Source organism: Chitinophaga sp. SYP-B3965 (assembly GCF_009647655.1).
Lineage (GTDB): Bacteria > Bacteroidota > Bacteroidia > Chitinophagales > Chitinophagaceae > Chitinophaga.
On the sequence record NZ_WJFD01000002.1, the window covers coordinates 1 to 115,343 of the forward strand.

86 protein-coding genes (1 of these 86 running past the window's edge) are annotated in these 115,343 nt (G+C 45.1%); 29 read left to right on the forward strand and 57 right to left on the reverse strand.

From position 1 onward, the window contains the following. Nucleotides 1-212: 212 nt before the first annotated feature. Entirely contained in the window at nucleotides 213-1,586 is a 1,374-nt protein-coding gene (locus GFS24_RS14095) for an aldehyde dehydrogenase (protein WP_153660301.1), read from the reverse strand. Between the two features lie 99 nt (nucleotides 1,587-1,685). Here GFS24_RS14095 and gatB point away from each other — a divergent pair, with 99 nt between their 5' ends. Together gatB and GFS24_RS14105 are read left to right on the forward strand one after the other, a co-directional pair. Continuing rightward, a complete protein-coding gene (gene gatB, locus GFS24_RS14100) occupies nucleotides 1,686-3,143 on the forward strand; it encodes an Asp-tRNA(Asn)/Glu-tRNA(Gln) amidotransferase subunit GatB (protein WP_153660302.1) in 1,458 nt (485 codons plus the stop codon). A gap of 212 nt (nucleotides 3,144-3,355) precedes the next feature. Continuing rightward, nucleotides 3,356-4,501 carry a TlpA disulfide reductase family protein gene (locus GFS24_RS14105; protein ID WP_153660303.1) on the forward strand — a complete coding sequence of 382 codons (1,146 nt, stop codon included), beginning with the start codon at nucleotides 3,356-3,358 and terminating at the stop codon, nucleotides 4,499-4,501. 37 nt (nucleotides 4,502-4,538) lie between these two features. Here GFS24_RS14105 and GFS24_RS14110 read toward each other — a convergent pair whose 3' ends face one another. The 10 genes from GFS24_RS14110 to GFS24_RS14155 form a co-directional block, all read right to left on the reverse strand. Continuing rightward, nucleotides 4,539-5,966, reverse strand: a complete 1,428-nt coding sequence (locus GFS24_RS14110; RefSeq protein ID WP_153660304.1) for a RagB/SusD family nutrient uptake outer membrane protein — start codon at nucleotides 5,964-5,966, stop codon at nucleotides 4,539-4,541. A gap of 18 nt (nucleotides 5,967-5,984) precedes the next feature. Continuing rightward, nucleotides 5,985-9,119, reverse strand: coding sequence for a TonB-dependent receptor (locus tag GFS24_RS14115; protein WP_153660305.1), 3,135 nt, complete (start codon nucleotides 9,117-9,119; stop codon nucleotides 5,985-5,987). A gap of 351 nt (nucleotides 9,120-9,470) precedes the next feature. Continuing rightward, a complete protein-coding gene (locus tag GFS24_RS14120) occupies nucleotides 9,471-10,853 on the reverse strand; it encodes a RagB/SusD family nutrient uptake outer membrane protein (RefSeq protein ID WP_153660306.1) in 1,383 nt (460 codons plus the stop codon). Nucleotides 10,854-10,856: 3 nt separating this feature from the next. Further along, nucleotides 10,857-13,685, reverse strand: a complete 2,829-nt coding sequence (locus tag GFS24_RS14125) for a SusC/RagA family TonB-linked outer membrane protein (RefSeq protein WP_153660307.1) — start codon at nucleotides 13,683-13,685, stop codon at nucleotides 10,857-10,859. Nucleotides 13,686-13,863: 178 nt separating this feature from the next. After that, nucleotides 13,864-15,366, reverse strand: a complete 1,503-nt coding sequence (locus GFS24_RS14130) for a RagB/SusD family nutrient uptake outer membrane protein (RefSeq protein ID WP_153660308.1) — start codon at nucleotides 15,364-15,366, stop codon at nucleotides 13,864-13,866. Nucleotides 15,367-15,402: 36 nt separating this feature from the next. Further along, nucleotides 15,403-18,354: a SusC/RagA family TonB-linked outer membrane protein gene (locus GFS24_RS14135; RefSeq protein WP_153660309.1), complete on the reverse strand. Its 2,952-nt coding sequence runs from the start codon at nucleotides 18,352-18,354 to the stop codon at nucleotides 15,403-15,405. A 706-nt stretch (nucleotides 18,355-19,060) separates the two neighbouring features. After that, nucleotides 19,061-20,506, reverse strand: a complete 1,446-nt coding sequence (locus GFS24_RS14140; RefSeq protein WP_153660310.1) for a SusD/RagB family nutrient-binding outer membrane lipoprotein — start codon at nucleotides 20,504-20,506, stop codon at nucleotides 19,061-19,063. 25 nt (nucleotides 20,507-20,531) lie between these two features. Next, on the reverse strand, nucleotides 20,532-23,762 hold the full coding sequence (locus tag GFS24_RS14145) for a SusC/RagA family TonB-linked outer membrane protein (protein ID WP_153660311.1): 3,231 nt from the start codon (nucleotides 23,760-23,762) through the stop codon (nucleotides 20,532-20,534). 503 nt (nucleotides 23,763-24,265) lie between these two features. Beyond that, nucleotides 24,266-24,967, reverse strand: coding sequence for an IS1595 family transposase (locus tag GFS24_RS14150; protein ID WP_153660312.1), 702 nt, complete (start codon nucleotides 24,965-24,967; stop codon nucleotides 24,266-24,268). A gap of 244 nt (nucleotides 24,968-25,211) precedes the next feature. Continuing rightward, the gene (locus GFS24_RS14155; RefSeq protein WP_153660313.1) at nucleotides 25,212-27,617 is read right to left on the reverse strand and encodes an RND family transporter; all 2,406 of its coding nucleotides are present in this window, start codon (nucleotides 27,615-27,617) and stop codon (nucleotides 25,212-25,214) included. Nucleotides 27,618-27,738: 121 nt separating this feature from the next. Here GFS24_RS14155 and GFS24_RS14160 point away from each other — a divergent pair, with 121 nt between their 5' ends. Together GFS24_RS14160 and recO are read left to right on the forward strand one after the other, a co-directional pair. Next, nucleotides 27,739-29,886: a hypothetical protein gene (locus tag GFS24_RS14160; protein WP_153660314.1), complete on the forward strand. Its 2,148-nt coding sequence runs from the start codon at nucleotides 27,739-27,741 to the stop codon at nucleotides 29,884-29,886. A gap of 18 nt (nucleotides 29,887-29,904) precedes the next feature. Next, nucleotides 29,905-30,639: a DNA repair protein RecO gene (gene recO, locus GFS24_RS14165; RefSeq protein WP_153660315.1), complete on the forward strand. Its 735-nt coding sequence runs from the start codon at nucleotides 29,905-29,907 to the stop codon at nucleotides 30,637-30,639. On the opposite strand, the gene GFS24_RS14170 is transcribed toward recO, so the two are convergent. From GFS24_RS14170 to rsfS, 4 genes are all read right to left on the reverse strand, one after another. Beyond that, nucleotides 30,636-31,400 (reverse strand): UDP-2,3-diacylglucosamine diphosphatase, encoded by a 765-nt coding sequence (locus tag GFS24_RS14170; RefSeq protein WP_173003078.1) that lies wholly within the window; start codon nucleotides 31,398-31,400, stop codon nucleotides 30,636-30,638. The two genes, recO and GFS24_RS14170, sit on opposite strands and share 4 nt — an antisense overlap. Nucleotides 31,401-31,476: 76 nt before the next feature. Then, entirely contained in the window at nucleotides 31,477-32,112 is a 636-nt protein-coding gene (locus GFS24_RS14175; protein ID WP_371730731.1) for a lactate utilization protein C, read from the reverse strand. After that, nucleotides 32,113-34,149 (reverse strand): ATP-dependent zinc metalloprotease FtsH, encoded by a 2,037-nt coding sequence (gene ftsH / locus GFS24_RS14180; protein WP_153660316.1) that lies wholly within the window; start codon nucleotides 34,147-34,149, stop codon nucleotides 32,113-32,115. Nucleotides 34,150-34,220: 71 nt separating this feature from the next. Next, nucleotides 34,221-34,625: a ribosome silencing factor gene (rsfS, locus tag GFS24_RS14185; protein WP_153660317.1), complete on the reverse strand. Its 405-nt coding sequence runs from the start codon at nucleotides 34,623-34,625 to the stop codon at nucleotides 34,221-34,223. A 170-nt stretch (nucleotides 34,626-34,795) separates the two neighbouring features. Between rsfS and GFS24_RS14190 the strand changes: the two genes are divergently transcribed. Continuing rightward, complete coding sequence (locus tag GFS24_RS14190; RefSeq protein ID WP_371730734.1) at nucleotides 34,796-35,515, forward strand: biotin--[acetyl-CoA-carboxylase] ligase; 720 nt, start codon at nucleotides 34,796-34,798, stop codon at nucleotides 35,513-35,515. 333 nt (nucleotides 35,516-35,848) lie between these two features. On the opposite strand, the gene GFS24_RS14195 is transcribed toward GFS24_RS14190, so the two are convergent. The 4 genes from GFS24_RS14195 to GFS24_RS14210 form a co-directional block, all read right to left on the reverse strand. Then, a complete protein-coding gene (locus GFS24_RS14195; RefSeq protein ID WP_153660318.1) occupies nucleotides 35,849-36,184 on the reverse strand; it encodes a translation initiation factor in 336 nt (111 codons plus the stop codon). A gap of 11 nt (nucleotides 36,185-36,195) precedes the next feature. Beyond that, a complete protein-coding gene (locus tag GFS24_RS14200; RefSeq protein WP_153660319.1) occupies nucleotides 36,196-37,080 on the reverse strand; it encodes a diacylglycerol kinase family protein in 885 nt (294 codons plus the stop codon). Nucleotides 37,081-37,085: 5 nt separating this feature from the next. Further along, nucleotides 37,086-37,946, reverse strand: a complete 861-nt coding sequence (nadC, locus tag GFS24_RS14205; RefSeq protein ID WP_153660320.1) for a carboxylating nicotinate-nucleotide diphosphorylase — start codon at nucleotides 37,944-37,946, stop codon at nucleotides 37,086-37,088. A gap of 121 nt (nucleotides 37,947-38,067) precedes the next feature. Next, complete coding sequence (locus GFS24_RS14210) at nucleotides 38,068-38,463, reverse strand: DUF4783 domain-containing protein (protein ID WP_153660321.1); 396 nt, start codon at nucleotides 38,461-38,463, stop codon at nucleotides 38,068-38,070. A gap of 236 nt (nucleotides 38,464-38,699) precedes the next feature. On the opposite strand from GFS24_RS14210, the gene gpmI reads away from it, so the two are divergent. The 4 genes from gpmI (at nucleotide 38,700) to uvrC (ending at nucleotide 44,164) form a co-directional block, all read left to right on the forward strand. Then, entirely contained in the window at nucleotides 38,700-40,223 is a 1,524-nt protein-coding gene (gene gpmI / locus GFS24_RS14215; protein ID WP_153660322.1) for a 2,3-bisphosphoglycerate-independent phosphoglycerate mutase, read from the forward strand. 119 nt (nucleotides 40,224-40,342) lie between these two features. Then, nucleotides 40,343-41,632, forward strand: coding sequence for an LVIVD repeat-containing protein (locus GFS24_RS14220; RefSeq protein ID WP_153660323.1), 1,290 nt, complete (start codon nucleotides 40,343-40,345; stop codon nucleotides 41,630-41,632). A gap of 151 nt (nucleotides 41,633-41,783) precedes the next feature. Then, nucleotides 41,784-42,356, forward strand: coding sequence for a hypothetical protein (locus tag GFS24_RS14225; protein ID WP_153660324.1), 573 nt, complete (start codon nucleotides 41,784-41,786; stop codon nucleotides 42,354-42,356). Next, the gene (gene uvrC, locus GFS24_RS14230; protein ID WP_153660325.1) at nucleotides 42,353-44,164 is read left to right on the forward strand and encodes an excinuclease ABC subunit UvrC; all 1,812 of its coding nucleotides are present in this window, start codon (nucleotides 42,353-42,355) and stop codon (nucleotides 44,162-44,164) included. Before GFS24_RS14225 ends, uvrC begins: the two co-directional genes overlap by 4 nt. Nucleotides 44,165-44,446: 282 nt before the next feature. On the opposite strand, the gene GFS24_RS14235 is transcribed toward uvrC, so the two are convergent. The 9 genes from GFS24_RS14235 to GFS24_RS14275 all read right to left on the reverse strand — a co-directional run bounded on the left by GFS24_RS14235 (nucleotide 44,447) and on the right by GFS24_RS14275 (nucleotide 54,855). After that, nucleotides 44,447-45,073, reverse strand: coding sequence for a DinB family protein (locus GFS24_RS14235; RefSeq protein WP_153660326.1), 627 nt, complete (start codon nucleotides 45,071-45,073; stop codon nucleotides 44,447-44,449). Between the two features lie 72 nt (nucleotides 45,074-45,145). Further along, nucleotides 45,146-45,718 carry a Crp/Fnr family transcriptional regulator gene (locus GFS24_RS14240; RefSeq protein WP_153660327.1) on the reverse strand — a complete coding sequence of 191 codons (573 nt, stop codon included), beginning with the start codon at nucleotides 45,716-45,718 and terminating at the stop codon, nucleotides 45,146-45,148. 87 nt (nucleotides 45,719-45,805) lie between these two features. Beyond that, the gene (gene gldN / locus GFS24_RS14245) at nucleotides 45,806-46,798 is read right to left on the reverse strand and encodes a gliding motility protein GldN (RefSeq protein WP_173003079.1); all 993 of its coding nucleotides are present in this window, start codon (nucleotides 46,796-46,798) and stop codon (nucleotides 45,806-45,808) included. Nucleotides 46,799-46,863: 65 nt separating this feature from the next. Beyond that, nucleotides 46,864-48,402 carry a gliding motility protein GldM gene (gldM, locus tag GFS24_RS14250; RefSeq protein ID WP_153660329.1) on the reverse strand — a complete coding sequence of 513 codons (1,539 nt, stop codon included), beginning with the start codon at nucleotides 48,400-48,402 and terminating at the stop codon, nucleotides 46,864-46,866. A gap of 55 nt (nucleotides 48,403-48,457) precedes the next feature. Further along, the gene (gldL, locus tag GFS24_RS14255) at nucleotides 48,458-49,189 is read right to left on the reverse strand and encodes a gliding motility protein GldL (protein ID WP_253906485.1); all 732 of its coding nucleotides are present in this window, start codon (nucleotides 49,187-49,189) and stop codon (nucleotides 48,458-48,460) included. Between the two features lie 98 nt (nucleotides 49,190-49,287). Next, nucleotides 49,288-50,568 (reverse strand): SUMF1/EgtB/PvdO family nonheme iron enzyme, encoded by a 1,281-nt coding sequence (locus GFS24_RS14260; protein ID WP_153660331.1) that lies wholly within the window; start codon nucleotides 50,566-50,568, stop codon nucleotides 49,288-49,290. 406 nt (nucleotides 50,569-50,974) lie between these two features. Then, nucleotides 50,975-53,002, reverse strand: a complete 2,028-nt coding sequence (locus tag GFS24_RS14265; protein ID WP_153660332.1) for a thioredoxin domain-containing protein — start codon at nucleotides 53,000-53,002, stop codon at nucleotides 50,975-50,977. Nucleotides 53,003-53,088: 86 nt separating this feature from the next. After that, complete coding sequence (locus GFS24_RS14270; RefSeq protein ID WP_253906486.1) at nucleotides 53,089-53,850, reverse strand: uroporphyrinogen-III synthase; 762 nt, start codon at nucleotides 53,848-53,850, stop codon at nucleotides 53,089-53,091. 63 nt (nucleotides 53,851-53,913) lie between these two features. After that, nucleotides 53,914-54,855, reverse strand: coding sequence for a DUF4271 domain-containing protein (locus tag GFS24_RS14275; protein WP_153660334.1), 942 nt, complete (start codon nucleotides 54,853-54,855; stop codon nucleotides 53,914-53,916). Nucleotides 54,856-55,008: 153 nt separating this feature from the next. Between GFS24_RS14275 and hemW the strand changes: the two genes are divergently transcribed. Beyond that, on the forward strand, nucleotides 55,009-56,133 hold the full coding sequence (gene hemW, locus GFS24_RS14280) for a radical SAM family heme chaperone HemW (RefSeq protein ID WP_153660335.1): 1,125 nt from the start codon (nucleotides 55,009-55,011) through the stop codon (nucleotides 56,131-56,133). A 112-nt stretch (nucleotides 56,134-56,245) separates the two neighbouring features. Here hemW and GFS24_RS14285 read toward each other — a convergent pair whose 3' ends face one another. From GFS24_RS14285 to GFS24_RS14330, 10 genes are all read right to left on the reverse strand, one after another. After that, complete coding sequence (locus tag GFS24_RS14285) at nucleotides 56,246-57,286, reverse strand: NAD(P)H-dependent glycerol-3-phosphate dehydrogenase (protein WP_253906487.1); 1,041 nt, start codon at nucleotides 57,284-57,286, stop codon at nucleotides 56,246-56,248. A 61-nt stretch (nucleotides 57,287-57,347) separates the two neighbouring features. Then, entirely contained in the window at nucleotides 57,348-58,709 is a 1,362-nt protein-coding gene (locus GFS24_RS14290) for an efflux RND transporter periplasmic adaptor subunit (RefSeq protein ID WP_153660336.1), read from the reverse strand. Nucleotides 58,710-58,739: 30 nt separating this feature from the next. Further along, entirely contained in the window at nucleotides 58,740-60,185 is a 1,446-nt protein-coding gene (locus GFS24_RS14295) for a TolC family protein (protein WP_173003080.1), read from the reverse strand. Nucleotides 60,186-60,334: 149 nt separating this feature from the next. Beyond that, entirely contained in the window at nucleotides 60,335-60,997 is a 663-nt protein-coding gene (locus tag GFS24_RS14300) for an ABC transporter ATP-binding protein (protein WP_153660338.1), read from the reverse strand. A gap of 33 nt (nucleotides 60,998-61,030) precedes the next feature. Beyond that, nucleotides 61,031-63,391, reverse strand: a complete 2,361-nt coding sequence (locus tag GFS24_RS14305; RefSeq protein WP_153660339.1) for an ABC transporter permease — start codon at nucleotides 63,389-63,391, stop codon at nucleotides 61,031-61,033. Nucleotides 63,392-63,398: 7 nt separating this feature from the next. After that, nucleotides 63,399-65,819, reverse strand: coding sequence for an ABC transporter permease (locus GFS24_RS14310; RefSeq protein WP_173003081.1), 2,421 nt, complete (start codon nucleotides 65,817-65,819; stop codon nucleotides 63,399-63,401). Next, nucleotides 65,819-68,227: an ABC transporter permease gene (locus GFS24_RS14315; RefSeq protein ID WP_153660341.1), complete on the reverse strand. Its 2,409-nt coding sequence runs from the start codon at nucleotides 68,225-68,227 to the stop codon at nucleotides 65,819-65,821. The genes GFS24_RS14310 and GFS24_RS14315 overlap by 1 nt, the downstream gene beginning before the upstream one ends. A 79-nt stretch (nucleotides 68,228-68,306) precedes the next feature. Further along, complete coding sequence (locus tag GFS24_RS14320) at nucleotides 68,307-68,522, reverse strand: hypothetical protein (RefSeq protein ID WP_153660342.1); 216 nt, start codon at nucleotides 68,520-68,522, stop codon at nucleotides 68,307-68,309. 5 nt (nucleotides 68,523-68,527) lie between these two features. Then, a complete protein-coding gene (locus GFS24_RS14325) occupies nucleotides 68,528-69,217 on the reverse strand; it encodes an ABC transporter ATP-binding protein (protein WP_074241368.1) in 690 nt (229 codons plus the stop codon). A 43-nt stretch (nucleotides 69,218-69,260) separates the two neighbouring features. Continuing rightward, nucleotides 69,261-70,508 (reverse strand): efflux RND transporter periplasmic adaptor subunit, encoded by a 1,248-nt coding sequence (locus GFS24_RS14330; protein ID WP_153660343.1) that lies wholly within the window; start codon nucleotides 70,506-70,508, stop codon nucleotides 69,261-69,263. A gap of 316 nt (nucleotides 70,509-70,824) precedes the next feature. On the opposite strand from GFS24_RS14330, the gene GFS24_RS14335 reads away from it, so the two are divergent. The 6 genes from GFS24_RS14335 to GFS24_RS14360 are packed head-to-tail and all read left to right on the forward strand — an operon-like array spanning nucleotide 70,825 to nucleotide 78,362. Beyond that, complete coding sequence (locus tag GFS24_RS14335) at nucleotides 70,825-72,171, forward strand: sigma-54 dependent transcriptional regulator (RefSeq protein WP_153660344.1); 1,347 nt, start codon at nucleotides 70,825-70,827, stop codon at nucleotides 72,169-72,171. Between the two features lies 1 nt (nucleotide 72,172). After that, the gene (locus tag GFS24_RS14340) at nucleotides 72,173-73,510 is read left to right on the forward strand and encodes a PAS domain-containing sensor histidine kinase (protein ID WP_153660345.1); all 1,338 of its coding nucleotides are present in this window, start codon (nucleotides 72,173-72,175) and stop codon (nucleotides 73,508-73,510) included. Between the two features lie 35 nt (nucleotides 73,511-73,545). After that, complete coding sequence (locus tag GFS24_RS14345; protein WP_153660346.1) at nucleotides 73,546-74,211, forward strand: lysoplasmalogenase; 666 nt, start codon at nucleotides 73,546-73,548, stop codon at nucleotides 74,209-74,211. Between the two features lie 16 nt (nucleotides 74,212-74,227). After that, a complete protein-coding gene (locus tag GFS24_RS14350) occupies nucleotides 74,228-75,844 on the forward strand; it encodes a serine hydrolase (RefSeq protein WP_153660347.1) in 1,617 nt (538 codons plus the stop codon). A 27-nt stretch (nucleotides 75,845-75,871) separates the two neighbouring features. Beyond that, nucleotides 75,872-77,470, forward strand: a complete 1,599-nt coding sequence (nadB, locus tag GFS24_RS14355) for an L-aspartate oxidase (RefSeq protein WP_153660348.1) — start codon at nucleotides 75,872-75,874, stop codon at nucleotides 77,468-77,470. Between the two features lie 4 nt (nucleotides 77,471-77,474). After that, nucleotides 77,475-78,362: a lysophospholipid acyltransferase family protein gene (locus GFS24_RS14360; protein WP_153660349.1), complete on the forward strand. Its 888-nt coding sequence runs from the start codon at nucleotides 77,475-77,477 to the stop codon at nucleotides 78,360-78,362. Nucleotides 78,363-78,671: 309 nt separating this feature from the next. Here GFS24_RS14360 and GFS24_RS14365 read toward each other — a convergent pair whose 3' ends face one another. The 7 genes from GFS24_RS14365 to GFS24_RS14395 all read right to left on the reverse strand — a co-directional run bounded on the left by GFS24_RS14365 (nucleotide 78,672) and on the right by GFS24_RS14395 (nucleotide 83,756). Further along, nucleotides 78,672-79,046, reverse strand: coding sequence for a LysM peptidoglycan-binding domain-containing protein (locus GFS24_RS14365; protein ID WP_153660350.1), 375 nt, complete (start codon nucleotides 79,044-79,046; stop codon nucleotides 78,672-78,674). A gap of 44 nt (nucleotides 79,047-79,090) precedes the next feature. Continuing rightward, complete coding sequence (locus tag GFS24_RS14370; RefSeq protein ID WP_153660351.1) at nucleotides 79,091-79,582, reverse strand: BON domain-containing protein; 492 nt, start codon at nucleotides 79,580-79,582, stop codon at nucleotides 79,091-79,093. A 224-nt stretch (nucleotides 79,583-79,806) separates the two neighbouring features. Further along, entirely contained in the window at nucleotides 79,807-81,210 is a 1,404-nt protein-coding gene (locus tag GFS24_RS14375) for a rhodanese-like domain-containing protein (protein WP_153660352.1), read from the reverse strand. A 171-nt stretch (nucleotides 81,211-81,381) separates the two neighbouring features. Then, nucleotides 81,382-81,741, reverse strand: a complete 360-nt coding sequence (locus tag GFS24_RS14380; protein ID WP_074241384.1) for a helix-turn-helix transcriptional regulator — start codon at nucleotides 81,739-81,741, stop codon at nucleotides 81,382-81,384. A 303-nt stretch (nucleotides 81,742-82,044) separates the two neighbouring features. Then, complete coding sequence (gene tsaB / locus GFS24_RS14385) at nucleotides 82,045-82,722, reverse strand: tRNA (adenosine(37)-N6)-threonylcarbamoyltransferase complex dimerization subunit type 1 TsaB (protein WP_173003082.1); 678 nt, start codon at nucleotides 82,720-82,722, stop codon at nucleotides 82,045-82,047. A 13-nt stretch (nucleotides 82,723-82,735) separates the two neighbouring features. Continuing rightward, nucleotides 82,736-83,371, reverse strand: a complete 636-nt coding sequence (locus GFS24_RS14390) for a 3-hydroxyacyl-CoA dehydrogenase family protein (protein WP_153660354.1) — start codon at nucleotides 83,369-83,371, stop codon at nucleotides 82,736-82,738. A 4-nt stretch (nucleotides 83,372-83,375) separates the two neighbouring features. Next, a complete protein-coding gene (locus GFS24_RS14395) occupies nucleotides 83,376-83,756 on the reverse strand; it encodes a RidA family protein (RefSeq protein WP_153660355.1) in 381 nt (126 codons plus the stop codon). A gap of 120 nt (nucleotides 83,757-83,876) precedes the next feature. Between GFS24_RS14395 and GFS24_RS14400 the strand changes: the two genes are divergently transcribed. Continuing rightward, nucleotides 83,877-84,701 carry a CPBP family intramembrane glutamic endopeptidase gene (locus GFS24_RS14400; RefSeq protein ID WP_153660356.1) on the forward strand — a complete coding sequence of 275 codons (825 nt, stop codon included), beginning with the start codon at nucleotides 83,877-83,879 and terminating at the stop codon, nucleotides 84,699-84,701. Here GFS24_RS14400 and GFS24_RS14405 read toward each other — a convergent pair. From GFS24_RS14405 to GFS24_RS14420, 4 genes are all read right to left on the reverse strand, one after another. Further along, the gene (locus GFS24_RS14405) at nucleotides 84,684-86,360 is read right to left on the reverse strand and encodes a murein L,D-transpeptidase (RefSeq protein WP_153660357.1); all 1,677 of its coding nucleotides are present in this window, start codon (nucleotides 86,358-86,360) and stop codon (nucleotides 84,684-84,686) included. The genes GFS24_RS14400 and GFS24_RS14405 overlap by 18 nt on opposite strands. Nucleotides 86,361-86,473: 113 nt before the next feature. Further along, nucleotides 86,474-88,018: an Rne/Rng family ribonuclease gene (locus tag GFS24_RS14410; RefSeq protein WP_153660358.1), complete on the reverse strand. Its 1,545-nt coding sequence runs from the start codon at nucleotides 88,016-88,018 to the stop codon at nucleotides 86,474-86,476. Nucleotides 88,019-88,462: 444 nt separating this feature from the next. Beyond that, the gene (locus tag GFS24_RS29450; RefSeq protein WP_173003083.1) at nucleotides 88,463-89,269 is read right to left on the reverse strand and encodes a tetratricopeptide repeat protein; all 807 of its coding nucleotides are present in this window, start codon (nucleotides 89,267-89,269) and stop codon (nucleotides 88,463-88,465) included. 68 nt (nucleotides 89,270-89,337) lie between these two features. Further along, nucleotides 89,338-89,625 carry an HU family DNA-binding protein gene (locus GFS24_RS14420; RefSeq protein ID WP_029464490.1) on the reverse strand — a complete coding sequence of 96 codons (288 nt, stop codon included), beginning with the start codon at nucleotides 89,623-89,625 and terminating at the stop codon, nucleotides 89,338-89,340. A gap of 224 nt (nucleotides 89,626-89,849) precedes the next feature. Here GFS24_RS14420 and mutY point away from each other — a divergent pair, with 224 nt between their 5' ends. The 6 genes from mutY to GFS24_RS14450 all read left to right on the forward strand — a co-directional run bounded on the left by mutY (nucleotide 89,850) and on the right by GFS24_RS14450 (nucleotide 95,602). Next, nucleotides 89,850-90,908: an A/G-specific adenine glycosylase gene (gene mutY / locus GFS24_RS14425; RefSeq protein WP_153660360.1), complete on the forward strand. Its 1,059-nt coding sequence runs from the start codon at nucleotides 89,850-89,852 to the stop codon at nucleotides 90,906-90,908. 180 nt (nucleotides 90,909-91,088) lie between these two features. After that, the gene (locus tag GFS24_RS14430) at nucleotides 91,089-91,556 is read left to right on the forward strand and encodes a single-stranded DNA-binding protein (RefSeq protein WP_153660361.1); all 468 of its coding nucleotides are present in this window, start codon (nucleotides 91,089-91,091) and stop codon (nucleotides 91,554-91,556) included. Nucleotides 91,557-91,720: 164 nt separating this feature from the next. After that, on the forward strand, nucleotides 91,721-93,025 hold the full coding sequence (gene gldE, locus GFS24_RS14435) for a gliding motility-associated protein GldE (RefSeq protein WP_253906488.1): 1,305 nt from the start codon (nucleotides 91,721-91,723) through the stop codon (nucleotides 93,023-93,025). Continuing rightward, nucleotides 93,022-93,618 (forward strand): gliding motility lipoprotein GldD, encoded by a 597-nt coding sequence (gene gldD / locus GFS24_RS14440; protein ID WP_153660363.1) that lies wholly within the window; start codon nucleotides 93,022-93,024, stop codon nucleotides 93,616-93,618. Before gldE ends, gldD begins: the two co-directional genes overlap by 4 nt. Before the next feature lie 7 nt (nucleotides 93,619-93,625). After that, complete coding sequence (locus GFS24_RS14445; RefSeq protein ID WP_153660364.1) at nucleotides 93,626-94,201, forward strand: DUF3109 family protein; 576 nt, start codon at nucleotides 93,626-93,628, stop codon at nucleotides 94,199-94,201. Nucleotides 94,202-94,222: 21 nt separating this feature from the next. Continuing rightward, nucleotides 94,223-95,602 carry a LutB/LldF family L-lactate oxidation iron-sulfur protein gene (locus GFS24_RS14450; protein ID WP_153660365.1) on the forward strand — a complete coding sequence of 460 codons (1,380 nt, stop codon included), beginning with the start codon at nucleotides 94,223-94,225 and terminating at the stop codon, nucleotides 95,600-95,602. A gap of 306 nt (nucleotides 95,603-95,908) precedes the next feature. Here GFS24_RS14450 and GFS24_RS14455 read toward each other — a convergent pair whose 3' ends face one another. The 7 genes from GFS24_RS14455 to GFS24_RS14485 form a co-directional block, all read right to left on the reverse strand. Further along, complete coding sequence (locus GFS24_RS14455) at nucleotides 95,909-97,393, reverse strand: carboxypeptidase-like regulatory domain-containing protein (RefSeq protein ID WP_153660366.1); 1,485 nt, start codon at nucleotides 97,391-97,393, stop codon at nucleotides 95,909-95,911. Next, nucleotides 97,393-97,935, reverse strand: a complete 543-nt coding sequence (locus tag GFS24_RS14460; RefSeq protein WP_253906489.1) for an RNA polymerase sigma factor — start codon at nucleotides 97,933-97,935, stop codon at nucleotides 97,393-97,395. Before GFS24_RS14460 ends, GFS24_RS14455 begins: the two co-directional genes overlap by 1 nt. A gap of 92 nt (nucleotides 97,936-98,027) precedes the next feature. Continuing rightward, entirely contained in the window at nucleotides 98,028-99,542 is a 1,515-nt protein-coding gene (gene purH, locus GFS24_RS14465) for a bifunctional phosphoribosylaminoimidazolecarboxamide formyltransferase/IMP cyclohydrolase (RefSeq protein ID WP_153660368.1), read from the reverse strand. Between the two features lie 12 nt (nucleotides 99,543-99,554). Beyond that, entirely contained in the window at nucleotides 99,555-101,429 is a 1,875-nt protein-coding gene (locus GFS24_RS14470; protein WP_153660369.1) for a ComEC/Rec2 family competence protein, read from the reverse strand. 599 nt (nucleotides 101,430-102,028) lie between these two features. Beyond that, nucleotides 102,029-104,845, reverse strand: coding sequence for a carbamoyl-phosphate synthase large subunit (carB, locus tag GFS24_RS14475; RefSeq protein WP_153660370.1), 2,817 nt, complete (start codon nucleotides 104,843-104,845; stop codon nucleotides 102,029-102,031). A gap of 154 nt (nucleotides 104,846-104,999) precedes the next feature. Next, a complete protein-coding gene (locus tag GFS24_RS14480) occupies nucleotides 105,000-105,428 on the reverse strand; it encodes a hypothetical protein (RefSeq protein ID WP_153660371.1) in 429 nt (142 codons plus the stop codon). A 302-nt stretch (nucleotides 105,429-105,730) separates the two neighbouring features. Next, on the reverse strand, nucleotides 105,731-106,297 hold the full coding sequence (locus GFS24_RS14485) for a helix-turn-helix transcriptional regulator (protein ID WP_153660372.1): 567 nt from the start codon (nucleotides 106,295-106,297) through the stop codon (nucleotides 105,731-105,733). Nucleotides 106,298-106,421: 124 nt separating this feature from the next. Between GFS24_RS14485 and GFS24_RS14490 the strand changes: the two genes are divergently transcribed. The 6 genes from GFS24_RS14490 (at nucleotide 106,422) to GFS24_RS14515 (ending at nucleotide 115,254) form a co-directional block, all read left to right on the forward strand. Next, complete coding sequence (locus tag GFS24_RS14490; protein ID WP_153660373.1) at nucleotides 106,422-106,664, forward strand: hypothetical protein; 243 nt, start codon at nucleotides 106,422-106,424, stop codon at nucleotides 106,662-106,664. 81 nt (nucleotides 106,665-106,745) lie between these two features. After that, entirely contained in the window at nucleotides 106,746-107,015 is a 270-nt protein-coding gene (locus tag GFS24_RS14495; RefSeq protein WP_153660374.1) for a hypothetical protein, read from the forward strand. 100 nt (nucleotides 107,016-107,115) lie between these two features. Beyond that, nucleotides 107,116-109,455 carry a mechanosensitive ion channel family protein gene (locus GFS24_RS14500; RefSeq protein WP_153660375.1) on the forward strand — a complete coding sequence of 780 codons (2,340 nt, stop codon included), beginning with the start codon at nucleotides 107,116-107,118 and terminating at the stop codon, nucleotides 109,453-109,455. A 47-nt stretch (nucleotides 109,456-109,502) separates the two neighbouring features. Further along, nucleotides 109,503-110,639: a lipopolysaccharide assembly protein LapB gene (locus GFS24_RS14505; RefSeq protein ID WP_173003085.1), complete on the forward strand. Its 1,137-nt coding sequence runs from the start codon at nucleotides 109,503-109,505 to the stop codon at nucleotides 110,637-110,639. A 306-nt stretch (nucleotides 110,640-110,945) separates the two neighbouring features. Continuing rightward, nucleotides 110,946-112,859, forward strand: a complete 1,914-nt coding sequence (gene acs / locus GFS24_RS14510) for an acetate--CoA ligase (protein ID WP_153660377.1) — start codon at nucleotides 110,946-110,948, stop codon at nucleotides 112,857-112,859. A gap of 115 nt (nucleotides 112,860-112,974) precedes the next feature. Further along, nucleotides 112,975-115,254, forward strand: a complete 2,280-nt coding sequence (locus GFS24_RS14515; RefSeq protein WP_153660378.1) for a TonB-dependent receptor — start codon at nucleotides 112,975-112,977, stop codon at nucleotides 115,252-115,254. On the opposite strand, the gene GFS24_RS14520 is transcribed toward GFS24_RS14515, so the two are convergent. Beyond that, nucleotides 115,251-115,343 carry the end of a murein L,D-transpeptidase family protein gene (locus GFS24_RS14520; protein WP_153660379.1) on the reverse strand. It continues 462 nt past the right edge of the window, so 93 of the gene's 555 nt are visible here — the last part of the coding sequence; the start codon falls outside the window, past its right edge; the stop codon is at nucleotides 115,251-115,253. The genes GFS24_RS14515 and GFS24_RS14520 overlap by 4 nt on opposite strands.

Sequence of the window (115,343 nt, forward strand, 5' to 3'; positions counted from 1 at the left end):
ATACTATGAAAAGCGCGTAGCAGAGGGAAAGAACAAAATGAGCGTACTCAATATTATCAGGAATAAACTCGTAGACAGGATGTTTGCCGTCATTAAACGACAAACACCCTACTCTGAAAATTTACAGGCAGCTGCCTGATATAAATTTGGAACTATCTTAGAATACACAACGGCGGCTTAATAATAAATCTACCGCCTGTGCCATCATCATTTTATTTCATCAGCATTTTTACAAACTTCAACTTATTCTTAAACGGCGCATACTTCATTGGTACATCCAGCCAGGTGCCTGTTTTCATCACTCCTTTATGATGTGTGAATTCATCAAAGCTGGATCGTCCGTGATAACGGCCCATGCCACTGTAGCCGATACCGCCGAAAGGTAGGTCTGCGTTGGCAAAATGAACTAAGGTGTTGTTGATGCATCCACCGCCAAAGGCCACTTTGTCTATAAACGTTTTTTCTGTGCGGCGGCTCTTTGAGAAAACATAGAGCGATAATGGGTAGGGATTTTTTGCGATCATCTTTATCGCTTCTTCCGTTGTATTGTATGGGATCACGGGCAGAATGGGGCCGAAGATCTCTTCCTTCATTACCGGTGCATCAAATGAAACATCTGTGAGGATAGTGGGCGCGATGTATTTATTTGTTCTATCTGTTTGCCCCCCTGCTACAATTGTTCCTTGTTGCAGATATGTGGAGAGCTGGTCAAATCTTTTTTCATTAATGATGCGGGGATAATCTTTGCTAACTGAAACATCTTCTCCAAAGAAACGGGTGATGGCATCTTTCATTTCTTCGATGAGGGTATTCATCACACTTTGATGCACTAAGATGTAATCCGGCGCAACACAGGTTTGGCCTGCATTCCAACATTTTCCCCAAATGATCCTTTTGGCTGCGGTTTTCAGATCTGCTCCTTTATCTACTACGCAGGGACTTTTTCCACCCAATTCCAATGTTACCGGTGTAAGATGCGGGGCGGCCATTTCGAGGATCTTTTTCCCTACGGGAATACTGCCGGTGAAGAACACATGGTCAAAACGATGTTGCATGACCTCGGGGATCACGGTATGGCCTTCTCCTGTGATAACAGCCACAAATGCGGGATCGAAGGCATCTTTGATGACCTTTTGGATGACAGCTTCCGTTTGGGGAGCCAGTTCAGAGGGCTTCAGGATGGCGCAATTTCCTGCTGCTATGGCCCCTATCAGCGGATCGATGATTAAATTAAAAGGGTAATTCCAGGGGCCGATCAGGAGGATTAATCCTTTGGGCTCGCGGTATATTTTGCTGGCAGACGGATAAAGCATCAGGGGGGAACTTACTCCCTGTGGGCGCATCCATTCCCGCAAATTGGTGAGGGCATTGTCTATTTCATCAAATAACAGCCCTACTTCACTGGAAAATGCCTCGAGCGGATGTTTGCCCAGATCTGCGTGTAAGGCATCCAGGATGGCGGGTTCGTGCTTTTTTAGGGTTGTTTTCAATTTCTTCAGCTGCGCTTTGCGAAAAGCATATGAGCGGGTGGCGCCGGAATCGAAAAAACTGCGCTGGGCTGTAAAAACATCAGAAATAGAGGCCATAACGAGAGAATTATAGGAATGATCTATTACAATTTCGCGAAAATTCCCTGCTTTTTTGCAGTTTGAATATCTTTGTGCGAATCAGTCCGGATTAATAGTATGAGCGCGAGCATCGATTATAACAAATATGAAGCAGTGATAGGCCTGGAGGTACATGCCCAGCTATTGACGCAAAGTAAGCTGTTTAGCAGTGACAGCGCGGCATTTGGCGGTTTGCCCAACACGCATATCAGCCCGGTGACACTTGGCCACCCGGGTACTTTGCCCTTTCTGAACAAGAAAGCGGTGGAACTGGCTGTGCGTCTTGGATTTGCCTGCCATTGCGAGATTGAGCGGGAAAACTTCTTTGCCCGTAAGAATTATTTCTATCCTGATCTTCCGAAAGGTTACCAGATCAGCCAGCATACAGCACCTATCTGCATTGGAGGTTATGTTCCTATTCTTACAGAGGGGGGCAGTCGTAATATTCAACTGAACCGTATCCACCTGGAAGAGGATGCCGGAAAATCTATGCACGACCAGGACCCTCATAACACCATGGTGGATTACAACCGCGCAGGGGTACCCCTGGTGGAGATTGTAACGGAACCAGACCTGCATAACAGTGATGAAGCTTATGCTTACCTGACTGAAATGCGTCGCCTGGTACGCTGGCTGGATGTATGTGATGGGAATATGGAAGAAGGCAGCATGCGCTGTGACGCTAACGTTTCCATCCGGCTGAAAGGTGATACCAGCCTGGGCACCAAGGTGGAAGTGAAGAACATGAACTCTATCCGCAACGTTAAACGTGCTATCGATAATGAGATCAAACGCCAGATAGAACTGGTGGAAGGCGGCGAGCGCATTATACAGGAAACACGCAGTTTTGATGCTTCCAACGGCAGTTCCTTTCCGCTCCGCTCTAAAGAAGAAGCCAACGATTACCGTTATTTTCCTGAACCGGACCTGGCGCCCTTCCGCATCACGGATGTTTACCTGGATGAGATCCGCTCAGCTTTACCGGAATTACCGGAAGAAATGCTGGCGCGCTATACGCAACAATTGGGATTGCCGGACTATGATGCCCGTGTGATCTGTGATGATAAAGCCACGGCTGTTTATTTTGAAGCATTGATCAATGCTACCCCTCATCACAAGGCTGCGGCCAACTGGATGCTGGGACCTGTTAAATCATGGCTGAATGAACAGAATGCGGGCATGGAGGTTTTCCCACTCACACCTGCATCCCTGGCTGCTCTTATTGGCCTGATAGCAGATGGGAAAGTGAATTTCTCGATCGCTTCCTCCCGTATCCTGCCTGCTATGATAGCAGCGCCAGGTAAAGATCCGCTGGCTATTGCCACTGAACTGAACCTGTTGCAGGACAATGATGCAGGGAACATTCTGCCGGTGATTGAAGAAGTACTGGCAAAATATCCGGGTAAGGTAGCTGAATTTAAGGCCGGCAAGAAAGGCCTGATAGGGCTTTTTGTGGGAGAAGTGATGAAACTGAGCGCAGGAAAGGCAGACCCGAAACTCACTAACGAACTCTTAATGAAACGGTTGAACAGCTAAATAAGCCGTTCATCCAAATTGTCGTGAATGGGAATCAGGCTACTGCAATGGCATTGCTGTCTATTGCTATAAGTTACAAAGCATTAACCCGGAAATGTATTCATTCCCGTTGTACATGCCCAAACCGGCTACATAATTTAACAAAACACTGTGGAGCATCCAATTAATTAACCCTAATTTTGATTCCATCATTATCGAAAAAAGAAAAGCCCATGAAAAAATTAGCCATATGGTGCGCCAGTGCAGCCCTGTTTGCCGGTTGCAATAGTCATCCGGAAAAAGGCGCGTTCAAGATAGACGTTCAATTAGCCAATGCTCCTTTAGAAAAAGTTTACCTGGAAGAAATGGCCCTGCAAGGCCCTAAAATAGTTGACACCAGCGCTGTAAAGGATGCCAGTGGCAAATTTGAGCTGGATGGCATGGTGGCCGAGCAAGGCTTATACCGGATCCGTTTTGAAAATGGAAAATATATTGTGCTGGGGCTTGATGCCGGAGACATGAGTATCCATGGGGATTACAACGAATTGGAAAAGATTGCGGTGAAAGGTTCTGAAGCAACTTCTGAGATCCAGCAATTACTGAGTCACTACAGTGAGAAAGCACAGGTGATGAGTAAAGAGATACAGGCGATGGATAGTCTCCGTATGGCCAAAACGCCCGACAGCCTGCTCACTGCACGACGTAATGCATTTGAACAGGAGGCGAAAAATTTCCGCCAGTTCTTTATGGATGCTGCACAAAAAACAAAACAACCGGTAGCTGCTGTGTTTGCTATGCAACTGGTACGCTTTGATGATATCACTGAATTCCTGGAAAATAAAGGTGCCTTTGAAAGTATCGCGAAACGTTTCCCTGATAATGCTATGGTGAAGGAAATGATGAAGTCTGTGGCAGATGCGGAGAAAGAATCCAAACAAGGTGCCAGCAGCGGACCTGAATCTAAAGTTGGCCAGCAGGCGCCGGACTTTGTATTACCTGATCCTAATGGCAAACAGGTAAGCCTGAGTTCTTTTAAAGGCAAATTTGTGCTGGTTGATTTCTGGGCCAGCTGGTGCGGACCCTGCCGCCAGGAAAATCCAAATGTGGTGAATGCTTTTATGAAATACAAGGATAAGAACTTTACTATACTGGGCGTTTCCCTGGACAAAGCAAAAGCCCCCTGGCTGAAAGCTATTGCTGACGATGGTTTGATGTGGAACCATGTAAGTGACCTGAAGTACTGGGAATCTTCTGTAGTTCCTTTGTATGGTATTACGGGTATCCCTACTAATATACTCGTGGACCCGCAGGGCAAGATCGTTGCGGCTAACCTGAGAGGTAAAGCGCTCGAACAAAAACTAAGTGAAGTATTACAATAAATAAAAAGGAGCATCTTACGATGCTCCTTTTTTATGTTTAATATCCTTTGTTCTGGGCCAGCTGATCATTACGTTGTGTTTCCTGCAATGGTATAGGAAGCACTACATAGTCAGTTCCCGGGTTCTGTATCAGGTGTTGCGGACGTGCCGGAATTGGCCTGCCGGTGCGGAGAAAATCCATCACACCAAAACCTTCAAACGCCAGCTCCATTCTTCTTTCATCGAGGATCAGTGTAATTAGTTGCGCTTGTGTAACCGGCGGAACAATTACGGATGCACCACGTATAGTGCGAATATCCTGTAACTGTGTGAGTGCGCCTGCACTTACAAGCGGATCTAACCTGGCCATGGCTTCTGCTTTGATCAGTTTGATCTCTGCCAGCCGAAGTACCGGTACCCATTGTTCTCTTGGGTTGTTATAATATTTACCGGTATAACTCAATGTACCTGAAGTGCGGATCATTGGTGATACCCTTCGTTTATCAGTAACACTGAAATTAGGGAGTGCAAAATAACCGGCTGTATTAATGGAAATATCACCACGGCCTAATGGGCTATAGTGCTGGCCAATGGCATTATTGGTGTTAGGATTATCTGCACTGTTCATGGCTACGGAGAAGATCCTTTCTACAGTAGCGTTCATGTTGGCGAAGGTCCAGTTATCAATGGGTTCTGTTGCCAGTTTAAATGCGAGCGGTGATGCAATCACTGCATCTGCACTTGTGTTGGCATTTATCCAATCTCCTTTATAGAGATATACTCTTGCCAGCAAACCATCTGCCGCTGCTTTGGTAGCACGTGCGCGGTTAAAGTAAGCATCGTTCCAGTTTGGTGTAAGTGCAGCAGAAGCTTCTGTGAGGTCTTTGATCATCTGATCATACACTTCTTTCACCGTATTCCTTTTTACTTTGTTTGCAGCGCTTAATGCCTGTGCACCATCTTCTGCTGCATCAATGATCAATGGAACACCAACATGACTTGCATCTGCTGAAAAGTTGTAAGGCTGTGCATACAGGTTCACGAGGTAGAAATAACACAGGGCGCGGATAAATTTTGCTTCCGCATAATACTGTGTTGCTTTTGGTGTACCTACTACTGCTTCATTCTTCAGCAATTTTTTCATGAAGAGATTGGCTTCATAAATAGTGCGGTAACCACCGGTCCAGCAGTTGAGCACAACGGTTACATCTCCGGATAATATGTTGAAGGAACCTGTATTACCAAAGAATGCGGATACATTCACATCGTTGCCGCGCTGATCAGCATAGATCAATACACGGCCACCAAAGAATTCTGCATTCTGCAATGCGTTGTACATGCCCAATGCCGCTTTTTCTATCCGGGCAGGATCACTGAAGATCTGCTCAGGATCAATGGCCACATAGGGTGTTTGATCATCCACTTTAGAACAGGCGCTCCCCATCAAAAGGCCCAGTGCGAGTATATATTTATTAACCGTTTTCATAATTGTAATTTTTGATGATTAAAATCCTGCTCTAAGACCAAGTGAAAAAGTACGTGGTAATGGTACACCGCGACTGTCCACACCGAAAGCAATATTTGCCTGGCGGTTGGTATTGATCTCCGGATCCGCACCGGAATAACCGGTAATGATGAAAGCGTTGTTCACGGATGCAAATACCCGTAAAGCCGTCATGTTAAGTTTCGTTTTTACATCCGGGAAAAGGTAGGCCAGCATGATCTCCTGCATGCGCAGGTAATCTGCTGATTCTAACCAGCGTGTAGATGTTTGAGTGGTGATGTTATCCCGCAGGAATAATTTTGGTGTGATGGTATTTGTATTCGTTGGTGTCCAGCGGGTTTTGATCTCTTCAATATTATTCTGGAAGAAGTTAGTCATCAAACCCTGCCTGGTTGCATTGATCACATAGTTGCCACCACTGTATTGCAGTGTAAAACCAAGTTCTATGCCTTTGTAGCTGAAAGTATTTGACCATCCGCCGTACCAGGTTGGATAACCTGTTTTGTTATCCAGGTAAACTGCATCGGCACCGGTGATAGCGGTTACTTTTGCAGATCCGTCCGGAGTGGTCCAACGATCTGCTGTAGCCACACCGGGAGAAGGGTTATACATTTTTACGGTTCCATCTGCAGACAGGAACTGGCCATAACCTGTAGTTGGATTTACACCCGCCCAGCGGATCATATAGAATACACCCAGTGGTTTGCCTATGCTTGCGCGGCTGGCTCCACTGATGATGTCGTTGGGATCTGCGAGTTTTGTAACCCTGTTCTTCAGGATGGTAAAGTTGGTGGAAGTAGTCCAGTTAAAATCTTTCTTTGATATGGGGTTAGCGTTGATGGTTAACTCCAATCCCCTGTTATACATGGAGCCAATGTTTGTAGTTACCGCAGCTCCGGGAACACCTGTTGTACGTAATACAGGTGCGTTGAGGATCAGGTTATCCACGTCATTGTTAAAGTAATCGAAAGTGATATTTAATTTATCTTTCAACAGCGACATGTCAAAACCGATATCCAGTTTCTTGGATGTTTCCCATTGAAGATTGGGGTCTCCGATCTGGGTTACGGACAAACCATTTACATCTGCATAGTTGCCACCACCATAGAGTGTTCTCCATGCATATTCACCCAGCTCTGCATTACCAACACGGCCATAGCTACCCCTGATCTTGAAATCACTGATGACTGCAATATTTTCCTTAAAGAAGGGTTCCTCTGAGATGCGCCATCCTGCAGATACGCCGGGGAAATATCCACGCCTGTTATTGAGACCGAATCCGGAGAAAGCATCTGCGCGGAAAACGCCTTCTATATAATATTTGTTCAAATAGTTATACGCCAGCCTTGCAAAGTAAGAATCAAATGCCTTCGCATTAGCTGTACCTCCGGAGAAAGTATTGGTAGTACCTGCATACAGGCCATCATAGATACTGGTAAAATAACCATCTGCAAGGTTACCCTGCCCGGTGTATAATTCTGTACGTTTCGAGTACTGATATTCTAACCCGGCAGTTAGCATAAATGTATGCGCCTGATTGATGGTATGTGTGTAGGTAGCAAAGTTGGACCAGTTCCACTGGTTGATGCGCAACAGGTTTTCCTGTACAAGTCCGTTAAGTCCAAATCCATTACCAGCCTGATCGGGACCGCTATACTGATCTTCAAAGTTCTGAATAAAATCTGCACCAAAACGGGAGGTGATCTTCAAACCTTTAACGGGAGAAAGTTCTCCATAAATGCTTCCCATGGTGCGATTGGTAATGTTGTCATTCCGGCCCATGTACACTGTTGTAAGCGGATGGAAGAAACGGTTCAGGCGATTGGTGGCTACGGCCACATTATTACCATCTGCCAGATCTCTGTTGGCTGCTGATAAATAATATCCGCCGTATTGACCGGTTGTATTATAGATGGGAACATTGGGCGGTGCATTATAACCTGCAAAAGTGGCCCCTGCCAGCAAACCGTCTGACAGCACCCCATTATTAACACCTTTGGAAGCATAGAGGCTTACTCCTACTTTCAACCATGTTTTAGGTGTAACATCCAGGTTGATACGAACAGAACCGCGGCGCAGCCTGTTTGTGATCACAATACCTTTCATATCCGCATAATCAAAGGCGCCATAATACTGCGCTTTATCATTACCACCGGATACGGATACACCGTGGTTCTGAGAAAATCCGGTTTGAAAAACTTCTTTCAACCAATCTGTACGATCTGGTTTTCCATCATTGTTAAGATCGATGTCCACAGCAATGGGTGTTGTATTTAAATTCGCCGCTTTCTCATTTTGAATGGTAGTGAAATCTTCTCCATTCAGGAGTTTAGGCAGCCGTGCGGCTTTAGCCCAGTTAAAGTCTCCGTTGTAGGAAACTGCCACCGTACCTTTCTTTCCCCGTTTGGTAGTGATAACGATCACGCCATTAGCTGCGCGTGAACCGTACAATGCTGCAGAGGCAGCATCTTTCAATACCGTGATGGATTCGATATCATTCGGGTTGATATCTGCCAGCGGATTAAAGCGTGTTCCGTTACCACTGTTAAACACGTTCAGATTGGTACCGGTAATTAAAGGAATGCCATCCAGCACGATCAACGGAGAAGTTGCATTACTGATGGAGTTCACACCACGGATGCGGATGGAAACAGCATCACCTACAACACCGGAAGTAACGTTCACGTTCACTCCCGCAGCCAGACCATCCAGTGCCTGGTCAAAACTTTGAACAGGTTTGTCATTGATCTTGTCTCCGCCGATATTAACGGAAGAAGCTGTGGCATCTTTTCGTTTGATGTCTACATAACCTGTTACAATTACTTCCTGCAGGGTTTTATCGTCCGTAGTTAACTGAACGTTCCTGCTGGCGCCGGCCGGCGCCTGTAATTCTACATTGCCATAACCAATGAACGAGTATACCAGTACATCGGTGGGTTGGGATATTTCTATCCGGTATTCACCATTTGGATTGGTAATGGTTCCTTTGGAAGTGCCTTTGATGGAAACGGTTACACCCGGCAGCGGGGAACCATCTTTTGAATCGGTTACTCTCCCGGTAATAATACGGGACTGGGCCAGGACCTGGCCAAAAAGCATAACCGAAAAGAAAATGAGGAGTATCATTCTTTTCATATCGATTAGATTTTGGTGTGCTAACTTATCTTGCTGATAGTAATAGCCAATCGTCGTTGAACGGGGGTTATTTTAGTTAATGCCTCGCTTGAAGGGATAAATAGCTGGGGTAAATTCTTTTTCCTTGCTTAGTGGGTCGTTAGGTTCTATAATAGTAATTTACGAAACATTTATCAAAAAGCTATCTTGATCAGTGAAAACAACATGAGTTAAATAAATAATATTTGATATATCGCGTTATTTATCTATCTGTGAATCTATATTTTTATCATGTTTGCTCATTTTGTCATTAACAGAAAAAGCTGATCTCTTGAAGATCAGCTTTTTCTATATATTTTAACCTAGATAAGATTAATTGTATTCGGGATGCTGGGAGATATTTTCATTTGCCTGCGTTTCTCTCAGCGGAATAGGCAGGTAATATGCTTTATCTGCCGCCGTTAGTTTTATGGCAGTGGGTGCCTGAATTACATCTTCCGGCAGGCGGGTAATATCCAGGTTCTTTCTGCGAAGGTCTAAATAACGATGACCTTCAAAAGCAAGTTCTTTAAATCTCTCCGGCAGGATGGCGTTCATCAGGGCAGTGACATCTGCAAAGACTTCTGGTGTATAACCATTGATGCGTTGTGCGCGTAGCGCATTCAAATCCGCAGATCCGGGATTCAATCCTGCTGCGCCTTTAGCGGCATATGCCTCTGCACGGATCAGGTACATTTCAGCTACCCGGAAAAGTTTAATATCTGCGAGGTTGGCTAATGCGGGCTGCCCTCCCAGGTATTTCACTACTGCCCATCTTCCCGGTGAAAGCTCTTTCATGTATGCATTGAAACGTACATCTTGTGTAGGGTTCATTGTATTCCTCAGCTTTGCGGAAGGTGCAAATAATATTTTATCTGAACCATCGCGGTAAAAGTCTCCGAACTTAGCATCCTGTGCTTCGCGTTTTAATTCCCACACTACTTCTGCATTATTTTTATCCTGCCAGATGTCCGGGAACTGTGCTATGGTTGCAAGCGGCATGGCATTGATCACTTCACCCGCATAAGTGATAGCTGCATCCCAATCTTTTTGCCATAAAGCCGCTCTCGCCTGGATAGCGGACACTGCCTGTTTGGTGATGCGGCTGTGGTTTGTAAAGGTAGCAGGGATCAGATCTTTTGCCTGCAACAGGTCTGTGTTTATCTGATCAAATACTTTACCTACTGTTTCCCGCGAAGGTTTTCCTATCTCCGCTGTTTTCATCAATGGTACACCGGGAGAGGCTGGTTCATAATCTACTGCGTATAACCGTAACAGTTCAAAGTGACAATAAGCACGTAAGGCTAACAGTTCTCCTTTGTATTGTTTTTTTATTTGTTCTTCCTGTGGTGTGGCAAACACGTTATCAATTACATCCAGGATGCGGTTTGCACGATCCAGTACCTGGTAAAAACTCTGCCAGGGTGCAATGGCTTCAGGATTCACTGGGTCCTGCCGCCAGCTGTACATCAATGTGCCACGGTTTGTATTGTTCTCCGTTGGCCACATAGCTTCATCGGAGAGCAATGTATTGGTGCTGATGGTATAAGTGGACAAGCCTGCATAAACCCCCAGCACGCCGGCATTCACATCGTCCACGGACTGGAAGGCGAGTGTTTGATCAATGATCTCTGTGGGTTTTACATCGAGGTCTGCAAGGCAGGATGATGCAAATACCAGGAAGAGGATCGGCCACTGTTTGCTTAATGTTTTCATCTCTTAAAATTGTATACTCACACCTGCTGTAATAGTACGTGCAGCAGGATATTCAAAATAGGCGGTACTGTTATTATCTTCCGGATCAAAACCTCCCCAGCTGGTGAACGTATATAAGTTCTGGCCCTGTACATAGATCATGGCACTGCGCAGCAGTTGTGTGTGTTTCAACAGATCTGCCGGTAAACGGTAAGCGAGCTGCACATTCCTTAACCGCACGTAGGAAGCATCCTGTATATCCCGGGAAGTGAAATTACGGACTTCTGAAACCTGCGGCTGATCTGTAATATCACCAGCTTTACGCCAGCGGCTCAACCATTTACTGGATTGATTGCTAAATATAAACTGGGGATTGAGCGTATAATATTCTTCTGAATTATACCGCCAAAGGTCCTGCGCAAAAGAGAAAAATACTTCCGCCGAGAAATTTTTCCAGGTGAGCCTACTGGTGATACCTCCTGTGTAAAGCGGATCTATTGTTCCGAATGTTGCCACGCTTTGCGATACCACATTATAACTGGTGGTGAGTGATCCATCCCTGTTATAATATCGTGCTTTTCCTGTTTGCGGATCTACGCCTCCCCACTTCACGATATAGTGTGTATTAACTGGCAGGCCTACACGAATGATGCTGGCACCCTGTGTAAATTCATTTACGCCGCCAAGACTTATTACCCTGTTCTGATTGTAAGCCACATTAAATCCTGCTGACCAGGTGAGGTTTTCATTCCTGATGATATCTCCGCTCAGGTCTACTTCTATACCCCGGTTGCGTATCACACCTGCATTGATCTTTTGGCTATTGAACCCACTGGTTTGGGAAAGTTGTTTATCAACAAAAACGCCTTCTGTGCGTTTGTTGTACCAGTCTGCTATCAGGCGGATCCTGTTATCCAGCAACGCAATGTCTACCCCAGCATTAAAGGTTTTTGAGTACTCCCAGTTATAATCTTCATTTCCTACTGCGCTGGGTATAATTGCGGGCGAGCCATCATAACGGCTGCCGCCATAACCAGCAGTATAAGCAAAATTATTGGCGAAAGGAGAGGCGGATGTACCATAACTGCTGCGAAGCCGCAGAGTGTTGATCCATTCGTGTGATGCGAGGAATGATTCCTTTTTCAGATCATACCCCGCTCCGATGGAATAGAAATTGTGCCAGCGGTTATTTTCCGGTACGGTGGAAGATCCATCTCTGCGGAATGTAACGTTCAATGAGTACTTGTCTTTAAAGAGATACCTGGCCAATGCGATCCAGGAAGCTAATGCGGTGCCCGTTCTTCCACCTTCTACTTTAGGAATAAAACCATTCAATGCAGAACCGGGTGTTATACTGGAAATAGTTCCTGCCAGGCCCGGTGTGATACCATAACCCGTGAGCTGCATGCTGGAATATTTCGTTCTGTTAAATTCATAAAATCCGGCTACCGTGAGTTGGTGTACATCGTGCAACGTTCTGGAATAAGTTAATCCGCTCACGGCAGTGAACTGGAAATAACGGGCCATTCCTTCTGCATGCATTCCCTGCCTTCCGGGAATACTGGATTGTCCGCCGCTGTATGTACCTGGTTTGATGGTACGTACCTCTACATTTTCCCTGTAATCAAAACCAAGATTGGTGCTGGCATAGAGGTAATCTGTAAAATTATATTTCAGCGCAGTATTCAGTGTTCCTTTTAACTGATTGACATTATAAGTGGAATTCTGTGATCTTTCCAAAGCATCCGATCCTTCCCTTGTATCATAAGTGCCGCCGAAACGAGCTTTATTACCTGAATGTACCAGCTGGCCATTTACGTAAGGCTGCTCATAGGGCAGCCCATAATATACTGAGGCCATAGGATTGATGACAGCAGGACCATTCTCGCTTTCTATGAGTTTATTATTTGTATAACCGATAGCAGTATTGATGGCTGCTGAAAAACGTTTGGAAGTAACATCCAGGTTGGTGCGGAAACTGTAACGCTCTATACCGGAGCGAAGAGCAATCCCTTCCTGTTTGTAATAATTTGCAGCTGAATAAAAGCGGATGTTTTCTGTTCCGCCGGATGCACTCAATTCATATTCATGAAAAGGAGCTGACTCGCGCAGAAAATAATCTTTCCAGTTGGTGTGGATATTGCCAAGGCTGTCCAGGATCCCGGCGTAACGTTGTTTTTCTGCTGGTGGTAAAGCTGCGTTGGCAGGATTCAATGCAGAAAATATCCAGCCCGGGCCAATGGGCCTTCCTGTTTCCAGCCCCACTTCTTCTTCAAATTGCAGCCGCTCTTCAGTATTCATTACATTAAAACTGGAGCGTGTGGGTTGGGAGATGCCATGCTGGGTATTAAAACTAAGGGACAAAGCGCCTGCCTTCCCTCTTTTAGTAGTGATCAGTATTACACCATTTGCACCCCGGGAGCCATACAATGCAGTAGCATTGGCATCTTTCAGGATACTAACGGATTCAAAATCGCCGGGGTTCATGGTCATGAAAACGCCGCTTTCCACGGCAATTCCATCAATAACATATAAGGGAGCAATGGAACCAGAAATGGTGGCCTGCCCCCTGATCACAACTTTTGCAGGTGCTCCGGGCTGGCCGCTGCCTGATGCAACATACAGACCAGGTGCCCGGCCTTGCAGCATCTGGTCAAAAGAAGCCATGGGAATTTTATTGAGCTTGCTTCCCTGGATAGTAGATACAGCTCCTGTGTATTCTTTTCTTGTGGCGGTGTTGTACCCGGTGATCACCACTTCTTCCAGGATCTTTTTTAATGTTGTGTCGGTCTGTTGTGAAACGCCGGGAATGCTCATAGCTACTGCCAGCCATAAGAGTAGCGCTTGTTTCATGTGATTTGCTTTATGCCTCGTTTCCAGTAATAATAATGATATATCTAACCCCCAAGCGTACAAGATACTGATTTTCAGTAGATAGAGTACTACATGAAGATGTTATGTTTTTGAGGCATAAAAAAAACGTCCCGCTAGCGGGACGTTTTCCTGTATTTTTTCACTAAAAATTAATCTGTTACCAGCCCTGATTCTGTGGTTTCATGTTGGGATTGATGGTTACATCGTTTGTAGGGAGGCCCCATACAAATTTGTCTGCATCTGCCGCAATAGTCAGCCCCTGGTATGCAGGGCCTTGTGTGATCGTATTGATGTTCTGTGGTTCTCTTCTGGTGAAGCCCTGATGCCAGCGTTTCAGATCGTCCAGACGGAATCCTTCGAAAGCTAATTCGCGGAAGCGTTCATCTTTAACTGCCTGGAACAGCGGAACACCGGTTAAACCAACGAGAGCGGTTAAACCTCTTGCAACGCGCAATTCATTCAGCCTGGTTAAAGCTGCTGCTTCTGTAGCAGCACCTGCCCTTGCTCCTGCTTCCGCAGAGATGAGATACATTTCTGCTATACGAAAAAGTTTAGGAGCATGCTGATAGTTAGTACTAGCGGCAGTAAACAGTGCAGGATTACCCTGGTATTTATTCACCAGAACAATGCCAGGATAATCAGTACCCTGAATGGTCAGGGTCTTAGCAGAAAAATATGCTGCTTTTCTGAAGTCTGTATTATCAAAGAAATCCACTACCCATTTGGACGGAATGAAATCCGGTGTGAATTTCCCGGTTTGTGCAACGAGGCCTAAGTAAATGATATTTGTATTAGCCAGTTCACTTGGTTTAGCTGTGAGGCTTTGATAGATGGTTTCTTTTGGCGCATCATCTTTCCAGTAAGCCAGCAGTTCAGCCTGGTTATTGATCAGTGGATACGTTCCTGCGGTGATCACTTCTTCCGCAGCGGCTTTTGCACCTGCCCAATCCTGCATGTCCAGTTTAACTCTTGCTTCAAGGGCTGCTACTACATGTTTAGTGAAACGTGTAGAGCCTTGTTTACCGGGAACTGCAGTCAGCAGTGTTTTTGCTTCTGTGATATCGAGCAATATCTGATCGTACACCTGTTTAACGGTTGCCCTGGCCGGTTTGGCAGCTACATCATATACCAGTACTAATGGTACACCAAGATCTGTTGCGGCTGTTGCAGGCTCGTAAGATTTTGCCCAACGCACTATCAAACGATGGTAGTAATAAGCCCTTGCCAGGTAAGCATCACCTTTATACTTATTCAGGTCCGTTGTTTCTGTTCCTGCTTTAGGTGTAATGGTTTTGAATCCTTCTATAGCTATGTTAGCATTATTGATGCCGCTATAATAACCACTCCATACATCACGGATGGTATAGTCGTCAGACAAAAACCCATCCCAGCGATGGGGGTTACCATTTCTGTTACCGTAATCCAGGGAAGCGTTGAGCTGATCTCCCTGTATATCTGTTGAGAACTGATAGATACCATACACTCTCCCTCTTAACTGGGAGTAAAGACCATTATTCCATGTCTTTGCATCCGTTACTGTTTTAAATGACTGTGACAGCTCAATGGAAGTGTAAGGTAAACGTTCCAGTTTATCACTGCAGGAAGTAAAAACACCTGCTAGCAGTAAACCAGTTATTGCTTTTATATTAATTTTTTTCATGCCTGTTTAATTTAAATACTGAATTAAGAACCAACATTAAAATTGCAAATTCAACCCGACAGCGGTTTGTTTGGTATTCGGGTTCACACCTAAGGTCAGGTTGGCATCAACTTCCGGATCAGGCCCTGTGTATTTGGTGAATGTAAGCAGGTTACGACCGGTCACATACAGTGTAGCTGCTTTGAAGAATTTAGTTCTTCTCAACAGTGGTGACTGGAAGTTATAACCGAGTGTGATATTCTTCATCCGCAGGAAAGAAGCATCTTCGATCAAACGGGAATCAAACTGTGTGAATTGAACACCATACCTGGGGAAGCGTGCCACATCACCTGCTTGTTTCCAATAGTCAAGGATCACTTTCGATTGGTTAAAACCAGCAAACTGGTTAGGGTTCTCGAAGAAGTACCTGTCGTTGTTGATCAGGTATTTTCCTTTGGAGAAACTGAAGTCAACATCTAAATAAAGACCTTTGTATCCTGCAGCCAAACCAAAGCCACCATTAAACGGCGGTTCACGTCTGATGCCGGTGCTTTGCTGAAGATCTGGTGTAAAAGCGCTGGTTACTTTTTTAGGATCCTTTTGCGTATTGGTAATGTTAGCCGGATCTGGCAGGTACCATTCAGGAAGCCCGGTATCTTTATTTACCTGTGCAAATATTGGATAAACGAAAGATACTGGCTGGCCAATAGCCCAGCTTACACCGGTATTAGGGGTGATCCAGTATTTATTGCCCTGGAATAATTCTGTTACTTCGTTCTTGTTATAGAAGAAGTTGAAGCGTGGTGTTATATAGGCAGTTTTAGTTCTGTAAAGATCCGCACCTACTGTTAACTCAATACCCGTATTTTTCAGGGAACCAACGTTATCCGTTATGTTCGGGAAACCGGAAGTATAAGGATAGGGTACAGAAACCAGCATGTTCCCTGTTTTCTTATTGTAGAATTCTGTTTCAATATCCACTTTGTCGAACAGGCGGAAGCTAAGACCTACAGTTGTCATCTTCTGGCTTTCCCATGAGAGGTTTGGATTACCGGCTGTGCTAACTCCCCATCCTGTAGCATTTTCGTAAGTATTAGTACCCACCAGTGCAAGGCTGAGATAGTTACCGATAGCAGAGTTACCACTGGTACCATAACTTGCTCTTACGGTCAGGTCTTTTAACCAGCTAACATCCCTTAAGAAATCTTCCCTGCTGGCTTTCCACATAGCACCTACTGACCAGAATGTTGCTGTGCGGTTATTTCTACCAAAACGGGAAGATTCATCCGAGCGGAGTGACAGATCTACAAAATATTTATCATTGTAACCATATTCCAGGCGTCCGAAATAAGAGAGATATGCATACTCCGTTTGTGTAGAGGTAACAGCTCTGCCTGCAGGACCATTTGAGATCAGGATCAGCCTGTCATCTGTTTGGCCTGTAGAAGAACCGGAGAAATCTGAGTAAACGTAATCAATGTACTCCTGACCAATCATTGCTGTGATACGGTGGAGATCATTAACGCTGAATTTATATTCAGCGGTGTTGGTGATGGTCCTTGTTGCTGCGCGTGAAAAGAATTCACTGGCGTTACCATTGTTTGGTGAAACAACGTAAGAAGGCATTTGTGTACCTGTAGTTCTGTATTCAGAAAATTCCAGGCCAGCCTGTGATCTTATGGACAGGTTCTGGATAGGTGTAACCTCTACATAACCGGAAAGGTTTAACTGCACGTTATTGTTGGTAGCACGGATCTTATCAGCCAGGTATTTTGGACTGTATCTGCCCCAACCAGGGATCAGGTCAGGATACTCTACACCGTTTGCATCTCTTGGAGAATAGAACGGCGGTGCCAGCAATGCCAGACCTCTGTTGGTATTGTTGGTACCATAAGGGTTTAACTGCCGCTTGTCATATCCGCCAGAGAGATTAACGCCCATTTTCAACCAGTTGTTGGCAACTGTATGCACATTAGAACGCATGGTATACCTGTCGTATGCAGATCTGTAAGCCAAACCATCCTGGTGGAAATATCCACCGGAAACATAGTAAGAAGTTTTACCACCACCACCGGAAACAGAAAGGTCTCCCTGGTAAGTAGGCACGTCCGTTTTATAATACTCGTTATACCACTTGGTATCATTCGGGAAGTTCTTGAGTAAAGTATCCGCAGATCCGCGCGTTCTTTGGCCGGTTGCTACCCAGAAATCAGTCAGTTCTTTTGAGCTCATGAAATTCTCAAAGTAGTCTGTACTCATCAGGTTGGAAACACCGTACTGCGTTTTCAGGGATACTGTTGCATCCTGACCGATCTTTCCTTTTTTGGTAGTGATCTGGATCACACCATTCGCTGCACGCGCACCGTAGATGGAAGTGGCAGATGCATCTTTTAAAACGGAAACTGTTTCAAAATCCTCAGGGTTTAATGTGAGCACGGTATTAGGATCGATAGGTGACCCATCTAATATGATCAATGGTGTAGAACTGGCTCCTAAAGAACCTACACCGCGTATACGGAGAGAAGATGTCTGAGAAGGTTCACCGGAAGAAGTAAAGATCTGCAAACCGGCTACTTTACCCTGCAATGCATCAAATGCATTTGCTGTGGGCCTGTCCTGCACTCTTACACCAGAAACCTGTGTAACAGAACCTACTACAGTACCGGCTCTTCTTCCTGAACCATACCCTACGATCACGACTTCATCTATAGCAGAGCTGGAAGGTGAAAGTGTTACGGAATAAGTACTGGCGGAACCGATGGCGATCTCTTTACTGGTCATACCGATCAGAGAAAATACCAGGAATTTTGCATTAGGGGAAACAGCGATAGAAAAATTTCCTGTTCCATCAGTAACGGTACCTGTTGTAGTTCCTTTTATTTGTATGGTAGCGCCAGGAATGGCTTCCCCGCTGTCATCCGTCACTTTACCGGTGACAGTTTTTGTCTGGGCCAACAGATGTCCTGTAAAAAACAGAACTGCGGCTAACATGAGTAATAATTTTCTCATTGAGTTCTTAGATTTTGATGATGAAGAAAAGGTTAGGGCTATCTTACATAAGGTAAAGGGGTGCGTTATTACAACGCACACGAATAACTTCCCATTATAGTGGTTATGCGCTCTGTATCGTCTAATGTATAGATAGCGGGGTGGTAGAAAAAAGCAGGTACAGTGCTTTCTTCATAAGTCGTCGATTTAAATTTTAGCTTTTGTTTGTTGGTTTAGCGATTTAGAAATGCGTCAGTGTTGTCGATGGTTATTTCTTCCTGATCTGTCTGTTGTTTTCCGTTGAATGGTGCGTTGGCGGAAGAGCACTGTAGGAAAAGCTGTAAGCAGACAGACTCTGAAGAGTTGGGTACTGTTCATAAGTCGTCGATTTAGATTTTAGGTTTAGTTTACTGATCTCGAAATAGCATAAGCAAAATACAATTTAACATTTCGTTAATGGTAACACGAAAGTGCTATAATTAAACCTAGAATACTTTGATTATCAAATTGTTGATATACTTAATTTGTAACTAACTACGTCCATGCAGATAGTGAGGAATATGGAAATTTGTGCGCTTAAAATTTCATGAAAAGAAAAAGAGTTTCGCTGCGGTTTTGAGACGGTTGGTACAGACTATTCGTGTTACGGCAACTAATCATGTAAACAAAAAAAGCGGCCGCCTCTTATGAAGAGACGGCCGCTGTTATTTTAGAAAGAATTCAGTGTTTATTTAGCCCACCAAACTTTCGTGTCGATCTTTACCACGCCAGGGAAATTACCATTCCTGGTTACTTCAGCCTGAGGATAAATGAAACGTGCAGGGAAGTTATCGTTACCTAATTTAGAAGCCTGAGACTTAATTAAGGCAGGAACTCCCGTACGGCGTTGTTCACACCATGCTTCGAAGCCCTGGGAACCGCACAATGAAAACCATTTCTGTGTGATGATAGCAGTAACCTGCGTATTCACATCACCAACGGGGTATTTTGAAGCCGTGGCAGCTGGATCATCGATATAAGCCTGTGCCTGTGCAGGTGTGAGAACAAGTGTAGCAAAGTTTGCTTTGATACCTGATTCAAACAATGTTTTAGCATTTCCTGTTCCCCAGCCTCTTGCAGCTGCTTCTGACTGAAGGTAAAAACTTTCAGCAGCAGAGATCAGCCTGCCGGGAGCAGTAGCGCTCAGCACCTTCGTAGAAGGACGAGATACCGACTTGGTACTTGGGCTATCAATAAAAGAACCCTGTGGAGTTCCAACGAATTGGCCACCTATCAATGCAAAGAAACTGCTGATGCGGGGGTCATTATTCGCTTTCATTCTATCCATGATAGTAGAGCTGGCTACCTGGTTAGGTGTATTTAAAAATACACGCTCAGCGTACAAGGGGTTTTGGTTACCACCTGTTGTAGTCCACTTCATTTCAACATCCTTAGCCAGGAATGCAGGCGCCGGTGTTTCAGCATACAATGCCTGGATACCAGCTTGTGCTTTTGCGGAGTTTACTGTAGTCAAACGTAATAAAACGCGCAATTTGAGTGTGTTGGCAAATTGCAGCCATGTAGTCATATCGCCACCAGCCAGCAGATCGTCAACACCAGGTTTGTAAGGGTTAGCTGGTGTAACGTCAATCAAACCTTTGGCCCTGTCTATAAATACCAGGATACTATCGTACACTTCTGCCTGCGCATCATAATGAGGACTGCGGTTGTCTCTTCCTTTCAGCGCTTCTTTTAATGGAATATCACCAAAAGCATCTGTGAGCATCTGGAAGGAATATGCGCGCATTAACCATGCGATTGCTGCATACTGCTGGAATTTAGGCAGGTGCTGATTTACGATCAGGGAGTCTGTATCTGCAATTGCATTTGAATACAAAACAGACCATGATCTGTCAAAATCACTTGGTCCTGTTGTGTATTGGTCAAGACCACGGAACTGGCTGTTATTTAAATTCTGCGTCCAGTACTGGCTGTAAAAGTTTCCAAAATTCTGATATGGATAACTTACGGCGTGCGCCACTGCCCCTTGTACTGAAGGCAGGATCTGTGCAGGATTAGCAAAGGTTGTAGCATTGGGATTCTGGTTCACATCCAGGAACTTTTTACATCCTGCGAATGCCACTGCCGTTAAGGCTACTGCAGTCAGAAATATTTTAGTTTTTGTTAGTTTCATAAATTTCTCTTTTTCAGCTTAAGGATTAAAAAGTCACTTTCAGATTCACACCAAAGTTCCGGAGGGAAGGCTGTGCAGTGAAATCCAAACCTTGTTCATTACCTGCTCCACCAGAGTTCATTTCCGGATCAGCATAAGTGTTTTCCTTAGGTGTACGGATCCAAAGGTTATTACCAAAGAAACCTACAGAAAGATCACCAAATGGTGTTCTGTTCAGCAACTCTCTTGGGAATTTGTAAGAGATACTGGCTTCGCGCAATTTAATGTAAGAAGCATCGTACAGGTGTACAGCATCCGGAACACTTGCCTGGCTGGAATAGAAATCATACCAGTTAGTAACCAGGGTTTTATTTTCTACGTATTGACCACTAACCGGATCCGTATATACAGTATTAGGTTCTACTATATAATTACGTCCGTTCTTTGCTGTAAGCGGAGACGTACCCACAAAACTCATGATATCACTTGTACGGGAGTAGAACTGACCACCTTGTTTTGTATCAAACAGTACGCTTAAGCTGAGGCCTTTGTAACTGAGGCTGGTACCCCATGAAGCCTGGAACCTTGGAAGGTAAGAACCCAGGTACACGGCATTCTCAGTTTGTTCCGGAATACCTGAATCTGCGTTTACTACCATTCTTCCTTGTGGATCACGCAGGATATCCCGTGTGTAGAAAGTACCATATGGCTTGCCCACTGCAGCAACAATGCTCATGCCGCCGAGACCACCAATAATTACCTGGTCTACACCTGGTAACAGGGATACCACTTCATTCTTGTTCTTTGTGTAAGTACCAAATACTTCCCAGGTAAATCCAGATGATGTGCGCACTGGTGTAGCACGAACTGACAGCTCAACACCCTTGTTCTCTACAACACCTGTATTCATTACTTCATTCGTGAAACCAGTGGCAGGAGAGATAGGAGCAGCGAGGATCTGATTTTTGGATTTATTCTGATAATAAGAGAAGTCTATATAGATCCTGTTATCGAAGAAACCGAGTTCTGTACCTACTTCAAACGCATCCGTTCTTTCAGGTTGCAGATTTGGATTACCAATGGTATTACCTACGGTAAGGCCGGGGATACTACCAAAGGGGAATTGGGTATTGGCAAAATTACCTACGATAGCTGTTTTAACATAGTAGTTAAGCAACAGGTACGGATCGGCATCATTACCTACAGAAGCCCAGCTGGCGCGGAGTTTACCATAGTTCAACACTTCGCTGATCCTGGTATCTTTCGTTAATTCCGTGAAAACGAATGAAGCGTTCACACTTGGATAGAAGAAAGATCTGCTGGATGCAGGCAAAGTAGAAGACCAGTCGTTACGTGCAGTTGCACCGAGGAACAACATGCTCTTGTAAGAAAGATTGAGTTCTCCATATAAACCAATTAAGCGACGCATCGCATATGTGTTTTCAGATAACGGAGGACCACTACTGTTTGCGAGGTTGTACCATCCCGGGATGATCAGACCAGCTGTATTGGTAGTTGCATCAAGCGTTGTAACTACACGCTGACGGATGTTGTTACCCACCAGGAGGCTGGCGGTGAAATCATTGCTGAATTTCTTTTCTGCAGTTATCATCAGGTCATGAGTGATATCACTCACGTTAATGGTGTTCTCTGCATATTGACCAACCGCATTCTTATCAGGATAAATACTTAGATCTGCTGGTTTAAAAGTAAACTTAGGTTGTGATGAACGGCGCCTGTCCGCATATACATCCGCACCCAGTCTTTCTACAACTGATAACCAGGTATTAGGTTTATAACTAACGGTGAAGTTACCGGTAACGCGATCTACGTTATTAATGTTCTTATAGTTTTTCATTACCCAATAAGGCTGATCTGTATAAGCACCGTAATATCCGTAAACAGGGTTACCATCTGCATCCTGCAGTACATCACCATAACTGTAGTAGGGATTTTTAAGATCATCCATATCCTGTAAAGGAATGTCGCGGGGTGTCTGCAATACGTTATCGTATACAGATCCGTTACCCTGACCACCCTGTACCATGTTACTATTGATCTTGGTGTAGTTGATACCGATGGAAGTAGAGAACTTGTTGCTCAATTCTGTGCTACCATTAAAACGAACACTGTACTTATTGTACCTGTCCAGGTTGCTGGGCATTACACCATTTGAATTGAGTGCACCGAGGGAAAGATAATAAGTAGACTTGTCGTTACCACCGGAAAGCGATACGTTATTGTTCCAGGCTTTTCCAAGCTCAAAGAATTTCTTAACGTTGTCTGGTTGTGCTACCCATGGTTTGGACAATCTTTTTCCGTCAATTTCCTGACCCCATTCTTTCAGGGAGCCATCAAACTTTGGTCCCCAGCTGAAGTTCTCCTGCGGATCGATGTAGTAGCCGCTAGGGTCAGAAGGATCAGGATACCCTTGTCCGAATTCATTTTGGAAATCAGGGAGTTTTAATACGTTGGATAACGTTAAAGCAGAAGTGTAAGTAACTTCCTGTTTTCTTGCGGCACCACCTTTTTTACCGGTTTTGGTTGTAATGATCAAAGCTCCGTTTGATGCGCGTGATCCATAAAGCGCAGCGGCAGCAGGTCCTTTCAGTACAGAGATAGATTCAATATCATCAGGGTTGATATCATTACCACGGTTACCGTAGTCAATAGCAGAGCGGCTGTCGCCGCCTCCGATCACACTGGAGTTATCGATAGGTACACCATCTACAACGAGGAGTGCCTGGTTATTACCTGCGATGGAAGAACCACCACGTAATACGATGCGGGAAGAAGAACCCGGGGCAGAGGCAGTGCTGGTAATGTTCACACCAGCTACTTTACCGGAGAGACCATTCAGGGCACTTGTACTTTGGCCTTTTGTAATTTCGTCGCCTTTAACGGTAGGGGCTGAATAACCGAGGGAACGTTTATCCCTGCGGATAGCGTTTGCAGTTACAACAGTTTCTGTCAGTGTTCTTACATCCTGACTTAACACAACGTCCACTTGCGTGCCGTTGATCTTTGCTTCGGTATCTTTCATACCGATGAACTTAACGACGAGTGTAGTTACCCCGTCTGGTACGTTAAGGGAATAAACACCCTCCGCATTAGTTACAGTTCCAACATTTGTTCCTTTAGCTAAAATGGTAGCGCCAATAATGGGCGTACCGTCTTCGGCAGCCGTAACCTTTCCTTTAACGGTTCGACTCTGCGCCAAGACCTGACCTGATAGGGATATCAGGATCAGGAAAAGTGCGGTTAGACCTTTCCTCATAAGCATAATTTAGTTGTTTAACGAAATTTTAACACTCAAATATAAATTACTTAACGGTTTTTTAACGCAATGAGTTTGTAATTTTTTTGGAGGAGCCATAGATTTTTTTTTAAGTAATGAATAGATAACTAGATAAGTTCTTTATATAGGAATTGCGCCTGCTTCCAGAGCCGGGGAGGCTTTGGGGGTTTTCTAAAAAAGAAAAAGCAGGCGACAAGATTATCACCCGCTTATCATCAACCAAAATCTAAATCGAGATTCTTTATGATATTTTTATTGCCGATCCAGGGAACGGCTGTATGACTTTTTTTGGCTGTATTGCTTAACAGCAAAGGGTTTACGGGCATGTCCATTTGGGTTACACGGCCGCAGGGTGATATAGCATTAAATGCACATATCATGTGAATTGATAATGTCTTTTTCATAAGCGTCAGATCTTGGTCATCTCAATCTAGTTTTTTTTAAGATTGAAAAGTATTGACACTTATTTTAGCATTACCCGGTCACGATAAGTTTAAAGGGAATGTTTTCAAGAGATTCATCAGAACATTGTACAGGTCATCGTTCCGATAGTTGTATCGGAACTCGCATTCTTTGAGGTGCAGATAAGCTGTGTTGCGGTTCAGGCCCTTGAATTTGGCCAACCGGTGTTTGGTGAGCCCCCAGAAACCATCTACATCATCCAGCAAAGCCTTTCCGGCATCCGCGTCATGATGCCCGTTCCCTAAGTGATACAAGCGGTACTGGCCAAGATCAACCACTCCCTGGAACCGGCGGATGCGTTCTGTGCTGCCAACGGTTTCCAATACACTACGTCCACGGGCAATTGCCTGGATCATAGAGCGGCTTACATCCGGGAGGATCTCTGTAAAGACTTTGTTTTCCTGCTTGTAAATACCAAAGATGACGGGCTTGATAATACGGTCTACGTCTGTTTTAACAGCAACAGCCGTATCATGGGCGTCTGTGTGAGAGTGACTCCTTTGCAGCCATGTAGCTGCATTGGGCGTAGATTCAGGCTGCAGAGACTCGCAATATTTTACGATCTGCAATCTGATCTTCTTCAGGTAACTATTGATAGTTACTCTGCTAACCCCGCTGATATTTGCTATCTGCGTGGCGGTTAAGTCTTCGGAGAATAACTTAAGTATCTCCTTAAACTTGCGCTCGGACAAGTGAGCGCCTTTTAGGAACTTATTTTTCATTGGACTAAGAGGTTAGAATGGCATTATAAACCTCTCACTTTTTCTTCTGTATATATAATGCTTTATTATAAGCGGCGATTAGCAGATGATGAACGTACCCCACTAGATTATTTTAAGAGGCCCGGCAAAAAAAATCCGTGGCATTCAGCCACGGACTAAGGTTTTGGCGGGCACACATCGAAAATAATTATCATGCCCCTTTTATATTAATTTGTATGGACGGTAAATATGCCGGATAAACGTTTTAGTCGTTTTTATCATCCAGCCCAATCTGATCCATCTCAAGATCCGCTTCTTCGTCCAGCGGATTCCATAATTCTTTCTTCTTTGCTTTCTTCTGAAGGGCCTTTTCCATCCATAACAACATGGCCGGAAGGATGGTAAGATTGGTGATCATGGCCATTACAAGTGTGAGCGAGGTGAGCCACCCCAGCGCTTTTGTTCCCTGGAATTCTGAAAAGGCAAAGATCATGAACCCTGCAAAAAGGATCAGCGAGGTGTAGATGATACTGAGCCCGGTTTCATTAATTGTCTGCCTCACGGTGGCGGATATATCCAGATTATTCTGTGGTAATTCCTGTTTAAAATTGACCAGGAAACGGATAGTAACGTCTATGGCTATCCCTAAAGCAATACTGAAAACCAATACGGTAGAAGGCTTGATAGCAATATTCATCCAACCCATTACTCCGGCTGTAACCACCAGTGGTATTATGTTTGGGATCAATGAGATCAATAACATCCTCCAGGAACGGAAGAGGTATAACATACAGAAGATGATCAGCACAAATGCCAGCAGGATACTTTCCATCAAACCATTGATGATAAAACGGCTTCCTTCCAGGAAGATGATACTGGTACCGGTGAAGGTTACTTTGTATTGTGCGGTATCAAAAATAGCATTGACCTGGGGCCGTAATGAATCTATCAGCCGTGGTAGTTCAACGGAACCCACATCAGCCATGTTAACACTTATTCTGGCCACCTGGCGGGTACTGTCCATAAAGGAAGAAACCAGTTTTGTGAAGGTGGAAGCTTCTCCGGAGGCTCCTTTCATCCGCAGATAAGGAGCCAGGAAACCGATATCGAACTGATTGGGCACGGCATAGTTCAGACTGTCTCCTCCGTAATAAGCCTGTTTGGCAAACTTGATCCCTTCTGCTACTGAAAGCGGGCGGGCACATACCGGCTGTTCTGCAATGATCTTACTCACTTCATCCAGCTTGGTGAGTGTTTGCAGGTTCACTACGCCATTCTTCTTTTTCGTGTCCACCACTATTTCCAGTGGCATTACACCTTTGAAATTCTTTTCAAAGAACTTCAGGTCTGTATAAAGCTTATCTGATTTCGGGATATCGTCTACAATAAAACCGACAGGCCTGAGGCGCATCATACCTAAAATAGCAGCCCCTACCATTAATACGGTTACCAGGTATACCATTGGCCGGTATTTGAATACGAGGGTATTGAGCAGGTCCAGCACGGAACAGAACATTTTATTTTCCAGGTAGCTGGTATGTTTTGTTTTGGGCGGTGGTAAATAGCTCAGTACGGACGGCAGGAAGATAAAGGAGATCAGGAATATCAGCATGATATTCACACCTGCTACTACCCCAAATTGTTTCAGGATGGCGCTATTGGTGAAGTAAAATACGCCGAAACCTATGGCTGCCGTGAGATTGGTGAAGAGGGTAACAATTCCCATCTTTTGCACCATACGCACCAGGGCTTTCGATTTGTTGCCATGCAAGGCGTATTCTGTATGGTATTTATTGAGGAAGTAAACACAGTTAGGAATCCCAATCACCACGATCAGGGGAGGAATAAGCCCTGTCAGCAATGTGATCTTATATCCGCACAACACAATGGTGGCTACAGACCAGATCACTCCAATGGCCACTACCACCATACTCATTAAAACAGCACTTACTGAACGGAAGAACAATAGCAGGATCAAAGCGGTGAGCACGAAGGAGATCTTCAGGAACATCTTTAATTCATCTGCTACCTTGGTTGCCATGATGGTACGGATCATGGGAAGGCCGCTCAGCTTAACGTCCAGGTTATGTTTTTTACCGAATGCCTCAGCGGTTTTGGTAATGGCTTCCACCACCTCTATCCTTTTGATGGAATTGAGGATACCTTTATTGATATGCACGGCCATCAGGTAAGAATGGCTGTTGCTGCTGTATAACAATCCTTTGTAAAAAGGGAGCGAATTAAAAACGGTAGCCAGGCTATCCAGTGTGGCCTGATCCTGTGGTACGGGCTGGAAGAGGGTTACGGCTTTGAGCTTCCGGGTACTGTCGTCTTTTACGAGGTTAATGGCTACGGGAATGCTGAGGGTATTTTCCACTGCGGGTATTTTCCGCATGTCCTCATTCAGCTTAACGTATTCCTTAAAGAACTCCAGTTTAAAGAGGCTATCGGTTTCAATACCTACCACCATCATGTTCCCATCCTCCCCAAATTTGGATTTAAAATCCTGGTATTCAAGGAATTTAAGATTGTCCCTGGGAATTGCGCCTGTAAATTCGTAGGACAATTCTACCTTGCTGGCGTAATATGCCATGATGCCTGTGCTTGCGAATAGCAAAGCCAGTAGCCATAAACGGTATTTTAATACAAATCCTGCCAGCCGCTGCCACATATGTATTATATGTTTTGGTAAAGGTCACAAAGGTAATAATGAATTTATGAATTTTGAATTATCAATGATGAATTGAAGGAATTATGTATAAAGGATTATTCGTAATTGTTATTTTTGAGGTATGCGCGTAGGCCCCTTTTTTCTTTCCCTCCTGTTGTTTTGTTCTCTTGTAAGAGCACAATCCGTTCCCATAGGGCAATGGCGGGAACATTTTCCTTACCGGCAGGCAATTGCCATCGCCGCGGGGCCGGCTGTTGTTTATTGCGCCACCCCTTTCAGCCTTTTCTCGGTTTCCCAGCCGGACAATGAAATTACCCGGTATAGTAAGGTGAACGGACTCCATGATGCGGGCATTACCAGCATCGGGTATCATGAAAGCAGCCAGGCATTGGTAATAGCTTATAACAACAGCAACCTGGACATCCTCCGGAAAGAGAACATTATTAATATACCGGAAATACTGCTCAGGCAAACTTCCGGGGATAAACGGATCTATCATATTGCCTTTTGGGGCAATCATGCTTATCTCTCTACGGGCATAGGGATCATTGCGGTAAACCTGGACAGGTATGAGATCACGGATACTTACCTGAATATGAAAGTGACGGCTGTGGCAACAGATGACCGGTATTTCTATGCGGCTACGGCTAACGGTATAAAACGGGGCTTACTGCAGGGGAGTAATCTTGCCGATCCGAAGAACTGGATGGATATTCCGCAACCGGGCATTGTGACGACACTTGCTAATATCGGGCAACAGGTGATTGCGCAGGTGAAGGATACTTTATTTACCTGGAATCAAACACAGTGGCAACGCTGGTATACAGACGGGCAGGTGATTAAAGGGCTTACTTCTTCCGGCAACGCATTGTTTGTAAGTGAGCCTGCACGTGTGATACAGCTTTCTGCAACTGCTGCCGTTACAGGTACTTTTCAAAGTGCATCTCCTTCAGGGGCTGTAAATATGGGAAATAATACCTGGATAGCTGATGCCCGTAATGGGTTGATACAATACAATAATGGTGTTTATCAAAATCTCACACCCAATGCTCCTCCGGATATTGTAACGGGAGAAATGATCATTCATAAAAATGCCCTCTGGGCGGCAGCTGGTAGTGGTAATAAAAGCGGGGTGTTTAAGTTTGAAGGAGAAGAATGGCAAAGTTACCAGGCAGCGGATTCTCTTGCTGATATTGTTACACTGGCTGCTGCCGGTGATGCAATATATGCAGGCTCTTTTGGTGGTGGGCTTTGGATGGTTGGTGGCGGTGCTCCTCAACTTCCACCCACACAGGTAAGCGGACTGGCAACAGATAAAACAGGAAATCTCTGGGTGAGTGATTTTGGTGCGCTGAATAATCTATTGGTTAAAAAACCGGATAACAGCTGGTTACAATTTTCCATCCCTGTTTTTCATATAGCCCGTGCAGTTAGTCAGATACTTGTTGACGATGCGGATCAGAAATGGATCGTTTCTCCGCGGGGAAACGGAGTATTTGTTTTCAATCATGGCAGCAGCCTGGACAATACGCAGGATGATAAATGGAAACTTTATCAAACCGGCGCCGGCCGTGGAAATTTGCCATCGGATGAAGTGAAGTGTATTGCTAAAGATCTGCAGGGTTGGATATGGATAGGGACCACCAGAGGGATCGGGGTTGTACAATGTGCCACGGAAGCATTTGCACCAACAGGTTGTGAAGCGGTACTACCCATTGTGCGGCAGGATAATTTTGCGGGTTTTCTCTTTCAGAATGAACAGGTGAATACGATTGCGGTCGATGGCGCCAACCGCAAATGGGTGGGCACACAAAATGGCGTATGGCTGATCAGCCCCAGCGGCGAACAACTTATCCAACATTTCAATACCAGCAATAGTCCCTTATCCAGTAATATTATTCACCGGATCATTGTGCATCCGGTAACGGGCGAAGTTTTCTTTGCTACTGCCACAGGGCTAATTTCCTGGAGAGGAACTGCTACGGAAGGAAGTGAAACACAAGGCAGCGATGTACTGGTATTTCCCAATCCGGTGCCTCGCGGTTATGAGGGAACTATTGCCATCAGGGGGCTGGTGCTCAATGCTATTGTGAAGATCACAGATATTACGGGTAAACTGGTATTCCAAACCCGCGCCCATGGAGGGCAGGCTGTATGGAATGGAACCGACTACACAGGCCATCGGCCGCAAAGTGGGGTTTACCTTGTTTTTGCTTCCAATGAAGATGGCCAGGAAAAGTTGGTCACGAAGCTGGTATTTATCCATTGATGTACGACTTTTGCTGATATGCTGCATAAAACACCCGGAATAGTTCTTCGTACGGTAAAATATGGTGATGCCAGTGTGATCCTGAGCATTTTCACGGAGTTATTCGGGATACAATCCTATATCGTAAATGGAGTGCGTTCCTCCAAACCCAAAGCAGCTAAGGGAAACATCCTGCAACCGGGGAACATCCTTGATCTTGTAGTATATCATAACGATCAGAAAAATCTGCACCGCATTTCCGAATTCAAACTGGGGCATGTATATACTTCGATGCATGTGAACATTGTAAAGAATACGGTGGCGTTATATCTCATTGAGTTATTGCAGAAGGTGCTCCGGCAACCGGAACATGATCCTGAATTATATCAATTTGCAGAAAGCGTGTTTAAAGCATTGGATACTGAATCGACTCCGGTAGCGGCTAACCTTCCTTTGTATTTCACGCTGAAACTGGCTATACACTTAGGGTTTCACTTCGGCGGCCACTATTCTGAATTCACACCTTACCTTGATCTGCAAAAAGGTGTTTTCACAGATCTTCCACCACATCACAGTAATTACCTGGATGAAATTTCCAGCGAGATAACGGATCGTTTGCAACAGGTTGTGTATGCTGCTGACCTTGGGAAGATTGAATTGAATAAGGAACGGAGAAGGAATATGCTGTATGCTTACCTGGATTTTTATAAAGTGCATCTTCCGGATTTTAAGGAATTGCACTCTCCTCCTATATTACATGAAATACTGGGTTAACGTTGGTAGTATTTCAGTTCTAAGTTGCTGCCATCAAAAACACCATAGGAGTTATAATTCAACCAATCTCCCAGGTTTACATAACGGCTGTTCTCTCCTACTTTCAGGTCCAGCGGCAGATGACGGTGGCCGAAAATAAAATAATCGAAATGTTCTTTCTCTAAGATCTCCTTGCTGTAAATGGCGAGCCATTCATCCTTTTCACCGAGGAACTCTTCCAGCTGAGAACCGGTAGCAGCCCTGCTTTTGCGGCTCCAGTAATTGGCCATAGAGATGCCCCAACGGGGATGCAAACACGAAAACAGCCAGCGGCAAACGGGATTACGAAATACTTTCTTGAGGAATTTATAACCATGATCACCGGGGCCTAAACCATCTCCGTGACCGATATAGAATTTCTTACCGGCAATGGTGTAGGTCTGTGGTTCATAGTAAACGGGGATCTGTAGTTCATCTTCAAAATATCCGTTCATCCACATATCATGGTTGCCGATGAAAACGGAAATACCGATGCCTTTATCCCGCAGTTCTGCCAGTTTACCTAAGAGGCGGGTATAGCCTTTCGGGATCACATCTTTATATTCAAACCAGAAATCAAAGAGGTCGCCTACCAGGAAGATATGTTGCGCGTCTTTCGCTGCTTCATCCAGCCACTGCACTACCAGCCTTTCCCGTTCACGGCTTTTCTCCATGGTGGGAGCGCCGAGGTGGAAATCCGAAGCAAAGTAAATACGCTTGTCCGCCGGTAATAACAGTTCCATGATCTAGCTTAAATGTAAAATGCAAAAGTGAAAATTTCCTTTTGCATTTTACATTGTTTGTATTGATTAAAAAGATTTATTCATCCAGTAAGAACACATATACCTCTTTAGGGCCGTGTACACCTACCACCAGTGTTTTCTCGATATCGGCCGTACGGCTTGGGCCGGTGGCGAAAGAGATCATGGATGGAAGCTGGCCGGGGTATTTCTCTTTCATTTTGCTGATGCCGTCCTTTACATCAAACACGAGCTGATGCGTGTAGGCAATCACAATATGAACAGGTGCGAAAACAGGTAATGCTCTTCCTGAAGGTTGCGCTGAGCTCATGATAATACTTCCGGTGCGGGCTACCAGCCATTCACAATCTGTAATAGCTGCATCCAGTGTATGTTCATCGCCTACGTTTAAGTAAGCTGGTTTATATGGTTGCAGGATCGTTTCCAGCGAAGGTGTTTTACAATGAACATGCGTCCATTCTTTATTCACCACCAGGGCTTGCAGATTATCTGCCAGTTCATCGCGGGAGGAACAGAAGATAAACTTGCCCTGCAGCCGGGAAAACTCTTCTGCAAACTTCATTTCCAATCCATCATGTGCTGTTTCAAACACTGAGTTGTTTCCTTCCGCATGCGGAAATGGCAACTGCACTGGCTGGCTGAGCGCATTCCTCACCTTCTTCAGGATATTTTCTTTTGCAGGAGATACTTTCACCTATTCAGAAATTACATTTGCCGGTGAAGGATTAATGATATCTGTAGGATGTACGCCATCAAAGCTGGTACCTTCTTTATTAGGAACGATGTGTTCTTTGTGCGTCTCATAAGGGCGTTTCCCGATGAGGCGTTCCAGATCGTCTTTATAGAGTACTTCTTTTTTCAGGAGTTCACCTGCGAGCAATCTTACGTTATCCATTTTATCGGCCAGCAATTGTTTGGTACGTTGGTATGCTTTATCAATCAGCAAACGTACTTCGTGGTCGATCATCTTGGATGTTTCTTCAGAGTAAGGCTTGGTGAAAGCCTGATCGCTGTTAGGATCGTAGAAAGAAACGTTACCGATCTTATCGTTCATACCGTATACGGTGACCATTGCGTAAGCCATGCGGGTAATTACCTGCAGGTCGTTTTGTGCACCGGTGGATACTTTACCGAATACCAGGTCTTCAACTGCTCGGCCACCAAGGGTCATGCAGATATCGTCCATGAGTTGTTCGGTATTATAGAGGTATTGTTCTTTCGGCAGATACTGTGCATATCCCAATGCGGCTACGCCACGTGGAACGATGGTCACTTTTACCAGCGGGTTAGCATGTTCCAGGTACCATCCGCAGATAGCATGGCCAGCTTCGTGGTAAGCGATCACTTCTTTCTCTTCAGGAGAAATGATCTTGTTCTTTTTCTCCAGACCTCCGATCACACGATCAATTGCATCGTTGAAGTCGTCCATTTCCACTTGCGTTTTGCCTTTACGGGCAGCGATCAAAGCTGCTTCGTTACATACGTTGGCAATATCCGCACCGGCAAAACCGGGGGTCATAGAAGCGAGCTTCTTGATATCGAGGATAGGAGAAGTTTTGATAGGTTTCAGATGCACGTCGAAGATGTGTTCACGGCCGGCCAGATCTGGTTTATCTATAGAGATCTGACGGTCGAAACGACCCGGGCGCAATAATGCGCTATCCAGTACATCCGGACGGTTGGTGGCTGCGAGGATAATGATACCGCTGTCTGTACCGAAACCATCCATTTCTACCAATAACTGGTTGAGGGTGTTTTCGCGTTCGTCATTGCTCATCATTACGTTCTTACCACGTGCACGGCCGATTGCATCAATTTCATCGATGAAGATGATACAAGGCGCTTTTTCGCGGGCTTGTTTGAACAGGTCACGTACACGGCTTGCACCTACCCCTACGAATAATTCCACGAAATCGGAACCGCTCATAGAGAAGAAAGGAACTTGTGCTTCACCGGCCATGGCTTTTGCGAGCAGGGTTTTACCTGTACCCGGAGGGCCTACCAGTAATGCACCTTTTGGTATTTTACCACCTAATGCGGTGTATTTCTTCGGATTTTTCAGGAAATCCACGATTTCCATTACTTCCACTTTTGCTTCGTCCAGACCAGCTACATCGTTAAATGTGATGTTCACCCTGGTGCCTTTATCGAATAAAGTGGCTTTGGATTTGCCTATGTTGAAGATGCCGCCTGGTCCGCCGCTTCCACCGGAAGGGCCTCCCATTTTACGCATCAGCAATACCCACATACCTATCAGCAGCAGGATGGGCAATAATATCTGCATCAATGGATCAAACCAGTTTGCGCGATCCTGGAAGGATACGTTCATCTGATCCACTAAGGGAACTCCTTCTTGTGCTTTGTCCAGTTCCTTCTGGAAGCCTTCTACGCTACCAATACTAAACTGAAAATGCGGCCCGGGATTAGGCTGACTAAAACGGTTCTTACTTACCGCATCATATTTGGGATCGTGTAAACGATCTTTCTTGATGTAAATCTCCACCACCTTTTTATTCACGACTACCAACTTGTCTACATCCCCAGTTTTCAGGAAATCCTGCTGGAATTGTTTAAAGCCGGTCAGTTCTTTAGGCTTAGTTCCCCAGTCAAAAAAGTTCAAAGCCAGCAGGGCTATCCCTATAAAGGCATAAACCCAGTATATATTGAACTTTGGACCTTTTTTTGGAGATTTATCGGATCCCTTGTTATTGTTGTTGCCTCCTTTTTCCATGATCGTTCGCTCCTTTACGAATGAGTGTTGTCTATTTATACAAATAATTAATACAAAACCGGCGGTTTTGTTCAGTTTTCAAGGTGTTCCATGCTTTCCGCATCACTCCACATTTCTTCCAGTTTATAGAATTTGCGTGTTTCAGGTATGAAAACATGCACGACTATATTCACATAATCCACCAGGATCCACTGTTGGGCAGTAAACCCCTCGTGTTTGTATGGTGTTTCTTCTGTTGCGCGCCTCACTTCCTCTTCCACAAAGTCCGCAATCGCTTTAACCTGGGTGTTTGAATTGGCCTCACATAAGATAAAAAAATCAGCAACAGCTTCAGGAATCTTGCGCAGATCAAGGGAAACGATATTCTCCCCTTTTTTGTCCTGTATGGCCTTTATGATGGTAGTAAATATCTTGCTGTTTCTGTTTACGCGTGTTACCGCCTTTTTCCGGGTATTTAGAATGGTTAAGGGTGCCAATAAATGCTGTTTTTGTTAAAAATAAACTTTAATCTTCAAAATTACTAAACCAGCCACAAAATATCACAACTGCTTCATATCTGTAGACGATTGAGCCGGTAAAAAATTGTTAAAATGATGTTACTTTGTTTTTTAATAAAAAACAGAATGTGATCGGTAACCCATTTCATGTGCTGTCAACTATAGATAGCACCAATAACTATGCCATGGCACAGGTGAATGCCGGGCCAGTGGCAGACGGAAGCACCTTTTTCGCAATGGAGCAAACGGCAGGAAAAGGGCAGCGTGGTAAACAATGGCTTTCAGAACCTGGTGAGAACATTATGCTCACTACAGTACTACAGCCCGCGCTGGCATTGCCCCAACAATTTATGCTCAGTGTTGCAGTGGCTTTGGGGGCCTATGATTTCTTCGCAAAATATGCAGGAGATGATACGCGGATCAAGTGGAGTAATGATATTTACTGGCGTGACAGAAAGGCAGGGGGCATCCTGATAGAGAATGTTTTACGTGGAAGTGTATGGCAATATGCCATCACAGGGATCGGCATTAATATCAATACACCGCATTTCCCGGACAGCCTTATTAATCCTGTTTCTTTGAGGCAGATCACGGGGAAGACCTGGGATAGTTTAGCACTTGCGCATGAACTTTGCCATTGCCTGGAAGAACGTTACAGTCGTTTGCATCCTGCAGTGTTTGATGAATGGCTGGAAGAATATAAATCTTACATGTACCGCTTTAAAGAACCTGCTTTGTATAAAATAAACGGGGATATTTTTCAGGGGATCATTATGGATGTATTGCCGGATGGGCGGTTGTGCCTTGAGAAAGGGAAAACTATGCTGGAACTGGGATTTGGGGAGGTGGAGTTTGTGGTGGTGAAGTAATGGGTGTGGTTGAGTTTGCAGAATGAAAAAAGCCAGTTGATCAACTGGCTTTTGGAGAAGTGGAATTTGTAAAGACAAATTAGTCGGCTTCTCCAAAAACGCCAGTCATTGGGCAAGGCCCGCTGATTTTGGTCAATAAATGGAGGCATACAAGATGGAGTTTCTTTTCAAACTATCCAAATATAAAAGTGCAACACTTGTTGCAAATTCTATGAAACTGCCTGCTGTTGCAATGCTTTCTTTCATTATATCATGGAGCAACGAGAGAGCAATGATGACACATATCTGACCCTATGTTGAGCCTATGTCAACCCTTCCCGTAACCTACCTGTCTCATTTCGCTTTATACCCCCAATCCAGTAACCACTTCACTATTTTATCTTTATAATCTCCCTGGATAAGGATAATGCCGTCTTTTACACTACCGCCGGTGCCACATTTGGTTTTCAGGTCTTTTCCCAGTTTTTCGAGATCACTGTCCATTCCGATATAACCTGCTATCACCGTTACTGTTTTACCTGCACGCTGCTTTTTATCCAGCGTTACTTTCAGTTGCTGTTGCGCTGGCGGCAAAGTGGCTTGTTCCTCATGTTCTTCCTGCGGATAGGAAAAATTGGGATCTGTAGAATATACGATGCCGCTGGAGGAGCCGGATTTCTTCTTAGTCATATCAACGTTTATTATTCAGCAGGGACTATTACCTGTAATGCACCTGCTGCTATGCGAAAATACACTGTTTTTCCATTGGTCAAAGGCACTGCATCCCCATCTACCTGTAAACAATTCAGATCATCACTACTTACTTCAATTTCCTTGCCGGTTAAGTGTTCCTTGTACCGGCTTTCGTCAAGACTGCCGCGGAGTGAATGAAGGCTTAATGGCAGCAGATCCCAGAAGCGCAAAGGAGGTATGAGGCAGATATCCAGCAAACCATCAAAAACATTGGCTTTGGGGGCCAGTTTGAATTCATAGCCAAACTGGTTCCCGTTGGCTACCGTCATCAGAAAAGCTTTTTGTGACTTCTCCTCCCCGTCTATTTTAATAGAATAGGCTGCAGGTTTATAACTGGTGAAACCTCCAATTACCAGCCGTGCGTAATTAACAAGGCCGCGCTTTTTGCTGTGTCTGAAACGGTCTGCAATAAGAGCATCGAAACCAACTCCTGCATTGCTTAGAAAAAGGTGTTCATTGGCAAAACCTGCATCCATGGGTTTTCTTACACCATTGGCCACTATCTGCAAAGCAGCTGTGGCATCCAGCGGAATGCGGAGTGCGCGGGCCAGGCCATTGCCACTGCCCAAAGGGATAATGGCCAGTGCTGTTCTGGAACCTAAAAGACCTTGTGCAATTTCATTAATGGAACCATCGCCGCCTACAGCCACAACAGTATCCACGCCCCGTTGAACAGCTTCACGGGCAAGATCTGTTCCATGACCCAGGTATTGCAGGTAAGTGGTTTCTACAGTAAACAGGTCCGCAGGGAGCTGTTGCCGGATCGCAGCGCCTAATCGCTTTTCACGATCGGTACCGGCTTTGCGGTTGATGATGATCAGGATCTTCCTCAAAAGAATTATTTATTGGGGTGGATAACTGCTTTCAGGCTCAGGTCGAGACTTACGGCATGATGAATAATAGCACCCACGGACACGAAATCCACACCTGTTTTTGCATAGGCTTCCACATTGGCTAAAGTGATGCCGCCGGAAGCTTCTGTTTCATATTTACCGTTGATGAGTTCCAGCGCTGCGGGAATTTGTGCTGGTGTGAAATTATCCAGCATGATGCGGTGTACTTGTCCAACAGTGAGTATTTCTTTTACATCTTCCAGGCTTCGCGCTTCTACTTCTATTTGCAGGTTCAGGCCGTTTTTGTTCAGGTAATCCACCACGTTATTTACGGCGGGGGTAATACCTCCGCAGAAATCAATGTGGTTATCTTTCAGCATCACCATATCGTAAAGGCCCATCCGATGATTCACACCACCACCGATGCGTACGGCTTCTTTTTCCAGCATGCGGAAATTGGGCGTGGTTTTGCGGGTGTCCAGCACTTTGGTATGATATCCTTTCAGGCGATCTGTATATTGGCGGGTGAGGGTGGCAATACCACTCATGCGTTGCATGCAATTCAGCACAAGGCGTTCCGCCATGAGTAAAGTATGTACGGCAGCATCTACTTCAAAAGCCAGTTCGCCGGGCTGCATGGCATCTCCATCCTTTTTAAAGAGGCGGAATTCCGTGAACATATCCAGGTAGCGGAAAACGGCTTCTGCTACTTCCATCCCTGCAAGGATGCCGGCTTCCTTGATCTTCAGCTGAGCGGTCCCCTTTGCGGTAGGGGGAATAGAAGCCATGGTACTATGGTCTCCGTTGCCGATATCTTCTGCCAGCGCGCTGCTGATAAAGTTGATCAATGCTTCTTTTTGTAACATGTAAACTGCTGGTTTGAAATATTGCCGCAAGTTACGAAATCCCTTTTGAGATAAACCGCTGCACAAAAAAGGCCGCCTTGCGGCAGCCTTTCAGTCTCTCTTTTCTTAAGCTAAATTTCCGTTATTTATTTTCGAAGCGTAATTCATTCAGTACAAACGTTGTTCCTTTCTTTTGAAGAAAAAATGAGATGCGGAAACTTCCGGTAGAAGTAACCAGGGTACCTACGCCAAAGAATCCACTGCCTTCCTGACCACCTTTGTGGATGATCTCGAAAGACTTAACATTGTTCTTGCTGAAAAAATCCTTCAAAATGATCTCGGCTTGTGCCTTACTGTAGGAATTTGACTTTCCCATCATGTTGATCTCCACCGTGTTATCCAGATTTTTTCCTAAGCTGGCGGCATCCCCTTGCTTGATGGCGCTGATCACATCTTCAAATGGCCCGGCCATCATCGTGAAAGCCGTAAACATTCCACACGCTATCAAAACACCCAGCGCAAAGATTAACTTTTTCATTATCCGTTTTTTAAATCGAACTATACTTTTATCAACTGTAGCAGGTGCCAAAATTATGCCAAATTGCTGATGTTCAATAATATCCCATCATTGTGCTATGACCACCCAAGGCATTTTATTCTAAATAATTGATATATGTGTAGTTGGCCATTTCTGAAAAATTTAACCCTTAAAAGGGATGTTATTATTAATTTCACGACCCGATTCATTCATAACACACAACGGACAAAAATTGTATGGAAAACAAAAGAGCGATCCTGGTCATCATGGACGGCTGGGGACAGGGACAAATTCCTGCCGCAGACGCTATAGCACACGCAAATACTCCCTTTGTAGATAGTTTATATGAGCAATATCCGCATGGCAAGCTGATCACCTGTGGTGAGCAGGTAGGCCTTCCGGATGGCCAGATGGGCAATTCTGAAGTAGGGCATCTCAATATTGGCGCAGGCCGCATTGTATATCAGGAGCTGCAACGCATCAATGTTGCCGTACGCAGCGGAGAACTGGCAGCCAGCAAAACATTGCAGGCTTCTATGGATTATGCGCTGAACAACGATAAGGCCCTTCACCTGATAGGTCTTGTGAGCGACGGCGGCGTGCATTCTCATATCTCTCATCTGAAAGCCCTCACCAGTATTGCGCATCAGCGCGGATTGAAAAAGGTATTCATCCATGCATTTACAGATGGCCGCGATACGGATCCTAAAGGTGGCTTTGCTTACCTGGAGGACCTGCAACAACATCTGCAACAAACCACGGGACAAATTGCTTCTGTTACAGGACGCTATTATGCCATGGACCGTGATAAACGCTGGGAGCGTGTAAAACTGGCTTACGATGCCATGGTGCATGGTACAGGTACTCCAACACAAAATGCTCCGCTGGCGGTGAAAGCTTCTTACGCAGAGGGCGTAACGGATGAATTCATTAAACCGATCATTACGGTAAATGACCAGCAACAGCCTATTGCCACTATCAAAGAAGGCGATGCGGTACTGTGCTTCAATTTCAGAACAGACCGCTGCCGCGAGATCACGGAAGTGCTCACGCAGGAAGCTTTCCCTGACTTTGGCATGTTCCCGCTGGCATTGAACTATACTACCATGACGGAGTATGATAAATCTTACCGGGGTGTACATATCATTTTTGATACTGACAACCTGGTGATGACCTTGGGAGAAGTACTCGAAAAACATGGTAAAACCCAGATCCGCATTGCGGAAACGGAAAAATATCCGCACGTTTCTTTCTTCTTCTCAGGTGGCCGTGAAAATCCATTTATTGGTGAAAGGCGCTTACTGGCCCCCTCTCCTAAAGTGGCCACTTATGACCTGAAACCGGAAATGAGTGCAAATGAACTGGCGGACCTGATCGTTCCTGAGCTGGAACAAAGGACCACTGATTTCATTGTACTCAATTTCGCCAATGCAGACATGGTGGGGCATACAGGGGTATGGCCTGCTGTGATCAAAGCGGTAGAAACGGTGGATGCCTGTGTGGCAAAAGTGGTGACCACTGCCCTGCTGAATGATTATGTGATCTTCCTCACGGCAGACCACGGGAATGCGGATTTCATGATCAATGAGGATGGCACTCCCAATACGGCGCATTCTCTGAACCCGGTGCCTTTCTTTATAATCAGCCAGGATTTCAAAGGAGATGTGAAAGATGGTAAACTGGGCGATATCGCTCCTACTATCCTCCATTTTATGGGTCTTCCCATTCCGCCTGAAATGACCGGCAACCTGTTGGTTTAAAATCATCTTTTTATCTAAGGGAGTTGAGTTGCTGACTGTTGCAACTCAACTCTTTATATTTTAGCCCCCCTGTAACTTTTTTCTCCCCGCCCCCGTTTTACTTTCAAATCCATCCCCCTATGCGTACCATGCTGTTTAAATTCCCTGTTATCATTGCCGGTTTGCTGGCTTTTGGTGGGTGTGTAAAGGAAAAGTGCAGCAGGATCACCACTAAAACGATCTATACGCCCATACTTATGGCAGAAGCAGATTACTGGGCAAGTGTAAAAACGGAAGCGCCCCAGGAAATCGGTCAACCGGGAAAGATCTATGTTAAGGACCAGTTTATTTATGTAAATGAGCCCTACAAAGGCGTCCATATCATAGACAACAGCAATCCCCGGTCGCCAAAAAATGTGGCGTTCCTGAATATCAGGGGAAACGTGGATATCGCTATCAAGGGGAATACTTTATATGCGGACAGTTATGCTGACCTCGCGGTATTTAATATCAGCGATCCGCTTCATATCGCGTTCAGCAAAAAACTGGACGGTGTGGTCAATTACCCGGTGAATGCAGCAGGATTAATGATGGGCCAGTCTGTGAGGAACAATGATTCGATGGTGGTTGGCTATAACACCAGGGATACTACTTACCCCTGTGATTGTGAGGATAAGGAAGGTCTTATTATGTACGATAACATGGGGTATAAACTTAATTCTGCCAGTTATTCTGCTACTGCCCAGGCAGGCGGAGGTACCGGAAAAGGTGGATCCATGGCTCGTTTTACGATTGCTAAAGATTATTTATATACGGTAAACTGGAACGCGCTGAAAGCTTTTGATGTGAGCGATGCGGCTAATCCGGTGCATAAAGGGGAACAAAATGTTGGCATAGGCGGTATTGAAACGATCTTCCCATATGGCGAATATCTTTTTATAGGCAGCACCACCGCGATGTATATCTATGATATCATCAATCCTGCTGCTCCGCAGAGACGTTCTTCCGTTACGCATTTCAAGGCCTGCGATCCTGTTGTGGTAGAAGGAACAAAAGCTTATGTAACCGTGAGAAGTGGCAGCAACTGTGGTGGCAATATTAATGAGCTGATGGTGTTTGATATTTCCAATGTAGACCAGCCGGTGAAACTGGCCAGCTACCAAATGAAGAATCCGTTTGGCCTGGGTGTGAGTAACGGACGGTTGTTCATCTGTGAAGGCACTTTTGGATTACGGTTCATGCAGGGTACTGATGTCACCAAAATCAGCACCACCAAACTGATTGAAGGGATCAATACTTACGATGTAATACCATATGACAATAACCAGCATTTGCTGGTAAGTGCGGCGGATGGGGTGTATCAATATGATTACACCGCCATGAACAACCCGGTATTGCTGAGTAAGATCAACGTAAAAAACCGCCCTTAACAAGGCTACACATAACTTATCCAACGAATTGGTCGCCATGGCCAATAATTTTAGTGCTCTCGACAGATTTGCTCATGCATCAGATGCGCCGTTTTCACGGCGCATTATTTTTTTATGGGGGATTGTGGATTCACCATTAAATTTGCCAGATATGAGACCATTGTTATTGTGTATGTTAATTGGCATGGCGGGTTGCAATCTTCAGCAGGAGAAACCGACTATCGCAGCAAAAGACACCAGTTACCGCGCACTTGGCAATTATTGCCTGGAAGAGATTGCCCGTTTAAAAGCAGAGCAGGTGCAGCTGACCAAAATTGTGCGGCTCAACGGCATTACGGATTCTGTAAGAACGAAGAACAGTGCCACACTGGAACAACTGTTCCGGCCACTGATGGATGCAGATGTGAGCAAACCCTCGCTTTCAGATGCTTATTCCCGGGATACCATTGCTAATCAGTTAGGGACAGACACTACTTTCATCTTTCTTTCAAAAGGAAAACAAACACGCCCACACCAGCTGATCCTGGATGTGGACAAACAGGGCCAAATCAAAACAGCTCACGTTACCGCCTTTACCTCCAACCTCATATATGAATACCGGCAGGAAGTATTTTACGAACGTAACAAACAGTTAAGGGTAACGACTTATCAAAAGATCGTTTTCATGAAACCGGAGAATATGGAAGTAATTACACTCTTCCATCCTTCAACGCATAAGATATGACAGCAGCGGAATTTCAACAGGTAGTACATACATTACCCACGGATGCCGGGATCTACAAGTATTTTGGAGCAGACGGGGAACTACTCTATATCGGGAAGGCCAAGAGCCTCCGGAAGAGGGTGAGTTCTTATTTTGTTAAAAACCACGATAACTATAAAACGCGCAAACTGGTGGAAACGATCCACCATATAGAATTTACGATCGTTGATTCCGAACAGGATGCTTTTTTGCTGGAAAACTCCCTGATTAAACAGTTCCAGCCCAAGTACAACATCAACCTGAAGGATGATAAAACGTATCCCTTCATTGTTATCAAACATGAACCCTATCCCCGCATCTTCTTAACCCGCCGCATTATCCGGGATGGTTCTGAATACCTTGGTCCTTTTACTTCTGTGGGCCGTGTGCGCGAAGTACTGGAACTGATCAGATACAGTATTCCTTTGCGTACCTGCAGCCTCAATCTCAGCCAGCAGAACATCAACAAAGGTAAAATGAAGGTTTGCCTGGAATATCACCTGGGCAACTGTAAAGGGCCCTGTGAAGGATTGCAGACGGAAGAAGATTACCGCGAAGGTTTGCAGCAGGTAAAGGAGATCCTGCGGGGCAACCTCACACCGGTGCTCAATATTTTCCGCAACCGCATGCAGGAACATGCCGGTAATATGGAATTTGAGAAGGCTGAAATAGAACGAAAGAAGATAGAAAGCCTGCAGGCTTATAAAGCGCGGTCTGCCATTGTGAGTGCTACAGTGGGGAATGTAGATGTGTTCACCATCCTGAGCGAAGGTAATTTTGCTTATGTGAATTACCTGCGTGTATTGAATGGCACTATCGTAGATACTAAAACGGTAACGCTGGAAAAGAAACTGGAAGAATCTGATGAAGAAGTGATGGCCTATGCCATTGCTTATCTGCGGGAAGCTTTCCAGAGCCTTGCGCGGGAGATCATTTTACCTTTTGCGGTGGAATTTCCGGAAGAAGGTGTTGCTGTTACTATTCCGAAGGGGGGTGATAAAAAGAAACTGCTGGACCTTTCCGCCAAAAACGTTAATTATTTCCGTGAAGAACTCATGAAGAAAAAGATGTTGCAGCTGGAAGGGAAAAGTGATATGGAAAAGAAGAAGGTGCTTTACCAGTTGCAGGCCGATCTTGAACTGCAGGACCTTCCCCTGCATATTGAGTGTTTTGATAACTCTAACTTCCAGGGCAGTTATCCTGTTTCGGCCTGTGTGGTATTTAAAGAGGGCGTGGCTTCCAAAAAGGATTACCGCCACTTCAATATTAAAACGGTGGAAGGCATTAATGACTTTGCTTCCATGACGGAAGTAGTTTACCGCCGTTATCATCGTTTATTGGCAGAACAGCAGCCGTTACCACAACTGGTGATCATAGATGGTGGTAAAGGTCAGTTAGGTGCAGCGATGGAGAGTATTAACAAACTGGGACTGATCGGCAGCATGACGGTGGTTGGCCTTGCCAAAAATGAAGAGGAGATCTTTTTTCCGGGGGATAAGGAGAGTGTTAAACTTCCTTACGACAGTGAAAGCCTGAAACTGATCCGGCGTATCCGGGATGAAGTGCATCGCTTTGGTATCACGTTCCATCGGTTAAAGAGAAGTAAAGGCACTTTCAAGAATGAGCTGGAGGAGATCAGGGGGATTGGTGAAAGTACGGCTACACAGTTGTTGCAAACGTTCCGTTCTGTTAATAAAGTAAGGCAATCTTCTATGGAGGAATTAGTGAAGGAAGTGGGGCAAAAAAAGGCGCAGCTGATCTGGCAACATTTTCATGAAAAGGAAAAATAAGAAGGCGGGACTTACGTTAATTGAGAGAGCCCGGTTTGAGAACCAGGCTCCTTTCCCCAAGTTAACCATTAAAAGACACAGATTTATTTTTGAATTCCGGTGATGACCGGAAGATTCGGCGATGTCATTTTCCGCACACTTTCTCCCCTTCCTTCCGCTTACTAAAGTAGGATTCGCATCGTATAACATTTGTTAAGAATTTGTTATCGGTCAAAAATAGTGGCATGCATTAAACCCTCTCCCAATAAGGGTTTACGGCTGTTTTTTCAACAGCAGTAGTTATTAACCAACATTCTCCTGCAGGTACTGCATAGATATCGCAGTGAAGCCTCCGCCGCCATATGCAAGCATGGCCCGAAGTGCTTGTAACATGTGTCTTTGTTCATGTGCGATGAGGAAACGGAAAGTATCTCCGGCGGACATTTTGATCAAACGTGTTAATGTAGTAGGTACGCGGAAATGCCCGATATCAGTGAATCCTGCGCGACGCAAAAGTTCCAGCATCTGTTCCTGCTGCGAAATAAATTCACTGATCACCAATGCTGCATCGGGTTGAGGTTCCGGGCGATATCCCTGGGGTGCCTGCATGCGTGCCCGCAAAGCGCCATCCGGCTTGGGTTGCATGAGATTAGTAAAGTAGTTTCCTAACCATCCGCTACGGAATAATGGTTTTGCAGGAATGCCCTGCTGCTCTCCTTTGCTAATTACTTTATGCAGTTGCGGTAAGTAATGATGCCCATAGCTGTTGAGATGATCGAGACACTGGATCACACTCCAGCTGCCGGGAGCAGGCTGTTGCAATAACACGGCATGTGGTTGTTGCTGAATACGCGTGCGCATTACCTGCAGCAGATTGTTCACATCATTGCTGAGGTCTTCTAATAAAGTAGTAGCGTTAAATGTGGGCATATTTGTATTGTTTAAATTCTGGTACAAAATTACGCCTTGTGATTATTGGAAATCTTGGCGCAGGCAAAGATTTTATAAACGAACGCCGCCTAAGAGTTTGCTAAAAGTAGCGGGATCTATTCCAAGATAGGAAGCCAGGTATTTATGCGGGATCAACTGTAATACATGCGGACTGCGTGACAGTAACCGGCGGAACTTTTGTTCCGCACCCAGGGTAAGGGTTTCAATATGCCGTTCCATGAGTCCGGCCATGGCATGTACGGTACTGATATGTACCCATTGTGCGATCAGGGGATACTGTTGCATCAGCCGGGAGAGATCTGCAAAGGATAGCCTTAAAAAGGCGCTTTTTGTCAATGTTTCCAGGTAATACCGGGAAGGTAACTGTAAAAAGAAGGAATCAATGATGCCAGAAAAGGAGCCGGTGTAGGAAAAGATCAGCGTAGCATCTTTTTGTTCGGCTGTGAGGCAGAAAGCGCGCTGCACACCTTCCAGTACATAATACAGATATCGTTCTGTATCTCCCGCTGCTGTGAGCACTGTTTTGCGTTTGGCTGTGATGGGTTGCCAGCAGGTTATCAAAGCTTCCCATTCTTCATCGGGAAGCGGAATAACAGCATTTATAGCATTACGCAGCACTTGCATGCACACAATATATCATAAAAAAAACTGCCTCCCATAAAGGAAGGCAGTTTTTCATTATTGTTCGAAGGATTTGAACGTTGTTACAGATCAATACTGCCACAAGTCCTGTTCTTTGTTGAAGATCTTGTCTTTGATAGCCTGCCCTTCCAGGAGACGCATCACACCATCTTTTATGTAGTGCTGGATCTCGCGGTTGTAAGCATTCTTTTCTTTCACTACAAAGCTGGAGAAGAAGCGCATTTCAAACAGATCTTCCCAGGTCATAGTAGATGCATCGTTGTTTTGATTGTATACATCATACTTGGCCAGAACAGGGCGCAGATCAGGGTAATATACCCAGAACAGCGGAATGGATGCACGAATGGAACCATCATCGTTGATACGGGATACCATAGGTGCGATACCCAGGATACGTACTTTCAGCGCGGATGCTTCACGGTCGAAAACCCAAACTTCCTTGATCTTGTATTGCTTGATGGTTTCAGGGTTGAATTCATCCCTTGTTTCCACCATTTTCTCTTCCCCGCTTACAGGGTCGATACTTCTTACAGTCCTTACTTCACCTGTCAGGCGGGTCATGATCTCATCATAAGGCATCACCGTGCTGAAACGGTCATCGATAGGACTGAAGGCTTCTACTTCTTTGTTCTTAATGGATGCCAGCAGGATATTGATGAGCAGTTGGTTGGTACCATTCTCATCTTCCACGTTGTACTGGAAGGGAATGTTCATCTTTTCCCGCACGTCAATCACTTGCCAGATCTGTTTTTCCCAGAACTTATCATCCTCCCGGATGTGATCGTATGTAATTGGCATACGGTCACGGATAGGACTTTTCTCGGAAACACCGTCTATACGCAATGACTTACGTGGTGTATCAACCGGGGTTCCTACTCCATCCTGTCTTAAAGAAGGGGGAGGTGTGGCAGGTGCCGCAGGCACATTCACAGGGTTGCCGGTTGCCGGGTTAGTTACCGGTGCATTATTCTGTTGTGTAGCAGGTGCATTACCTGCAGGGGGCGTTTCGGTCCTTCTGCGACGCGATTGTGCGTCGGCAGATGAAGCCAGAACTATCAACAAAAATGCACTCCAACTGATTCTTTTCAATATTACTGCTCGCATAGCCCAGTAATTAATTTGGGTTGTTAATTGATCTTGATATTAAAGTTCTGCATAGCACGTACTCTGCCATCGGGACCTTTTACTTTAATGTTCTCAAAGTAGATGAGGTCACCTGGTTTAGCCGCGCGGATAGCACCTGCGATATCAGATTTGTTAGGCCAGTATTCAGAGGTGGATTCACCTTCTGCATACTCACGACCTCTTGAATCGATACCCATACGATAACCTACCACAGCATATTTTACGCCTTCAAACAGGAAGTCTTCCAGGTCAGCACGCAGACCGCCTTGTGCTTTAAAGTCTGCCGCTTTCATAGTAGATCCTTTGTTGAAACCAATTTTCATAACAGGGTCAGGAATGTTCTTCACGCGGAATTCTTTTGAATCCAGTGATTTCACTTTTCCGTCTACTTCTGCAGAAACATTGATCGTTGCTTTACCGGTTGAGCTAACTGTTACGATAAACTCGCCGGGGCCTTTTTTGGTGATGGAACCGCCGCCACCGCTGATAGAAGCTTGTATCTTTTCTGCAGGAACACCAGCCGCCGTAATGGTGATGGGGTTTTGCAGGGCAACATACAGTACGTTCATTTTATCAGCAGAGATAGAAGTTGCAGATGCACCTACTTTATACGTTTCGGTGAAAGGACTGGTTACTTTCTGACCGTTAGGTTTGGTTAGCTCCACCACACCGGAAATGGTATGTTCGCCAATACCACCAACAGTAGTAGTATAAGTTCCTTTACCTTCTGAAGCTGAAACGGGTTGACCGTTGATGATGATAGTAGGATTTACAGTACTGCTGTAAGCGCCCATTACCACTTTAGCTTCCAGGGTTTGACCTGTAGTAAAGTTCTTAGAGTTCAATGATACGAATGCTTCCAATTTGTCGAAAACGAAGTCGTCTTCAGATACTTCTTTCAGCAGTTTATCGATGATCATTGCTTCTGAGTTCTTGATATCATTCTGGAATTTACCCAGGATGGTGATCGCTGCAATACTCGGTACCATGTTAAAATGGTAGGTAGTCCAGGTTTTCTTAGCTGGTCCTTTTTGAGGAGGTGCTATGATCTGTAAAGGAAGGTTGGCTTCAAAAGAGGCGCGGTCTTTAGGATTGATTTGATCCAACATAGACTTGCGCAGATCTGCCAGTGCCTTTTCCAGGGCAGGGCCTTTCTTCTGGTTCTCCATTACACGGGTAGCAGCATCCAGGTTATCCTTTCCTTTTATTTCTTTATGTTCATTAAGGCCACCGCTTTCCTTAATGATCTCATTTTTAAGATTTTCGATATAGGTATAGGCATCGGCGGACAAGGTTTTTACCTTGTTTGCTTTTTCATTTAAGGGACCAACTTTGGCAGCGTCTGATGCCATCAGTTTGGCAAACTGCTTGTACGTAACAGTATTCTTACTATCAATAGAGTTATTGGAAGTTTTTATCGAATTGTTAACGATATCAAAAGCATTCAAAATTTCGGCGGATACGTTCATAGCCAACATAGCTGTTAGCACCAGGTACATGAAGTTGATCATCTTCTGCCTGGGATCTTTAGGTAAAGCCATAGGTGATTACAAGTTTTAAATTAATGATCTTGTTAATAGTCACTATTGCGTTACCTTATCTGCCCTGCATTGCAGTCAGCATATTACCATAAACGGTGTTCAGGTTACCAAGATTACGTGCAAGCAAACCAATTTGCTCTTGCGTTTTCTTAGCATCTTCAACACTGCCGCTCATAGCCTGGGAAGCATTCAACAGATTACTGTAGAAGCTGTTCATGGCTTTGAGATGGTTATTGGTATCCTGCAATTCCAGTTCATAGATAGCGTTCAATGAAGCCAGATTTTTGGTCATTGATTGTACCTGATCGTGGAAGTGGCGGGTAGATTCGGATGCATTGTTAAAGCTGGAAACGGCTTGTGCTGCGCTCGTGTAAGCTTGTGTTACGGAGCCGATAGCAATAGACGCTTCGCGGGTCTTTTGTGTGTAATCGCCGGTTGCAGCTACTACATCACTGATGTCCCGCATTTTATCTACGGTAGTACCAAGCTTGGAAAAATTCTCGCTCAGACGTGCCAGGTTGGTAGGCGTGATGTCTGCTTCCTGCAACATTTTGTCCATACCGGCCAATGCTGGGCTTCCTGCTGCTACTGCGGCTTTAGGAGCTGGTGCGTGGTCATCCGGAACGAATGCATATGCAAAGAAGATCGCTGCTTCCACACTCAATCCGAGGATCAACGCTACGTCAGCGCCTGGCCAGTGTTGGATTTTAAATAATGCTCCAATGATCACGACAGATGCGCCGATACATACAAAGAAGTTTAGCCATTTCGCTGTGTTAGGATTCATAGCCATAGGTTAAAATTTAATTTATGGTGATTAAAAGGTAAAAAGCTCTTTTCAAATGTGCCATGTCTGTGATTTTTCAGAGGATTAGCTATTCATTCCTATTTTTTATTAAAGTCGTTCTTTGACCTGCTGAGGAAGGCGATCGTACAGCGGAAGCCGATGTAAGATTTGGCGCTGTCCTGGTACTCGTAAGAACGGGTACCATTTTGCAGGAAGTATCCTATATCTTTCCAGCTGCCACCTCTAACGGTTTTACGTTTCATCTTTGGTGCAGCATTATCCGGAATGTCCATTTTCAGATAAGGGTTCATATCGGAAGTGAAAGAATAAGCATTCTGATAGAAGATATCCTGTGTCCACTCCGCTACGTTACCGGCCATGTTATATAGGCCGTAATCGTTAGGCCAGTAAGCATCTGCGCGTACGGTATAGAAACCGCCGTCTTCAGGATAGTTACCACGGCCGGGTTTGAAGTTGGCGAGGAGACAACCTTTCTTGTTACGCAGGTAGTAACCACCCCATGGATATGGCGACTGTTCACGTCCGCCACGGGCTGCATATTCCCATTGTGCTTCAGAAGGCAGCTGGAATTTATCTTCCGTGAATTGCTTCTTGGAGATACGATAGTCATCCCAGAATTTACTCCGCCATTCGCAGAAGGTATTTGCCTGGTGCCAGGTAACGCCTACTACGGGATAGTTATCAAAAGCCGGGTGCCAGAAATACATCCGGGTCATCGGCTCATTATAAGCATAAGAGAAGTCGCGGATCCAGCATAAAGTATCCGGATAGATGGCAACGTCTTTTCTTTCAATGAAAGTAGAACGGGGCTTATCCTTCAGCTCACGCTGTTTTGCTTTCTCCCAGTTAAATGTTTCCTGGTGGTACAGCAATTTGCGTACATCCACATCTTTACGACCGTACAGGCGATCATCTGCTGCATAGATCATAGCGTCTACTTTTTCGTAGGTGGCTTTATCTTTCCAGTTGATCTTCTGTTTCCAGTCGATAAAATCCTGGCCGTCTACATTCTTCACATGTCCTAACAGGATATGTGCGATGGAATCCGTTACCCAGTTTACGAACTGACGATATTCGTTGTTCGTGATCTCGGTGGCATCCATGTAGAAACCGGAGATAGAGATGGCTTTGTTCCTTGCTGTATAGGCATAGTTTACGTCCTCATCACTCGGACCCATGTGAAAAGTTCCGGAAGGTACATACACCATTCCGTAAGGTACAGGGGGGGAGTACTTTGGTCTAGGACTAACACCTATCAGCTGTCCCTGTGCGTTCTTTGGGGTCTTACCACCACCGCAGCTGGCCAGCAGGACCGGCAGCAGTACAACCAGCATCGCACTACAATAATTAAGCTTCATAAGGGTGACTTTCATTAGAATACGATTTTTCTTGAACCTGCCAGATGTTATGGCCAACACGCCTGATATCTTTTTAGTCACACTTTTCACCTGGTTGTTTATCAGAAAGATAGCAAATGTAATAATTAATTTTAATCCGTAGTTAGTTTTCAGCCAACTTTTTCAATTCAACTTCACTGCTCTTGGTAACACATTAAAACGTTGCTTTTAACATTTTATTATGTAATTGTCCACACCTTTCAATAATTAACCATGGCGAGATATCTTTTTGGGGATATCGTAAACTCTTGCCCCTCAAGGCTATAGACACATACAATATAAATATAATACTTATTTGTGAATATCCAACGTCCTATTTTCTCGTTAACACTAAATTAATCAAAGGGATAGCAATTTACAACAAATATCATATTAAATTATATATTTCTAATATATCTTCAGTAGGTTTCATACAACGATAATCTTCACAAAGGTAGATCAATGTTTTGCCGGCCTGCACTCTTTGCTGCAGCAGCGGCATATCCTTCTGGTCAATATCTGTGCCCAATAACACTTTCCCGGGAATATACAGTTTATTTAATGCGCTCATTTGTTCTTTATACCCTCTCCCGGCTACTGCCAACTCTTTTGTTCCCTGCACGATCCGGAGGATCATCGCAGCCCAGATCCCGAAGGAAGTGGGGTACCTCACCACAGATTGGGCAAGGCTGGCTGTCATGCCTAATGCCCTGTCTCCCCAGTCCCGGATATCAAAAACGATAGAAAGGTGCCAAAGATTGTGTGCCATGATCGCATTTCCGCTAGGCACTGCTCCGTCATATACTTCCTTCTTACGTACGATAACATCTGGTTGGCCGGATGCGGTGTAATAGAAATAACGCGAAGTTTCGTCTCCAAATTGTTCAATCACAAAATGTGTTATCTCTTTTGCTTTCCGGAGCCAGTCCAGTTCTCCGCTAACTTCCTGTAATGCAATGAGTGCGCGAATAAGATAGGCATAATCATCTAAAAAGGCAGGGTAGCGCGCATCCCCTTGTTTATACGTATGCCAGAAGGCCAGGGATGCCCCGGACTTCTTCATTTTTTCCCAGATGCAGCGCATGGCGTTCTCCGCCATCTCCAGATACACCTTGTTTCCCAAAGCTGCATAGGCTTTGCAAAGAGCATGTATCATCAATGCATTCCAGCCCAGCAAGATCTTATCATCCAAACCGGGGCGGATCCGCTGATCCCGGATAGTCATTAATTTAGCGCGGCACTTTGCCAGCAGGGCTTTGAGCGCTTCGGGCTCCATATTCAGATCCGGTGCTTCGGGTATCCATAAAATATTATGATCTTCCCAGTTGCCGCCGCGTTTTACATCATAGTAAGCGCAGAATGCGGGAGCATCTTCTCCCAGCGCTGTTTCTATTTCTTCCAGGCTCCATACATAAAACTTCCCCTCCACTCCTTCGGAATCCGCATCCAGGGCTGCATAGAAACCTCCTTCCGGAGAAGTCATTTCCCGCAGGATGAATGCCAGGGTATGTTCTATTGTTTCTGCGTAAGCGTTATTGCCGGTGAGCTGATAAGCTTCGCAGAGCGTATCTGTGAGCAGGGCATTATCATACAGCATTTTTTCAAAGTGCGGGGCCAGCCATTGCTCGTCTGTAGAATATCTTGAAAACCCGCCACCCAGCTGATCATAGATGCCACCGGCGATCATTTTATCCAGGGATAACAATGCCTGCTGAAGGGAGCTTTCATCTTTCTTCCTGCGGTTATAGCGCAGCAGGTACTGGATGGTGAAAGAGGCCGGAAACTTAGGCGCACGGCCAAATCCACCCCATTCTTTATCTGCCTGGCCCATGATGGCCAATACCATAGCATCACATTGTTCCTGGGTGAACTGTTCTTCTTTTGGCAACAGTTTGTTCACGGCTTCCATGCCAAACTGGTTGCTCTGCCGAAGATGTTGGGTGAGGTTGGAAGCCTGATCTTCCAGGTCTTTCCGTTTGGTTTTAAAAGCATCTGACACAGCCAGCAGCACATCTTTCCAGGATGGCCGGTTATATGCTTTCTGCGGAGGAAAATAGGTGCCGCCATAAAAAGGCTGGCGGTTGGGCAGGAGGAACATATTCAATGGCCATCCGCCTGAACTGCTCATGGCCTGCAGGGCATCCATGTAAATATGATCGATGTCCGGACGTTCTTCCCGGTCTATTTTTATATTGATGAAGTGTTCGTTCATGATGGCGGCGGTGGCTTCATCTTCGAAGCTTTCCCGTTCCATTACATGACACCAGTGGCAGGCTGCATAACCTATGCTTATAAGGATCGGTTTATCCTCTTTCTCTGCAAGTTGCAAAGCTTCTTCTCCCCAGGGATACCAGTTTACAGGATTATGTGCATGCTGGAGCAAGTAAGGACTGGTTTCCTTTCCTAAGCGGTTCATAGCTATGATTAATTCAGGTCTGCGGCGAAAATAATGAAAAAGGGAGCATTCTTGCGGATGCTCCCTGACTTTTTATAGAGATTTAATTATTTCTTGTTCAATCCTGTTAGGAATTGTTCCAGCGCAGCCACCATGGATGGCGCTTGCGGGGCCGGGGCTTTCACATCCAGCCGGAGGCCAGCTTCTTCCACGGCTGCGGAAGTACTGGGACCAAACGCACCTATGTGTGTGCCGTTCTGTTTGAACTTCGGCATGTTTTCGAACAGCGATTTTACACCTGAAGGACTAAAGAACACGATCATATCGTATTCCGTTTTCGCCAGCACTTCTGAGACATCGTTGGAAACGGTCTTGTACAAAGAGGCTGTAGCATACTCGCACTTACTGGCTTTCAGCCATTCTTCAATGTCTTTCTTCTGACTGTCTGAACTCGGGAAAAGGAATTTCTCATTCTCCCGGTGTTTGTTCATCACTTCCAGCAAGCTCTTTGTGGTGCCATCAGCGCCATAAAAAACCTTTCTTTTGCGGTAGAGGATGAATTTTTGCAGATACAACGCAACTGCTTCTGTAATACAGAAGTACTTGCAATCCTGAGACACCTTTACTTTCAATTCTTCGCATACGCGAAAGAAGTGATCAACAGAGTTTCGGCTCGTAAATATTACCGCCGTGTAGGTGATAATGTCTACTTTTTGCTTCCGGAAGTCCTTACCTGGCACGCCTTCTACTCTAATAAAAGGATGAAAATCCAACCGAACATTGAATTTCTTCGCTAAGTCGAAATAAGGTGATTTCTCTGTCTCTGGCTTAGGTTGGGAAATTAGGATCGTTAGTTGTTTTACCTGCAAATCTTTTTTTGGCCCGCCTTTTATCATACGTAATTTGCTCTTGTGTTAACAATCGCAGTAATCTTACGGATTACCAGTTAACCAAATCAATAGTACCTTTGTGATTATTAAAACCGGCACTACTTCGAATGCGCAAAGGTAAAGAAAAAAATGCAATTTGCTAAAAGACAGATACTGTCTCACTAAGGAATAGGACCTCACATACCTGTAAACCACCAGTAATACTATAAAGAATATTGATATATACAGGCTGGCAGTGGCGATGCCGGGGTCACAAAACGCAAGTATCACTAAAAACGGCGCCAGCATTATTCCTAATACTTTATTGATCAGGTATAAAATAAACACGTAAGCGTCTATTAATTCCTCATTTCCGAAGAGCCAGCCACAAAAACGCAGTACAATATATTTCACTACATAGATCGCGCCTACCAATATTACAAGCCCGGGGATCAACATCCAGGCGATGGCACCGGTGGTATAATTCAGCCTGTACATCAGCAGATAGAGGTATAAACCAAGGCTGATCACAAAAAAGGCATTGAGCAGAAAGTTGGGGAAGGGCGACTGTGACAGCTGATCTTTCAACTGCCGTTGGCTCAGGGTTGGGTTCAGGAAAGCCCTGAAGAGATCTGTAAAATATTTAAGATAGGAGGTGCGGATAACCCCTAACAGCAGCAATACTCCTCCCACCAGGTAGATCAGCCAGTCCTGTCCTTTACTGTTACGAACGGGATTGATGTCATACTGTACGGGCTTTCCGGCTGTGTTAAGATATGGGATCCTTTTTGCGAGTCCCTCCATAACGGTGTCGTAAGCATGTATCTTTGCTACCGGAAGGGCTGGTACGGAGTCCGTCACAATTGACGGGGCCTTCGCCTTCAGCAGGGAATCTGCCTTAACTTTGGGAACAACTGGTTTTACCGGCTTTTTAGGTGCAGTAACGGGTGCAACGGCAGGAACGGTACTATCAGCCTGTGCGAGCACAAGTAATGAACAATGCATGATCAGGAAAAACAACAACCAGGTACGCAACGATTTGTTTTGTTTAGTGAACGCCAATGCAATTAACTATTCTTGTTCCAAAAATATCAACAAAACTCACATGTATTTTCGAGGTTTGCAAATAATCTCAGCAATTCTTTCTTAAAACGACTCATGGCAGGTATCTATCTTCATATTCCTTTTTGTAAAAAAGCATGCCACTATTGCAATTTTCATTTTTCCACCTCCCTGCAACACCGTGATGAGATGGTTCAATGCCTGATCCTGGAAGCGGGCATGCAGAAAGAATACCTTGTTGGCCAGAATGTACAAACTATTTATTTCGGCGGTGGCACTCCCAGCCTTTTATCTCCCGGAGATATTTCCGCTTTGCTCGAATCCCTTCATTCCCATTACGATATCAGCCCAGATGCTGAGATAACGCTGGAGGCCAATCCGGATGACCTCACTGCCAGAACGCTTGAAAGTCTTTATTCTGCAGGCATTAACCGTTTGAGTATTGGTGTTCAGTCTTTTTTTGAAGAAGACCTCCGCTGGATGAACCGTGCCCACAATGCAGAACAGGCCACTGCCTGCCTGGAACTTGCCAGGGAAACCGGTTTTGATAATATCAGTATTGACCTCATCTATGGCGGTCCTACTTTAACGAATGAACACTGGGAGCAAAATGTGGCTAAAGCTGTAGCGCTGGGCATTCCGCATTTATCCTGTTATGCGCTGACGGTTGAACCGGGCACTGCGCTGGATCATTTTATACAACGGAAGAAGATCCCGGCTATTGATCCTGACAAGGCAGCACAGCATTTTGAAATGCTCATGCAATGGATGGAGGAAGCGGGTTATGAACATTATGAGATCTCCAATTTTGCGTTGCCGGGCAGCCGTTCCAAACATAACAGCAGTTACTGGCAAGGCAAGCCTTATTTAGGACTTGGCCCCTCTGCGCATTCTTTTAATGGTTATTCCCGCCAGTGGAATGTGGCTAATAACTCTTTATATATGCAAGGTATCCGGAAGGAAGCCTTACCGTTTGAGAAAGAAATGCTCAGTCCCAAAATGGCGCTGAATGAATATATTATGATCTCGCTCCGTACGGAAGGGGGCTGCAACCTGGATAAGGTAGCAGACCAGTATGGGCGGGACAAACAGAAGCAACTCCTGATTGCAGGGAAAGAATTCATTGATAAAGGATGGATGAAGCAGGAAGGTTCTCTGTTGAAATTAACCCGGGAGGGGAAATTTTTTGCAGATGGGATTGCTGCTGCTATGTTCTTTTAGGTCTGGAGCTTGCCGCGCTGCAAAGGGCGGTATTTTTTTTATTTTAAGAGGATGACGTTAATACGATCTCTGGAAGGGATGGCCTTAATTTTTAGATCAATCCTTTTCCCTTTTAGATCAACCCCTTTTCCAGTTCCAGGAAAGCTTCTTCCGTACGCATCTGTTCCCAGAGAATAGCATATACTTTCTGCGCAATGGGCATATAAGCTCCTATCTCTGCATTGATCTCAAAGATGCAACGGCTGGCATAATATCCTTCCGCGATCATATTAAGTTCCAGCTGTGCTGCCTTTACCGTGTAACCTTTCCCGATCATATTACCGAATGTGCGGTTACGGCTGTGCAGGGAATAACAGGTTACCAGCAGATCTCCTAAATAGGCGCTGGCGTTATAGTTATGTACGGTAGCTTCTTTTCCAACGCCGGCCTGGTATTGTTCGTATTTCTCCAGGAATTCCTGCATCTCGCGGAAACAGTTGGTGATGAATACGCTCAGGAAGTTGTCCCCATATTCCAGTCCATGGGCAACACCTGCTCCCATGGCGTAGATATTCTTGAGTACAGAGGCAAACTGTACGCCCATCACATCTTTATTGACAATGGTCTGCAGGTATTCTGTATTGAACCTGGCGGCCATTGCTTCTGTCTCTGCCACATTAATGCCTGAGAACGTAAGGTAGGACAGCTTTTCACTGGCTACTTCTTCTGCATGGCAGGGACCGGTGATGGTGAAATATTGTTCCAGGGGGAGTTCAAAATTATCTGCCAGGTAATCATTGATCAGCTGATTGGTGCCAGGCACGAGTCCTTTGATGGCACAAACCACCTTCTTACCTGCAAATGCATCTTTGGGTAAAGATTCCAGTACAGTACGCAGGAAAGCGGAAGGAACGGCCAGAATGATAACATCGCTGGCTTTCACCACTTCTGCAATGTTGCTGTTTAATTGCAACAGGCTGGTGTCGAAGTATACGGATGTGAGATAATGTTTGTTATGATGCCGCAATTGCATGTGGCGGATGGTTTCCTCATTGCGGATCCACCAATGAATGTACTGGTTGTTGTCTGTCAGTATTTTAGCCAATGCGGTGGCCCAACTGCCGCTTCCAATAATAGCGATATGATTACCCATGCTCAACGTTCCAAATTTCATGCAATGTAATAAAAAAAGCAGGCACACCATTTCCGGTATGCCTGCTTCCTGTATATCTTACTTATTTCTTGGCGCCTTCGAAGAGTTGTGCTTTGGGAACCACCTTCACTTTCTTGCCATTCTCCAGCGTTTTTGAAATCGCTGTATAAGGTCCGCTGATCACTTCTTCTCCATCTTTCAGGCCGGTTTTGATCTCAATATTGGTATCGTCCTGGATGCCCGTGGTTACTTCCACCAGTTTAACGGTACCATCTTTTTGCAGTACGAACACTACTTCTTTAAAGTCTTTCTTCTCTTCTCCTGTATTCTCAGACGGAGGAGCGGGTGCGTTCTTATCTGCTGTTTTATTTTTGACAGTATCTTCCGGATTGCGGGTGGTTACTGCATTAATAGGAATAGACAATACCAGTTTTTCTGTACGCGTCTGAATATCCACACTGGCACTCATACCGGGGCGGAACGGGAACCTGCGGTTCTTTCCGTTACCTATCAGATCTGCATAGGAAGATGGAGCTATCCGGATGTGTACGATGTAATTGGTCACCTGTTCTGCTGAAGTAGTAGCTGAAGTTGCAGCGCCTTTGCTGGAACTGGCAATCTGTGTTACCACCCCTTTGAACTTACGGTTATTATAAGCGTCTACTTCAATGATAGCAGAGTCGCCGAATTTTACTTTAGGAATATCATTCTCTCCAACATCCACCTGTACTTCCATGGTGCTCATATCTGCGATGCGCAACATTTCTGTACCGGTCATTTGTGCAGTACCTACCACACGTTCTCCTTTCTTTACGGATAAGAGAGAAACTGAACCTGTCATGGGAGACAGGATGGTGGTCCTGCCCAGGTTCTTATTGGCTTCTGTAAGATTGGCCTGTGCGCTGGCGATGGCAAACTTGCTGCTGTTGATCCTTTGGGAAGCAGCATTGTAATCTGCCAGGGCTGCTTTATAAGTAGCTTCTGCGGTTTCAAATTCTGAATTGGAAATAACCTTTTGCTTCAGCAGTTCAGAGTTACGATCGAAAGCAAATTTTGCCTGATCCAGCCTTGCTTTGAACGCATTCAATCCTGCGGTGCTATTGGCCAGATCTGCTTCAGACTGGCTAACGGCTGCTGCTGCACGATCTCTCATGGAACCATATACATCTGCATAAATACGTGCCAGTACCTGTCCTTTTTGTACGGAATCACCTTCCAGCACGAGGAGGTCTGTGATCTCACCGGACACGTCTGAACTCACTTTCACTTCAATTTCAGGATACACTTTTCCACTGGCAGAAACCACTTCAATGATATCTTTTTTGGCGGCTTTATCAGTTGCCACCTTAATACCATCATCTTTGCCGGTTCCTTTGACCACTGCAATGACCACAATGAGGGCTACAAGGCCACCGATTATCCAGTAAAGTAGTTTCTTCTTCATATGCGCATTTATTTCTGTGTCCGATCCGCGCTATAGCGTAATGCGCTGATCGCGATAGAATTCGAGTAATTTGATTTTAAATATATAGTCGTATAGGGCAGATACCTTATCGATCTGCGCTTTAAACAGGTTCGTTTGTGTAGTAATATACTCTACGGTATTCATTAAACCAACATTGAAACGTTTGGTCGCAAAATCGTAGGCTTTTTGCGATGCACGTTCTGTGGTAATGGCTGCCTGGTATTTCTGGAAAGCACCTATTGCATTGGCATGCGCGGTATACACATCCTGGCGGAGCTTCTGGCGGTTAATGTCCAATGCAAGCTGTTTGTCCTGTACATCGATCTTAGCGCGTTCCACTGCACCCCTTGATCTCCATCCGTTAAAGAGGGGGATGTTCAGGTTGAGGCCTATATTCTGGCCAAAGTTATTGCTGAGCTGGTCTCCGAAAGGAACGATCCTTCTGTCCTGAGAGAAGGTGGGCTGCTCTACGATGGAGGTAGGATCATTTTTCAGGTATCCGATAGCCTGCGGTGTTCCTGCAGTGATGGGGCCAAATCCTTCTTTAATGGTATTGGCATAACTGGTATTGATACCGGCGGAAAGACTCAGACTTGGGTACAAGGCTCCTTTTGCAGAAGCCAATGATTTATTGGCCGCTTTCACGAACATAGAATCTGCACGGTATTGCGGATAGGCAGCCAAAGCAGCACTGAACACCATTTCCGGGGCAGTTTCCCACAAATTCAAAACGGGTATACGTTCAATATTTTCGGGTAACTCTACTATAAAAGGAACGGCAAAGTCCAGGTTCAGCAATGCTTTCATTTGCAGCACGTTGATAACGCTCTGGTTCTGTGCAGTCACCAGTGTAGAGCTATCTCTTGCCAGCTGGGCTTCCAGGTCTGCCTGGTTGCTTTCTGGTACGGAACCTGCGGCTACCAGTTTTTTGGTATTATCCAACTGAGCCATACTAAGGTCCACCTGGGATTTGCTGATCTTTACCTGCTCATTGGCCAGGAGGATCTGTAAAAAAGCATTGGCCACATTCACCCCCATATCATTCCTTGCTTTCTCCAGTAAAGAGTTATAGGCATATACCTGATACCTGCTGGCAGCTACGGTATTCTGTTTGGAGAACCATCCAAAAAGGTCTGCTGATGTATTCAGGTTTACCCCGCTGCTGAAGTTAGCTGCGGTTACATAAGTATTGGATTCAAACGAGATGTTCCGGCCAAAGCGGTATTCGCCACCTGCCCCTGCATTGAGCGTAGGGAGCCTGGCCATCTGGTTTTGCTTTAAGGTTAGTTCAGCCAGCCTCTTCTGGAAGACGCTCTGCTGAAGGGTAAGGTTATGGGTTAACGCATAGTCCAGCGCCCGCTGATAAGACCAGTTATCCTGAGCAGCCACAGGCTGTGGGTTGCCAAACAGCAGCAAAGCCAGTATTGATGCGATTGCGAGGGACTTTTTATTCATAGCCTGACAAAAATATATTAATTGAGATGACACCATTCCCCAGTTCTTGATAAATGGCAATTTCTTAGTAGGTGTGGCACAGGGCCACACGAATTTAAGGCAAAACATCATATGATGAGTTTTTAGATAGCGGAAAATGTAAAAGAGGTTTATTCCACCTTACCATCCCTGATCCGGATGATCCTATTCCCGAATTCGGCGTTTATATCTGAATGGGTAACCTGTACGATGGTGATACCATCCTTTTTATTCAGTTCAGCAAACAACTCCATGATCACCTTAGCCTGGTCTGAGTGCAGGTTTCCGGTTGGTTCGTCCGCAAAGATCACGGCAGGTTCGGCCACTATGGCCCTGGCAATTCCCACCAGTTGTTGCTGGCCACCGGAAAGCTGGTTGGGGAACAGGTCTTTCTTAGCCACCATATTGAACCGGTCCAGGATATCCGCCACACGGCTTTTGCGTTCGGAGGAAGGCATGTCCTTATACAATAATGGCGTTTCTATGTTTTCGTATACGGTGAGTTCATCTATCAGGTGGTAGGCCTGGAACACAAAACCGATGGTGCCCCGGTGAAGCTGTGTGCGTTTTTTATCGTTCATCTTATGCACCAGCTCTCCCTGGAAAAGGTATTGCCCGTCTGAAGGTTCCTCCAGCAAGCCCAGGATGTGCAACAGTGTAGATTTCCCTGATCCGGATGGGCCCATGATAGACACAAACTCTCCCTCGTGAATAACCAGGTTCACATCCTTTAAAATTTCATGTTTGCCAAACCCTACCGGGTAATGCTTTGTAATGTTGCGCAGTTGAATCATGATGGTGTTAAATATTTTATGTTGTTACAATGTTTATTCTGATCTTAAAGATTTAACCGGGTTCATCCTCGCCGTTCTGATGGATTGATAACTCACCGTTAGCATGGCCAGCACAATGGCCAGCAATCCTGTTACTACATATACCCACCATGAGATGTTCACATGGTAAGCGAATTTGTTTAACCAACCGTCCATGAAATAAGCAGCCAATGGTAGTGCAATACCTACGGCTATCAATACCAGGCGCAGGAATTCTTTGCTTAACAATGTCAGGATCTGCATAATACTGGCACCCAGTACTTTCCTGATCCCGATCTCTTTTGTACGTTGCTGCGCCGTGAAAGTGGCCAGGCCAAACAAACCGAGGCAGGCAATGAATATAGCCAATGCGGTGAATGCCGCGGATAATCTTCCTATCACCTGTTCGCTTTTATACATGTCTGCAAATGATGCATCCAGGTATTTTATTTCGAAAGGATATTGCGGGTTAAACTGTTTGTACACTTTATCAATGCTGCTGAGCGCTGTTTCCATCTGTTCCGGTTTAATACGGACAAGGATGAACTTATTGCTCTTACTGCGGTAGCGGATCACCATAGGCGCTACTTTCTTTTGCAAATGGTTGCTGGAAAAATCCTTCGTTACACCAATGATGGGCAATTGCGTATCATCCACTGTCAATGCCTGGCCTACATACGGAGGTTTCAACGACATTACTTTAGCGGCTGTTTCATTGATCACAATACCATTTGTATCTGTGGCAAATTCCGGCGAAAAAGTTCTGCCCTCCACCATTTCCAGCTGCATGGTTTTCTGGAAGTCGTATCCTGCCAGCAGGTTATCGAAGAGGATGTCTTCATTGGGGCTTTTCCCCTTCCAGCCAACGCCAGAAAAATTACTGCCCACCTGGATAGGCAGCTGGTCTGCATCTGAAACAGCTTCCACTCCGGGCATGTTTAACAGGGCAGTTCTGAAAGACCGCAGGTCGTCCACCATGGAGCCTTCGTTAAAGAACCAAACCACCTGGTCTTTATTCAATCCAAGATTTCTATTCTTTATAAAATTGATCTGCTGATAAATAAGGAATGCAGCCACGATCAATACCGTGGATACTACAAACTGGAACACCACCAATCCTTTTCTCAGCCAGATGGCGCTTGATCTTAGTCTTAAGATGCCACCTTTTAAAGTGGTCACTGCATTCAGGGAAGAAAGATAAAAAGCGGGATAACTACCGGCTATAAAACCGGTAAATAAAGCCAGGGCCAATAATGCGAGCATATTGTACCAGGTGAATAAGGGAACGGACAAGGTGATGTTCACCAGCTTTTCAAAAGAAGGTAATAACGTCCATACCAGTAACAGGGAAAGCGCAGTGGCAATGAATACCAGGGCAAAAGATTCACCCAGGAACTGTGAGATCAGCGCTCCTTTACCGGCGCCGATACTTTTGCGCACACCGACTTCCTTACTTCGCTGAATGGCCCTTGCGGTAGAAAGGTTCATGAAGTTGATACAGGCAATCAGCAATACAAAAATGGCAATGATAATAAAGAGCCGTACGTATTCAATCCTGCCGCCATCCAGGACTCCTTTATCAAAGCGGCCTTCCAGGTATACATCTTTATAAGGATAGAGGAATACAACGGCCTGGGATTCCTTCTGGTTCCGTTGTATGATCCCTTTTACTTTTGCATTTACTTTGTCGATATTTGATTTAGGATCTACCAGCACATAGGTGCGGGGAGCATTTCCACCCCAGTTCTTTAGAAATGGATTTTCCTGTACACAGCGTTCCATCGGCAGCAGCCATTCGAATTTTAAAGACGAATTCTCCGGCAGGTCTTTCATCACACCCACTACCATGTAATCTTCCTTATTGTCCAGCCTTACGGACTTGCCTACTGCTTTACTGTCTCCAAATAAATTACGGGCGAGTTTTTCTGTGAGGACGATATCATTAGGGCCACGCAGCGCTTTGGTTGGATCTCCGTCCACAAAGGGGAAAGTGAAGACACTAAAAACATCTACATTAGCATACTGTCCTTTGCTTTTATATCCATGCTCTCCTACCGCCAGCAATTTCTCTGACACCCAGGAGAGTGCAGCTGCTTTCTGAATATCAGGGATCTCCGCTTTCAGCTGATCGGCCAGGGGACCAGGGGTAGCGGTTACTGTGAGTATTTCATTATTAGAATAATACTGGTGCTGATATACCTGGTAGATATTGGGCAGCTTTTCATGATAGCGGTTATAGCTTGATTCATTCGCTACCCACAACAGTATGAACATGCAGCAGGTTAAACCAAAGGTTAATCCTGCAATATTAATAATCCCAAATACCTTATTATTCCAAAGGTTCCTCCATGCGATCTTGATGTAGTTTCTCAGCATAAAATCATTATTCGGATTTAAGAGATTTTACCGGGTTGGTCAATGCTGCCTTGAGCGATTGATACCCTATGGTACATAGTGCCACGGCTAATGCCAGCAGGCCTGCACTCAATAGCCACCACCACTTTATCTCAATGCTAAAGGCAAAACCTTCCAGCCATTTGTTCATGAAGTAATATGCAGTTGGTGTGGCAATCACCATGGCAATAAATATGAGTTTTACAAAGTCGCGGGTGATAAGTTGTACGATGTTTCCTGCGGAAGCACCCAGCGCTTTGCGGATGCCGATCTCTTTTGTCCGTTGCATAATAGCCAGGATAGCAAGTGCAAATAATCCAAGGCAGGATAACACAATAGCTACGATAGCAGCATAAACAAAAATGCGGGTGAAACGTTCTTCCCGGTCATATTGACGGTTGATGTTCTCATCCAGGAAACTGCCTTTAAAATCTGTACGGGGTGAGATCTCTTTCCATACCGCCTTGAGCTTGTCCATGATAACCGGCAGTTTTTGCGGACTCACCTTTACCAGCAATACATTAACAGGCATCGGTTTGTACATCACAAGACCCAGCGGTTCCACTTTCGTGTGCAGGGATTGGAAATTGAAATCCTTTACAACACCTATTACCGTCATGGGTGCCAGGGCTGTATCATGCACCAGCTTTACACCAATGGGATCTTTTTCTCCCAACTGCCGCGCCATTTGTTCATTGATCACAATGGAATTACTATCTGTAGAAAATGCAGGAGAGAAATCACGGCCGCTGATCAATTTGAGGTCCATTGTTTTCACAAAATCATATCCCACATTCATCCATGCCATATTAACGGCCCTCTCTTTATAATCAAATCCGGTACCCCAGCTATAAGAGCCCCCATCAAGACCTACGCCCAGATTGGTGGAAAGTCCTGTAACACCCAACACTGCAGGTTCCTGTGTTAATTTCTGCCGGAGCAATTGTAATGCGTCCCTCCCATCCACTTCTGTACCAACCGGGATGCTCACTATCTGGCTGCTGTTATAACCCAGCGGTTGGTTGCGCAGATAATTCAGTTGCTTCCAGGTAACCAGTGTGCAGGAGATCAGTAGTATGGCAATGGCAAACTGAGAAATGATCAGGCCATTGCGTAAGGAGCCGGATGTTTTCAAACGCAGTTTACCTTTCAATATCTTCACGGCATCCATGCGGGTCATGATCCATGCAGGGTAGCCGCCGGCAATGATCGTAATGAGCAGGAAACAACCGAATATACATGCGATCGTTGAAGGCTGGAAGAGTATGTGGGTGGTTACGCTGCTGCCGAAAAGTTCCCTGTAATGAGGCAGCAGGAAATAGAACAACGGAACGCTGATGGCCAGGGACAGCAGACAGATGAGAGCAGCTTCGCCCCAGAACTGAATGGCAACCTGGCGAGGCATGGCTCCGAGGGTTTTTCTCAAACCCACTTCGCGGGAACGGGTGAAAGATCTGCCAACGGAAAGATTGATGAAGTTGAAACAGGCGATCAACATCACGAAACAAGCCACGGCCAGTAACATATTGAGATAAGTACGGCTGATCACAGTACCCACTCCCCGCATGCTGGTATCCGTATGCATTTTCAGGAAGGGCTGCATGAGCAGTTCCAGGTACTGGCCGGTAGCAGTTGGCCGCGCGCCATCCCGCTTCAGATCATTGATATTGGATTCATACTGTTTATTAATGAAAGCCTGTAAACCTGCTTCAAATTTCCGGGGATCCGTTCCCGGCGCCAATTGTATAAACAGGTCATGATTGGTGGATTCCCATTCATTCATGACGTTGGGATAATTATCGTCATTCTCAAACCGGATAGCTGCCTGATAGCCAAAGCTGGAATTTTCCGGTATTTTTTCTCCTACCCCGCTCACCATGAATACCTTCCATTCCCCGCCAGCCTGCATCCGCACCTGTTTTCCAATGGGGTCTTCTTCTCCAAACATGGCTGTAGCCACCTCTTCATTCAGTACAATACTATTCTGACTTTCCAGTGCGTTAACAGCATTGCCTTTGATCAATGGAAATGTGAACATCCTGAAAAAATCAGCATCCACATAGGTGATCTGTTTCATATAATGTTTGCCATTATATTCCAGTTCACAGCCCATCCTTTTATAGCGGCTGCCGTATTTAACAGCAGAATACTGATCTTTCAATGCCTTTAGCATCGGTTCCGGCATGGTAGGCTGCAACTGTTTACCCTCTGGTGTTTGCTGAGAGAAATAAGGACGGTAGATGTCCTTCCCGTTCACGTGATATTTATTATAAGAAAACTCATAATACACGCTGATCACCAACAACAGGCATATCGTAAATGCCACCGTCAATCCTAATAAATTGATGATGGTATTTGTCTTATGCTTCACCAGGTTACGGAAAGCTATTTTCAGATAGTTACGTATCATCATTCAGATTTTAATGATTTAACAGGGTTTAGTAACGCTGCTTTAACAGATTGAAAACTGATGGTAACCAGGGCAATGATCAGTGCCCCGGCTCCTGCTGCCACAAATGCCCACCATGGCATGGGTATCTGGTATGCAAATTCCTGCAACCATTTATCCATGCCATACCATGCAATAGGGGAAGCAATGAGTATAGCGATAAATACGAGTTGGATAAAATCTTTAGAAAGCAAAGTGGTGATGCTGGCCACGGATGCCCCCAGCACTTTACGGATGCCGATCTCTTTTGTACGCTGGCGTGCCACGAGCATAGCGAGCCCGAATAAACCCAAACATGCTATTACAATTGCCAGTGCAGCATACGCACCAAACAGGCTTCCATCTCTTTGTTCCTGGTTATATTCATCTGCCACGCTGTTTTCCACAAACGAATAATTGAATGGAAATGCCGGCATCATTTTATTCCATAAAGCTTCCACTGCTGCCAGCTGAGCTTGCCTGTTCCCGGGTTGCATGCGTACAGTAAGGATGCTCGCATTACCAGGTCTGATCATAGCCAATATAGGTTCTACAGGTAATCTCAACGATTCATAATTAAAATCTTCTGTTAAACCGATCACAATTCCTTTCCTTGGAATAGGGCCACCCCGCCATTCCAAGCGGCTGCCAATGGGTTTGCTGAGCCCTAATTTTTTTGCGGCTGCTTTGTTGATCACGAATGCATCCATGGAATCTGAAGGGAAGCGTGCATCAAAATCACGGCCTTCTGCCATCTTAATACCCAGATTGGTAAAGTAGGAAAAGTCTGCATCTATGACGTAAGCTAACTTGCTATCTTCTACAGAAGTACCTTCCACGCCAATCGGGTTTACACTGCTTGAGCCATCTCCCATGGCGTCGCTGGTATATGCCGCATTTTTTACAAATGGCATTTTTGATAACTCTGCTTTAAAAAGCTCGCGGATATTTGCCTGCTTCTTGTTATCCAGGTAGAAGTTCACTAATCCTCTTTTATCATATCCAAGGTCCTTTTGCTGCAGATATCTTAGTTGAGAATAGATCACTACGGTGGAAATGATCAATGTAATGGCAATGGTAAATTGCGATACCACCAAACCCTTTCTGAACAGGGATTTGGTACCGGCACCTTTGAGGCCGCCTTTCAGAATAAGTACCGGTAAAAATCCGGACAGGTATAAGGCAGGATAACTGCCTGCCAGCAATCCTACTACTACAGAGAGTAGTAACAGGGAGCCGAATAATGAAATGTTTTGCAGGGAGAACAAAGACAGGGTTTTATCTGTCACATAATTAAATCCGGGTAACATCATCTGCGCCAGTAAGATGGCCAGTAAAAAAGATAAGAGGCAAACGAGTATGGACTCTACCAGGAATTGCATGATCAATGCTTTCCTTTCTGCACCCATCACTTTACGCAATCCTACTTCCATAGCGCGCTCATGTGCCCTTGCAGTAACAAGGTTCATGAAATTGATACAGGCTATCAGGATGATAAATAATCCGATAGCGCCATACAGGTACAGTTTAGGCATTCCTCTGCCTTCGCCGTTATCCCCGTCAGGAAACATGTGTATGTTAGCAAGCGGCTGTAATTCATAGTGAAATATTTCTCCCAGTCCTTTCGCAACAGGGCCTACATATTTTTCTGCAAAAGCGTTCAATTCACCCGTCATCATAGCAGGTGTAACACCTGGAGCCAGGGTAACAAAAGTGGAATTGTTATTGAACCCATACCAGCTGCCTTCCGGATTACGGCCATTTTTTATCCTGTCCTGTTTCCATGTTTCAAAAGATAACAGCAGGTTGAACTTTATATCTGAATTGGAAGGAACATCTTTTACGACACCGGTGATCAGGCAATCAAAATCATCCATTACACGGATCGTTTTCCCGATGGCATCTTCTGTTCCAAAATATTTTTTTGCGGTGGATGCAGTTAATACCGCAGTATAGGGTTCTTTCAATGCAGTTGCAGGATTGCCTGCAATCATAGGAAACGAGAACATGGTCAGAAAACCGGCATCTGCATAGGCCACTTCATCCTGCTTAAACTTGTCCACTCCTTTTGCAACAATAACCTGGTAGATATAGTAGAAACGAACGGCATCTGTGATCCTGGAAGATTCTTTTACAAGGGCAGGCGCAGCGCCAAACTGCGTTCTGTAGAAATATCCCATTCCCCCACCCTTATGCTTCGCAGCACTGTTCAGGCGATAGATATTTCCTGCATTCTTATGAAAACTATTATAACTCAGTTCCTCCCGGATAAAAAGTACGATCAGGATACAACAGGCCATGCCTATAGCAAGGCCAGCCACATTAATAACAGTAATACCTTTATTGCGCAACAGGTGGCGAATGGCTACCTTAATGTAATTCCTGATCATAAATTGGCGAGGTTTAGAAGGATTTAAAAAAGACAACCGCCCGGAGGCGGCGTCTTAACTAACTAACAAACAGATTAAGTTAAACGGTTCCACTTTGCTTCAATGATCTCTTTCTATATAAGCTAATAAAATACAGGCCGCCTATCATTACCACTAACAAAGGAACGGCCATGTAAGGAAGTAATTCCATCATCGCAGAACCTGACTGTTGTATACTTTTTCCCTGTGGCGGATTGCCGGCAAACAGTTGTACATCCAGCAAACGATTTACGAGACAAGAGAATGACTTTTCCATGATCTTTATACGTGAAATTGTTCTTTAATATTTTCAGTTACCACCTTACCATCGAAGAGGTTCACAATACGATGTGCGAATCCTGCATCATATGGGGAGTGGGTTACCATGATCAGTGTAGTACCGGCATCGTTCAATTCCTGCAATAACTTCATTACTTCTTCTCCATTGGTAGAATCCAGGTTACCGGTAGGTTCATCCGCAAGGATGAGTTTTGGTTTGGCTACTACAGCGCGGGCAATAGCCACACGTTGTTGCTGACCACCGGAGAGTTGTTGCGGAAAGTGATTGCGGCGATGCATGATATTCATCCGTTCCAGCACTTCTTCTACTCTTTTCTTCCTTTCGCTGGAAGGCACCTTGAGGTACAGCAGCGGCAGTTCCACATTTTCAAAAACGGTCAGTTCATCTATGAGGTTGAAGCTCTGGAATACGAAACCGATGTGGCCTTTACGCAGTTGCGCTCTCTGGCGTTCACTCATGCGGGCTACTTCTTTATCCCAGAAATGATATTCTCCGTCTGAAGGATTATCCAGCAAACCAAGGATGTTCAGCAGTGTTGATTTTCCACAACCGGAAGGCCCCATGATCGCAACAAATTCACCATCCTGTACATCCATATAAATGCCGTTCAATGCAGTAGTTTCTACTTCCTCAGTGGTAAAGAGTTTTTGCAAGTTGACTGTTCTGATCATTGTTGTTGTTTGTTAGTGATTTGATTGTATTTGGCTTAACAAATTAAAATTCCAGTACTTCCTTGTTACCGAAGTTTTCATAAGATGAAGTGATCACCTGTTCTCCGGGTTTCAAACCTTCCAGTACTTCAAAGTAGACAGGATTTTTTCTGCCGAGAGTGATGTTGCGTTTCACGGCGCGTTTGCCACCCTGATCTACAACATATACCCAGTTTCCTCCGGTGTCCGAAAAGAAACCGCCCACAGGCAATAAAAGTGCTTCAGATGATTTTCCTAATTCGAGGCGGATAGGAGAGGATTGCCCACGGCGGATGCCTTCCGGCGCGCCATTTGAAAAATTCATGTCTACTTCAAAACGACCGTTCTTTACTTCCGGATATACTTTGGTGATGGTCATATCATGATTCTTTCCATTAAATTCGAAACCTGCTTTGAGGCCTCCAAATACCCTGGAGATATAATGTTCATCAATTTCAGCTCTCATTTTAAACCCATCCAGGTCATCTATCTGGCCAATGTTCTGGCCGGCCAGGATACTGGTACCTACTTCCACGTTAATGGAAGAAAGTTGTCCGTCCACCGGGGCCCTTACCACCAGGTTGCTCAGGTTTTCCTTCATTAACTGAAGGTTGCGCTGTGTTCTGGCAATGGTACCTTCCAGTTGAATGATCTGGGTTTTTGAGTTATCTATCTGGTAGTCCTGTGATTTTACTTCAATTTCCCGCTGACGCACCAGCCTTTCATAATCACGTTTGGTTTTCAGGTATTCCTGTTCAGCCACTACCTTGTCTTTGAACAATTTGTTGTTCCTGTCAAAGAGATCCTTGGCCTGATCTACCTGGTAATCCAGATCGCTCAGTGTTTTTTCCAGGGCAAAACGGTCCTGCCTTAAACGGAGGCGGGTATTTTGCAGTTCATTGATGAGCCGGTACATTTCTGTTTCCCGGTTCACAAAGTCCATCATCAGCCGCTGGTTTTCCAGGCGAAGGATAGAATCTCCGCGTTTCACCATGCTACCTCCTTCCAGGAATTTGTATGCTACATATCCTCCTTCAATGGCATCCAGGCGGATGGTTTTGAGGGGATGCACTACTGCCGTAACTACTATGTATTCATCATAGGTGCCTTTGGTAACGGCGGAAATAGTGATCTTATCTTTTTCAACGTTCAGTTTACTTCTTCTGTCTGCGAAAATAAAGCTCCACAAAATTAGCAGCACTACCGCTCCTCCACCACCGATGAGGAAGATGCGCCGTTTGTTCCAGAATTTCTTTTTAAGTTGTCTATCCATGATCGTAATTGCTGCCGTAGAATATTCAATCCATGTGCCAAGCAATGCCAAATGCTTAGAACCGCTGCCATGGCGGGTATCCATATCATGGCAAATATACGGTATGTTCCAAAGCGGACAGCCCGTGTCCGTTATCGGACATTCCCCTGAACATCCGGCCAGTCCTGAAAATAACCTTTCAAACAAATAAATCTTTGTTTAATATTGCTCAGGGGCCGTTTTCCTTGTAACGGCCCCTCTCAAATGTCCGTTTGGCACGATTAACGGAATGTCATTTGCAGTAGATGGTTTACACAAGGAATTAATTTTCATACCAATGAGTACCCAGCAAGGAAAAATTTTAATCGTTGATGATGATGTGGATGTTCTACGGGCAGCACGCCTGTTGTTAAAGCGCCATTTTGCACAGGTGGATTTTGAAAAGAATCCCCAAAAGATCCCCTACCTGGTCAGCAATTTTGAATATGACGTGATCCTGCTGGACATGAATTTCACCCGCGACCTGAGTAGTGGCAAGGAAGGCTTTGAATGGCTGGACAAGATCCTGGACATCAACCCCAAAGCCACAGTGGTACTTTTCACCGCTTATGGGGATGTGGAAATGGCCGTAAGGGCTATCAAAGCGGGCGCAGTGGATTTTGTGCTCAAGCCCTGGGAAAACGACAAACTGCTGGCCACTATCCAGACTGCCGTGGAAACCCACCAGTCCAAACAGGAGAAAAAGACCGGCGGCGCCACCTTACATACAGATAATGTACTCATAGGTGACAGCCCTTCCATGCAGGAAGTACTGGAAACTGTTTCCCGGGTAGCCGGTACAGATGCCAATATCCTGATCCTCGGAGAGAATGGAACGGGAAAAGATCTGCTGGCCAAACATATCCATGCGCTCAGCCAGCGGAAGGACAAGAATTTTGTGAGCGTGGACCTTGGTGCGCTGAGTGAATCGCTTTTTGAAAGTGAACTGTTCGGCCATGTAAAAGGTGCTTTTACAGATGCCCGGGACGATCGCAGCGGAAGATTTGAAGAAGCGAACAGCGGATCCATTTTCCTGGATGAGATCGGGAACATCTCTCTCCCCTTCCAGGCCAAACTGCTCACGGTATTGCAAAACAGGGCGGTTACCCGCGTGGGTTCCAATAAAGCCGTGAATGTAGATGTACGTCTCATTTGCGCTACCAACCGGAATATCCAGCAAATGGCTGCACAGAACCAGTTCCGCCAGGATCTGTTATACCGTGTTAATACCATAGAAATTCATCTCCCGCCGCTCCGCGAAAGGAAAGAAGATATCGTTCCACTGGCTGAATATTTCCTGGGCCTTTACCGGAAGAAATATAACAGGCCGGTAGCCTTTCTGCATGAATCCCTCATTACGCAACTGGAGCAGTACGACTGGCCGGGAAATATCCGGGAACTGCAACATGCTATTGAAAGAGCGGTGATCCTTTGCCAGGGTAAAACACTGATGCCCAAAGATGTATTTGTGAAAACAAATACGGCCACAGAGCAGCTGGACACTGGTTTTAACCTGGAGGACATGGAACGGAACATGATCTCACAGGCATTGAAAAAATGCAATGGTAATATCACAGATGCCGCCAAAGAATTAGGGCTAAGCCGCGCTGCCTTGTACAGAAGGATGGAAAAATATAATCTCTAGCATGAACAGGTTCAGCCTCTATATTCTTTTACGCATCATACTCATGATCGTTACGATCATGGTGGGATGCTGGCTTTGGTGGAACAGCTACCAACTGGTAGTAATCCTTGTTGCGCCATTGCTGCTGGTGCAGATCTTTGGGCTGTACTATTATCTGAACAGGGTGAACCGCAAGCTCACCTTGTTCCTGGAGGCTATCCGTTATGAAGATTTTTCTATCCGTTTCAGCGGAGATAATAAACTGGGCAAAAGCTTCAGTGGGCTGAACCACCAGTTCAACGAAGTACTGGAAGCATTCCGTCAGACGCGTGCTGAGCGGGAAGCTAATCTCAAATACATTGATACCATCATTCAGCACATCAGTATAGGTGTATTATCTTTTGATACGGATGGCAAGATAGAGCTGATCAATCCTGCGGCTTTCCGGCTCATGGGCATTTATCGCCTCCGGTACCTGGATGAATTAAAGAACGCACACCCGGACCTTTCCGAATTATTAATGCAATTACCGGCAGGACAAAAATCCCTGTATGCCACGCAGAATGGCCAGCAGCTTTCTATTCATGCCGCAACCGTAAGATTGCAGGGCAGGCTGGTAAAACTGATCTCTCTGCAAAACATTCATGCGGAACTCCAGCAAAAAGAACTGGAAGCATGGCAGAACCTCACCAAGATCCTGCGCCATGAGATCATGAATTCCGTTACGCCTATTGTGAGCCTCATTGGTACCATGCAGGAGATTGTAAAGTATGATATGGCCACACCGGATGGAGATCATACGGAAGCGGTGGAAGATCTGAAAGAAGCGCTGGAAACTATTGAGAGCCGCAGCAAAGGGATCATGAACTTTGTGAACGCGTACCGTGATTACACCACTTTACCTAAACCACAATTCACCAACGTTAACTTAAAACAACTCGTGAATGCAGTGAGTAATCTGCTACTGCCTGAAATGAAAGCAGCAGGTATCATTTACCGCGCACATGTTTCACCGGATAATATTGAGATCCATGCAGATGAAACCCAACTGCAAATGGTACTGATCAACCTGATCAAGAACGCCATGGATGCGCTGGAGCAAACCAACAAACCCTGGATCACGGTAAAAGGCACCTTAGGGAATGCGCAACAGATCGTGCTTGAAATAGCAGATAATGGCCCGGGCATAGAACCGGAAGCCATGGAAAGGATCTTCATTCCTTTCTTTACTACTAAGAAGAAAGGCTCCGGCATTGGATTGAGCCTTTCCCAGCAGATCATTCAAATGCATGGCGGTCAGTTGAAGGTAGTAAGCCCCCCTTCAAAGGGTACAACTTTTTATATATTGCTTAATACTTAAAATTCAAGTAAGTTGCCGGATATTTCCACGAGCCTATGCAACCAAAAACCTGGGGCGCAATTTACTTCCTGATACTATTAGCTGATCTGCTGATCATACTATGTGATATCCCTTATGCCAGATATGTTACCAAACCTTTGCTGATGATACTCCTGGGCTGCTATTGCTGGTGGCAGGCAGGCGGTCTTTATCATCCCGTACGCAACTTTATTTTCATGGCTATCATCTTTTCCTGGTGGGGAGATGTGTTCCTGCTCTTCGGGGATTTTTTCATTCCCGGCCTGATTAGTTTTCTGTTGGCACATATCCTGTACACCAGTTACTTTATATGGGTGAAACCAAAACCCAAAGTGGGTTATAGAGAATGGATAGCAGCGCTACTGATACTGGCTTATGCAGGTTTTTTTGTGCGTTTCCTCTATCCTCACCTGGGAGCATTAATGCCTGCGGTAATAGCCTATACCGCGGTGATCACTATCATGTTACTCTCTGCTGTTTTTGCATTTAGTGTGCATGGTGCACAATGGGGCAGGTTATGTGTAGGAGGCGCTACCCTCTTTGTAATATCTGATTCTATCCTGGCCACGGAGAAATTTTATATGTCCTTTCCCGGTAGTTCTTTGCTGGTGATGTTAACGTATGGATTGGCACAATGGATGATCGTAGAGGGCAGTGTCAAATATTTGAAGACGGTGAAATAAATTGTATTTTAATGTTATGAAAACGCTTTCCCTATTCATTCTTTCCTGCATTATCTCTGTTAGCTCATTTGCCCAAACCTGGCAGGATACACTGGCTAAAATAGAATCTGCCTTTTCCAGGTATACACCTGAAATGCCTGGTGCACAATTCACCATCAGCAGGAATGGACAGATCATTTTTTCGAAAGCATGGGGCATGGCGGACCTCGAACATAACGTTCCTCTTACTACCAAATCATTAATAGAAGCCGGCTCTGTGAGCAAACAATTTACCGCTGCCGCCATTTTATTATTGGAGCAGCAGGGAAAACTTTCTTTGAATGACGACGTGCATAAATACATTCCGGAGTTACCGGATTATGGTACGCCCATTACGTTAAGGCACATGATGAATCATACCAGCGGCCTGCGGGATTGGGGAAGCATAGCGGAATTGACCAGTTCACCCCGTGGTACCAAAACCTATAGTAATGCAGATGCATTATGGATGGTGTGTCAGCAAAAAGAATTGAATAACATTCCCGGCGCAGAATATATCTATAGCAATTCAAACTATGTTCTACTGGCCATCGTCGCAAAAAGAATAACCGGCAGAGAACTCACAGCATTCACCCGCAAGCATATTTTTGATCCTGCAGGCATGCAACAATCTTTATGGCGTTTTTATAAAGAAGTAGTGCCGGGCCGCGCAATGGCTTATTCACAGAACGGGGCGAAATATATAAACGATATGCCGAATGAGGATGTGTATGGTGCCGGTGGCTTGCTCACCACTACAGAAGAATTAGTGAAGTGGGTGCTATTCTACACCGGTGGCAAATTCGGCAGCCCTTCCCTTTTCCCGGAGCAGGTAAAGAAAACGCCGTTGAATAATGGTAACGCGCATGATTATACGGCAGGTTTAGTGGTAACAAAGTTTAACGGACAGGATGCGATCGTACATAACGGCGCTACTGCCAGCTACCGCGCAAACCTTGAATACTTCCCTAAGCAGGGGCTTATCTTTGCTTTTCTCAGTAACACCTCTGCATTTGATGATGCTCCCACCAATGCAGCCAACATGGTGAGGAACATCTTTATTCCGGAACCATCCCCTGCAAGAAATAAACCTTTGCCCCCATATGCCGTAACAGAAGAAAAATTAAGGAGTTATGAAGGCTGGTATAGGAACCCGAGAAATGGTGCAGGTATAAAAGTGGCGATAGCAGATGGTAAATTGAGTTTCGCAGGCGATGTATCCATGACGCCCATTAGTAAAGACCTCTTCAGAGCAGGTGGCCGAAGGATTGAATTCCTCCCCGGCGGTTTCCGCCAGACCACCCCGGATAAAGACACAATTGTTTTTACTGCTGTTGAATTTTCGAACATCAACAAGGACAGCGATGCCGCCAGGTATGCAGGAGAATATTATTCGGAAGAAACGGAATCCCGCTTCTTTATTGAGGCAGAAGGCATCACGCTGAAACTGGTGCAAAAGCCGGCCACCAAAATGACCCTTACCGCCCAATATAAAGATGGGTTCAGATCTCCCTACGGGCCTCTATATTTTGTGCGGGATGCACAGAATAAGATAACCGGATTTAAAGTATCTCAATCCCGTGCCCGGAATGTATCCTTCATAAAGGTGAAATAAGGCTATAATTGCCTAATTTTGAGGCCTATGCATCAAACAGATTTCCTGGTAGTAGGATCCGGGATTGCAGGGCTCACTTATGCATTGAAAGTGGCGGAGCAATGTCCGGATAAGAAGGTAACCATTATTACCAAAACCCGAGAGGACGAGACGAATACAAAGTACGCTCAGGGCGGCGTTGCCGTAGTGAACGACCTCGAGAATGACAGCTTTGAAAAACACATCGAGGATACGCTTATTGCAGGTGACGGGCTGTGCAATGAAAAGATCGTGGAGATCGTAGTAAAAGAAGGGCCGGACCGTGTGAATGAGCTGATCGCCTGGGGCGCCAATTTTGATAAAGCGCCGGACGGAGATTATGCATTGGGCAAAGAAGGCGGCCACTCTGAATTCCGGGTGATCCATCATAAGGATGTTACCGGCAAGGAAATTGAAAGAGCGCTGCTGGAAGCCATCCGCCGGAAAAGCAATATAGAACTCATTACGCATTGCTTTGTAGTGGAGATCATCACCCAGCACCACCTGGGATACCTCGTTACTAAATCTACCCTTGATATTGAGTGCTTCGGCATCTATGTGCTGAACCTCAAAACCAATAAAATAGAAAAGATCCTTTCCCGTGTTACCATGCTGGCTACCGGCGGTAACGGACAGGTGTACCGTACTACTACCAACCCTGTGATTGCAACAGGAGATGGAGTAGCCATGGTGTACCGCGCAAAGGGGCGGATCGAGAACATGGAATTTATCCAGTTCCATCCCACTGCATTATACCAGCCCAATGAAAGTCCTTCTTTCCTGATCACTGAAGCCGTTCGCGGTGATGGTGGTATCCTGCGCAACAAAAACGGAGAGGACTTTATGCATAAATATGATCCGCGTCTTTCTCTTGCCCCCCGCGATATTGTGGCCAGGGCCATTGACAGTGAAATGAAGATCACGGGTACAGAACATGTGTACCTGGATTGCCGCCATATGGATATGGAAAAATTCATTCACCACTTCCCCAACATTTACGAAAAGTGTAAGTCGCTGGGAATTGATGTGGCGAAAGATATGATCCCTGTTGCCCCTGCAGCACATTATAGCTGTGGTGGTATTAAAACAGATGAATGGGGCCATACTTCCATCCGCAATCTCTATGCTTGCGGAGAATGTGCCAGTACTGGTTTGCATGGGGCCAACCGGCTTGCTTCCAACTCTTTGCTGGAAGCCATGGTGTTTGCACATCGTTGTTACCTGGATGCGGTGAAGGTTATTGAAAATACTTCTTTCCAGGAAACTGTACCGGACTGGAATACACTGGGTACTACTGCTCCAAAGGAAATGATCCTGATCACACAAAGCCTCAAGGAACTAAAGCAGATCATGAGTGACTATGTGGGTATTGTGCGGACCAATGTGCGGATAGAAAGAGCGATGCGCAGGCTGGATATCCTTCACCTGGAAACGGAAGCGCTCTATCGTGAAACGGCTGTTTCTCCTCAGCTGTGCGAATTGCGGAACCTTATTACGGCGGGTTACCTGATCGTGAAAAGTGCTGCCTTCCGTAAAGAAAGCAGGGGTTTACATTACAATACTGATTATCCATATAAATGCGAATTGGTGCAGAACATTACATTGTAGGGTCATGTATTATATTCTATTAGCCTTTTGTTATGGCATTTCTATTCTTCCGCTGTGGCTGTTGTACATCATCAGTGACGGGTTGTGTTTTCTTGTTTATAACGTGATCGGCTATCGTAAACAGGTGGTGTTTGATAACCTGAAACAGGCTTTCCCTGATAAAACAGATGCCGAGATAAAATGCATTGCTAAAAAGTATTACCGCAACCTCACGGATATGATGGTGGAAACCATCAAGCTGCTCACCATGAGCAAAAGCTCTCTTCAAAAACGTTTCGACTGTGACCTTACCGTGTTGCAGCGATTATTTGATCAGGGTAAAAGTTGCCAGCTTCATCTTGGGCATAATTTTAACTGGGAATGGGCTAATCTTTTTTGCATGCAGGGTGTTCGATTCCCGTTCCTGGTAGTGTTCATGCCGCTTACTAATAAAGGCATGAACCGGATGTTCACCCACTTTCGGGAAAAGTTCGGTACGGTGTTGGTGCCGGCGAATGATATGAAAACAGGCATGGCGCCCTGGATCGGGAAGCAATATTTACTTGCGTTGGTAGCAGATCAGAATCCCGGTAATCCTCGGCGTTGCTATTGGTATCCTTTCCTCAATAAGATGACGCCTTTTTATAAAGGCCCTGAAATGAGTGCGAGGAGATATGATATTCCGGTGGTGTTTGCGGATATCCGTAAAGTGAAGAGAGGATATTATAAGGCACAATTGAAACTCGCTTTTGAGCATCCGATACAGGAACCGGAAGGAAAGATCACGGAGGCTTTTGTGCGGTATTTAGAGCAGAATATACATGAGCAGCCGGAAGTATGGGTTTGGAGCCACAGGCGCTGGAAACACGCTTATAAGCCGGAATATGAGAATGTTTCTTCTTCGGAGGAATAAGAGCAGAATAAAAAATAATAAACACCCCGTTGGGGTGGTGGTTTTTTTATTTAAAAGATTAAAAGTAAAAGGCTACCTCTTACTCTGAAGATTAAAAGCTAGAAGCCCCCTTTCTCAAAAGAATAAAAGTAAAAGGCCACCCCCTTCCTTAAAAGAATAAAAGTAAGAAGCCACCCCGTAGGGGCGGCTTCTTACTAAAAAGGGGTGTTCTTCTCAGGAACGGTTTCTTACAAAAAAACTTACTCTTCTCTAAACGGCTTCTTAGTAAAAAGGGTGTCCTTCTGAAAAGAACACCCTTTTTTTATTTCCTTACGCTGAAGGTATCTTTAGCTTCCAACCCGGCTGTATCACATCCGGATTCTTGATCTGATCTTTATTCGCTTCGTAGATCTTCTGCCAGGTAAGCCCGGGATAGTTCTTAGCGATCTTGCTGAGGTTATCTCCTGCCTTCACTTCATATTCCTGCTCTGCACCTTCTGCTACAGAAATATTCAGCACCATGTCACCAGACCTCATTTCTGGGTCTAGTTTTTCATAGGTGGCCCAGATCTGATCTTTTACTGCAGTGGAGGGAGCAGTACCTGTTACATACAGCACATTATTTTGCTCAACTACCTGCAAACCGGTAACACCGCCGCTGGTAGCCTGTTGAATGAGTGTTGCATATTTATCTTGTAGTGCCATGATATTACTTTTTTTAAGGTTAATGGTGGAATGAAAAGCCGGCTTTATTTCAGTGTCAGTTTATTGAGCACTTTCTTCGGCTTAGCTTCATTAGCAGCCTGCATTACTTTCTTCAGATCTGCTTTTGCAATGGTACCGGTTAATGTTACTTCTCCGTTTGCAACGGTGGAAACTACACCTGTAATTCCGTGAGCACTCAATGCAGAGTCAACACTGTTCCTGATCAGATCGTCAGGGTTGATCACTACTGGTGGCGGAGGTGGTGGTGGAGGTGTTACCATGATATTGTTGGTAACGGATTTAATGCCTTTAACGCCTTTGGCAGCGTCGCCGGCTGTAGTTTTTGCAGCATCATCAATCACCTCTCCACTCAATGTGGCTACTCCGCTCTTCACTTCTGCAATTACGCCCGGTGCTGCGGTGGCTAACTTATCATTCACTTCTTTCTGAAGCTTCGCATCGCTTGGAGCACAAGCGTACAAGAGAACACCCATCATTGCAAGACAGGCGAGTAAAAAGGATTTGCGCTGTTTCATAAGATTAAAATTTTATAGGAATTTAACGAATCCCCGCTGAAAGAACAACTTTAAATAATTGTTACGCAATGAGATATGTAATTACTTTTATCTACTATAAGTGCATTTATTTGTATGTGTTTTATGCCTAAATCATATATGCTATTGTAAGATGCACTTACATGGCTGTAAAAAAATAAGGCAGCAGGAAAACCTGCTGCCTTATTAAAAAAACTTGTTAAAGTCTAGTTCAGTACATTTTTCTCCTGCACCACTTCAATACCTTCCTGGTCTTTTAGTTTGGCAAAACCACCATTTACGTTACGCAGGTTGTGAATACCTTCCCGTTTCATGATAGAGCAGGCTATTACGCTACGGTATCCACCGGCGCAATGTACGTAGAGGTTATGGTTATCCTCAAAGTCCGCCAGGTTACCGGGATCGGTTAATTCACTGAGTGTTATATTCAATGCACCCTGTACATGGCCATCTGCATATTCTGCAGGTTTGCGCACATCTACGATGAGCAGGTTTGGATCATGCGGGATGTCCATCGCCAGTTCATCAGGATCTACGGAGATGATCAGGTCGAATGTTTCACCGGCTGCTTTCCAGGCTTCGTAACCACCTTCCAGGTATCCTTCTACTTTATCAAATCCAACACGGGCGAGGCGTACAATTGTTTCTTCTTCCTGCCCTGCATCTGTTACCAGGATCATGGGTTGGTTAAAAGGTAAGAGGCTGCCTGCCCATTCTGCAAAACGGCCTTCCAGTCCTATGCTGATAGAGCCGGGTACAAATCCGTCTACAAAAATATTGGCATTGCGGGTATCGAGGATCACCGCATCTGCTTTTATCTTCTCTTTGAACGCTTCTACTGATAAAGGTTTCAGGCCTCTTTCCATCAACACCTGCATCGCATCATATCCTTCTTTGTTGATCTTTGCATTGATGGGGAAATATTGCGGCGGCGCACTTAAACCATCTGTTACCTGTGCAATGAAAGTAGCTTTATCTGTTGCCAGCAAAGCATAGTTCGTTGCTTTTTCTTCACCGATGGTGCTGTAAGTATTGGGTCCTATATTTTTACCGCAGGAACTTCCTGGTCCGTGAGCCGGATATACGATCACATGATCAGGAATGGGTTTTATTTTATCGTTCAATGATTCAAATAAATGCCCTGCCAGTTCTTCTTTACTGAGCGAACCGCTGAAAAGGTCCGGACGGCCTACATCACCTACAAATAAAGTATCGCCGGTGAAGATGGCGTTTGGTTCGTTCTTTTCATCAAAAAGCAAATAACAGGTAGACTCCATGGTATGACCAGGCGTATGCAACGCACGGATCTTTAATTTACCGATCGGAAATTCTTCTCCGTCTGCTGCAATATGAACCGGGAAATTTGTGGTAGTGTTTGGCCCGTAAATGATGGGCGCTTTTGTTGCGGCGGCAAGGTCCAGATGGCCGGACACAAAGTCCGCATGAAAATGGGTTTCGAAAATATATTTAATGGTGGCATTCCGTTCGCGGGCCAATTCCAGGTAAGTATCAATGTCCCGTAACGGATCAATCACTGCAGCCACTCCCTCAGACTCTATAAAATAGGCGGCTTCCGATAAGCACCCTGTGTACAACTGCTTAATGAACATATGGTCGTCTTTGATTTTGGCAAAAATACGAAGAAGTTACAAGTGCAGCGTCAGATAGCCGTAAAACCAAAAAATCCATAAAAAAAGACCATCTTCCGTGGAAGACAGTCTTTCAGTATGGATTGGAACCGCTTTCTGCGGTTGACATTGAAAAAGATTCTCTTGATGAGATTATCCCACCAGCTCTTCGACAAACTTAGCAACTTCAGCAATACGCTGCTTGTTGATAGTATAGTGAATAAACTTACCGTCTCTCTCGGTAATCACGATACCTGCACGCCTTAAAATAGCGAGGTGCTGGGATGCTACCGACTGCTCTAATCTCAACTTCACATAGATCTCCGTTACGGTCATGCGCTTATGGTCTTCCAGCAGCTTAATCATTTGCTGGCGCAGCTTGTGGTTGATGGCTCTCAACACCATGGCGGCCTTCTTAACGGCAATGTAATCCAATTTGATCTGATCTTTTTCATTGTTACCTCTCGAAATAATAAGGGTATTTGATGAGGTAGTTAATAATTGTTTTTCCATCGCAAAATAGTTTTAAAAAATAATGAAATGACAGGGATCAACGGACAGTAAAACGCGACTATTAGACAATGATCGCGGATATTGATTATACAAAATTATAATATCTGTCACAATAAAAAAAATTTCTATACCTTCTTTTTTAATATATCATTAGAATATGCCACATTTTATCGCAATTTGACATTTCTATGACGCTTTTGGGCATGTTTTCCCGTCCAAATCGCCTGTCTCAGATTATAACGCTTTAAAATGCGTAATCTGATGCGGCCAAATGCTAAAAATCTGCTAAAAAATTAAGGGATGTTACTTTTTTCCGGGGTGGTAAAAGGCTTTTAAGTAGTTGGGAGTGAAGTAGGCAACGTCCTCGAAATCCTTACTGGAAAAGGCTTTCTCTGCTAAGGGGATCATGTGGGCAGCGGAAATATGATAGGCCGGAAATGAGGTATTTGGCTGGACTCCTAATAAAACAGCCCATTTCGGTGCTCCGTCACCAAAAAAAACGGTTTTTTTGACAAGAATATAAGGATCAAAGGATTGCGATTCCAGGACCATTGCCTGGGGGTCTAAAACGGGTTCAAGATCTTTATTATATACCGCGGTAAATACCTCCATACGCCGCGCATCGATCATGGGAGCAAAATAAACATCTTCTCCTGCGTAAGCAGTTTGCATACCACTGGCCATCATTTGTAAAGTAGAGATGGCAATCAATGGTTTATTCCATGTATAGCAAAGTCCTTTTGCTGTGGCGGCGCCTACACGAAGTCCGGTGTAAGACCCCGGCCCTGCACTTACCGCAATGGCATCCAGCTCTTTAGGACTGCGGTGATGCCGCTCCAGTAATGTTTTTACAAAGATGCCCACGGTGGCGGCATGGTCCCGCTGTTCAATGTTTTCCATTGTTTCCAGTGCCACACCGTTCTCTGAAAGAGAAACGGAACCAATAGCCGTAGCTGTATCTATATGAAGGATCAGTGCCAAACTAAAATCTGTTTTATCGTAATGCCTCGTATTCCTGCTGCAAGAGGGAACATATCTTATACCGTTCATTCCCGGTATGCTGATATACTGCCTGCAATACTTCGTATACGTGGCGGATACCTATCTTTTTACTCCATTCAAAAGGGCCCATCGGATAATTGGTGCCCAGCTTCATGGAAGTGTCTATATCTTCCCGCGATGCGGTTCCTTCTTCTGCAGTGAAGTAGGCTTCGTTGATGATCATGGAGATCACTCTTGGTGTGACCATTCCTATGGTGGGTGCAATACTTTCGTATATCCAACCCAGTTGCTGCATCAGCGCGTCCGGTTTACCTGCAATTTCTAATATGGGCATGCTGATAAATCCGGGCAGGAAATTGCAGCCATAAATATGATCAATGGATAATCCTGCTGCAAACTGCTGCAATTCCGCAGTGCTAAGTTTCACAAGGCATGCTAAAACAGGTACGGAAGGGAACGATGCATACAATGCTACTCTCCTGGGATGTTCATCCAGGGAGAGGTCAATCACAAGATCCACAAGCATGTCTGTGGGTTCTGGTGATGTACGTACATCATGCCCTTTAAAATCCTTACTGTTCTGCAGCTCTTCCCAACGTTGGGGATCTCCTGTAATAAGTATCTTCATCCGGCTATTTAATAGCGATCATGGAAATCTCTACATTCACTCCTTTAGGCAATCCTGCTACCTGAACAGTTTCGCGGGCAGGGAAGTAACCGGAAAAGTATTTTCCATATACTTCATTGATCTGCGAAAAATCATTCATGTCCATAATGAAGATGGTGGTTTTCACTACATCAGAAAAATCCATTCCGGCTTCCGTAAGGATGGCACGCAGGTTTTGCATCACCCGGTGTGTTTCCGAAGTAATGTCATCCTTTTCGATCTGGCCCGTTTCAGGATTCAGGGCAATCTGACCGGAGATAAATAAAGTACTGCCGGCTTTAATAGCCTGGTTGTAAGGGCCTATTGGCGCCGGGGCACCATTTGTGTTAATGACCTGTTTTTCCATAGGTTACAAAAATAAGGTTTTAGATGGGTAGTCTATTGCATCGGATATGCAAAATGATTATATTAGCATAAGTAATACAAAGTCGAAATACCATATCTAACAAACATTATCTCACGGATTATGTATGTCAAAACCCTGAATGGTCTTTCTCTAAATGGGGCCTGGCAGATGCAGCTCAGGCTTTATGTTAGCTGGATAATAGGGTCGGCAACGGCCTTTCTTTTTACGGGAAATAGTTTACTGGCATATCCTTCTCTCCTCCTTACCGTTCACCTGGTGAGTGTGATAGCTGTGGTATTATATGCCCTGAGCCGGCAAAAAGATAATTTCAGGCTGATCCCTAAAATAAATATCTCCCTCGAAACATTCCTCCTGGCCTTTTCTATGGCGCTTGCACTGGTAGTGGTAAAAGATGCGGTGGATTTTATACTCCCCTTACCCCAGTGGCAGGAATTATCTTTTACTTCTGTGAATACCAGCTCTTTCTATACCATTATTGTTACGGTGCTGTTAGGGGCTATTATGGAAGAAATGCTTTTCAGGGGTATTATTATGGAAGCATTGTTACATCGTTACTCCGGGGGGATTGCTTTACTGCAAAGTTCGCTGTTGTATATGCTGGCCCATCCGGACCCATCCCAGATGCCCGGCGCATTTTTGCTGGGTTTGCTTTGCGGGTTCTTCTATCTGCGCTTGCGTGACCTCTGCAGTTGCTTTCTCATTCATCTTACCAATAACGCGGCCACTGCTATATTAATAACGGGGGGATCTCTTCAGTTTGCGATCACGGACCCTGCTACTTATTATACGATTGTGGGTTGCTGCGTGCTGGTATTAGTGGCCGGATATTTCCTGCTCAAACGTTTCACCTTTCATGTAAAACCACATTCCTATCTGAGCAAAGAAAATATCCGGGCCAAATCAGTTCTATTTTCCGAACAGTAACTTAGCCAGTTTGGCATCGTGACCATACACATCATCTCTGAAATTCAGTTCTCCTTTATAATTCACCCAGGCGGTGAAATAACCGATGTACACCGGCACTTTATCTTTCAGCGTTACATATTTTTCTTTACCGGCATTCATGGCTGCATCTATTTTTGCTTCCGTCCAGCTGGAGTCTTTACGCAGCAACCATTGCGCGAGGCGTTTAGGTTCTGATACGCGGATGCAGCCATGGCTGAAGGAACGTTTTGTTTCGTTGAACAATCCTTTGGATGGCGTATCGTGCAGGTAGATGTTGTATTCGTTGGGGAACAGGAATTTCACTTTACCCAATGAGTTGGCGCCGCCAGGTTTCTGGCGAACGATGTAAGGGAAATTACTGCCTGAATATTTAGACACATTGATGGAACTTAATGGAAGCACCTTTCCGCTGCTGCCAACAATTTCCATATTGAGGCGATTAAGATAACCATTGCCGCTGCGTTTGATGCCCGGTAATACTTCTTTACCCAAAATACCCGGCGGCACATTCCAGTAAGGACTGAACACCACGAATTTCATTTCACGGCTGAAGATAACGGTACTTGCTCCCGGTGTTCCAACTACTACGTTACAATCCCAGGCCAATTTGCCATTCTCATATGCATGCATTTTGAACTCGGGAATATTTACGAGGATGTAATCCGTATTCACTTCTACCGGTACCCAACGGAGCCGTTCCATGTTCAGCATCAGCTGGTGCATGTAATGTTCCAGTGGCCTGTTCAATGCATCCAGTGTTTGCTGGCGGATAATGCCATCCGCTTTATGGCCCATCCTTGCCTGGTAGATCTTTACTGCGGAGTCCAGCATGGGTGTGAACAGTGAGGAAGTATCCTTTTCTTTCAGATCACCGAGCAGGCTTAATCGTTGTTTTATAACGGGAAACAGAACGGATGAATCTCCGGGTTTGAATGTTTTCTTTTTATCTGCCACTTTCAGGGAATCCCATGTTGGGTTCTTTTTGACGATGACGGCCAGTTTCTGCAATTCATCCCGCAGCAATTTATACTGGCGGTTCACGGGTTCTTCTTTGCTGATCCTTTCTTTGGGATTAGCGATCACGGAATCCAGCAAACTGCTGATGTCTATTTTCTTACGGGGGATGAACCATTCCAGGTTCTTTGCATTATCACTGGTGATGCCGCCCCATACCAGGTTGCCATATACGAAGAACTGGCCGGTGAGGGCTAATTCTGTAATGGGTACAATGGAATCAGTCCTGTTGAGGGAATCGCCCATCAGGGCCAGTGAATCATATAATGCCATTACGCGGCTTTTGTCCAGCGTACTGTCTTTAATACCGCTCTCTTCATCCTGGCGCATCATATTCATAAATCCGCCGGCCTGTTCCGTAATACCTTCTTCATTTATCCAGGCGTAGTGATATCCGCGTTTGCGATAAAAGTCGCGGATAGCTTCTCCATAAGGAGCAAACTGTGGATTCCTGTCCAGGAAAGTACCCACATAATTACTATCCAGCACCTGGGCAATATATTCCTGTTTGGTGTAGTGGCTGGTATCCCGGTTCATACCATCTTTTTCGGATCTGCCGCCTTTTTGCCGGCAGGCGGCCAGTAGTACGATGGCAATGAGGGAGAGGTAGACGATCTTCTGCATAAGACTATAACAATTTAACCAGTAGTAAGTTCTGTATAAACTAACAACAATTATGCAAGAAAAAAAGCGACTGCACTTTCGTACAGTCGCTTTCAATATTTTCGGTGTGGTGCTTAGAATTTAATTTCTTCGTCGTTCGCGTCAAAGAAGCGGTATTCCGTGAGATGATAATTGTTATCAGCTTTCAGTTTGATCCACTTTTTATATTCAAAGAACCATTTCCATTGTTTGGATTTCAGCCAGCCTTTGGTGAGATAAGAATGAAGGATAGGATGTATGCGAATGGTTAACCCCTTGTGCTGATGGTTAAGCAGATACAGCAAATTCTTTTCAATATCTTCAAAGATCAGCATGGAAGCGCCGATCTTGCCGGTTCCTTTACAGGCTGGGCAATCTTCTGCCACAGAAATAGTGATCTCAGGTTTCACCCTTTGGCGGGTGATCTGCATGAGGCCAAATTTAGAGATGGGCAGGATGGTATGTTTGGCTCTGTCCAGCGTCATGAATTTCTCCATGGCTTCGTATACGCTCTTCTTGTTTTCCGGCAGTTTCATATCGATGAAATCGATGATGATGATACCGCCCAGATCGCGCAGTCTTAACTGGCGTGCAATTTCCGCAGCAGCCTCCAGGTTGGAAGCGAGGGCATTCTGTTCCTGGTTATTGCTGGAGCTTTTGTAACCGCTGTTCACGTCAATTACGTGCAGGGCTTCTGTTGCTTCTATGATGAGATATACGCCGCTATCCAGGTTTACTGTTTTCCCGAAGGAAGCTTTAACCTGGCGGGTTACACCAAAATGATCGAAAATGGGTGCGCCGTTGTGATAATAGGAAACGATGTCCTGTTTCTCCGGGGCAATCTTTTGAATATATGTTTTGGTATCTGAGTAGATGTTCTTGTCGTTAATGACAATACGGTTAAAGCTCTCGTTCAGCAGATCGCGGAGGATGCTGGCCGTTTTGGTCTGCTCACTTAATATCTTTTGCGGGGGGGTGCCACTGCGCAGATTTTCCTGGATAGTTTTCCAGGTGCTTACCAGCGTTGTAAGATCTTCATGTAATTCCGCTGTTTTTTTCCCTTCTGCAGCGGTCCGTACTATCACGCCAAAGTTATTTGGCTTGATGGCTTCTACGATCTTTTGCAATCTCTTTCTTTCTTCGGAAGAGTGGATCTTTTTAGACACCGCTACAATGTTATTGAAGGGTGTGATCACAATAAAGCGGCCGGGAAGGGAAATTTCGCAACTCAGGCGTGGGCCTTTGGAAGAAATGGGCTCTTTGAGGATCTGTACGAGGATGTTGGGTTTACCTCCCAGTACTTCGGTGATTTTACCGGTTTTGATGATCTCCGCCTCATTCTTGAATTTAGCAAAATCGAAGTCGCTCCTTTCGGTAATGGCCTGTGATGTGAATTTGAGGATGGAACGGATATACGGACTCAGATCAGTATAATGTAAAAAAGCATCCTTTTCGAATCCCACATCAACAAAAGCCGCATTTAAACCGGGGATGAGTTTCTTCACTTTGCCTAAATAAAGGTCTCCCACTGCAAAATTAGGGTTCCCGCTTTCATGATGCAGTTCCACTAATTTTTTATCTTCCAGCAATGCAATTTCTACACCGGATGGTGCTGCATTTATTATCAGTTCCTTATTCAAGCGTCAAAATTTTATCCATAAATACTTCACTTTTATGCAGGCCGGTGATTAACACTGGCAACAGCATGCCCAAATGATCAGTTGGCATGGAACCAACATTTCACTACGTGTTGAGGATTGCAAAGGGTTTAGTGATATATACAGGTGGAGTCCGGAATTTATAAGGCCGACCTACGTAAACAACCTGCATGACTTCAGCAATTTAACGATAAAAGCTAAAATCATGCAGGAATGTTAAAAATTTATCGAGTCCGCGCCCTTCCGGCCCTCTATTTATACCTGTGAGTATAAATGGCGGGGAATAGGAGAATTATTTCTTGCCTTTCTTATGACGGTTCTTTCTCAGCCTTTTTTTCCTTTTATGGGTTGCGATCTTATGTCTTTTTCTTTTCTTTCCGCAGGGCATACGCTTTTATTTTTTTAAATGATTTATAATGTAATGTGTTACTTAATGCTTTTAATATACTCATCTATCTCTGCAGCCAGCGCCGGATCCTTGATGAGCTTCCTGCACTGCCTTAGCAATTCGATGGCTTTATCTTTCTCTCCTTTGCTCTGATGTGCTACTGCCAGCAGGAAAATGGCTTTCGGCTCCTCAGGATGGCGTTTCAAAACGCTTTCCATTCTGTCGATCGCTTTGTCAAACTGCCCGGAAGTGATGCTGAAATTGGCTAAAGTAAGTTGTGCGTCCAGGAAATCAGGATTCCTTTCCGCTACTTCCCGTAAAATACCAATACCCTTCATCGGCTCGCCGGTATTACTTACCAGCAACGATCCCTTCTTTATCTTCAGCGTGTCATTGTTAGGTTCAAGCGCGATAGCCCTGTCCAGCAACTCTAAAGCCATATTGGCTTCCCACATCCTTACGCCCGCGTCTTGTGTATGCGAGAGATGGTCTAAAAATAAATTGGCTGCAAAGGTGAGGTTTTTTCCGGAATTTTCCAACTTAGCGGCTTCGGCTGCATAATATGCCGCTATAGGGAGCTCATTGAGATGGTCCCAAATAGTATAAAGCTGCCTGTAGGCAGTAGCCTGTTGTGTGCTAACGTCACCGCGTACAACGGTGTTCTCCAGTTGAGTGATTTCAGCCAGCTTATCTGCAGGAACTTTCTCTTTTGCTTTTTTAAGCAAATCGGTAAAGTCCGCTACAGTGGCGGCCTGGCCTTCTGGCATAGTGTTCCCCGGAGCAGAGGCATGTTCATGCCCGTGCTCCTTCGGCGTTATACGACCAAATGCGAATAGAACCGACACTACGGCAACAGCAAGACCAATAAGAAGTAGTTGATTTTTTTGCACCTAAAAAATATTAGGATGCAAATCTAAGAACTTTTAAGCTTCTTTACTTCGGCAACGAACTCTTTGGATGGCTTAAATGCTGGAATGTAGTGCTCGGGGATTTCAACAGCAACATTTTTCTTAATGTTACGGCCAATCTTGGCTGCACGCTTTTTCGTAATGAAGCTACCGAATCCGCGAATGTAGATATGTTCGCCATTTGCTAACGCCTCCTTAACTTCCTTGAACATGGCCTCGAGTGTTACTAACACATCTACTTTGGGGATGCCGGTTTTTTCAGCAATGTTGTTAATCAAATCAGCTTTTCTCATAATGAAGCGGAGGATTACTTGTTTTCAAAGTTAATTAAAAAAAATTAAAGGCGGTAGTATCAAGGAAATAAAATTTAATTTTTTTTGTTATAGATACCGACAACAAAAAATGCCTTTATTTGTGCCTCAGATACCACCTAAATCCCTAGAATCCAATACTAATGAATACTTAAGGAACACGAATATATAAAAAAACATCGACATATATAAATTATTTTGTGCAAATGAACGATACTAAACGATTTTTTACGGACTGTATCCTTACATGGAACCGCCTCCATAACCGCCGGACCATGCCCTGGAAAGGTGAAAAAAATCCTTATCGCATCTGGCTTTCAGAGATCATTTTGCAGCAAACCCGCGTTGAGCAAGGCTGGCCGTATTACGAAAGGTTCATTGGCAACTATCCTACGGTTGATAAACTGGCCAAAGCCCCGGAGGAAGAAGTCTTCCGCCTCTGGCAAGGCCTCGGCTATTATGCCCGCTGTAAAAATATGCTGGCAGCCGCCCGCACCATTGCCTCCACACATAAGAACCAGTTCCCGCAGACCTACGAAGAAATTGCCGCACTCAAAGGTGTTGGCGCCTATACAGCCGCCGCCATTGCTTCTTTTGCTTTCAATCTTCCTTACGCCGTACTGGATGGAAATGTGTACCGTGTGCTGGCAAGGTATTTTGGCATAGATACTCCGATCGATACTACAGTTGGCAAAAAACTCTTTACCACCCTGGCTAATGAGGTGCTCCCTAAAGACCAGGCAGGCGCTTATAATCAGGCAATTATGGATTTTGGCGCGGTGGTATGTAAACCGCAGCAACCCTTGTGCCAATCCTGCTTACTGGCCTCAAAATGTGAGGCTTATCAGAAAGGACTGACGGATCTTGTTCCGGTTAAATCCAAGAAGCTCAAGATCAAAAAGAGGTACTTTCATTACCTCCTGCTGGAACAGGAAGGCCGGGTTTTCATTCGCAAACGCACCGGGAAAGACATCTGGCAGAACCTCCACGAGTTTGTTCTGTTTGAAACATCTGCTCCCGCCACCGATTCCGCCCTGCAACAATCCACTGGTTTTCAAAGTCTGCTGGGCGATCTCGACTACAAGATCGTGGATTCCACTGCAGAAATAAAGCAGCAGCTCACGCATCAGACCATCCATGCAAGATTTATCCGCTTAGAAGTGCCCTCCTCTTTTAAAATGCCGGATGGATATCAGCTGGTTACTGAAAAACAACTGCAAAAACTGGCCTTTCCCAAGATCATAGTGGATTACCTGCAACGATGACGCAGTAGAACCCAATTAGTACTATTACCTGTCTATTCTTCCCTAAAACTACCTACAGACAAAGCATTACAACGTTTAAGGAATGGTAAAAATTCTATTCGTTGATTGGAAAAAAATATTAACTTTAGAAAGGTTGACCGTGAGATGAATTTTTTATAGGACAGATTAAAACCTACAATTATGAGAGGTGTTAATAAAGTAATCCTGATTGGCAATCTTGGCAGAGACCCCGATGTTCAATTTCTGGAAGGTAATATCGCCGTGGCTAAATTCTCCCTTGCCACCACCGAAACATTTAAAGACCGTGCCGGCAAACTCATTTCCCAAACAGAATGGCATACTGTAGTTCTTTGGAGAGGCCTGGCCGAACTGGCCCAGAAATACCTCCACAAAGGCAGTTTAGTGTACATCGAAGGGCGCCTGCGCACCCGGAGCTGGGAAGACAAAGAAGGAAACAAGAAATTTGCCACCGAAGTAGTAGGCGATAACCTGGTTATGCTGGATAAAAGGATGGATGTTAACAATGGCGACCACCATATTCCCCACCATGCCGCAGGATCATCTACCCCCGGCGGACCCGGAGCCCCTCACGGAGAGGGTTACGAACTTCCTCCCCTGAGCGAACCTGCCGACGATCTTCCTTTCTAAGTTAAGTTATAATAGACTATCCGCCCGTAACGGTAATTCTTTATATTTGCATGCGGGAAAGCGATTCAACTCACGTCAGACAAGAATTACTTTCCCCTTATTTTTGACCAAAGCTTATTATCTTGGCTTACCCATCGGCTAGCATTTTACCGTTTTCGAGTGTTTTGTTACAAGATCTGGCGTCACCGTCGCCCAATGTAGTGGTGTTTTTGCTGGTTATTTTCATCTTACTCCTGCTCACCTTCATTGTATCCGGCGCCGAAGTAGCTTTTTTTTCGCTTACCTACAAAGACCTGAATGTGCTCAAAACCCGGCAAAACAATGCCGGAAAAATGATCACACGGTTACTGGAGAACCCGAAACCATTACTAGCTTCCCTCCAGATCGCCAACATTCTGTTTAATATTGCCTTCATTTTCATTACCAACTACCTCATTGCACAGGTAGAAAGCCTGCGGGAGCTGGAATTCCTCTCCTTCATCGTGCGGATCGCCATCATCACTCTTGTACTGTTGTTCTTTGGCCAGATCCTTCCAAGGGTATGGGCCACCCAGAATAATATGCGTTTTGCTACTTATTTTGCCTGGTTCATCCATATTATCCATGCCACCCTGGAACCCATCAGCAATTTCTTTGTGAACATGAGCGAAGGCATTGAAGCCCGCCTCTTTCACAGAAGTACCCGGCCCATTAACTACCATGAGATCGATGAAGTGATCGAAATGAGTGTGGAACCCGGCGCCTCCCAGGAAGAAAAGAACATCGTGCGCGGCATCCTCAAATTTGGCAATATTGCTGTTAAACAGATCATGCGCACCCGCCTGGATGTAAATGGACTGGAATATGATATGCCCTTTGGCGATGTGGTGAAAAAAGTAGCCGAACTCCACTATTCCCGCCTCCCCGTATATAAAAACAACCTGGATACCATCGTAGGCGTGATCCACACAAAAGATCTCCTGCAACACCTGGATAAAGGAAATAACTTCGACTGGCACGAAGTATTACGCCAGCCCTTCTTTGTGCACGAACACAAACTGATAGAAGACCTCCTCAATGAATTCCAGACCCGCCATATGCATTTTGCCGTGGTAGTGGATGAATTTGGCGGTACATCCGGCATCGTTACCCTGGAAGATATCATGGAAGAAGTGATCGGGGACATAAAGGATGAATTTGACGAAGACGAGTTCAACTACAATAAAGTAAACGATCATACCTACGTTTTCGAAGGCAAAACCATGCTGAACGACGTTTGCCGCATCATGGACATTGCCCCGGATACCTTTGAATCCGTAAAAGGGGAAAGTGATTCCATCGGCGGGCTGATCCTTGAACTATCCGGCAAATTCCCGGAAGAGAACAGCGTGATCAGCTTTGAGCACTTTGATTTCACCGTACTCGAAGTCACCAAAATGCGCATCCAGAAAGTGCAGATCAGCAATAAAACAGGTATTGAAAGCGAATGAGACCGGTAATTTATTTTCTCCTGGCAGTTATACTCTGCACTGCGGCCTGCCAGCCACAAGGCTTTACGCCTAAACCCAGAGGTTTTTTCCGGGTAGACTTTCCAAAAAAAGAATACCGCCTTTTCAATGAGCCGGGGTACCCCTACTCTTTTGAATATCCCGTATACGCCAACATCGTAAAGGATACCCTCTTTTTTGATGCCAAAGCAGAAAATCCCTGGTGGATCAATGTGGAATTCCCGGAATTCAACAGTAAGGTGTATATGAGCTACAAAGTAGTAGGGCAGCAGAATTCGCTGGATAAACTCATTAACGACGCCTTCAAACTCACTTATAAACATACCCTCAAAGCAGATGGTATTGACGAAGTGGAAATTAATACACCCAACAACGTTCATGGCCTGTTTTACCAGGTAGGCGGCAATGCGGCCTCGGCAAAACAATTTTACGCCACGGATTCAATACATCATTATTTGCGCGGAGCGTTGTACTTTTATGCTCCACCTAATGCAGATTCACTGGCCCCCATGCAGAAATTCCTACAGGAGGACATGTGGCATCTGGTGAATACGCTGAAATGGAAAGCTAATTGAGTGAAAGATGATAGTGATCGATGATAAACACATCAGCGATGATGTGATAGAAAAAAACTTCGTGTGCAACCTGAATGCATGCAAAGGCGCCTGCTGTGTAGCAGGAGATTGTGGCGCGCCCCTTGAGGAAGCTGAACTCAAGATCCTCAAAAAGATCTACCCTAAGATCAAACCTTACCTCCGCGAAGAAGGCATTAAAGAAATAGAAAAAACAGGACTGCATACCTGGGATGATGAACATGGTCATGTTACGCCCATCGTGAACGGCGCAATCTGCGCATACGCCACCATCAATGAATCCGGCCACGTAGGATGCGGTATTGAAAAAGCATATAACGATGGCGTGGTGAATTATAAAAAGCCCATCTCCTGTCACCTCTACCCCATTCGCATTACCAAATACGAATCTTTTGAAGCGGTGAACTACGATAAATGGAGCATCTGCAAACCTGCCTGCAAACTGGGCAATGAGCTGAAAGTGCCTGTTTACAAATTCCTCAAAGAAGCCATCACCCGAAAATATGGCGCTGAATTTTATGCTGTGCTGGATAAGATAGCTACTAAGCAGCATTTAAATGATTGATATCACTATCTTTACAGGCATATGAATAAGACGGCAAGCACCTTTCTTTCCGAAAGCGAAATAAAAGCGGCTGATCTGAGTCACCGCAAAACGATCAACTTCAATATCAGCAAGTACAATGCGGCCGTTAAAAATGGCAAGCATCAGTTCGCTGATCTTCCTACTGCGCGTGAACGGGCGAAGAACGTGAAATGGAAAGCCATTGAGAACCTGGACAAATACCTGGAAGATTTTGAAATGAACTTTTTGAAACGCGGTGGAAAGGTGATCTGGGCAGAAACGGCAGAACAGGCAAGGGAAGCGATCCTCGAGATCTGCAAGGCAAAGAACTGTAAAACCGTTGTGAAGAGTAAATCGATGGCCACGGAAGAGATCCATCTGAACGATTTCCTCCAGGAGAACAATATCGAAAGTGTAGAAACGGACCTGGGAGAATACATTCAGCAACTGGATAATGAACCGCCGTACCACATTGTTACGCCGGCCATGCATAAAAGCAAGGAACAGATCGCGCAACTGTTCCATGAAAAACTGGGCACTGATCCGGGGCTTAATCCTGAACAGCTCACGCTTGTAGCCCGCCATAAACTTCGTCAGAAATACCTGGATGCAGAAGTAGGCATCACCGGCGCCAACTTCATCATTGCTGACATTGGCGGCATTGCCGTTACAGAAAATGAAGGCAACGCACGGTTAAGTACTTCTTTTCCTAAAACACATATCGCACTGGTTGGTATTGAGAAGGTACTGCCTTCCATGAATGACCTCGCGCTCTTCTGGCCACTGCTGGCCACTTACGGTACCGGGCAACAGATCACTTCTTACAATACCATCTTCACGGGCCCACGCCAGGAAGGGGAAATTGATGGGCCTGATGAGATGTATGTGATCTTTTTAGACAACGGCCGTACGAACATCCTCAAAGATGAAGTAGCGCGTGAAAGTCTTTACTGCATTCGTTGCGGTTCCTGTTTGAACGCTTGTCCGGTTTACAAGAATATCGGCGGCCATACTTACAATACTACTTATAGCGGTCCTATCGGTGCGGTGATCACACCTCATCTGCAAGGGATGGAAAAATATATGCACCTCAGCTTTGCGTCTTCCCTTTGCGGGAATTGTACCGAGGTTTGTCCTGTGCGCATTAATCTTCATGAGCTTTTGCTGCATAACCGGCATCAGGCTGTGGAACAGAATCATACTACCGGGGCTGAGAAGCTGGGTTGGTTTGGCTGGAAACAGGCTTGTCTGAGCCGCAGGATGATGAATCTCGTGGGGGGTAAAACGAAGAACCTTGTTGTGGGGAAATTATTCGGGAATGCATGGGGTAGTGATGAACGAGAGATGCCTGTGTTTGCGCCGAAGTCATTTAACCAGTTGTGGAAGGAGAGGAAGAAATAATTTTTTTACAGGGACTTTGCCGCGCAGCAAAGGGCGGAGGTTTCTTTTTTTGGGGTAGGTTTCAACATCTTTAAAAAGAAGTTCTTCCTTAAATAATGTCGGGAATTTGCCGCGCAGCAAAGGGCGGAGGTTTCTCTTCTTTTGGGGTAGGTTTCAACATCTTTAAAAGAAATTCTTCCTTAAATAATGTCGGGAGTTTGCCGCGCAGCAAAGGGCGGAGGTTTCTCTTCTTTTGGGGTAGGTTTCAACATCTTTAAAGAAGTTCTTCCTTAAATAATAAAACATACTCTCTGCCGCCAGGGTTCTTTACTCTGATTTTTTAATCAACCCAACCGGCACCAACACCTTCACCGTCGCCTTTTTATTATTGGATGCAGGTAGCCATTTAGGCCCTTCTTTTATATGCTGGATAGCAATACTGTCTGCTGTTTTTCCTAAGCCCTGTAATACCTTAAAATCCTGTAAAGTACTATCCGGCATTACGCTGAAGGAGATCTGTACTGAGCCGGTTACGGGAGTTTTCAGATCTGGTATTTCTATTGTTTTTATGGTGATCAGGTAAATGCTGTATGCTTCATCACCAATTAACGGATAAGGTGACTGCTGAAGGGTTTTCTTTGCTTTATTGCTATAACCTGCTATGACTGTTTCCGTCAATCGTTCATTGTTTGCAGGCAGGGCTACATTCAGGTTGCTGGTACTTAACGGAACGGTTACTTCCTTCTTATCATACCCCAGGAAAGAGAACGCCAATTCTGCTTTATCCTTAGCAGCAAACAGCGCAAAACTACCGGCAGTATCAGTAACTGCTCCCTTGCTGGTGCCCTTTAAAAGTATGGTCACACCAGGCATCCGTTTGCCTGTTTTTTCATCTACCACCACACCACTGATCTTGCGTACATTATCGTCAGTATAATAATTAGAGAAGTTTGATTTTGCACCGGTTACGAGGCCTTCTACTTTTGAATCCAGTTCACCTGGTTTTGGTTTATTACTGCCAATGTAAACGGTATCGATATTTTTTGAAAAGAAGGAATAGCCTGAATCAAGTGACCTGGGTGCTGGAACACCTCCGTATCTTCTCTCTGCTGCCTGTTTTGCTTTTATAGAAGTGATCACTACTGCCCCGTTTGCAGCTCTTGCACCATATAATGCAGTAGCAGACGCATCTTTCAATACCTTCATATCTGCAATTTCTGTCGGATTGATGGAATCTACATTAACAGGTACGCCATCCAATAAGACCAATGCAGCGGAATCTTTTACTGTTGAATTACCACGGATCCTTATCTGAGGAGCGCTTTTTGCTTCTTCTGCTTCGGGGGCTGCTATTTCTTTTGCTGGTTTGGAGGCTGGAGCTGATCTGTTCAAACTCAATGCAGGTTGCGTTTTTTCCTCCTCAGCTATGGCTGTATCCACTTTAACACTATCCACAACAACAGGCGGCGCAACCTGTGCAATCTCTGGCTGCTTTTCAGACCTGTTCAGGAACAGCACCCCTGTAATACACAATAACACCAACACAGAAGCTGCTGCCAGCCAACGATAATCCATCACCCGCACCTTTTTGGAGGCAGGGCTTACCCTTTCCTGTAAACGCCTTTGCAGTTCACTCATGGCGGACTGCTGATCTGCCGGATATTTTGCATATCCTTCCAGCGCTTCTGCCAGGAACGGATCATCCAGCGCCTGTTTTTCGAGGGCATGCATGGTTTTCCCATCCAGTTTGCCTTCCAGGTACTGGCGGATCAGTTCCGCCGTGGGGGTGATATATTGTTGATTATCAGCCATTAATTTTTATCCATACAAAGTTTTAGGTTCCTTTTCCCGTTCTGAATATAGCTCTTTACTTTATTCATCTCGTAACCCGTGATATCTGCCACTTCGCGATAGCTCTTTTCCTGTAAATAGAACAGGTCCACACTCCGCTTTTGCTCTTCGGGTAAGGTTTCCAGGCACTTTTCCATGGCCTGGAGGTTGGACTCCATACTGAATCCGTTATCAGGATGATAATTTTCGCCCGATTCCATAATTCCATTGTCGTCAATGGACACCACCCTGCCTTTATTGGCCCTTATCTTCATCAGGCAATGATTCCTGCTTAATACATGCAGCCAGCCTCTGAAATTCTGCACCTCATGCTGTTTCAGTTTTTCGATCAGCTCCTCAAAGATCTGCATCACGGCATCCTTGCTGGCTTCTTCATCTAAATACTTGAGGCACACACCATATACCAGGTTCATGTAACGCTCATACAATGCCGCCAAATACTCCAGCTGACCGGACTTTTTATATTCCCCGATCAACCACGCATCGTCTGCGTCCTTCATCATATTTTGCTGCAAGAATGGCATCTACGTTGGCAATAGTACAAAAAAAGGCTGTTCTTACGAACAGCCTTCTCTATAATAAATTGAAAATCTGATTAGTGACGGAAGTGACGCATACCGGAGATCACCATCACCATGCCATTTTCTTTGGCGTAGTTGATGGAATCATTATCACGGATGGAACCACCGGGTTGAATAACAGCAGTAATACCTTCTTCTTTGGCAATACGTACACAATCATCAAACGGGAAGAAAGCATCTGAAGCCATCACTGCACCTTGCAGGCTGAATTCAAACTGATGCGCTTTTTCAATAGCATGACGTAAGGCATCGATGCGGGAAGTTTGTCCGCAGCCTTTACCTACCAGCTGCTGATCTTTCACCAAAGCAATGGCGTTAGATTTCAGGTGTTTGCAAACGATGTTCGCAAATTCCAGATCTGTACGTTGTGCTGCTGTGGCGGGTTGCGCGCCGGTATCATTCCATGTGAGGAAGCTGCCTTCGTCGTTATCCTGCACCAGTACGCCATTCAACACATTCTTAAACATCTGTGCAGACTTCGCTGATTTCTTTTGCAGCAACAGGATGCGATTCTTCTTAGCCTGGAGGATCTCTAATGCAGCAGGCTCAAAACCAGGCGCAATCAGGATCTCAAAGAATATTTCGCTGATGGATTGAGCTGTTGCAGCGTCCACTACTTTGTTACAAGCTAACACACCACCAAAAGCACTTTCCTTATCTCCTGCCAGTGCAGCTTCCCATGCAGCGGCCAAAGTAGGCCTGCTGGCAATACCGCAAACATTGGTATGTTTGATCACGGCAAAAGTTGTTTCAGTGAATTCAGCGATCAGCTGAACAGCTGCATCCACATCCACGAGGTTATTATAAGACAATTCCTTGCCATGCAGTTTGTCGAAGATCTCGGTAAGATCGCCATAGAAAACACCTTTCTGGTGAGGGTTTTCACCGTAACGGCATACCTGGCCTTGTGGAACAGACAGCTGGAAGTATTCTTTTTCTGTATTCTGAAGGAAGTAACCGGCAATGGCCACATCATAATGTGCACATACTTCAAAAGCCTTTGCAGCAAAGTGTCTGCGTTGTTCTAAAGAAGTATTGCCTTCACCATCTACGAGTGCTTTTTCCAGATCAGCATACTGATCTTTGGAAGCAACGATCACTACATCCTTGAAGTTCTTACCTGCAGCGCGGATCAGGGAAACACCTCCAATATCGATCTTCTCAATGATAGCCTGTTCTTCTGTAGTGCTTTTCACGGTTTCTTCAAACGGATAAAGGTCTACGATCACCAGGTCAATTTCCGGGATCTCGTATTGCTTCAGCTGTTCCAGGTCCTGCGGGTTTTCCCGGCGAGCCAGGATACCGCCAAATACTTTGGGATGGAGGGTTTTAACACGACCGCCCAGGATAGAAGGATAAGCAGTGAGGTCTTCTACTGCTACACATTTCACACCCAGTTCTTCAATGAATTTTTGCGTACCGCCGGTAGAGTAAATGGTAACACCCTGCTGGCCCAATGTTTTAACGATATTCTCCAGGTTATCTTTATAGAAAACGGAGATCAAAGCTGATTTGATTTGCTTTTGCATGCAAGAGAATAATTAGAGATTTACAACAAAGGCTCCTTCATCCGGAACCGAAAAGAAGCGCAAAGGTAGTTTCTTACACGCACTTTTCCACTTCCTGATCAGGAAAGGTGCGTTAGAATCATCAAATATTATTAGCTCGTATATAAAATAATCGTGCAAACGGCTGATATCGACACGCGGATTATGTGACAACAAAATATAATCTATTTTAATCCTTTTGGCAGGTGGCTTGTTAGGAAGCCTGCCGGTTAATCTTAATATCCTTTTTCCTTCAAACTGGATGAGGGTTTCTGTTTTGTGTTCTTTCTTCTGGCGGCCGTAGATGCATGCTACGGTTCCGTTGTAAATAATGATCTTCTTTTGCATGTTATCATAGGCATGTAAACCCGCAAACAAAACCCCTATGGTTAAAGCTCCCATCCCTCTCTTTAGTAAAAGTGCTATCGTGATTCCGTATAGGCATATCGTTTGCTGCAGGCTGATCTGGATGTTATTTGTAACGGCGCCGGGGATCTTGTCCAGCCATTGGATCCAGGTGTTCATGCCCATGATGCCCCATGTCAGTAATTTGCCCAGCCATAAATTGGGTATGGCTACCAATATGATCTCTCCATATAAAAGTATTGTGGAAAGCGGGACGGCTACAAGGTTTGCGAGTAAGAAGAAATTAGGGAACTGGTGGAAATAATACAGGCAAACGGGCCAGGTGAAGATCTGTGCCGCTAACGAAACGGCTATCATCTGCCAGAGTTTATCCAGCCATTTGTGTTTTATCAACCACCAGTCGTATATGGGCTGATAACAGAGCAGAATGCCACCCACTGCCAGGAAGGATAATTGAAAACCAACATCCAGCAGGAAATAGGGGTGATAACTCAATAACATAAAAGCAGCGGCGGCGAGGGTGTTGTAGATATTGGAATACCGTGCCAGCATAAATTGCCCAATCGCAATAGTGGTAAACATCACCGCTGAACGTAGTACCGAAGCGGATGCCCCTGTCAGTAATGAAAAAGCCCACAATACAAAGATCACCAGCAATGCTTTGCTTATTTCTGCCCATCTCTTTTTAGGCAGCCACTTCAACATTTGCAGGAGTGTAATATAGATCAGTCCAAGATGCAGGCCGGAAATAGCAATGATATGTACTACCCCGGTATTCGTGTATGCCTGTACGATATCTTTATCCAGTTCCTCCCGGTAGCCGATCAGTAAAGCCTGGGCAATGCCGTATTCCTGTTGCCGGGGGATGTATCTCCGCAATGTTTTCAAACAATACTCACGGGTGGTGATCAGCCAGTTTTGACTTTTACCGCCTGGCAAGGTTTGCCAGTTTTTCAGGAATACCTGGTGGAAGAGGTTCTTTCTGCCGCAATATTTTCCGTAATCACCCCTGATCTTTTGAATTTCCCCTTCTATGATGAGCCGGTTACCGTATCGCAGGTTCGATTCCTTTCTGAAATAGAGCAGGATTTTCCCGGTAACGGGTTGTGCCTGCCCGCTATTCATTATCGCCAATACCCTTGCCTCCGCTTTCCAGGATTTAGCTTTTTTGATGGGTTGCTCCGTTAGCGATACGATCAGCTGACTGCAGTCCTTCAAATGATGCCCCATCCAATTTGTCTTGTGGCGGATGTCCGATTGGTAGAAAAGCCCTATTCCAAATAAGCAGATGGCGGCATGGATACAGACACCCTGCACATGTCTTAACGCGAAATGGGTTGAAAGTTTCAGGAAAGGGGGGATTACCCAACCGGTTATGCAAATGCTGAAAAGCAAAAAAAGCACTCCGACTGGAACCGTCAGGTACATGCCTATGATAATTCCGGCCGTAAGGGGGATTAGGAGACGCAGGAAGGGCGTTTTCCTCCAAAGGTTAACAAACATACTCCAAACAATGGTTGAATTGAAATTAAGGCATTTTTTACACAAAACAATAAGTGGCTGATAATCAGGTCATTCCTATAGTGATCTATATACTCAGCTATATCGCTCCTATAGCACTGCTATATCATTCTTATAGCATAGGTATATCGAAACGATATAGGAATGCTATAGGAGTGTTATAGGAATGGGCTTTCAGTGATATAGGGATATACAACTATAGAGCCTGGGTGACCCTTCGCAAAAAGGGAGTAGGGAGTTTGCCGCGCAGGAAAGGGCGGAGTTTTTTCTCTTTTTTAGATAAATAGATGTTTTCTTAAAGAAGCTCCTTTTAAAAAGCAACCTCTCTGCCACTAAAGAAGTTCCTCCTGAATAAAAAACCTCTCTCTGCCGCCAGGGCGCAAAAAGAAGCTCTTCCTTAAATAAAAAACACACCCTCTCTGCCGAAAAAGAACACCCTCCTTAATAAAAAAAACATCCCTCTCTGCCGCCAAAGAATCCCCTCCCTAAATAAAAAAACCTTTCCCTGCCGCCAGGGCGCAAAAAAAGAGGCCGGATCAAAAAATGACCCGGCCTCTACCGATAATATATTCCAAAAGCAATTACTTACTCAAGTGCATGCTTCTTTCTTTGTAAAGTGTTCTGAAGTAAGGATCACGCAGATCTTTGATAAAGCGGATCGCTTCACCTGTAGATTTCATTTCAGGCCCCAGCTCCTTGTTCACACCCGGGAACTTGTTGAAAGAGAACACCGGTTCTTTGATGGCAAAGCCCTTCAGGTTCTTCTCTATCTTGAAATCTGTGAGTTTGTTAGCACCCAGCATCACTTTGGTAGCAATGTTGAGGTAAGGCACCTGGTACGCTTTTGCAATGAAAGGCGTAGTACGGGAAGCTCTTGGATTCGCTTCGATCACAAACACCTGCCCGTCTTTAATGGCGAACTGGATATTGATGAGCCCCTTGATATTCAGTGCGCGGGCAATCTTCTCAGAATAGTACTCCATGGTGGTCACGATCAGCTGGCTGAGGTTGAACGCAGGTAATACCGCGTTACTGTCCCCGCTATGGATACCGGCTGGTTCAATATGCTCCATCACACCCATTACATGGAAATTCTCTCCGTCAAAGATGGCATCGATCTCTGCCTCCTGGCAACGATCCAGGAAGTGGTCGATCAGGATCTTGTTGCCGGGTAAGTGTTTCAGGAGGCTGAGCACGGATTTCTCCAGCTCTTCCTCATTGATAACGATCCGCATCCTTTGTCCGCCCAATACATAAGAAGGACGAACCAGCACAGGATAACCTACTTCTTTTGCCACTTCAATAGCATCATCCGTATTAAAGGCAGTACCATATTTAGGGAAAGGAATACCGAGTTCTTTCAACCTGTCAGAGAAACGACCGCGGTCTTCTGCGATGTCCATACTGTCAAAGGAAGTACCGATGATCTTGATACCTTTCTCGGTAAGCCTCTTGGCCAGTTTGAGAGCAGTTTGACCACCCAGCTGAACGATCACACCTTCTGGTTTTTCCAGTTCAACGATCTCCCAGAGGTGTTCCCAATATACAGGTTCGAAGTAGAGCTTGTTGGCCATGTCAAAGTCCGTGGATACCGTTTCAGGGTTACAGTTCACCATGATGGCTTCGTAACCGCATTCCTGGATGGCTTGCAGACCGTGTACACAGCAATAATCGAATTCAATACCCTGGCCGATACGGTTAGGGCCTGAACCGAGTACGATCACTTTCTTCTTGTCGGAAGGGATGCTTTCGTTCTCTGTATCGAAAGTAGAATAGAAGTAAGGTGTTTTAGCTTCAAACTCTGCGGCGCAGGTATCTACCATTTTGTAGGTACGTGTAATGCCCAGGGCTTTACGTTTTTCATATACTTCATCTTCTTCACAGTTTGTAAAGAGGATAGACAATTGTTTGTCTGAGAAGCCCATTTGTTTGGCTTCTTTCAGCAGATCGAAGGGAACTGATTCCAGATCGTGTTCCAGCAGTTGTTTTTCTACCGTTACGATATCATTGATCTGGTGCAGGAACCAGCGGTCTATCAGGGTATGCTGGTGAATGGTCTTTACAGACATTCCTTCCATCAGGGCATCTTTGATACGGAAGATGCGGTCCCAGGTTGGCCTTTTCAGTTTCTCGATGAGCTGCTCGCTCTTCAGAAGTGATTTACCATAGTAACCCAGGCCCACAGCGTCGTTTTCAAGACTCTGGCAGGCTTTCTGTAATGCTTCGGTGAAAGTGCGGCCGATGGCCATTACTTCCCCTACAGATTTCATTTGCAGTCCTAACGTATCATCTGCTCCTTTGAACTTATCAAAGTTCCAGCGGGGCATTTTTACGATCACGTAATCCAGTGCTGGTTCAAAGAAGGCGGAGGTGGTTTTGGTGATCTGGTTTTCCAGTTCATCCAATGTATATCCAATGGCCAGTTTAGCGGCAATTTTGGCGATGGGGTAACCTGTTGCTTTGGAAGCCAGTGCAGAAGAGCGGCTTACGCGAGGGTTGATCTCGATGGCGATCAGTTCTTCGTTTTCGGGGTTCATGGCAAACTGCACATTACATCCTCCGGCGAAGTTACCGAGCTGGCGCATCATCATGATGGCCTTGTTACGCATATCCTGGTAAGCGGTATCGCTTAAGGTCATGGCGGGGGCCACAGTGATGGAGTCTCCGGTGTGGATACCCATCGGGTCCAGGTTTTCTACGGTACAAATGATCACAACGTTATCATTTTTGTCCCGCAGCAATTCCAGTTCATATTCTTTCCAGCCGAGTACTGCTTTTTCTACCAGTACCTCGTGCATGGGAGATGCTTTCAAACCACGGTCCAGCGCTTCATCCAGGTCGTCTTTACCATGAACGAATCCGCCACCGGTACCACCTAAGGTAAAAGAGGGGCGAATTACAAGCGGGAAGCCTATTTCCTGTGCAAATTCCTTTCCTTCCAGCAGGGAGTTAGCGGTACGGGCAGGAGCTACAGGAATTCCGAGTTGGATCATCCACTGGCGGAACTGTTCACGATCTTCCGCTTTATCGATGGCTTTAATATCCACACCGATCAGGCGCACGTTGAATTTTTCCCAGATACCCAGCTCATCTACTTCTTTACAGAGGTTCAGTGCAGTTTGTCCACCCATTGTAGGGAGAACGGCATCGATCTGGTTCTCTTCCAGGATCTGTTCAATACTTTCCACCGTGAGCGGCAACAGGTAAACCCTGTCTGCCATCATCGGATCCGTCATAATAGTAGCCGGATTAGAGTTGATCAGGATCACTTCAATTCCTTCTTCCCGGATAGAACGGGCTGCCTGGGAGCCGGAATAATCGAATTCACATGCCTGACCAATAATAATTGGACCGGAGCCGATAATCAGAACAGATTTAATGGAGGTGTCTTTGGGCATCTTTTTTTATTAGCTATTGATAATGAAAAACCATGCGATTCTTTTAGCCCGCGAGCGAACAAAAAAATCGTGCAAAATTACGGGAATAATTGGTTTTTACGGAGATATTATTTGAAATGAATAGCTGAGGTGCCCTATATTTTAATTTTATATACTATTGTGCTAACATATACACATATACCAATTTCCATTTTCCATCCACTTTCTGGAATTCAAAATCCTCTATGGTGGCCGCATCGTCTGATACCATGGACTTATCATCATCGTTCAGCAGTTTGCGGGCGCGCAGTAAATTATATTTATTGGCGAATTCCTCTTTTGCCGGTAATTCCAGGTAATCATTAAAGAAATTGGCGAATTCATCCTTACCGATGGTTTGAACAGCTGTATCGGTGAGGCTTTTCTTTACCACCAGGGGGAAATCGATGAAACCGCTCACACTTTGATAGTCCTTTTTCACAAGGGCAGTATAGAATTTCTTCCAGAAAGCCTCAAACTCTTTCAGTTCCGGTTCTGAAGTACGCTGGGCTTTACCAACCAGCAGGAGAAGGCACATAGCCAGGGATAATAGACTGCTTTTCATAGTACAAGGGATAGTGATACAGATATAGAAATGCTAATATATGTAATTATAATTAAAAAAACTGTATTTTTATCATAAAGATTGAAGGATCAATCTTTTGGAACCTAGCTATAAAAAAGGAAATAATTCCGGATTCGATTGCGCTTTCTCCCGCAGGTCAACTAATTTGCAATAAGATTATTATTGGAGTTCATATACACATGCATCCTTTCTATGTTAACAACAAAACCCCTAAAATTCCTGACCTATGTGAACCCGGAAGATGCTGTTGCTTGATTGCAATGGCATCTTTTTTTTGAGGCCTACTGCATCTCTTTAAGGCGGGAGATCTCTACGAGCGCTTTATTATAATCTTCCAGCAGTTTATAGTATTTGTCTTTCCAGGTTTCTATTTCCATTCCATCGGCCCCGTTTTCTTCTACATGATTACCACCCAGGAATTCCTTGGAGCTGATCTCCAGCACCTGGCAGATCTTTTTCAGTTGGTCTGGCGTGAACACAGATTTGTCCAGCAGATTATATAGTGCACGGCGGCTCAGGCCCATCCTGTCCGCCAGTTTTGTTTTATTGAGGCCCTTTTCTTCTATCAGTTCATCCAGCCGTTGGCCCTGATGAAAGTCTACAGCGGGTTGCGGTTGTGTTCTGCGTGGATGCGTCCAGTTATAAAATTCATCCAGACTGATACCTAACATACCACAGAATTCCAGCAGCGTAGCGCGTTTGATAGCTTCCTTCCGAAAATAATAATGAGCGATCTGGTTGGAGAATCCTGCTAACTCCGCAAAGTCAAGGATCTTCATTCGTTTATCCCGAACGATCTGTTTTAACCGTGCTCCTTCATGAATAATATTTTTCGATACCGTTTCCACTGTAATTAAATTTTGTTATTATTGTACTCATTGTCAACGGTTTTGATGACATTCATACTATCAATATAACATTTTAATTGACAAAATGAGAGAAATAACCTTAAAACAATAAAACCAGTGTCACATGGAATCAAAGAAAATTTCATCCTCCAACCTGCTGTTGCACACGCATACAGAGCTAACGCAGCTGCCAAAATCCTTTCGCGAGAGCGTTTGCCATGAGTGCGGGTGGAGTGAGGCCACTTTTTACAGGAAAGCCAGGGGGAAAAACACCTTTAGTAACGCGGAAAAAGAAAAGATCCTGGCAGTAGCAGATAATCTTTTAAAGGAACGCCTGGAGCAAAATGTCAGTTACAGGCAACGTTAATGCACAAAAACGAACATTATCCCCACGAAACGAAACATTTTCATTGATGTTAACTTACTTAATCCCATTAAAACCAAAACTATGCAGGAAACCAAACATCAACAAATACGCTCCATTATTTCTCAATTTATTCACCGCTTACATGAAACCAGCGGCAATGCAATTTCTCACGTTACGGTTACGGTACACGGAGAACTGCAACATTTTGTTCCAGACAGGCGCATCAGCCACTTTTCCGTTACCAAAATGGATGGGGTTGCAGAGCTCTCCTACCAGGATATGGAACTGGAAGCCCCCATCACCAATATGATCACCATTATTGCCACGGAAAAAAAGCCGCGGCAACAATAAGAACCATCCAGTTATCTTATAAAAAAAGCAAAAAGGCGCAACCGTCTTTTTGCTTTTTTTGTTGATTATCATTGATGCAAATCGTTTAAATTCATGGAATATGAAATTCCTTAGCTGGCTGATATGCTTATTGTTCTCGCTGTCTCTTTCCGCCCAACAGGTGAAAGAGGATACAGCCATAACGGATGTGGTGGAACGGGTGGAGCATATCACCAAGATGCTGAACAGGGTGAACAATACCCTACGCAGGGGCTTTGACACCACGGAGATCGCAGAGAAATTACCGGGTTCTGAAAAGCTGGTGAACGATCTCCGGAACAGCGTTTTGAATGATCGCCGGCTGATGAATATCCGCAGCCTCTATGCCCTGCAGGTAATATTGCGGGAAATGGAAGAGCAACATGCCGGGTGGCAAAGATCTTTATCAACCTACAGCCGCACCATCACAGATATGAGCGGGAAGATCGACAACATCCTGCGCGACACCCTTCTCCGTCAACTACCGAAAGACCCTTCTTTACAGGGATTATACACTTACCAGCTTTCCCGGTTAGATCAAAAATGGCAACAGGCAGATACCGCCAACCGCAATAGCCTCCAGCGGATCGGCGTGCTGCAGAACAGGGTGGCCATGAATTATATCACCATTACAGATATGCTGGATGAGGTAGAATTCCGGTTAAAGAATGCAGAGAAAAGGATCTGGACGCGGGAAGAAAAAAACCTCTGGGATGTACGCCTGGCGGATTACAGGTTCCCATTCCATGATACCTTCTATATTTCCTTTGTAGCGGCACATCGGGTATGGGATTATTATTTCCGGTATAACCGGGATATACATCTGCTCAACCTTATACTGTTCTTTGTATTCCTCTTCTGGTTACTGAACAGCATCTCCCGCATCCGGAAAAATCATCCTGATGCAACGGGGATATTTGCCAATACAAAGTACGCCAGTCATAAACCTTTACTCACTTCGCTGATCTTTATTTTCACTCTCGGGCCTTTTTTTTATACAAACCCTCCCATCGTACATATGGAATTATTCTGGCTGGTACAAACGGCTTGCGTAACCTGGGTATTAAAAGACGAATCCCCTGTATGGCTGCGCTGGCAATGGTTCCTGCTGTTATTTTTATATACGGCCTATGCGCTCTTCAATCTCATGATGCAATCTTCCTTTGAAGAAAGATGGGCGCAATTCTTTCTGCAACTGGGCACACTGGCCACTGTGGGGTGGTTCCTGCGGAAACAACGGAAATCAACTTTTGCCTTTCCGCCTTATACAAGGATCATCGTGTGGCTTACCTTGCTGATGACTGTCACCGCATTTGTCTGCAACCTTACAGGCCGTGTGATGCTCTCAAAATTCCTGGGCATGAGTGCTGTGTTCAGCCTTATTTCTGCACAGGCCCTGCTTATACTGATGGAGTTATTGCTGGAAACTTTTTACCTGCATATCGAAGCCAACAAAGCCAATAGCCGCTTTGCTGCATACCTTGATTTTAACCGCATCAAAAAAGGATTACGTTCTACTTTGTTCCTCCTGGTGGGTATTGGCTGGCTGGCCATCCTCATCAGGAACCTGAACATTCACAACATCATCAGGGATACGGTATTCTCTTTCCTGAGAGCGGAAAGGACCATCGGTAATACCTCTTTCACCTTTTCGAGCGTCTTTATTTTCCTGGTGGTGATCTGGGTTGCCTTCCTTATCAGTAAAGTGATGGTATTTATATTTGGCCACCAGGAAGCTGGCGGTGTTGTAAAAAAATATCGCTGGAGCAGTGCCGTTTTACTGATAAGATTGGCCGTACTGGCCGCTGGTTTGCTTTTGGCCTTTGCTGCTTCCGGCATCCCTATCGATAAATTAACCATCATCATCGGCGCATTATCTGTTGGTATCGGTTTTGGTTTACAAAATATTGTAAACAACCTCGTCTCCGGTGTGATCCTCGCTTTTGAAAAACCGGTAGAGATCGGCGATGTAATTGATATCGGTACACAACACGGCACGGTGAAAGAAATAGGGATCAGGGCCAGCAAAATAGCCACTGTAGATGGTTCTGAGATCATTGTTCCCAATGGTGATCTCCTCTCCCAGCATATCACTAACTGGACACTCACCAACCGGTCCCGCAGAGTAGAATTGATCATTGGCGTAGCATACGGCTCTGATCTTAAAAAAGCTTCGGAACTCCTGAAGGAATTACTGCTTAAAGAGGAAGGTGTGCAAAGTGTGCCCGTTCCCCTTGTATTGGTACATGAACTGAATGACAGCTCCATTGATTTCCGTATTCTTTTCTGGGCAGACATTGGTACCTGGGTGATCCTCAAGAGCTCATTGCTCTTAGCTATCTATACCGCTTTTTCTGAACAGGGCATTGAAATCCCCTTCCCCCAAAGCGATATCCATATCAAGAACCCACCGTCAAACTAAATTTTTCTTTATAAAACTAAATTATTAGTTTTATGGAAATGTTTGCTATGATACGTACTATTATTTTCATGCTGCTTTTTGCTGTTCCTGCTATGGCCCAGGATAATATCGACAAGGCTTTGCTGATGGATTATTTCCAGGAGCAGCAATTCGACAAAGCCATCCAATACCTGGAAGGTGTGAAACCTCAACAAGCAAACGGACTGGCATTGCTGGCCAGTGCTTATTATCAGAGCGGCCAGATGATGCCCGCGGAGAAATATTATACCCTGGTGCTGGCGCAGGATTCCAATCATATACAAGCCCATCAGGCATTGGGCAATATTGCACGGCAGCAGAAACAACCGCTTCTCGCAATTGCCCATTTTGAAAAGCTGGTGGCATTGCGTCCCACTAATCCTCTTTACTATAAACAGCTCAGTATTGCCTGCGGTAATGTTGTTGGCCTGCAGGATTCCGCTTTTAATTATATGTGGATGGCCTATCAGCTCAATCCAAAAGATGTTTCTGTGGTAACAGCCCTCAGCGCTGATCTCATAGATGAAAAGGAATATGCCCGTGCAGACAGTCTGCTGAAACAATACATGCTGATCGACAGCAGCCAGGTGATGGTTATTTCACAGCTGGTGAAAACATCCTATCTGCAAAAAGACTTCTCCTCCGCCACCCTCTATGGAGAACGCCTCATGGCCATGAACGCATTAGAATTGACGGCCTTTTCCTATCTCTCCGTTTCCTACTATGCCCTTAAAAAATACGACAGTTGTATCATAGTGTATGATAAAACGGCAGCTATGACAAGAGGTAATGCGCCTGAAACGATCATCTATTATGCGGGCATCTCTTATGCCAGAATGAAACAGTTTGATAAAAGTAATGAGCTGATCCAGCGTTGCATTGACCTTGCAAAATCCAAATCGCTCGATAGCTATTATGCTACGCTGGCAGATAATTACGAGCAGATGAAACAATTCAGGAGAGCTATTTCTTATTATGATACTTCCTATTACCTGTTTAAAGATCCCATGCGGCAATACGGTATCGGCCGTATTTACGAACAGCATTTGCAGGATCCGCTGAATGCTAAAAAGCATTATAGGCAATATGTGAAGGATGCCAAACCGGAGAATAAAGAGGAGGAAAGTATTCATACTTATGTGAAGGAACGTATTAAGAATCTATAGGGTATAGATCTACACTTACGTGAAAAAAAACAGAAGAAAGAAAAGGGAATCCATCCCCGCATACATCATAAAACTATAAGAAAGAAAAGTAATCCATTCCCCACTCACACGAAAAAACGCATCAAAAACCCATAAGAAAAAAGAAGAATTCCTCCCCAGATAACCCGGCTTTAACAGCCGGGTTATCTGTTTTATTGAATTAATTTCAAGGTTATTGCATCTTAATTTGACAATCTTCAATCATAAATCACTAAATTTAAGGCCCGTTAAAAAACTGTTTTAAACTTATAAATCTGATTGGGAATCATGTCGTACCCATACCAAGTCAAAAATTTCGAAGAGTATCAGCAAGCCTGGCAGCACAGTGTAACAGACCCGGAAGGATTTTGGGCTAACGTTGCAGATCATTTTTACTGGCGCCGCAAGTGGGACAATGTACTGGAGTGGAACTTTAAACAACCAGACATAAAATGGTTTTCCGGGGCAAAGCTCAACATTACGGAAAACTGTCTGGACAGGCATTTGGGCACCCTCGGGAACCAGCCTGCCATTATCTGGGAACCCAACGATCCGGAAGAAAAACACCGCGTGCTCACGTATCGCGAACTGTTCAACAAGGTTTGCCAGTTTGCCAATGTGCTCAAAAATAACGGCGTAAAGAAAGGCGACCGTGTTTGTATCTACATGGGTATGATCCCGGAACTGGCCATTGCTGTATTGGCATGTGCCCGTATCGGCGCTATCCATTCTGTGGTGTTTGGTGGTTTCAGTGCACAATCTATTGCTGATCGTATCCAGGATGCACAGTGTAACCTGGTGATCACTTGCGACGGGGCTTTCCGCGGTGGAAAGGACATTCCTCTGAAAGCAGTGATAGACGATGCTTTGATGGCCTGCCCTTCTGTGAAGAAAGTAATTGTTTGCACACGTACCCGCACACCCGTTAGTATGCTCAAAGGCAGAGATGTGTGGTGGGAAGATGAGATCAAACAAGTGGAAACAATGGGCAACCCGCCTGTAGCTGCTGAAGAAATGGATGCAGAAGATATGCTCTTTATCCTTTACACGTCCGGTTCTACCGGCAAACCGAAAGGAGTAGTGCATACCTGCGCAGGTTACATGGTGTATGCGAATTATACTTTTATCAACGCTTTCCAATATAAACCCGGCCAGGTATTTTTCTGTACGGCAGATATAGGCTGGATCACTGGTCACAGTTATATCCTGTATGGTCCTTTAAGCGCAGGCGCTACTACCCTGTTGTTTGAAGGTATCCCTACTTATCCTGATGCCGGCCGCTTCTGGGATATTGTAGATAAATTCCGTGTGAATGTACTCTACACTGCCCCTACCGCTATCCGCAGCCTGATGGGTTTTGGTTTAGGCCCTGTTAATCACAAGGACCTTAGCTCCCTCACCACACTGGGTACAGTAGGTGAACCTATCAATGAAGAAGCATGGCATTGGTATAAAGACCATATTGGTAAAGGCAAAGCGCCGATCACAGATACCTGGTGGCAAACAGAAACCGGTGGTATCATGATTGCGCCACTGGCTGGCATCACACCGGAAAAACCAGGTTACGCCACACTTCCCCTCCCCGGTATCCAACCCATCCTCGTAGATGAGAACGGAAAGGAAATTGAAGGGAACGGCGTGAATGGTAACCTCTGTATCAAGTTCCCATGGCCTGGTATCATCCGTACCACCTATGGTGATCATGAACGTTGCCGCACCACTTACTTTGCTACTTATGATAATCTCTATTTCACAGGAGACGGTTGCCTCCGTGATGAAGATGGTTATTACCGTATAACAGGCCGTGTGGATGATGTACTCAATGTAAGCGGCCACAGGATTGGTACCGCAGAAGTAGAGAATGCCATCAATATGCATGCTGGTGTTGTGGAAAGTGCTGTAGTGGGCTATCCGCACGATATTAAAGGACAGGGTATCTATGCTTATGTGATCACAGATAAGCAGGTAAAAGAACCTGAACTCACCAAGAAAGATATCATGCAAACTGTTTCCCGGATCATCGGGCCTATTGCAAAACCGGATAAGATCCAGTTTGTAACAGGGTTGCCGAAAACACGTTCCGGTAAGATCATGCGCAGGATCCTGCGTAAGATCGCTGAAGGAGAATTAGACAACCTTGGTGATACTTCCACGCTGCTCGATCCTGCAGTTGTTGAAGAGATCAAAAAAGGAAAGTTATAGTAAAGCAGGGCGGTATCAGTGATACCGCCCTTTCTTTTTGCATTTCGTCCCGCATTGTTTACACATGATGTAAATAATTTCCACCTCCCTTATTGCCGTGCTTCCTTTGTACTCTATGGCAATAAGATTCCTGTTATGCTTACTGTTTTTTGCAGTGCCCGCTACTGCTCAGTTTCGGGGAGTGGTGAAGAACAACCGTGAACCCCTGATTTCCGCTACCGTAATATTGATGCGTATAGACAGTAGTGTCGTAAAAACTGTGCGTACAGGAAAAACCGGCCAGTTTGTAATAGACTCCGTGCAGAATGGCCGTTATCTTCTAAGCGCCCGCTTTCTGGGCTATCAACCGTACTATACTTACATCGTATCTCCTTCCGCCCAAACTATACAGATCACTCTTCTCCCGCTTGCACAACAGTTACAAAGTGTAAACGTGCAGGCACAGCGGCCACCAGCTATTGAACAAAGAATAGACGGCGTTGTCTATAACCCGCAAGGGGACCTGGTGGCCGCAGGGAGTAATGCGCAGGACCTTTTGCAACGGGTACCTTTTGTAACCATTAGCCAGGAAGGCGCTATCAGTATCCGCGGCAATAACAGCGTGCGGGTATTCATCAATAACAAACCAGCTGAATTCTACGCCAACAATGTGGCAGACCTCCTGAAAACGTTATCTGCAGATGATATTGCGAGGGTGGAAGTGATCACGCATCCATCTGTACGTTATGATGCAGAAGGCTCCGCAGGTGTGCTGCACATCTGGTTAAAGAAAAATCGTTTACGTGGTATCACAGGCGCCATCACTGCCAATGCGAATGACATCGATCAGAATTATAATGTGAAACTCAATTACCGGCTGGCGAAAGTATATGGCACTTTTGAAGCGTACCAGTACCGCAATAGCAGTTACAATAATGAAAAAACGGAACGTATCGGGCAGAATGGTTTCGTCTTGCGGCAATCATCTGAAAACAGGCCAAAGGGCTCCGGGAATTTTTTCACCTTCAATGCAGGCTGGGAACCGGATAGTACGCAGGCTTTTGATGTAAGCATGCGGTTGGGCATTTTCCCGGATATGCGGGAAAGCGAGTTGCATGCTGTTCAAACTGCAAGAGAATATTCCCGTTATACCAGCAGAGATAACCTGTATCGCAACAGGGCCATCACTTTTTCTTATAACAAACACCTCGGTAATGACAGAGAACTCTATGTATTAGGTGGTTATTCCGCACGTAACAATGAAAGCGGATATCTCATGCGGCAATCAGATGGTTATAAAGAGAGGAACGAAAACAGGGGCCGCAACTACGATGTGATGTTACAATCAGATTATGTGCATCCCTTTTCTTCAACACATAAAATTGAAACCGGGTTGAAATATTCCATGAAAGAGATCAATACGGATTATGCGCTCTTCAACTTTGATTCACTGGCTGGCTATGAAAAAGATCCGCTGCGTTCTTTGCGGTACCACTTCGTGCAAAGTGTGATGGCGGCTTACCTGAGTTATGATCTTAGCATAAAAGAATGGAAGGTACGTTTAGGTACAAGATATGAATATACATGGTTAAGTGCACAAGGGCAGACGCTTCCTGCTTATGGCACCTTTATTCCCAACATCATTATTTCCCGGCGCTTCAATAAACACACCTTCAATCTCAGTTATTCCAGGAGGATCCAGCGGCCGGAAGTGTATCAGCTTTCCCCTTCTCTGGATTACAGTGACTCACTGAATATCACAACCGGCAATCCTTCACTTACTCCGGAGAGAAGCCACCGCATTGAACTGGGATACACTATTGGACCAGTCAGTGTATCTGTTTATCATTCTTATGCCAATAATAGTATTCAGAGTATGCGGGTGATGAAAGGGAATGGTGTGATCTATAATAGTTATGCAAACATTGCGGGTAATAGCAGAACGGGTATGTCTTTAAACGGTTCATTCAATATCGGCAAACGTTTTAAAGTGAATACAAATGCCAATATGTACTACGTGAAGTTCCGCAGCAGTGATACGATTGCCAATCAGCAACCGTATGCGCAAATAACCTGTAACGTCACGTACCAGTTACCGAAAGGTTTTGGATTAGAAGGAGGTATGAATTGGGAATCGAGGTATCCGTTGGTGTATGGATATGTTACCGGCTGGAGGAATCAATTCCTGGGTGCAAATAAAAAACTCTGGGGCGAAAGAGCTGCTGTCAGCATGCGTTTACAAAGCATCATCACGAATTATTTTTTGGGTAAAGGAGAATTCTATGGTGATGGTTATACAGAGAAATTCACCCGGAACTTTCGGCGCCCGATCCTGCGTATTGGTTTCACTTATAAATTCGGGAAAGCTTTTAATACGCGGCCTGAAAGAGCGCGGAGAAGTATTGAGGGGCTTTAAGGTCTTATTACTACAGGGGTGCCTACTTTCACTACGTCATATAATTCATTCACATCTCCATTCTTCAGGCTTACACAACCCAACGTCCA

What these genes read in the sequence shown, in the direction of transcription:
- GFS24_RS14160 (WP_153660314.1), top strand. Translation starts at nt 27,739, where the DNA reads ATGCGCGTAGGCCCCTTTTTTCTTTCCCTCCTGTTGTTTTGTTCTCTT.
- GFS24_RS14460 (WP_253906489.1), bottom strand. Translation starts at nt 97,935, where the DNA reads ATGATGAAGGACGCAGACGATGCGTGGTTGATCGGGGAATATAAAAAG.
- GFS24_RS14140 (WP_153660310.1), bottom strand. Translation starts at nt 20,506, where the DNA reads ATGAAACTAACAAAAACTAAAATATTTCTGACTGCAGTAGCCTTAACG.
- GFS24_RS14330 (WP_153660343.1), bottom strand. Translation starts at nt 70,508, where the DNA reads ATGGATAGACAACTTAAAAAGAAATTCTGGAACAAACGGCGCATCTTC.
- GFS24_RS14095 (WP_153660301.1), bottom strand. Translation starts at nt 1,586, where the DNA reads ATGGCCTCTATTTCTGATGTTTTTACAGCCCAGCGCAGTTTTTTCGAT.
- GFS24_RS14470 (WP_153660369.1), bottom strand. Translation starts at nt 101,429, where the DNA reads ATGTTTGTTAACCTTTGGAGGAAAACGCCCTTCCTGCGTCTCCTAATC.
- GFS24_RS14375 (WP_153660352.1), bottom strand. Translation starts at nt 81,210, where the DNA reads ATGTTCATTAAGCAGTTGTACACAGGGTGCTTATCGGAAGCCGCCTAT.
- gldL (WP_253906485.1), bottom strand. Translation starts at nt 49,189, where the DNA reads ATGAATCCTAACACAGCGAAATGGCTAAACTTCTTTGTATGTATCGGC.
- GFS24_RS14335 (WP_153660344.1), top strand. Translation starts at nt 70,825, where the DNA reads ATGAGTACCCAGCAAGGAAAAATTTTAATCGTTGATGATGATGTGGAT.
- GFS24_RS14340 (WP_153660345.1), top strand. Translation starts at nt 72,173, where the DNA reads ATGAACAGGTTCAGCCTCTATATTCTTTTACGCATCATACTCATGATC.
- gldM (WP_153660329.1), bottom strand. Translation starts at nt 48,402, where the DNA reads ATGGCTTTACCTAAAGATCCCAGGCAGAAGATGATCAACTTCATGTAC.
- carB (WP_153660370.1), bottom strand. Translation starts at nt 104,845, where the DNA reads ATGCCCAAAGACACCTCCATTAAATCTGTTCTGATTATCGGCTCCGGT.
- GFS24_RS14395 (WP_153660355.1), bottom strand. Translation starts at nt 83,756, where the DNA reads ATGGAAAAACAGGTCATTAACACAAATGGTGCCCCGGCGCCAATAGGC.
- GFS24_RS14420 (WP_029464490.1), bottom strand. Translation starts at nt 89,625, where the DNA reads ATGAGAAAAGCTGATTTGATTAACAACATTGCTGAAAAAACCGGCATC.
- GFS24_RS14400 (WP_153660356.1), top strand. Translation starts at nt 83,877, where the DNA reads ATGTATGTCAAAACCCTGAATGGTCTTTCTCTAAATGGGGCCTGGCAG.
- GFS24_RS14480 (WP_153660371.1), bottom strand. Translation starts at nt 105,428, where the DNA reads ATGAAAAGCAGTCTATTATCCCTGGCTATGTGCCTTCTCCTGCTGGTT.
- gldD (WP_153660363.1), top strand. Translation starts at nt 93,022, where the DNA reads ATGAGACCGGTAATTTATTTTCTCCTGGCAGTTATACTCTGCACTGCG.
- GFS24_RS14275 (WP_153660334.1), bottom strand. Translation starts at nt 54,855, where the DNA reads ATGCATTGTTCATTACTTGTGCTCGCACAGGCTGATAGTACCGTTCCT.
- GFS24_RS14370 (WP_153660351.1), bottom strand. Translation starts at nt 79,582, where the DNA reads ATGAAACAGCGCAAATCCTTTTTACTCGCCTGTCTTGCAATGATGGGT.
- GFS24_RS14210 (WP_153660321.1), bottom strand. Translation starts at nt 38,463, where the DNA reads ATGAAAAAGTTAATCTTTGCGCTGGGTGTTTTGATAGCGTGTGGAATG.
- GFS24_RS14120 (WP_153660306.1), bottom strand. Translation starts at nt 10,853, where the DNA reads ATGAAAACATTAAGCAAACAGTGGCCGATCCTCTTCCTGGTATTTGCA.
- gatB (WP_153660302.1), top strand. Translation starts at nt 1,686, where the DNA reads ATGAGCGCGAGCATCGATTATAACAAATATGAAGCAGTGATAGGCCTG.
- GFS24_RS14195 (WP_153660318.1), bottom strand. Translation starts at nt 36,184, where the DNA reads ATGACTAAGAAGAAATCCGGCTCCTCCAGCGGCATCGTATATTCTACA.
- GFS24_RS14310 (WP_173003081.1), bottom strand. Translation starts at nt 65,819, where the DNA reads ATGATACGTAACTATCTGAAAATAGCTTTCCGTAACCTGGTGAAGCAT.
- GFS24_RS14365 (WP_153660350.1), bottom strand. Translation starts at nt 79,046, where the DNA reads ATGGCACTACAAGATAAATATGCAACACTCATTCAACAGGCTACCAGC.
- GFS24_RS14125 (WP_153660307.1), bottom strand. Translation starts at nt 13,685, where the DNA reads ATGAAACAAGCGCTACTCTTATGGCTGGCAGTAGCTATGAGCATTCCC.
- GFS24_RS14115 (WP_153660305.1), bottom strand. Translation starts at nt 9,119, where the DNA reads ATGAAAAGAATGATACTCCTCATTTTCTTTTCGGTTATGCTTTTTGGC.
- recO (WP_153660315.1), top strand. Translation starts at nt 29,905, where the DNA reads ATGCTGCATAAAACACCCGGAATAGTTCTTCGTACGGTAAAATATGGT.
- GFS24_RS14405 (WP_153660357.1), bottom strand. Translation starts at nt 86,360, where the DNA reads ATGCAGAAGATCGTCTACCTCTCCCTCATTGCCATCGTACTACTGGCC.
- GFS24_RS14105 (WP_153660303.1), top strand. Translation starts at nt 3,356, where the DNA reads ATGAAAAAATTAGCCATATGGTGCGCCAGTGCAGCCCTGTTTGCCGGT.
- GFS24_RS14505 (WP_173003085.1), top strand. Translation starts at nt 109,503, where the DNA reads ATGATACGTACTATTATTTTCATGCTGCTTTTTGCTGTTCCTGCTATG.
- GFS24_RS14360 (WP_153660349.1), top strand. Translation starts at nt 77,475, where the DNA reads ATGTATTATATTCTATTAGCCTTTTGTTATGGCATTTCTATTCTTCCG.
- GFS24_RS14445 (WP_153660364.1), top strand. Translation starts at nt 93,626, where the DNA reads ATGATAGTGATCGATGATAAACACATCAGCGATGATGTGATAGAAAAA.
- GFS24_RS14305 (WP_153660339.1), bottom strand. Translation starts at nt 63,391, where the DNA reads ATGCTGAGAAACTACATCAAGATCGCATGGAGGAACCTTTGGAATAAT.
- GFS24_RS14390 (WP_153660354.1), bottom strand. Translation starts at nt 83,371, where the DNA reads ATGAAGATACTTATTACAGGAGATCCCCAACGTTGGGAAGAGCTGCAG.
- GFS24_RS14295 (WP_173003080.1), bottom strand. Translation starts at nt 60,185, where the DNA reads ATGAATAAAAAGTCCCTCGCAATCGCATCAATACTGGCTTTGCTGCTG.
- GFS24_RS14380 (WP_074241384.1), bottom strand. Translation starts at nt 81,741, where the DNA reads ATGGAAAAACAATTATTAACTACCTCATCAAATACCCTTATTATTTCG.
- ftsH (WP_153660316.1), bottom strand. Translation starts at nt 34,149, where the DNA reads ATGGAAAAAGGAGGCAACAACAATAACAAGGGATCCGATAAATCTCCA.
- purH (WP_153660368.1), bottom strand. Translation starts at nt 99,542, where the DNA reads ATGCAAAAGCAAATCAAATCAGCTTTGATCTCCGTTTTCTATAAAGAT.
- GFS24_RS14430 (WP_153660361.1), top strand. Translation starts at nt 91,089, where the DNA reads ATGAGAGGTGTTAATAAAGTAATCCTGATTGGCAATCTTGGCAGAGAC.
- GFS24_RS14315 (WP_153660341.1), bottom strand. Translation starts at nt 68,227, where the DNA reads ATGATCAGGAATTACATTAAGGTAGCCATTCGCCACCTGTTGCGCAAT.
- GFS24_RS14450 (WP_153660365.1), top strand. Translation starts at nt 94,223, where the DNA reads ATGAATAAGACGGCAAGCACCTTTCTTTCCGAAAGCGAAATAAAAGCG.
- GFS24_RS14345 (WP_153660346.1), top strand. Translation starts at nt 73,546, where the DNA reads ATGCAACCAAAAACCTGGGGCGCAATTTACTTCCTGATACTATTAGCT.
- uvrC (WP_153660325.1), top strand. Translation starts at nt 42,353, where the DNA reads ATGACAGCAGCGGAATTTCAACAGGTAGTACATACATTACCCACGGAT.
- GFS24_RS14455 (WP_153660366.1), bottom strand. Translation starts at nt 97,393, where the DNA reads ATGGCTGATAATCAACAATATATCACCCCCACGGCGGAACTGATCCGC.
- GFS24_RS14300 (WP_153660338.1), bottom strand. Translation starts at nt 60,997, where the DNA reads ATGATTCAACTGCGCAACATTACAAAGCATTACCCGGTAGGGTTTGGC.
- GFS24_RS14260 (WP_153660331.1), bottom strand. Translation starts at nt 50,568, where the DNA reads ATGAAGCTTAATTATTGTAGTGCGATGCTGGTTGTACTGCTGCCGGTC.
- GFS24_RS14265 (WP_153660332.1), bottom strand. Translation starts at nt 53,002, where the DNA reads ATGAACCGCTTAGGAAAGGAAACCAGTCCTTACTTGCTCCAGCATGCA.
- GFS24_RS14325 (WP_074241368.1), bottom strand. Translation starts at nt 69,217, where the DNA reads ATGATCAGAACAGTCAACTTGCAAAAACTCTTTACCACTGAGGAAGTA.
- acs (WP_153660377.1), top strand. Translation starts at nt 110,946, where the DNA reads ATGTCGTACCCATACCAAGTCAAAAATTTCGAAGAGTATCAGCAAGCC.
- GFS24_RS14150 (WP_153660312.1), bottom strand. Translation starts at nt 24,967, where the DNA reads ATGAAAAATAAGTTCCTAAAAGGCGCTCACTTGTCCGAGCGCAAGTTT.
- GFS24_RS14145 (WP_153660311.1), bottom strand. Translation starts at nt 23,762, where the DNA reads ATGAGGAAAGGTCTAACCGCACTTTTCCTGATCCTGATATCCCTATCA.
- nadB (WP_153660348.1), top strand. Translation starts at nt 75,872, where the DNA reads ATGCATCAAACAGATTTCCTGGTAGTAGGATCCGGGATTGCAGGGCTC.
- GFS24_RS14155 (WP_153660313.1), bottom strand. Translation starts at nt 27,617, where the DNA reads ATGTGGCAGCGGCTGGCAGGATTTGTATTAAAATACCGTTTATGGCTA.
- GFS24_RS14130 (WP_153660308.1), bottom strand. Translation starts at nt 15,366, where the DNA reads ATGAAAAAAATTAATATAAAAGCAATAACTGGTTTACTGCTAGCAGGT.
- GFS24_RS14320 (WP_153660342.1), bottom strand. Translation starts at nt 68,522, where the DNA reads ATGGAAAAGTCATTCTCTTGTCTCGTAAATCGTTTGCTGGATGTACAA.
- GFS24_RS14500 (WP_153660375.1), top strand. Translation starts at nt 107,116, where the DNA reads ATGAAATTCCTTAGCTGGCTGATATGCTTATTGTTCTCGCTGTCTCTT.
- GFS24_RS14135 (WP_153660309.1), bottom strand. Translation starts at nt 18,354, where the DNA reads ATGAGAAAATTATTACTCATGTTAGCCGCAGTTCTGTTTTTTACAGGA.
- GFS24_RS14515 (WP_153660378.1), top strand. Translation starts at nt 112,975, where the DNA reads ATGGCAATAAGATTCCTGTTATGCTTACTGTTTTTTGCAGTGCCCGCT.
- GFS24_RS14490 (WP_153660373.1), top strand. Translation starts at nt 106,422, where the DNA reads ATGGAATCAAAGAAAATTTCATCCTCCAACCTGCTGTTGCACACGCAT.
- GFS24_RS14225 (WP_153660324.1), top strand. Translation starts at nt 41,784, where the DNA reads ATGAGACCATTGTTATTGTGTATGTTAATTGGCATGGCGGGTTGCAAT.
- GFS24_RS14285 (WP_253906487.1), bottom strand. Translation starts at nt 57,286, where the DNA reads ATGAAATTTGGAACGTTGAGCATGGGTAATCATATCGCTATTATTGGA.
- GFS24_RS14495 (WP_153660374.1), top strand. Translation starts at nt 106,746, where the DNA reads ATGCAGGAAACCAAACATCAACAAATACGCTCCATTATTTCTCAATTT.
- GFS24_RS14290 (WP_153660336.1), bottom strand. Translation starts at nt 58,709, where the DNA reads ATGAAGAAGAAACTACTTTACTGGATAATCGGTGGCCTTGTAGCCCTC.
- nadC (WP_153660320.1), bottom strand. Translation starts at nt 37,946, where the DNA reads ATGTTACAAAAAGAAGCATTGATCAACTTTATCAGCAGCGCGCTGGCA.
- GFS24_RS14350 (WP_153660347.1), top strand. Translation starts at nt 74,228, where the DNA reads ATGAAAACGCTTTCCCTATTCATTCTTTCCTGCATTATCTCTGTTAGC.
- GFS24_RS14240 (WP_153660327.1), bottom strand. Translation starts at nt 45,718, where the DNA reads ATGCAAGTGCTGCGTAATGCTATAAATGCTGTTATTCCGCTTCCCGAT.
- GFS24_RS14110 (WP_153660304.1), bottom strand. Translation starts at nt 5,966, where the DNA reads ATGAAAACGGTTAATAAATATATACTCGCACTGGGCCTTTTGATGGGG.
- GFS24_RS14235 (WP_153660326.1), bottom strand. Translation starts at nt 45,073, where the DNA reads ATGCCCACATTTAACGCTACTACTTTATTAGAAGACCTCAGCAATGAT.
- mutY (WP_153660360.1), top strand. Translation starts at nt 89,850, where the DNA reads ATGAACGATACTAAACGATTTTTTACGGACTGTATCCTTACATGGAAC.
- hemW (WP_153660335.1), top strand. Translation starts at nt 55,009, where the DNA reads ATGGCAGGTATCTATCTTCATATTCCTTTTTGTAAAAAAGCATGCCAC.
- GFS24_RS14220 (WP_153660323.1), top strand. Translation starts at nt 40,343, where the DNA reads ATGCGTACCATGCTGTTTAAATTCCCTGTTATCATTGCCGGTTTGCTG.
- GFS24_RS14170 (WP_173003078.1), bottom strand. Translation starts at nt 31,400, where the DNA reads ATGGAACTGTTATTACCGGCGGACAAGCGTATTTACTTTGCTTCGGAT.
- gpmI (WP_153660322.1), top strand. Translation starts at nt 38,700, where the DNA reads ATGGAAAACAAAAGAGCGATCCTGGTCATCATGGACGGCTGGGGACAG.